Origin of the sequence: Methanobacterium spitsbergense (genome assembly GCF_019931065.1) — an archaeon.
Classification (GTDB): Archaea; Methanobacteriota; Methanobacteria; order Methanobacteriales; family Methanobacteriaceae; genus Methanobacterium_B; species Methanobacterium_B spitsbergense.
Window position 1 is genome coordinate 115,344 of sequence record NZ_JAIOUQ010000003.1, and the last position, 115,343, is coordinate 230,686.

Consider the following 115,343-nt stretch of genomic DNA (forward strand, 5'->3'; position numbering starts at 1 on the left):
TAGTTCTGAATTTCCTTCAATAATCCTTAATGTATTGGGTAATGAAAGTTCCATTTTACCTGCACCATAACCCACATTCTTATTGATTATCAGGGGATAGAAATTGGTGAATTCATCAACAAAATTCACCAACAGTGCTGCACCCGTTGGTGTTGTGAGCTCAAAATTTACAGGACCACCAAATACAGGGACATTTTTCAAGATTTCAAGTGTTGCCGGTGCAGGTACACTTAGAATTCCATGCATAGCTTTAATTCTACCTCCACCAAGTGCAACTGGCATCCCATAGACCTTTTCATTCTTCATCCCCAGCTTATGGTAGCAATAAACTGCACCTATAACGTCTGCTACTGCATCAGCAGCTCCCACTTCGTGGAAATGTACCTCATCTATTGTGGTACCATGAACTTTGGCCTCTGCTTCTGCAAGGGTTTTAAACACATTTTTTGAACTTTTGATTGTATCGGATGATACTTCAGGATGTTCTATCCCATCTAAAACTTCAATTAAATCTGTATATTTAAGGGGTTTTTTGTCCTTACATTTCACATTAACAAAGCTTGCTGAAATTCCTGATTTTGTAACCTTCTCAATATTAACATCAATATCACCAAAATGTGATGCATAATATTGCATAACTTCTATTACAACTTCAGAATCTAATCCCAAATCAACCAAAGCTCCAATAACCATATTGCCAGAAATTCCTGAGTTTTGAGGATCTATTATAACAGTCATTGTATCACGATAATATTATTAAAAATTTAATTTATTTACGTTATTATTTGTATTTAGAATGTAAACATTATTCCATTAATCATGAACTCTTTCAATCTCTTCATTCCACAGATCAGGGTTTTTTTGAATAAAATTTTCAAGAATAATCTTGCACTCATCAAGATTCATGTTAATTAATTCTACACCATTTTCAATCAAATATTCTTCTGGACCTTTCAATGTTTTATTTTCACCCATCACTACTCTAGGAATTTTATAAAGTATTATTGTACCAGAACACATTTCACACGGTGATAATGTAGTATATAATGTGCATTTTTTATAATCTACCCCTTTAAGTCTCCCAGCATTTTCAATACAATCCATTTCAGCATGTAAAATTGTTGAATCATCTTGTAAGAGCTTGTTATGCCCCCTACCCTTAATATTCTTGTTTTCAACAAGAACCGCCCCTATTGGAATTCCACTTTCCTTTAAAGATATTTTCGCCTCTTTTATTGCTTCTTTCATGTATTGGTGATTTTTTTCTTTCATTTAATCCCCTGCAAAATTTTACACAATTAGTTATAAAATAGTTTAAATTAGTAGATATAAAATGAGATCATAAAATTTATAGGAGTATAACAATATGGACTTTAGATCCTTTGCAGTTTTTATTATAGTGGCTATTGTATTTTTCTACATTGTTAGCTATTTGCTGCATTAATAAATATAAAATTTGCAAACCCCTAATAAAAATACTTAAAACATTATTTTTATTATTATAAATATTTTTTAGGAATTTCGACCATATTAAATGTGTAATACCTTTTAAATCCACATTCTCTACAGCAAATCTTCAAATCATATTCATCTACTTCTATTTCATGAATAGTTGCATCCCCACAATAATTGCACTTCGCTGACTTCTCAAGTTTCCATGGTTTTACAACCATGATCACTCCCCCGGATTCTCAGTTGTTTTTAATGTATAATAACGAGATGCACCACAATTAGTGCACCATATTTTAGCTTTATTTTTATCTATCCGTATTCTTTGTACTGCTTTTTCATCACAATAAAAACAGGGAACTTCCTTTTCAAGCAACCATGGCTCTGCTTTTTCATCAGTTTTCTTCTTATTGTCACCGTAGCTTACAATTATTCTTCTAATTGGAACTTCCAATATAGTATATTTTTCCCCTTCAAGGGATTCTTGTACAGATTCAACAATATTATCCACTCTATCCTCATCAACAACGCTACATACTAATACAGCGTCTTGCGCATAATCTCTTATTAAGCCTATTGTAGATTTTGGGTCTTCTTTTATTGAAAAACCTTTCCAATCTTGAGGAGACATTCCTTTATACTCTAAAATATAAAAACCAGTTATTCCTGCATCCGTAAGGGCGTTCATGGCCTTTCCCAGATTTTCAATCTCAACAAAGACACGAAGATGTACCTTCAAGCTAATCACCTATTATAATATTCTGTAAAACTTATCTTAATAATTTATCTGTTACCATTAAAATAATAAAATAATGACAAAATATTAAATTTGTTGATATGAATCTTTTCCATAACTTTATGCAATTTGAATCTAGATTATTAATATTATGCATATTGTCGAGAGGTGATTAAATGACTGATTTCGATGTAAATAGAAATTCAGGATCATTCTGGATGAAAACATGCCCTCAAACAAATTTTAATCCTCTTAAAAATGGATTAAAGGTTGATACTGTAATACTCGGAGGAGGAATTGCAGGAATCACTACAGCAACACTATTAAAAGATTTAGGGTACAGTATCGCAATAATAGAGTCAGATAGAATTGTAAAAGACGTTACTTTAGGTACGACTGCTAAAATTAGCGTTGCACCCAATATGATATATAATAACCTAATAAAAAATTTAGGTCAAGTTAAAGCCCAAATGTATGCTACAGCAAATGGAAAAGCCTTGGAAAAAATAGGAGATATAGTATTTAATAAAAAAATAGAATGTGAATTCCATCGCACCCCCCTCTACATTTACACAGAGTCTCAAGATAAAGTTGAAAAAATAAAAGAAGAATTTCTAGCAGCAAAAAAACTTGAACTACCTGTTTCCTACACCAATAACATCCCCTTACCTTTTAAAACTATTGCTGGGCTAAAGTATGAAAATCAAGCCCAATTTCATCCACGAAAATATCTTCTTGGGTTGGCTGAGGATTTAAATGGTGAAAATAATTACATCTTCGAAAAAACTCGTGCAATTACCATTAAAGAAGGTGCTGTTAACGAAGTTGTTACTGATAAAGGATCTATATTTGCAGATAACGTGGTAATTACAACCCATACCCCTGTTTATGATCCTGATAATTTGAAATCCCATTTGCATCCTGCTAGATCATATGTTCTTGGTTTATATATTAATGGGGAGTTTCCAGATGGAATGTTTATTGATTTTGACCCTGTTCATACCTACCGCACAACACCAACTGAAAAGGGTACACTAATAATAGTTGCCGGGGAACACAGTGATATGCAGATACAAAATCTGGATGAGTATTATATGCGTCTAGAAAACTATGCACGTGAACATTTGGATATTAAATCTATTGAGTATCGTTGGTCTAGCCATGATAATAGCAGTGATGATGGTTTACCACTGATTGGTAGGACTTCATCTGAAAATATATACGTTGCAACTGGTTTTGGTTTTTGGGGAATGAATAATGGAACTACATCTGCAATGATTATTTCTGACATGATTGATGGTAAAAATAACCCTTTAATAACTCTATTTGATCCATTGAGGTTCAAATCAGGATAAGATAGTTATATTTTTATAAATTCTTTAGTTAACAACGGTGTGATGGAATGAAAACAAATATTTGTATAGATGATATTAAGATTAAAAAAGATAAACATACCACGGTATTTTACAGAGATAATGGGTTTCAGACCATTGGAAATTCTACAATTGGAAATGGAATTGGATATGTGAAGTCAATTGTATATCATGGAATGGAAAATCGAGAACAACCTCTTCCCTATACTTTGGGTGAAGTTAATGATGAAGAAATTTTTAAAGAAAAAAATAAATATTTAAATGCAATTTTTGAGTTTAATGAAGTTGAAAAACCTCTTGCTGCAATATTAAGCCCCATAAATAAGATTAACTTTGAAGCTGTAAACACAACTAATATTACAGCACTTGTAAATGTGTATCCCGGAAGTAAATTGTTTTTAAGTATTCTATTATTTGTAAACTATGACCTTGATTCAAAAACTCTTGTAAGAATTTTAAAATCCACAATCGACTCTAAATCTGCAGCTTTATGGGATATGGGTGTTATAAATCATTTTTCATTTGATCCACTTGATCTTGAGGATAATGAATCAATTATTATAGCATCTACTGGTTCTGCAGAAGTTGTATCTCCTGAATTAGTTAATGAACTGGTTAAAGATGTGCAAATAAATGTTAGACAAGCAGTTAAAAACGCTTTGAGTCATAATGGTTATCCAAAAGATGTTGTAGAATATATGAAGGATGTAGGTGTAGAGGTTGATGACCTTGTAGATGCAGGTATGGAACTGGTTGTAGGTGTTGAAGAAACACCAGAAATCAGTGAAAAACTTAGAAAACAAATTTATCATTCTCTAGAGGATCTTAACGTGGTATCATTCATAATTGCAGGTATCAGGCTTGAAGAAGACTATGAAAAACATAGGGTTCTTGGAGTTGATGTTGATGATGATCCTGCATATCTATATTCAGATGAGGTTTTTGGAATGTCAGTTGCAAATCAAATAGCCGGTACTAAGGCAATTTTCAACTTTAAAAGATATGATGAGGCTAAACCCGGAATTATTAGTAAATTAGGTCCTGTTCTTGATGATGTATTCGCAGGTCTTGTTGCGGGATGTATGTCGAAAATATTTGAAGTTTAAATTGGAGGATAATCATGTCAATATTAAATGATCAGAATGATGAATCCAAAAAAGAAGGAAGTAAGATAAATGGTTTCTTTGGTTTGATATCCTTCTCAACAATAATCCCGCTTAATATTCATACAAGCATCAAGGAAATGGCAACTTACACGTGGGCTTGGCCAATAATTGGTGCAGCTATTGGAATAATTGTTGGTGCCTTTGGATTTTTACTTGTTGATCTGATGCATCTACCCCAATTGATAGCAGCAGCAATGATTTATAGTTTTTCAATTTGGTTCACTGGCTTCCATCATCTTGATGGCCTAATAGACTTTGGAGATGGGATGATGGTCCATGGAACCCCTGAAAAAAAAATAGATGTCATGAGGGACAAACGAATTGGTACAGGAGGTATGGCTTATCTTCTGATTGTAGGTCTTATCACATTTACAGCAATAGCATCAATTCCCATAGGATTTATTTTCTATATAATTCTTATTTCAGAAATTGCTGCAAAAATGGGAATTGTTAGCTGTGCAACATTTTCTAAACCATTCCCCAATGGTACTGGAAAATATTTCATTGAAGCAATGAACAAGAAACTTTTATTCTTATCATTTATTCTAACATCCACAATTGGATTTCTTGTGTTTAATACAGTAGGGATAATTGGAGTAGTGATGGGTATTTTATCAGGTGTTTTAATTGCATTAATTGCAAAGAAAAACTTTAAATGGGCTACAGGAGATGTTTTAGGTACATCAAATGAAGTTGCAAGGATGTTAGCACTTTTGATCATGGTGGCGATGTTTACAATCTGATTTTATTTAAGTTTTTAAATCAGAGTAGTATACTCCTAAAATATTTCAAGTTAATATTTGTCTATATTTATAAAAATGCATAATTTTATGATTTCAAGGGATGGTAAAAAATGAAGGTTAATGTTTTAAGACTAGATCACAGGAGGGTCAGGGATGCCAGAATAACAACTCATGTTTGTTTGACAGCAAGGGCATTTGGGGCTTCTAAAGTTATATTAAGCGGAGATCAAGATAAAAAAATAATGGAAAATGTTAGAGATGTTGTAAAACGTTGGGGTGGGAACTTCGAAATAGATTACTGCAAAAGATGGGATAAATTCATAGATGAATGGAAACGAAATGGCGGAGAAGTAATTCATCTCACAATGTATGGTGAAGCTGTTCAAAATATCACTGGCATAATACGAGAATCAACAAAGGACAAACTGGTTGTTGTGGGAGGTTCACGGGTTCCTTCAAAGGTTTACCAAGAATCAGATTGGAATGTTTCTGTAACCAATCAGCCACACTCAGAGGTTGCAGCTCTTTCTATATTCTTACATACACTATTTGATGGGAAAGAATATGAAATAGACTTTAAAAACAGTGAATTAAAGATTATTCCCACTGCACATGGTAAAAAGGTATTAACAAAATATAAAAATTCTGAGATTGATGATCAATAGTTTAAAACTCGGACTACCCGTCAGTTAACTTTGATCCTTATGATTTTATCGTCTCCAATTTGAGGAATACCTCTTCCATCCCTATTGGAAGTGCAGATATAGATGTATCCATCATGCACAACTGCATCCCGAATTCTTCCTAATTGGGTAAACAGTGCATTTTGTCCAATGATACTTGTGCCATTATTTGAAAGACTTATCTCCCTTAATTGAGAACCTCTGAGCCCTGCAACATATAGTTTGTTATTGTAAAAAGCAATTCCCGATGGTGCAAGCGTCATATCAGTATAAACATACAAAGGTGTTTGTATTCCCTGTGCAGTTTCATTTCCCTGATAATTTGGCCAACCATAATTACCTCCGCTAATCAAGATGTTAATTTCATCATTCTGTATGTCTCCATGTTCTGATTCATACAAAATTCCATTACTAGGATTCCATGCAAGCCCCTGTGGATCTCTGTTGCCATAGGTATACACAAAATTATTGAATGGATTATCTGAAGGAACTGTACCATCCTTATTTATTCTCAAAATCTTTCCAGAAAGGGAATTTAAATCCTGTGCAGAAGTTCTATTGTTAGCATCCCCTGTTGTAATGTATAGTTTTCCATCGGGCCCGAACTTTATTCTCCCACCGTTATGTATCGAACCTGATGGAATTCTATCGATTAATACTGTTTCATTTTGAAGTTGATCATTTAAAACAAATCTTGAAACCCTATTTCCATTATTAGAGGTATAAAAAAGATATACATATCTATTCTGAGAAAATTGAGGGTCAACAGCTATACCTAATAATCCAGATTCACCATTGGCAGTCACATTTATGTTACCAATATTTTCTACACCATTATCCATTAAAAGACTCACATTTCCGCCCCTCTGAGTGAATATCATTGTGTTATTTGGCAAAAAGTCCATTGCCCAAGGTATGTCCAGATTATCTGCAACTACCTCTGATTGAAATCCCGTTTGCGTGACTGGTTTAGGTAAGATGAGTATAATTAACACGGCGAAAATTATTATTAATGGTATTATAAGCAATTTTTTGTTCATATTATCCCAGAATAATCCTTAAAATTATTCAAATCAGATAATATTATATTGTAGTTTTTTATACTTCAAATTTTTGTAAGAATATAATTGAAATAGAAGATATAATTTGGATACTGAATAAATACAATATCATTACATTAAATCGATTGGAAACTTATAACCCCGAATTAATTAAAGGGTTACTATACTAATATTGAAGGAGAAATTTCTATGATACTAAAACATATTGAGCATCTACTTGTACAGGATCAACTTACAACAATAAGAAGATCAGGAATAAGTAGCACAGATTTTAGGGCAGGTATGATCGAAATTGGCAGATTAATGAGTTATGTTTTCGCAGACACTCTTGAAAAAGAAAAATTAACCGTTAAAACACCTTTAGGAATATCTGAAGGTATTAAAATTAAAGATAAAAAAGATATCGTTGTTATAAATGTTCTTAGAGCTGCAATTCCACTTGTAGATGGAATATTGAGAGTTTTTACCGAATCTAAGTGTGGAGTAGTAGGTGCATGGCGTGAAGATATTCCTCCATTTAAAGTAAACTTAAATTATGCAAGAATCCCACCTGTTGAGAATAAAATTGTTATAATTGCTGATCCAATGCTTGCCACAGGCAATACACTTAATGCAATTTTGAATGAAATAAAAAATCAGGGTATTCCAAAAAGAATTATACTATTTAATGTGATAGCATCTGGAGAAGGAATAGAAAAAGTTTCAAGACACCACAATGACCTAGAGATTTATACTTGTGCCATTGACAATGAAGTTAACAGTGATGGATATATAGTCCCTGGACTTGGAGATGCTGGAGATATCTCTTTTGGAAAACCCCATGAAAAATAAAAATTTCCGTTTATTAGTAATATAATCTAAAAAATTTAGTAGATAGCCTTAGCATGGGCAGCTGCAACTATACAGGGTATACCACGTACTTCTAATAAATGAATGGCTTCCATACCCTCATTTTCAAATGCAACAACCTTCCTTGAAATTACTCTGCTTGATAAAAGTGCTGCTGCGGGAGGAGTAACAGCAAAAATTGATTCATATTTATCTAATAACTTAACTGTGCTATCTCCAAGTGATCCCTTCCCTATATGTATTTTAACACCTGATTTAGCAAGACACGGTATGCTCTCTTCAATCTCTTCTTTATTACTTGTTGTGGGTGAAATACCTGCATCGCTGACAGCAGTGTGCATAATAACAGATCCTTCAAGATCATCAAAACACTGCCCTCTCTTTATAGAATCAACCAGTTTAGGAAGAACAGCATCCCTACCTGTTAAAATTGTACCATATACCTCTATCTTATCCCCAACATGTAAATCTTGAACTATTTGAGAGTTTATTGGAGTACAGATTCGTTTTATATGTCTGATCTCATTATTTTTCTCTGTCAACTACAAAAACTCCGTTAATTATAAATTCAAGCTCTTAAGATCTTCTATAAATGCTTTTACATGTTTTTCTTTGATGTGGGGCATTACTATAACCCTTATGGCACGTGGATATGACGATTTGGAAACAGCCCATCCTAAATTTTCAAGCCTTCTAGCCAGTTCATCAACAGATATGTCCTTTGATTTAAAAGCAACAATGTTTAACTGAGGTTCTGTCACCATTTCAAATCCGGATTCGATAATACCTTCATATAAAAGCTTGGTTATTTCCATACATTGGTTTGAAACCTTCTTGTAACCTTCTCTTCCAAGATATTTCATAAGAGCCCATGTAGCAGCTGTTGAAGCACCCGTTCTAGTTCCTACAATGGTGGACTGCCTATCTTCTGTAAGATATGGCGTTTCAATGCTCATTGCATCCAGATACTTTTTCTCACGAAAAAGAATTCCACCAGTTGGTATTGGTGCAAGCCCCATTTTATGAGGATCTATTGTTATTGAACATACCCCTTTGAGTTTAAAATCAAATTTAGGAAATTCATAACCAATTTCAGTTAAAAATGGAATAGAATATCCTCCAAATGCCGCATCAACATGAAGGTAAATATTATTTTCAAGACAAATATTTGATATATCTTCAACAGGATCAACTTTACCCAATTCAGTTGTTCCTGCAACAGCCACTACTGCAACAGTGTTCTTAGATAACATTTCCTCAATAGAATTAACATCCACCTTGTAGTTACTATCAAGTTTTGCTTCCATAATATTCAAACAAAGCATGTCTGCTGCTTTTTTAAAAGAAAAATGTGCAGATTTAGGAACTATTATTTCAGGATCCTTTATTCCGGGATTTTCTAGTTTAGCAGAATTTCTGGCAGCTCTCATTGCCATTATATTTGCTTCTGTTCCGCCAGTTATTATGTGACCATGAATATCTTGTTTACCCAAAAGATCGCCTAACAAAGTTATAACTTCATCTTCCATGGCTTTAGTTCCTTTAAAAAGACCAGGATCTCCTAAATTAGACTCCAAAAACATTTGATATGCCCTCAAGCCTACAGGATGGGGGCATGTACACATTGAGCCGAGTATTTTACCTGAACGATGTGTCATATCCTTCTTTTTAAACTCTTTAAGTTGCCTGAAAACTTCTGTTTTTGATATTCCCTTATCTTCCATGGTTACCCCTGAAAATATGTGAAAATAATAATATCTTTAAATTTCAAATCTAAAATAAAAAAAAATATTGGAGTAGTTACTCCTTAATTTAAAATTCTACTCTTGCAAGACTTTTCTTGCTGCTTTGAGTACTAGCTTCTTTTCAACTCTTGCAACAACTTCTCTAACAGTTGCAACAGCATCTGTATTGGCAGATACACTTGTAATTCCAAGTTCTACCAGTTGTTCAACAATGTCAGGCATGCTTCCTGCTTGCCCACATATGCTTGTTTTAACACCTGCTTTGTTACACTCCTTGATTACCATTGCAATTAACTTCATAACTGCAGGATGTCTCTCAGAATAAAGTCCCGCCACGTTTTCATTGTTACGATCTATTGCAAGTGTGTATTGTGTTAAATCGTTTGTTCCGAAACTAACAAAATCAATTCCCTCAGCAATGAAGTCTTCAATTGTTAGAGCAGCTCCGGGAGTTTCAACCATTATACCCCATTCTATATTCTTTTGAGGTTTCAATCCAACTTCTCTTGCTATTTTCTTGGCTTCCTTAAGCTCATCTGGATGTTGAACCAATGGAAGCATAACACCTATGTTGGTATATCCCTCTTCATGGAGTTTTTTTATTGCTTTAAACTCAGCTTTCAATATTTCAGGTTCATCTAGTTCCCTTCTAATACCCCTCCAACCCAACATAGGATTGTGTTCGTATGGTTCATTTTCTCCACCATCAAGCGACTTAAATTCATCAGTAGGAGCATCTAATGTTCTGTACCATACTGTTTTGGGATAAAATGCATCTGCAACCTTTAAAATATTTTCAACAAGAGCTTTGACAAGTTCTTCTTCCCTACCTTCAATAATGAACTTTTTAGGGTGCACACCCAAAGCCAACATCATGTGCTCTGTTCTAAGCAAACCTACACCATCAGCACCTGTCTCCGAAGCTTTTTTAGCTGCTTCGGGCATACTAACATTTACTTTAACTTCTGTTACTGTTAAAATTGATTGATTTTGGATAACTGTAGCTGTTGATCCATTTGCTGTGGAATCCTTTTTATCTGTTTTCAACTTTCCTTCATATACAAATCCCTTGCTTCCATCAAGGGTTACAACAGAATTTTCTTTCAGAATCTTACTTCCATCACCTGTACCAACTACACATGGTATTCCAAGTTCTCTTGATACTATTGCTGCGTGGCAAGTAACTCCACCTTCGTCAGTTATAATACCATCTGCCCTTTTCATTGCAGGAACCATATCTGGCGTTGTCATCACAGTAACTAATATGTCACCCTTTTCTATTTTATCGAGCTCATCAGTATTTCGTACGATTTTTACTGCCCCAGATGCCATACCTGGGCTTGCTCCAAGTCCTTTAGCGATTATTATCCTTTCTTCAGATTCTTGTTCAGATTTGGATTCACAGTTGTCCTTGCCAAGTGTTGTTACAGGCCTTGATTGTAGCATGTAAATTTTACCACCTTCAATTGCCCACTCTGTGTCTTGAGGGAAATTATAATGATTTTGAATTCTTTTTCCAAGTTGAGCAAGTTGTGTTATCTCATCATTACTTAAAACACGTTTCTCACGAAGATCTTCTGGTACATCAACCTTTACTGTGTATCCTGTATCAGGGTCACGATCAAACATTACCTTCTTATCGCTGATCTTGTAATCAAGAATCTCATTTTTTTCTTTGTCGTACCAGCAAGTATCAGGTGTCACTGTTCCTGAAACAACTCCTTCCCCTAAACCCCATGCTGCCTCTATGAGAATCTTTTCTTCTCCAGTTGATGGGTGTACAGTAAACATTACTCCTGCTTTTTCTGCATTAACCATTTCCTGAACAACCACTGCTATGTAAACTTTAGAATGGTCGAAATCATTTTCTTCACGATAAAATATTGCACGTGATTCAAAAAGAGATGCCCAACATTTTTGAACATATTCAACAACATCTTCGCTACCCCTTATGTTAAGATAGGTATCTTGTTGACCAGCAAAAGATGCTTCCGGCAAGTCTTCTGCAGTTGCAGAGGATCTGATTGCTACAAAAACATCATCTTTACCAATTCGATGGCATAATGCATTGTATGCTTCGATTATGATGGTTTTGATCTCATCTGGCATCGTTGTTTCGGTTATTATTTTTTTGATCTTAACAGCTGATGCCTGAAGTTCTTTGTTTTTGTTGACGTCAAGAGCATCAAGAATGTCCATTATTTCATCGAAGATCCCTGTTTCTTTTATAAATTGATCGTAGGTTTTGGATGTGACGACAAATCCGGGAGGTACCGGTATCCCTGCATGAGTTAATTCTCCGAGGTTTGCGCCTTTTCCGCCTGCTACTGCAACATCTTCCTTTCTCAGTTCTTCAAAAAATTCGACATGCTTCATGCTAACACTCTTTTTATTATTTTTATTTAACTAGTTCTGAGCCTTCTTCAACTTCAATTCTACATGTTACTGGAAACTTCATTGCTGCTCTTCTTAAAGATTCTTTAGCGTCTTTAAAGTTCCTTTTGTTAGTATAAATAGTTAAAACCTTTTGATTTGGTTTTACAATTGCAACAGAGCTTACAGCTTTACCGAATGCCTTCCTCATACCATCCTGTACCCTATCAGCACCTGCTCCAGTAGCCATTGGATTTTCCCTTACTATATGATGAGGGTAAACCCTTATCTTCAAATGATAACCCATCCTTCCGGCTTTTCTCTGCATGTACCTGTTTGAAGCTATCCTAGCTGCTTCAAGTGCATTGTGAGATAACTGTGCTGCTTCTTTGACAACCAACGTTACTTTTAAAGGGAACTCAGCTGAGAGGTTGCCCATATCATATTGAACTATTCTTGAACCTGGAATTTTCCTGATGTAATCTTTTCTAGTATATGCTCTAACCATAAATAATCCTCCTTTCTAGAAAGTTTAGTCTATAAGTATAATAAACGTTGCCCTATAATATACCCATGTTAAAATATAACTCCATTTTCCTATAAAAAACATCAAATATATCAATCAACAGGATCGTGAGATGATGAAAATTGCAATAACTGGAAAAGGAGGGGTTGGAAAAACAACCCTTTCGGGCACATTGGCATGTTTATTTTCACAGACTTATAAAGTATTCGCTATCGATGCAGACCCAGATATGAACCTGGCATCCAGCCTTGGAATACACACTAAAATAACCCCAATATCAAAGATGAGGGACCTTATAAAAGAAAGGACAGGTGCAGAACCTGGATCATCATTTGGAGAGGTTTTTAAGATAAATCCCAGGATATCTGACCTTCCGGAATCTCTTTCAATAAATTACGATGAAAATGGCAAGCTAAAGCTCCTTGTAATGGGTACAGTTGATAAAGGGGGAGAAGGGTGTGTATGTCCTGCTTCAGTACTTTTAAAGGCATTAATGCGGAATCTTATTCTTAAAAAAGATGAGATGATTATATTGGATATGGAAGCAGGAGTTGAACATCTCGGAAGAAAAACAGCGGAAGCTGTTGATATAATGATAATCGTTGTTGAACCTGGACTCAAATCACTTGAAACTGCTGAACGAATTAAAAGACTTGCAAGGGATATTGGTATAAAAGAGATAGTTTGTATAGTTAACAAGATTTCAAGTTTAGACGAAGACCAATTTGTAAGATCTAAGCTTGAAGATTTGGGAATTAAAATTATTGGAACCATACCCCGTGACCCATTAGTTGTTAAGGCAGATATGGATGGTAAAGCACTTGTTGATTATCCTGATTCTGAAGCACTGGCTGCTATAAAGAACATTAGTAAAAACATACTTGAATGGAATGGATAGAACAGCTTTCTATCGTTTTGGAATAAGATAAATTATAAGGATAAGCATATTATGAATATCAAAGTTATCATAAAATTCAAATATAAAAATGAAGAAATTGCAGAAATTGCCTATAAATCCCTGGAACCTGACAACATTGGATATATAAATTCTTCTATCCATGGTAATTATTTTATCTGTAGTTTAAATGGCGATTCAATAGGCACAATCCTTGCGACTGCTGATGATCTGGTTTTCTGCGAAACAATGGTTGAAAAGATTTCGGAATTAAGGGTATAATAAATCATCAATTATAAAATTTAATTTTAGGAGAAGTAACAATGATCAATCTCAAAAATTTGATGGTTGGTTTTGGATTTGTTCTAATAGTTCTAATATTTATGATACAAAAAATCAGAATTAGATCTGCCCATAAAAAAAAGATTATTGAAATTAAAAACAGAAGAAAAAAGAAAAGAAAGAAAAATATGAAGTAATATCTATTCCTTTTTCTCTTCTTCAGGTAAAACTTCTTCTGCTATTTCTTCAGCTTCAACCTTTTCAACAGCTTCTTCAAGTGCTTCTTCAGCAATAACCTCTTCGGCTATTTCTGCTGCTTCTGCTGCTTCTTCTACTTTTTTCTCGAAGACATCGACGAATTCAACTTTTTCAATGTTTTCCATGTTCTCCCAGATATCTCTGGCTATTCTAAACCTTGCAAATGTAATGTCCATGTAAGGTTTTTTATCGAACTTGGCCATTTCATCCATTGCTATTTTGACCACTCCATCGATTATTTGTATGTCGTGTTTTTCAGAGTCGATGTTAGGTGCTGTGTAATGAAGTTCTATCATGCTTTTGATCTTCTCAACATCATCATCAATAACCTTAATGACTTTTATGTCGTATTCTAGATTTTTTCCTGCAAGTTCATGATTGAAGTCTACTCTAACCCTTCCACCACTTACACTTCTAATTATTCCAGTTGTTCCGTCGGATGTAATTGCCATTCCAACTTCGGGTTTCATTCCCTGTTTCTTGAATTCTCCCATAGGTATTAGCTGTAAGAGTTTTGGATCTCTTAATCCAAATCCTTCTTCAGGAGTTATATCTACTTTTTTCTCTTCTCCTTCTTTCATACCTACAAGTGCTTCGTCTAATCCCTTTAAAACGTGTCCTCCACCAACTACTATTGGTATTGCACCATAAGTTTTAGCATCTAATTTTATACCTGCTTCTTCCGCCACATTTTCATCGGTTGTGTCAAAGACGTTGCCTGTCTCCTGAACCTTTCCTGTATACTCAAGTCTTATAAAATCTCCTTCTTTCACTGCCATATCTCTAGCCTCCTGTGTGGTATTCTTTTTCGAAATTCATTTAGAACTTCTTTATTTTTATATTTCAATATACGTATAACAGATGGGTATCTGTCTATATAGTTATGTACACCCTCCTTAAAAATACCCGCCTCGATTGATGACATAACCCTGTTTTTAAAGTGTCTGCTGAAACCCTGAGAAATAGATTTTTCAACATCTAAAAGGCAATTAAAGGGCCTGTTCTTTATTAAAGCTTTTACAGTAATATCATCAATCAATGGAAGGGATTTAAGTTCTTGAATGTTGCTATTATTCACCCTTTCGAGTATTCCATCAACATCCCTTAAGTTGTCCAAAGGTGCATGACCATTATCAATTTCTCTAATAAGAACTTCAATTGTTTCAGGAGGTAACATATCTGTAACAGATTCCAGATCACCCAAAACAACTGCCTCCCTTATTTTAGTGCCACTAACACCTTCAACGCGCTTCACAAATATAAATTTATCAGTGAAATCAAAATCAATCTTTTTAAGGGACTTTGATAATGAAACTATTACATAATTGTCTTCATCAAGTTTTCCCTGAAGAAGAACTTCCTTTGTTTCCATATCAACAATTTTATATGGTTTAGGTGCTACGCCATTTCCATTGCTTATTCTTTTGAGTATCTTTTCATATCCTGGAAATGGTCTGTAACCACGAGGAATGTAATCAGCATCAAGAGCCTTAAAAGTCTTTGCAAGACATAATGTATACTGACCCGAACCCATTATCCCCATCGGGGGTCCTTCAATTACAATATCTGCTCCTGCTGCTATTGCGGTTTCAGCACGAGCTTCACGTGTCATAATATAAGGAAGGCCCCTGCCACTTCTCTCCAATGGCCCTGGTACAACAGCAACAAATAAACCTTCTGGAATCTGGTTTTTTGCTTGGATCATGCAAAATTTATGGCCTAGATGTAGTGGAGAGTACTCTGTAAAATCTGCAATTATCTTCACATCACCTTCAACAGATCCATAAATTGGTTCCCTTTTAATATCGTTATTTAAAAGTTTTCTATCTCTATCCAAAATTTTTTGGACGAATTTTTTACATTCCAAATTGAATTACCCCAATTACTTTGTATATATTTAATATGTTTCTATCATAATAATGGTTCATAGGATCAAAAGATAAAAATATAATAGAGAAGATATGATTATTTGGTGTAAAAATGCTTGATCTCTGCCTTTCAAATTGTAAAATTGCTCCTGAAAACATTGAATATTCAATAGGAATTAATGATGGAAAAATTGTTTCCATCAAAAGGAGTACTATCAAAGCAAAAAAAACTATTGAACTAAATGGTAAAATAGTTTTACCTGGATTAATTGATGCCCATGTGCACTTGAGAGACCCAGGATTTACCTATAAAGAAGATTTCAGATCTGGAACAACTGCTGCTGCTGGAGGCGGTTTTACAACTGTCCTGGACATGCCCAATACAAAACCTCCAACAAACACTGCCAAAACATTCAAGAACAAAATTAGACTAGGAGAAAATAAAAGTCTTGTTGACTTTGGTTTACATGCAGGGGCAGATAATCCAGAACAGATAAAAAAACTTGCAGCCCTCAAACCAGCTTCATTTAAAATTTTCATGGATCTGTTTGATGATGATTTTTTAATGAATATATTCGGTGAACTATCGGATTTACCCGAAATTGACGGCATTAAAACCGTTGTTTCACTACATGCGGAAGATAAGGAAATTGTAAATCGATACACAAATATGGTAAAATCCAAGGAAAATTTGAATCCAATTGCATATGTGGATGCAAGACCACCATTAGCCGAAGAGATTGCAGTATCCAAAGCCATATTATTAGCCAAAGAATTCAATTTGAAGATGCATGTGTGCCATGCGAGTACTAAAAAATCTTTAAACCTAATAAAAAAAGCTAAATTTGATGGATGTAATATTACATCAGAAGTTACTCCACATCATTTGTTTTTAGATTCAAGCTACATTGAACAATTTGGAAACTTTGCAAAAACCAATCCCCCACTCAGAAACAAGGCAAATAAAATAAATCTAATTGATCTTTATAATGTGGACATTATTGGAACAGATCATGCCCCGCACACAATTTCAGAAAAAGAAGAAAATATTTGGAATGCACCACCTGGAATCCCTGGGTTAGAAACTGCCCTCCCACTTATTTTAACCCAAATAAATAGGGGTAAAACATCATTTGAAATGCTGAAAAAGCTCCTATGTGAAAATCCTGCCGAAATATTTAACCTTAAAAATAAGGGATTTATAAAGGAAGGAATGGACGCGGATTTTGTTGTAGTTGACATGAAAAAGGAAGATATAATAAATCCTGATAATTTCTACTCAAAGGCCCATTATTCTCCATTTAAAGGTCAAAAAGTACAGGGATTACCAATCATGACAATTTTAAGAGGTGAAATTGTAATGAAAGAAGGCGAAGTTTATGAAACCAACGGAAAATTTGTTTACAGTTAAAATTAACTTAATTTGTATTATATAAAAAAAATTGAATGGTGATAAAATGTGCGAATCCACTGTTTATTCAATAGATGGAACAAAAATAATGGAAGATGTTTTAAACATTAAAATAAATGGCAATAATATAGAATTAATGGATATTCTAAACACGAAAAAAGATATTAATGGAACCATAGTAGAGATAGACTTGGATAAACATGGAATATACATTGATTTAAAATAATCAAATCCAAATTTTTAATAAATTAATTTTTTTCCATTACCCAATCTAATATTTTCTTTAATTATATCCAAACTAGTATTTTGGTCTTATTTCAAAAAGAGTAATATTTCCAGATTTGCTATAATTTTATTATATTCATTATATTTTCTAAAAAAATAAAAAAAGGGTTTGGTGGATAAATTCCACCTTATAAAAAACTTACTTCATTGAGAGTGCGTCTTTAGGACACGGTTCTATGCACTGGTCACAGAGTATACAGTAACCTTTGAGTGGTACTTTTTCTCCAGTGAGCTTCAGCATACTATATGGGCATACTTCAATACAGTCACCGCATTCAGTACATTTATCTGGGCTGAAAGAGATCCTGTTTCGTTTAACGGCTTTGCCATCAACTACTTTATCGATCTCTGAAATTGTCAAGGCGCCCTCAGGACAAGCAGTTGTACATGCACCGCAACGTGTACACATTGCGTATGATGCTTCTGCATCTGTCTTAATGTCGCCTGGAACTTGCATTCCAGTGTTTGTTACTACTCGGATTGCGTCAGTAGGGCATATTCTTGCACATGCACCTATATGATCACATTTTTCCTCGTCCCAGACAAGTCCTTCTTCAGATGCTGGCTTTGCTGGTCCTAATTCTACTTCAAGATCTATTGCATCTACAGGACACAGCTGTTCACAGAGACCACATGCTGTACAGATCTCTGGAAGTTCAACTGATAGTGTTGATGATTTAGGATTAATGAAGTCTCCAGGACATGCTTCAACACAGACGTTACATCCAATACAGGTGTCTTCGTCCACTTCAAATTTGAGCATCTCTTTGGTACGTTTTTCTGGTTTTTTGCCTGATATGTACACTGCATTCCATGGGCATGTCTGTGAACAGACTCCACATTTTATACAAGTGTCTTCATCAATGACAATACTTCCTCCAACTTCTTCGAGGGTGATGGCATCTACTGGACATTCATCCACACACATACCACAACCTACACAGTCCACTATTGCTATAGGTCCGCTGATGTCAATATCAACCTTATTAGGTTCTTTAACACCTTCAACACCAATAACTTCTACAGGGCATATGTCCACACATTTCTGACACATTACACAGTATCCTTCTAGTGGTACCTTGCTCATTTTACCTTCATCAAGTTTCAGTACCTGTGGTGGGCAAATTTCTACACAGTCGCCGCATTCATCACATAGTGCTGGGTTGTAGGTTACTCGAGCTTGTGTTACACCGCTCTCATCAATTGAAAGTTCTTCTGTTTTCAATGCACCTTTTGGGCATATGTCCACACATTTGGGTGCGCCTCCACAGACGTCACAGTAGATCACATCTTCCGGTGACACTTCTATGGCTGCTGTAGGGCATGCACCCTGGCATGCGCCGCATCTGATGCAGTCTTCCTTGTTGACTACTATCATTTTTTCACCTTGCGGGTTAGACCTTGTTTATGAGGTGTCCCTCACTGTCGTATACTTCAACAGTTGCGAGTTTCATATTTGTGTCGATTGTGTGAGTTGCACAGGATAGACATGGGTCGTATGCCCTTATTACCATTTCCATTAAGTTGAATATTTTGTCGTCTACTTCAACACCAGGTTTGATGTAGTCTTTAGCGACTTTCTGAATACCCATTTCCATGGCAGGGTTGTTCTGGATTGTAGCAACTATTATGTTAGCTTTGGTTACTAGACCGTCTTCATCTGTTTGATAGTGGTGAGTCAATGTTCCTCTTGCTGCTTCAACTATTCCTACACCTTCACCAGCCTGTCTTTCTATTGGTTCGGGGAATTTTTCTCCAGATAGGTCACCTTCGAGTGCGTCAACAGCCATTTCTGAAGCCGCAACCAGTTCAATTAACCTTGCCCAGTGGAATAGTAGTGGTTCTTGTGCATATCCAAAGGTATCTTTGAATTCTTTGAAGTAGTCCTGGGCTATTGGTGATGGCATTTTATCGGCCACATTAAGCCTTGATAATGGAGCTACCCTGTAAATTCCTTCAGGATATCCTAAGTCTTTTATGTAAGGGAACTTTAGCCAGGAGTAAGGTTTGACCTTCTCTGCCATATGGTCCAGGTAGTTTTCGCTTCCAAATTCAGCGTGTATTTTACCTTCTTTGTCTTTGATCCTAACGTCTCCGTTGTAAACATCCCATACGCCTTTGTTAACAAGACCAGTATGGTAGGTTTCTACGTATCCAAGTTCTTTGACAAGATCTAGGTTTTCAACAAATATTGGTTTTGCAAGTTCGATTGTTGCCTGTGCTAATTCAACATTCCTCTTTGCTTTTGTAAGAAGATCTTTCTGAGTTTCAGCATCGATTTCTGTTGATATACCTCCAGGTGTTGATGATGTTGGGTGTATTGTCCTTCCACCTGTTGCTTTGACTATGTCTAAAGCGTTTTTCCTTAATTCTATAGCTTGGAGAGCAACATCAGGTGCGTCTTTAATGATTTGGAAGACGTTCCTTGTTTTACGATCTTTTCCTGCTATGAAATCAGGTGCTGCCAGGAAGTAGAAATGGAGTGCATGTGAGTGCATAAATGAACCCCAGTTCATTAACTCCCTCATTTTGTAGGCAGTTGGTAAAATTTCATCGTCTTTAAATCCAAAACATTGATCTGATGCTTTTGCAGCAGCTAAGTGGTGTTGTACATCACATATACCACAGATTCTTGGTACTATTCTGGGAACCTCTTCAACTGGTCTTCCCTGTAGGAATTTTTCAAATCCACGGAATTCCATAACATGAAGTCTGGTTTCCTCAACATTTCCTGCATCATCGAGATGCACTGTAATTTTTGCGTGACCTTCAATTCTTGTCACAGGTTCCATTGTTAATTTAACCATTTATTTTCCCTCCTTTTGCATTTTCATTGGTATTAATGCAGCCGGGAGTGTGTAAGTATAGAATGTACCTACAACATCATCTAACTGGTCAGCAACTTCTTCAGGGTCAACAGTTTTGTCGTGATCAATACCGAAGTCTGATCCTATTGCACTTATCATTTTTGCACCTTGGTCAGTTACTTTTGCTGTTGGTCCGTAGCATCCTCTACACTGTATGCCTATTGATGGGCATTCTGCTCCGCAGAGTGATATTGTTGATGGACCCATACATACAAGTCCCTGTGGTACCAGACACATTTCTTTTTCGGGTCTTCCAAGTTCGAACTGCCTGATGATCTTGTCCATTGCCATTCCTTCCGGTGGCTTTTCTCTTGGACATACTTCACATAGGTTTGTTGTTGGTAATGTTACCGGTTCACCTGTTAAAAGAGCTATAAGTGCTTCTGCAAGAACATCGGATCTTGTTGGGCAGCCCGGTATGGAAAGATCCACATCTATTGCTTCTGAAAGTGGTCTTACCCTACTTTCGAGGTGTGGTATATCTTCACTTGGTATTATACCTTCTTCGTTGTAAGTACTGGCGGAATTTACGTAAGCTTCTTGGGTGAGCTCGTCAACAGTGTGTAAGTTTCCGAGTCCAGGTATTCCTCCGTATACAGCGCAAACACCGTATGCTATGACGAATTTTGCTTTTTCTCTTAGCATTTCGGCAAGTTCACGGTTTTCATTGTTACGGATTCCGCCTTCTATTATTATAACATCCAGATCATCTGGAACTTCATCGTATTTAACGTCCATGAGTACGGGCATGAATTCTATGTCTGCCAATCCCATCACATCAATTATTGCTTCATGTATATCTGCAATGGACAGGTGACAACCGGAACATCCAGCCAACCACATGGTCGCTATTTTAGCTTTTTCTGCCATATTATTTCACTCCTCCGCTTATGCTTCAACTGATAGTTGTTCCTTGAGTGGGGATTTACCTAGTCCCTTTATACGGGTTACCATCATATCAACGGTTTTCGCGAATTTTTCTCCTTCTGATGCAGATATCCAGTCGTGGTAAATTCTTTCTCTTCCAATTCCTAGGTCATCTGCTAATTTGTAAATCAATCTCATTCTTCTGTCTAATTTGTAGTTTCCTGCGTCGTAGTGACAGTCACCGTGGTGACATCCTGCTACAATAACACCATCTGCTCCCTCACGGAATGCTTTAAAAACAAACTGTGGTTCTATACGTCCTGAGCACATAACTCTTATTACACGTACGTTTGGAGGATATTGCATCCTTGCAGTACCAGCGGTGTCAGCTCCACCGTAGGAGCACCAGTTACAACAAAACATAACGATCTTCACATCATCCTCAGCCATAGAGTTTCCTCCTGATTTATCAATGTACCATCAACTTCACCATATTGTGGTGACTTATTAATGTACATTATATGGATAGCAAAATAGTTATTATAAAGGTTACTCCAAGAACAATTCCGAAAGGCATATATATAAGAATATGAATATCCTGTTTAGTATTACTTTGACAATTTAATACCAATTATTTATATTATTAAAGCCCAAAAAAGCCTTATAACTAATTATTTACGCTTATTACTATTTTTAACTTTTAATATTAATTTTTAATTATTTTTAAGGGAATATTTACTGTTATATTCTAAAAATTTTTTTTGTATAGATTTAAATGTAAAACAATTTTTAAGAATAGCATTTGTTTGAATTTAATATTCTTAAAAGTTAACAATGTTAATTTAATGGTTCATTAGTCATTGTTAAATAAAACAAAATACAGAAAAAGTGTTTGAGATAAAAAATTATTTAAAATAAAAAAGTTGGTGGTTAGACTGCTGCTTGAAATTACAGATTTGGCTGTAGAAGTTAATGGAAAAGAAATACTAAAGGATATAGACTTATACATCGATAAAGGCGAAACACATGTACTGCTAGGTCCAAATGGAAGTGGAAAAAGTACTCTTTTTATGTCCATGCTAGGATTTCCAAAGTACAAAGTGACTAGAGGCGAAATAATCTTCAAAGATGAAGATATAACAAATATGACTACTACTGAACGGGTTGAACGAGGTTTAGGTGTAAGTTTCCAGAATCCCCCTGCAATAAGAGGAGTTAAACTTAAAGATTTGTTGCAGATCGAAAAGAGTAAAAAAGGTGTTAAACCTAATCAAGATGAGCTTGACCCTGAAACAATTGCACTAGCTGAAAAACTTAAATTCTCAGACCAATTCCTTGAAAGGGATGTTAATCTTGGATTTTCAGGTGGAGAAGTTAAAAGATCTGAGATTCTGCAACTTCTAGCACAACAACCAGATTTCATAATGTTCGATGAACCTGATTCTGGAGTTGATATTGAAAACGTGGAGCTCCTTGCAGAGGAAATAAATGTATTATTGGACAAAGACAAAAAACCAGGATTGCGTGAAAAATCGGGTTTACTAATAACCCATTTGGGTTACATATTAAACTTTGTTAGTGCAAACACAGCCCATGTGCTGATGGATGGAAAAATAGCTTGTTCTGGAGATCCAAACGAGATATTAGAAGATATTAGGAAGGAAGGATTTAAAGGGTGTGTGGAATGTTGCGGAATACACTAGAACGTGCTGAAAAGGCCAAAAAGAAGAAAGCTGCCCTTGGATCTGATGTCGAAATAGAAGAATTCGAAGGGGAAGAAGCAGGAGAACATGAAGAGGTTGAATCTTTAAGTGATCTTTCGAATAAAGATCAAAAATCTCTTCTAAAAGTTGGGGTTGATCCTTCTGGTGCAGGTAGGGCAGGTTCATTTTTACAAATTGACCAGTCTAAAGTATGCAGCAATTGTCAATCCGAAGCAATAGAACTTATGGGTTTACCACAGGCATTAGGAAAATATGATTGGGTTAAAGATTATTTATGGAACGCCGTACCTGTAGATACAGATAAATACACTGCACGAACTGCTTTAGGAGAGCCGGGAGGTTACTTTATAAGATCACTTCCAGGTACCAAGGAAGTGTTACCTGTACAGGCATGTATGTTTATTGGTGATGAAAAGGTTGCTCAAACAGCTCATAACATCATAATTGCCGAAGAAAATTCTGAACTTCATATTATTACAGGATGTTCAACTGGTAGTGATGTGCAGTCGGCAATGCATGTAGGTGTTTCTGAATTTTATCTGAAAAAAGGGTCTAAAATTACCTTTACAATGGTGCATAACTGGGCAGAGCAGGTTGAAGTTAGGCCTAGGACAGGAGTTATTCTAGGCGATGATACAACTTATATCAGTAACTACATACTCACCAGCCCAGTGAATACAATACAGACATATCCTACAGCATATTGTCAGGGAGAAAACTCCAAAGTAGTTTTCCAGTCAATATTGGGTGGTCAAAAAGATTCTATTCTTGATGCCGGTTCAAGGGCAATATTAACTGGTAAAAATTCTAGTGCGGAAATGATAACCCGTGCAGTTTCCAAGGATGAATCCCAGATATACACAAGGGGTCATCTTGCAGGTAAATCTCCAGATGTTAGAGGACATTTAGAATGTATGGGTTTGGTACTTTCAGATGAATCACTCATTTACTCTGTACCAGAACTTGAAGGAAGTTCAACCGATCTTGAGCTCTCTCATGAGGCAGCTGTTGGTAAAATTGCAGAAGAAGAAGTTCTTTATCTCATGTCCAGAGGACTAACAGAGGATGAAGCTGCTTCAATGATTGTGAAGGGATTCCTAAGTATGGACATTGCAGGACTACCACCAGAGCTAGCTGCTGAAACCAAGAAAATGATAGATCTAAGTATTCAAGGAATGTAAAAATTCAAAAAAAATTCTTTTTTTTTGGAGATTAATTACCAATCTCCAATTTATCTTTATTATATAATGATTAAGCTCTTTTAATGGAAAATGCGATTAATCCCGATATCATTGTTAAACTTGAGAAATTACCAATTAGTCCAGCAATAACAGGATTTTTGAAGTATAATATTGAAAATGTGAAAATAACAACAGCAATGATTTCAATCCCAATGACCAAACCAACTAATCCAATTATCTTATCTAGGTTATCTATGAACATAAATTATCACCAGAAATACTCTTCCGGTAGGAACTTATATAGTTTTTGATTTTAATGAATATAAAAAAATATGTGATATTATTTAGAGTAAAAAGACAAAAAAATTACTTTTCTATAATAAAAATTTGTTAATAAAATATTATGTGGGTTTACTCTGAGATTATAATGAATTCGCCCACTTTCTCTACTTTACCGAACGGAACAAGTAAATTATCTCCTTTTTTCTTGGCACCTTTAATATGTACATTTCTGCCTTTTTCAACTTTAATAACCACATCAGTTATCTTTCCAGTTTTACCGTTGATTACCAATTCTTCAAGTTCACCTAGAATTCTAGCATTATTTGTAGCTACTTGGTATCCCTTGATCTCGCTCCAGACTTTTTCTTCCCCTTTTATAAGTTTTCTCTCTTCAACAACCATTACAATCACCTAAATTTTTAACCCTATGTTACTCAAAACATCCTCTAAAACTACTATGTCCTCACAGCTATTAATATTTACGGCCAGTTCAATTTTCCCTAACTTGAGAACTTCCTCATCTTGTTGCTTGTTGTTACTTCTTAATATATTTAATCCCGACGGAACCACATCTCCAAGCACAATACTGGGTTTCAAACCATTTTTCACGAATAATTCTAATGGAACAGCAATGCACATTGCTGGTTTATGGGACTTTGCATATTCTATAAGAACGTGATTTATAATTTCGCTTGTTATTAATGGTAAATCAGCGGTAATAGTTAATATAATCTTATTTGGATTCTGTGGAAAACATTTAGAAATATAATACTGTAAATCTTCAATATAACCATTCCCGGGTGTTTGAAAGACCGAATATCCTTCTATGCAGGCAAATTTAAAGGTTTTAGGAGTGTTCGGGCTTGTTAATATAATTATATCTGAAATTCTTTTCGAAGCCAACAGTGCATTTATAACATGTTGGATCATTGGTATTCCGCCCACTTCAATGAGTGGTTTTTCTTTTTTAACTCCCATTCTTGTGCCTTTTCCACCGGCCATAACAATTGCTGTTACCATTTTTACTAATTCCATTTATCTGTTTTAGTAGATATATTCATTCCTTGTGTTGTAGCTTTCTTCTCGGTCCTAATATGCACTTACCGCCTTGACATCCGCCTACTGGATTCTTTGGAGTGCCTAATGAATTCATACATCTTGCCATCATTGCGGCACCCATTGCTAATGCATCTGAAACAAAAAGAGTGTCATTGAAGTACTTTTGAGAATATTCCAAGATTAATTCTGGTTTTTTACCTGTTATTCCTGCTCTACCTGTCACTCCTAGCATTGAACCCTCTTCAATTACGCATTCATTAAATGCTTCTTCTATTAATCTTTTAACTACAAGGGCACTAATATGGTCCAGTGTTGCAAATAGAGTATGTATTCCTGAGCTCTCAAATATTTCATGTCCCAGTTTTACTAGTTCTGGTATTTGATCCCCATTTTCACCAACATCACATCCAATTAAAGTTGTACCTGCATCATAAGCTGCTTTAGGATCTACTGGAACTGTTCCAAATCTTTCACGCCCTTCAGGCACTTTGCCTATGTCAACAAATTCATGAGCTTGTTCTGCAAATTTTTTGGCTTCTTTCCAGTCTGCTCCTTTAATTATTCCTTTTTTATATAGATCCAGTGCCGCTCCTCCTCTTTTATCGACTTTTTCGGTACCACGTATTATTGAATCTGATATAGCTCCTGCAAGTCCACAAAAATTACCTATTGTCCGAGCATATGGTTTTTCATTGTTGGTTATACGACCTGCAAGAGTTGTTCCAAAATCCATGGATACACAGGGATTTCTGTAGTCAACTTTAGTCCACATAGATGCTACTTTTATACCTGCAGTTACCAATTCACCTTCCATTTCATTTGCAACAACAACCCTACCTGTTGGTGGAAGTACACTTACTACAGCTCCATCAAACATGACTTGGTCCAGAAGTGTAAATTCTTGTAGTCGTTGTGGAAAGTTTTCTTTACTCATTGCTGGAGACATTTTTCTTGGAGGTATTCCTGCTTCTAAACATCCCTTTGCAAGTGCTATTATAAGGTCACCAACCTCTTCAGGAGCTGCAAACCCTGCTGTAACTCCAGTGGATCTAACAACAAAATCTAAATCATTCTCTATATCTACATGAGCCTTTTCAAGGGATTCAAGTATGGTATCCCTTACCATTTCAGACACAGATTCCTTTGTTAGTTCGACTTCCCAAACTGTTTCTCCAAAAACTTTTTCACCTTTTTTTGGAGGCCTTATGTCCCTTGTCATACGTACTGTCTTATCCAGAAGATACGTTCTGCATGTTGTGAGGTTAGTGGCTGTTAAAATACATTTTGTTGTTGTATTTCCAAGTTCTACAGATGCAACTACATAATATATATCTGGTTTCATTGAAAGGCCAGAACCTACAGTTTTCTTCATAAAAGGTGTTGATTTTATATCTTCGGTGTAAATATAGTGACTTTTTGCAAATATAGGCTTTGGACTTCTACTAAGTAAATTACCAAACCGTGACATGAGAATTGCCTCCCTAAAAATAATTAACACTTTTTTTTATCATTAACTTTATTATTTTAAGTTCAGTTAATTTGATATAAATTTATTGTGAAATGTTTTGGAATTTATTAAGAGCAATTAAAATAGTTAACAGTGTTATAAAAATTATTTTTAAACTTAAATATAGTTATGAAATGAATTTCTAGAGAATTCAAAAATAAATCTAAGATGTAAAATATAAAACTTCAAAAAAAATAAAAAAAATAAGGTATTTGGCGAAAATCGCCATTTCCTTTGTTTTATAACAATTTGAAGAATGGGTGTTCTTCTATTGGTTCTGTTCCAATGTCTTTTGCAGCTTCTGCCATGAATATATCTGCCATGGAGCATGCTGAAAATGCCATTTTTGCGTTTTCAATAGGTCCAATGAGTACGAAATCTCCTCCAACTGCAATCTGCAGAAGGTTGGATCCTACATCACAAACTGGCCATACTTCTCTGTTTTCTTTTTTGTAGCCTCTTAACCAGTCCCAAGCTGATGGAACGTTGTGGATACCACTACCTACTGGGTATCCCCATTTACTTTTAACAGCAAATGAAGTTCTTAGAGCAGCACCTGCACCCTGACCGAGTGGTGTGATAGCTACGTCCATGAAAGGTTTGTCTATTCCACAGTCATCTGCTGTTTCTAAGAGACCTTTGTCAAGTACGGTTCCACCTGTTTCCCACATGTTGAGTTTACCTTCAACACCAGGTTCCATAGGGTTGAATCCCAGTATGATGGATGCTGATAGATCTGATTCTTTCAATGCTTGAATCTCGTCTGCATCTGCAGCCATGTTTAGGGAATTGTATATTGCTCTGTCTGCTAATCCAGTTTCTGATGCGAATTGTGCTCCTGCAACCCTTGCTTCTCCAGATGTTGAATCTATGAAGAAAGGTGCGTCTGTAGCATCGCCTACAAATTCTAGGTATTTAACTAATGCTTCTGGTGTTGCACCGAAGGTGTGCACGATGTGTGGGTTACCAGTGACATCGGACATTTCTTCTTGCATTTTTATTAAACCTTCAGCTTTTTCTTTGTCGAAGACTCCTGCCTTCTCATCTTCAATTATTTTGTGTCCACCATAAAAGATGGTTCCTGCTAAAACAGTTGGATATTCACCAGGTTGTCCACCGACTTTAAGGCCAGCAACATCTAATACAATCTGTTCTTTGTCAAATCTAAACATAAATAATCCTCCTAAAAATTATTTAGACTCCACCAAATGTTGATAAGATAGCTCCTATTTTCACAACTTTGAAAGCTACAAATAGAATGATCAGTCCTATCACTATTCCGTATAAAATACCAATATCTCTTCCTATTTGTTGGCCCATTTTCTGAGAGATCTCACCGTAGTTAAATTCTACTTTATCTTCAATGTCATCTAATCTCTCATTTGCTTTGTTGTACTCATCTGCAGAGACAATGATACGAGGTATGGTATTTTTTTCTTCTTCTGCCATACTTATGCCCCCACCATCATTTTATAAATTACTGGAAGGCCTACGAGGAGAAGTGCAAATATGAATCCCAAACCCATACCATATATTCTGGTTGATATAAGTCCTGCAAATAACCTCTGATCCCTACCAATTAGCTGGGTACGATATTTTATATCTTTTACAGTATTTTTTATGCCTCTAACGTTAGGTTTGTTTGATAATATTATCATATAAAACCCCCTATTTTAGCAATAGTATGGTTCCAAGAGTTAGGATGAAAGCTAAACCTACAACTAGTCCCTGAACCTTTCCAGCGTACATTCCTGCGAATTGTCTCTGGATTCCACCAACAGCTTTAATCTGCGTCTGAATGTTACGCATTCTAGCTTCGATTAGTGCGGTTTCAGGAGCTACTGGGCGTACTTCTTCGCCTTCTTCTTCATCTCCTTCCTCTTCAATTACTATTACCATTGCTTCTTCTTCAATTGCTCCGGGATCTTTCTCTATGCACTCTTTTACCTTTGCCTGAATTGCTGCAGCGTCCTCAACATCGATCAAATCTACCATTTCAAACTGGGATCTGAATCTGTCCAATCCTTCGTCTGGAATGTTTTCGATGTAAGGTATTGCACCATCAGCACCTACGATGCTTCTTTTTTCAGGATCAACACCATTTTCATGGAGTGCCATAATACTTTGACCTGTGATGTGTCCCTGTACCTCTGATCCGCACAATATAAGGAACCTTAAGTTCGGATTGGATATTAAGTTTGAGATCATCTTTTCAATTCCGAGATTTTCGGTTTTGCACGGTCCTGCGATTGCAGCTCCTGCATCCACTGGTATTTGTTCGATGTGGGAAGCAAGTGTTGCAACTGCTACAGGACTTTCTGGATCACCAGTCACGTAGTCACCGTTTATTACAGGCCATCCTTCTGCGGGTGATTTTTTATCTGCCAATTTAACACCTCCTATAATAATAGGGCAACCAGCAGTACTAGCCCTAATATAAATCCGTAAACCATGTTGGTTAGTTTACCTGCTGTAATGTAAACTCCTTCCCTTCCAGGATAGGCGCCTTCAGATACAGTGTTTGGATCTAAGGCCGTCTCTATATCGTTTGCTGCAGCCTCTAATTCTGTTATTTGCTCGTTTATTGTGTCCATTGATAAGATTAAGACTTCTCTACCTAAAGATGCCCCAATAATACCTGATGAAGGGTCTAGGGTTAGGTTGAGTTCAGGAGCTATTTTTACTAAGGGTAACATTTCTACCATTTTGCTTTCCTCCTATTGTTCTTCCTCTTTAGGCCACATTCCAGACCATTTAACTGATGCTGCACTATCGAGTGATGCCTGTAAAAAGGCTCTCATAGATATAAACCATCCTATTGCACCAATTATGGATATTACCCACCAAGCTTTTGAAAAGCCTATTCCAAGAAGTCCTATTATCGCCATGGACATGAATGCTGTAGTTGCTGCGAGTTTTAGGGTTCTTCTTTGGTCTTCGTTTGGACCTAAACATGCGTTGAATGGGTGCTGAATTGCCATTGTGTTTAATATGAACAAGAGTCCTATGAATCCTGTTGATATAACAGTTGTTAGTATTGCAGGCATTGCATAACTACCAGCTATTGCTGCAGAGAATCCGAGAACAGATAGTGCTGCTGCTCCTGAAAGTTCAATTGTGCACTGCACAAGTATAGGAATTTTCATTCCAACTATTTTTTTACCGATAAGCGCAACAACTCCACCAAGTATCATTGCAATGGCAAATGCCACCAATGGTCCTAGTATTGTGTATGCTGAACCAAGCATTATACCGCCTGCAAGTCCTGCTAAAACACCAATTATACCAATAGCTAGTGACATGTATCCGATTGATGGTACACCTGTACCTAAACCGTAGCTTGCAACTCTTCTTATGGCATCTGCTCCCCATACTATGGCACAAACTGCTCCTAATGAAGCAAGTAATGGGCCTAGTATTGGGTTAAAGGGTGTGGCGTATATTCCTATAAGTCCTCCAACTACTCCAAGTGCTATTGTCCTGGATGGTGGTATGGCTACTGATGCTTCGCCTCCTCCTGCTGCTGACATTAGAATACACCTCCTTTAAGTAGTAAAACTGCAATTAAACCTGTTACCAAAGATGCAACTAGACATGCTAGAACGCCTTTTGGTAGTCTCTTGAATTTAGGGTCGTGAAATCCTTCAATTGTACCGCCTATGTTATAGGATGCTACAACTGCGTTAATGAAGAAAACACCAACTGCAAATATTGCTGCTACTGTGACAGCTGTGAGGGAAACTCCTCCACCTAATAATAGTGACAGTTTGTAACCTGGGAGTACTGCTAGTGCTTCGTATAAAGCCCAGTAAATAAGTGCTCCACCAATTCCACCCAGTGCTCCTCCTATTATTCCACTGACGTAACATACTGTTGGAATTCCGTGTCCTTCTGTTCCTTGTGTTACGTATTTACTCTGTTCGTACTTGGTTATTGGGTCAACTTCAACTTTTGCTGATGCTGGCACAACACCGACACCCCATACGTATACGAGGTTACCTACAAGCATGGTTATTCCGATCATGATCATAGAACCCACAGCGCCTCCAGCCAGTATAAGCCATAATGGCTGTCCTGTCAGTGCGGCTGCTGTGATGAGTCCGGTCATACCTGAACCTGCTGCAAGCATAGCTGTACCTGTTCCAACTCCTGTAGCTGTTGCTATTGCTGCTGGGGCTCCGCCCACTGGTATAAAGTGTACACCTCCACCAATGAGAACTCCTCCAACGGTTATAGCACCGATTAATAATAATGGATCCATCATAAAACCTCCTTAACGATCCTCATTCTTTATATGGTCCATAAGTGTTTCTTGCGAAAATCTCAATTCTGTTGTTGATGATTATGAGTGCTAAAATTATTACAAGACTAGCAATAACTCCTCCAGCTGCTCCGAATACAATGGTAGTCCAGAAGCTAAAGAATACTATAAGTCCGAAACAGAAACCTGTTACGGGTCCTCCAAACTTCGCACAGAAATGTACAACATCAATTGAGTTTCTTGCACCCAGTTCTGCTTTGGTTGTTATATCACCGTGAATAGCAACTGGAATACCTCCACCAAATGGGTATGTCTGGTACTCTCTTTCAGCACCATAGTGAACATCTCCGGTTGATGAACCGATTGCACCAATTGTTATACCCCATAGCACTGCTAATAGTGGTAATGGGAACGGGTGATTAAATCCTGATATTGGTAAGGTCATAAGATATGAAAATCCAACTATACAGAATGTAACAATAAATCCATGAGCTGCTATTGGTCCTAAATGACTGGTAATAACATCAATGAACACTGGTTGATTAAATTGAGATTGACTTACAATTCTTCCTAAGTAAGATGTTGTTGCAAATGCAGTGTGGAAAAGTGCTGCTATAAATCCACCAGCAGCTATTGACATTATAACTGGTAGATGTACTGAACTTATAAGGACAAATGCCACAGAACCTGCTATACCTGCAAGTGTACCCATCTGTACGGGTTCACCAGATATGGCCTTGTTAAACATCCTGTGAAGGTGTCCCATCTGCGGAGCCAGCTGAACTTGTGAGTTAGGGTTACTCATTGAACCGACATCAGATTCTAAATCTTCTGCGGCCCCAGCAATGGTTGCGGCAGCGCCCATTAATGCAACGACGCCTAATCCTGCTATCATAGGGTCCATATTACTTCCTCCTTCTTTTTAAAAAATATAAAAAAAATAGGTGTTTGCGCACCTATTTATTTAGCTGGAGAGATTAAAGCTCTTTCTCCGGCTGGTTCGAATTCTCTTAATGCACCTTTTGCAAACTCTCCACGTACGTTTGTGAAATCAAACATTAAGTTGTCGTCTGCAAATGCAATTTTAACCAGAGGGTTAAATACAAATGCGTCTTTACGTGCTGCGTGTGCTGATTGAGCAATACCTGCGTATTCTCCCTGGTGGCCCACATTCATTGCGTAGTTCGGATAGTTTGGTCCTCTCATTTCCACTGGTAATCCTTCGTCGTTCCTAATTGAGAACACATTGGATGCTCCACACTGATCCTGGAGATCGTATCCATAGAAACCGAGACGTGAGTGCTGTTCTTTGTGCAGGTACATTGATAGGTACCATGCGCTTAGTCCAGTCTGTGCGTTTCCTGTAGCGAATCCTGTTGCACATCCTGCTGCTGCTGCAACTATGGATGCCCTCTGTGATCCACCAAAGATGGTTTCTAAGAGTGCTGGGTATTCTTCGAACTGTTCTAGAGCATAGAATGTAACTTCTGATCCTACATCTAGGACTGTGTCCATGTTGTTAGGTGCTTCAGTCATTCCGAATTTGTCTTCGACGTATTCTTTACCGTAGTAAGTGAAGTCGTCTAAGATGTTGTCGGTGTATGCAGCTGTTGCATATTGAGTGAATCCTACTCCACCTGACATGTATGAACCTAGCCAGATCTGATCGTATAACATTGCTCCGGAAGCAACTACATCGAGGGTTACTCTGACAGGGTCGTCAGCGTTAACTCTTGAGGACTGACATATGTCAGCTAGGAAACCGAATGGTATTCCACCAGGTTCGTTTTCTCCTCTTGCTCTCCTCTGTGGTAGTGCTGTACCCATGTGCACAACTTCTGCGTGTTTTGCTGCGTAAGCGAAGTCACCAGTAGCGGCTTCTCCTGCTGCCTGTTTGTAAGCAGAAATCATGGACATACCGATCTGCATAGCAGACCATCTTGAGGTTGTTCCTCCATCACAGGTTCTTGAAACTATGGTTGGGATCCTGACAACCTGCCAGATACCGTCTCCAACTTCAGCTTTTAGAACTTCTGCCTGGTCATCTGGGAACATTTTGTTAATGTCCAGAACATATGCCGAGTCGATTTCATCAGCTATTTCATCGTTACCAGTGAAAGTTTTCACGTAACTGTCTTGCACAAGGTATGGGTTGGTTTCAACCATGTGTTCCTGTACAACTGCTGCACCAGGCATAGCGTGGTTTACAGTTTCCAAGTAGTTAGTAATAGTTTCCGGGGAAACCTCTTTACCTAACCTTTTTTCAATAACCATGTGAGCTGTGTTCATTCCGACAATAACAGTTCTTCTTATGTCATCCCAGAATTGCTGCATTGCAGCATTGTTCACGAAGTGTAAATCGTCTCCTTCAACAAATGTGTCTGTTGTAGAAACCTGATAAGGCATCAGAACTCTCTGTCCTAATGGTGTACCTACGTCTGGATCGTACATAGGGATTCCACGTTTTGCTGCGATATCTTTACCAGCTGCAACGAATTCCCGTTTCCTTTCAGATTGTTTCCATCCACCATGGTTGTAGAAAGTGGTTTTACCTTCGGTTGGGTCTTCTTTAAATGCTTTCTTTAAAGCGTCTATAAACAATTTTTCAGCCATATTTTCACCTCCTTCTTATTCAGGACCGTATCCACCCTGGGATCTTGTCACGTGTATTCTGTGGAGTACTTCTACTGCGTCTGCGTCGTCTCTGTAAGCTTCCCCATCTTTTCTGTAGATGGTTGTTTTCTCTTTGAGTACTTCTTCAGCTAATGGTGCCCCTAAAACGACTGGTTCGTCTAATTCGTCACCAATCTGGTTTTTAACTGATTCAACGTTTCCTGTAGCTTTGTTTAAGACCTGCCTTCTGAGCATGTCAAACATTAAACCATCTTCGTCGAGTCTTAAGGAGTGTCCGTGTACAGTTTTTCCTCTAATTCCTGTTCTTGCAGGGTCGAAGAATTCTGTTTCAAGGAGTTCTTTTGAGATCTTTTCAAGGTCTCTTTCCCTTGCTTCTATAATTTGCCTACCTGATAGTGTACCTGCGTCAGAACCTCTGAATCTGCATAGGTATGCTCTTGACCTTGCAAATGGTTGTGCTGGAGCAAAGTACATTGAGTCAGTAAACTGGATATATCTAACTCTGTCTCCGGCTTTTGCACCGTCGACTGCTTCGACTAATTCTCTTACTGCATCTTCTGGTTCGTCCATTTCTTCTAGTGGTGGGTGTACGCTGGGGTATTCCTCACCAGGAGCTCTGTGACCTAATATCTTTACAACATCTTCGTCTGAGATTTCCCTCAATTTTTCGAGGTCGTAATCAGGGTTGCATAAATTCCTTCTGTTCTGTGCAACCTTGGTTGTTCCGGGATAGTATTGTGCCATATTCATGCACCTCCTAATGCTAATTTAACTTTTCTTATTATTTCATCCAATTTATCTTGGGGACACGTTTCGCCTCTAATAACGCCGCTAATTATATCCACAATTTCACCTTTTGTATTTGGTTCAGTGGGCATAACAGATCTTGTTTTGACACCTATCTTTGCAAAATCTTCAAAGTCAACAGGATATTCACAAATTATGACACAAGGCCGGTTAACATGTCTTAAAATTAGTCTGGCTTTATATATGATGTGATGTCTCACACCACCCAGATGAACTACTACCAGACGGAATCTCTTAATTTGCTCTATCTCCTTTGGAGTGAGCCCAAAAAGACTTCCCGAACCTGCTGATGGTGCATCTTGGGGTACACCAGCACCTGCATTTAAAACAAGCGTGCTTGTCTGGATGTTGGCTTCGCGTAATGCGAAGGTTATTTCACAGACTGGCTTGGTTATGTGCCTCCTTCCTGGAGACATTGCAATTGCCAAAACTTCATTTCCACACTCTGCAAATGTTCCTCTCTGGGCTATTCCTCCTCCTTCGCCCATTCCCATGGTTTCTCTGCAGTCTACGACGTGTGTGGTTTTTCCAATCATTATTATTCTTTCCTTTTTAGTATCGTGGCCCTTTCACTGAGTTGCGCGTTTTGATCTGTTAAACCTACCATTTCATCAGGTATGTCATCCAGAGCTACACCATATTTGATTTTGTCTGAAACTGTTTTTTGTTTTCTTATAAAGGTTCCAACATGTATGTTGAATCCAAAAGAAATATTATCTTCACATTTAAGTTTTACTGCGTCAATAGTTTCTTCGTCTTCTATTTCCATAAATATTCTGCCAGTTTTTACTTGTAAATCAACTTCTTCTCCTTTTATGTTGATTACTCTGTGATCTGGGTCATTTGTGCCAGTAGGAAGTCTTTGTCCCTGTAGAACTATTTTCTTTACGCCATCGAGTTCATCAAGAGCATTTAAAAGGCTCTCTGTGGTATCAGCGCTTAATAATCTGTGTGGAAAGATCTCGATGTCCATTTGAATTTACCCCCAAGGGTGGATTTTATCTAGAGTTTGCCTTTTATGTCGACGGCTGCCTCGTTCACATATTTCAGTGGGTTTCGGAACTCGTCAACTTGGCTGAATACATCCTTAATTAATCCGGAGGTTGCTTCTGGGGAGAACAATTGTGTTCCTGCGTCTAAAGCCATAGCTGCGGCTACGCATGGTATAGCGAAACCTTTACTGTGTCTTGTTACAACGTGGTTACCATTGAATATACCTGGGCCTCCACCGCCGTAAATTGAGTGACTGAAGAAAGAGAATCCTACAGCTGTACCTTCAACTCTACCGAAGTCTACGCTTGGTAATCCTGTTTCAAACTCAAGAATATCGTTGTAGTATAATAATGTGGATGAAACACCCTGTGCAGCTCTTGCAGCACCTTGGTTTACCATAGTAGCTGCCATCATACCGGCTGCTGCGTATGCGTTCCATTTTGCCATGTCGTCAGTTCCGTAGACATTGAATCCGTTTAGATCTTTTTCTACACCGATTACTCCGTCTGCTTTTGCTCTGTCAACCATTCCGTTTATAACAGATCCGACTGTACCAGTTTTACCGTTATCTTTAACAAGGTCGTATACCATGTTGTCTGCGTTCATTCCCTGATATGCAAGTCCGAGTAAGTGCATTCTCTCAAATTTACCTACTGCATCTCCCATTTCAAACATTGCTGCTTGTTCAAGTAAACTTGATAAAGCTGCTGAGTTCATGGTATTTTTAAGTGTTGTTGCTACAACGTGGTTTACCATGATGTTCCTTAAGGAATAACCTGGTCCTTCTAGTTTCTGAGGTACGTCAAGCATGGTTGCTAAATTTCCACCCATATAATCAACTGATTGTGGGTATCTTCCTAAAATAGCAGCTTTTACCATGTTGGCATCGTACATGTTCACGTCACACACATCGACTATTGACTGGATAAATGCTTGAGCAGTTACCAGTGGAGCTGCTGAGTATTCAGCTGCTGCATCAAATCTTGCTTGTGGAATCTGGACAAGTACCCTTTTACCACCAACTAATAATTCAACGTTTGTGTTGTCGCCTTCTTCAACCTGTATCATTTCAGCTGCTTTAGCTGCAATAGCTTCTGCATTGCTTACAATGTCAAGGTCAAGTTCCCTACCTAAGATTTTCCCTCCACCGAGTTTACCGGTTTTAAGAGCGTTCTCTACACCCTCTAGGTTTACAGCTACAGTCCTTTTAACACCTTGTACGATTGCTTTAATCGCAGGGTTCCTCAATGGACTGAGGGCTTCTAGCGGGACCTGTTCTTCAACAAGATTTCCTCTGTCGTCGTACAAGTCGATCTTATCATCAAACTTTGCCATTTTTTCCCTCCTACGCATATTCTTTGTACATCAATTGTTGCACCAATTCAAATTCGTGACCAGATGTGAATCATTCCACATTCTAGTGACCCGATGTGAATCTGTTCACATAGGGGATATTCCCCATGGTACCTTTTGATATACGAAACTGCATTTATGCTCTTATATGTTATTAAAGTTTCTTCTTGATTCAATTAGAAAGATTTATAAGGTACCATAACCCAACAATTTTTTATATTTTAATATTGTTTCTACGTTAATTTTTTTATTCAAATTGCTAATTTTATAGGGTTAAAAAGAGGTTAACATGCAGATTATAGCAGATGTAGGTGGAATACCTGGTAAGGACTGCAGAGGATTTTGTAAATACTGTTATTTCAGGAAAGTTAAAGAACAGGATCCTCTAGGATGTAGACACTGCACCCCCGGAAGGGTTGGATGCGAAAATTGTACAACAGGAGTTAGGGAAGTAAAAAACGAATTTATTCATCCATTCATGGTAGTTGGCTCTGTACAAAATTCCCTTATGATGGGAGAAATAAAAGATAAAAATTTAAAGGTCAATATCAGCGGAGGAGGAGATGTTAGCTGTTATCCTCATCTCATGGAAGTGGCTGGTGCATTAAATCAATACAATCTCCCCATGCATCTTGGTTACACAAGTGGAAAGGGTATTGAAGAAATAAAAATGGCAGAAAATCTTATTTCCCTTGGAGTAGACGAGGTAACCTTTACAGCTTTTTCTACCAATCAGAAAATAAGGGAAGAATGGACAGGAGATAAAACCAAAGGAGAATCTTTAAAGGCTTTAAAGCTTTTCTGTGAAAACATTGAAGTTCATGCTGCCTCTGTAATAGTTCCGGGAGTAAATGATGGAGAAGAACTATTTGAAACCTGTAGCACACTTGAAGATTGGGGAGCTAAAGCATTTATACTTATGAGATTTGCCAATTTCCGAAATCAAGGGTTAATACTGGGAAATGAACCAATATTAGAAGATGTAAACCCTCACAGTCTTGAGGAATTTGAAGAATTGGTACGTAGAATAAACAAAGAGTTTAACTTCCGTGTTACAGGAACACCACTTTGCGATCCTGAAAACGACACACCCTTTGCAATTTCAAAGGAAAAAAATAGTAAATATTTGGATATACTTACCGATGTCACTTCTGAAGCAACAATATTAACAAGTAGTATTGCAGCACCGTTTATTGATAAAATAATTAAAAGAATAGAAGCAGACGACCTTGTAAATGTTGTTCCAGTTGATCAGGACATAGGTTGCCTAATAACTCAAAAGGATCTGGAAGAGGTCAATCTAAATGATTTAAAAGATACAGTTTTAATTCCTGGACGGGCCCTTGTCCATGATAAGATGGCACAGGAAATTTTGAGTAGAGATGGTGTTGATAGAATTGTTACACGAGGACCAGACAAACTTACTGTTGATGGGGAAATGAGTGGAACCCTCAGCAATGAAGATGTTCTTAAAAAAGAATTAATAGCATTTGAAGATCTTTTAGAAGCGATAAACTTCTTTGGAGTCCGTAAAAAATAATTGGAAATACTTATTTTTTTTTAAAATAAATTAGTTAATAATATTACATCTTGAAAATTATTTAATGAAAAATGATTTATTTACTTATATTAAATTAAATATCTAATTTTCACCCTTTAAATTAATAACAGTAATTTCACATCTGGATCCAAGCCTCATAGGAGGACCCCAAGTCCCAGTACCCGGTGAAACATATAGATAAGTTCCATTATATGTGTAAATGCCATGCATATATCTGAACATCAACCTTACCAGATAGTTGAATGGAAACATCTGCCCTGCATGAGTATGACCTGAAAGTTGCAATCCTATACCTGCATTTGCAACTGTTTTTAACTCACGAGGAAGATGGTATAACATTATTGAAGGAGTTTCAGAATCAATTTTAAGTTTTGAAATCACATTTTCCATATGGTCCCGTTCATAAGAATATTCAACACCAATTATTTGGATTCCATTACACTCATACATTTCATCCCTTAAAATCCTCATGTCAGTATTTCTCAAAACCCTGAAAACCTCGTCCAGTCCTTCGTAAGTTTCATGATTACCAGTTATAAAAAAAACAGGAGCTTTTAATTTATTTATTGCTCTAAAAGTATTTGTGTGCAATCTTGCACTCCCATCAACCATATCTCCGGTTATGAAAACTATTTCTGGTTGTAGTTCATTTGTTTTCTTGACAATCTTTTCCATGTAGCTTGAGTTCCGTATTGAGCCAATATGTATATCAGAAAGTTGTACAACTTTTAAATCGCTTTTTAAATGTTTTAAAGGTATTTCAATATGATTAACTACCAAAAATAAACTATTAACAAGTGAATATGAACTTAATATAAAAGTTAATAAAATAATTGTGACTCCTGCAATTTCCCCAGGGATATTAAAGAATAGTGATATTATCCAATAAATTGCAATGAAAGTCAGGAGATAAAAGGAAATTCCCATCCATGCTGAAGCTGCTGTATAAAAAACCCTTGTAAATGAATTGGAAACCACTCTTTCAATCATTGCGGATAAAGGATAGGAAATAACTGCCAGAATAAATAACGTGTAAAAAATTAATCCATGCTGAATATTGAATAAAGATGCAATTCCATAAAAAATACAGTAGTTAACTGCTAAAAATCCAAAAAAGAATACGGACATGAACCCTGCAAATCTAAGAATTGTTCTCATTGGAATATCTCCCATTTTAAGATCAAATTATTGATGTTTCAGAAAGAAGTTTTACAAGGGTGTAATCGTACATTTTAGACTTTAAAATCTCAGATATATCTCCAAGACGGTGATCACTAACAATTACATCTTCGATTTCTTTATGGTATTCATCATAATTGAGTTTAACCCTTACTCCCATTAGTTGACTCACAACAGGGAGCGGAGAGTACACTTCTTTAATGGCAGGTATCTGGTTTTCAATTTCCCTTTTAACAAGCACAGAAGGTACAATTGGTGGATCATCCATTATTTCTCTTCTTCGTCCGTCGAGAATTTCTTCGATAACTTCTACAAGTTTTTTAAGGGCCCTTATATTTTCACCCCTCTTTAGCCTGCGTGGAATTCTCCCAAGGCCCCCTACATATGCATCTGCTCCAGGAATATCTTCCAAATCAATTTCAGGAGCTCCAGTCACAACTACAGGTGTTTCAATATCTTCAAATAAATGAGTTTTATGTGTTATACATTCTTTGAAACTTCCAAGTGCAAATACTACCAAATCATGCTCCTCTATAAGTTTTTTTTCATCCTCTGATATTCTTGATATCCCCTTGCCAGCACCTCTTGAAAGTCCAATCATATTGTCCTTTGCACCATACCTTCTAAGATATTCAGATATATCACATGCAGAATGGGGGAGATGTTGACGTGCTAAAGTTGGAGAAACAATTGCTATTTCTGTACCTGCCATTGGTGCTATTTTTACTGTTCCAAGAAGTTCTTTAGCCTTTTCTTTGATCTTTTCAACATCTTCAATGGGTACAGCTAAAGTTAGGACTAAATCCATCTGACTAATATTTTCCTGTAAAACGAAACCTCCAAGATCTTCAATAAGCTCGATCATTTCATCATGCTTGTGAATTCCACCAGTATAAGTCAAGGTTTCATACATATTTTTTTCTCCAGAAGTTTATATCGCATTTCAGCTCTTTTAACAGGGTTTTTAGGTGCATTTTTGTGGGTAGGCACTTCAACCATATAATCACCCATAGTTACAATTTCATCTGATAATTTATCCCTAATATAATCGGGGTAAACAAGATAATCGTAATTTTGATCCTCTGATACAACAGAGAACCCCAGATCATCTACAATATCCCTAAGAAAATTTGAGTATACTCTAACTTTTATTTTTCGATTTTCTGATTTACTACTTTTAATATTGACTTTAAAAGGAAGATTTTCAACTTCAATGATTCCAAACATATCACGAAGCATTTCAACACTCTCTTTAATCTGTAAAAAGGTGTTTAATTTTAGTTTTACAGATTTCATAACCGTATTTGTCTCTGATAAAACTACAGCTATCTCTGCATCTGTGGAATCTGGGTCTGAGCTTACGTGAAATTTTTTGACACCTGCAAGTGTCAGAACATCCTTACACATGGGTGTTGCTACTATCTTCATCTTAACCTCATTATAGTTCATTAACAGTATATAATTATATTTAATACGATTTAATACCTCCTTGAATCTAATGATATAAAAATTTGAATATCAAATATAAACCCTTTAGATTCTTAAAATCATGATTCACCATATTCTAAAAAGATTTATATAATAAATTAAACAAATAAAATAACACTATAAATGTTTTTAGTTGGTTTGAGGAAGTGGATATATTGTTCAAAATGGATCAAAGCCCAAAAACAGCCCCCATTCAGGAAGGGGAAGAATACGACGTAAAAATTGAAGATGTAGGTAAAGAAGGAGATGGCATAACCCGTGTTGAGGGTTTTGTCGTGTTTGTACCTGATACTAAAGTTGGTGACGAAGTTAAGGTCAAAATAACATCGGTAAGAAGACGTTTTGCCTTTGCTGAGAAGGTTGAATAGATTCCTGGAGATTTAAATTTTAATTTTTTTTCTCTAATTCTATTTTTGAGGTAATAATGAAAGTATCACTGAGCTTGGATAAATCATATTCTAAAGATGTTGCAATTATGGTAGATGTTCTAAGGGCAAGCACCACAATAACGGTTGCAATGGAAAATTTTGGAACTATTATACCAGTAAAGACTATTGAAGAAGCTGAAAATTTTGCTAAAAAAAATAATGCTGTTTTGGCTGGTGAAAGAAGAGGAGCAGCAATTAAAGGGTTTGATACAGGAAACTCTCCCTTAGAAATTTCTAATTTTGCTGGAAATGTTCTAGTTATTACTACCAGCAATGGAACTCGAATAATGGATGGAATGCAATCAAAAACATTGATTGGTTCATTTGTAAATGCAAAATCGGTAGCACAAACTGCTTTGAATCTTGCAGAAAATCATATAGAAGTTGTAATGGCCGGTGTGGAAGGTAATTTTGCAATAGAAGATTTTCTGGGAGCTGGAGAAATAATATCCTATTTAACTGACCAAAAACTTGATGAAAAGGCACTTGCAGCTTATATGGCATCACGAGATGTTGATATGGTTCAAAATGCCATTAAAACCTCAAGATCAGCCCGTAGACTTGGTGAATTAGGGCTTACCAATGATGTTGAATTTTGTCTCAAACGAAATATATATGACACAGTTCCAGTATATGAAAACGGAAGAATAAACCTAATTAAATAATATTTCTGAATCATTATTTAATTTGACAGAATGTTATTTCTAAATATAATTTTAACATAATTTTATTGAAAATAGATATTCAAGAACTAAATTTAAGCTAATGTGATGATCATAATGGCACCAGAAAATATAAAAATAATTGGTACTGCTCATGTATCAAAAGAAAGTATAGACGAGGTTAAGGAAGCCATAATAATTAATCAACCCGACGTTGTTGCTGTTGAACTGGATATGAACCGTTACCAGAATATGATGGCAGAAAAAAATGGACAAGAAAAACCAGATGTAAATATTAGAGATATTATTAAAGGAGATAAATTAAGTATTTTTCTAGTAAGTATGTTCCTGTCTTACATGCAGAGAAAGATTGGGGACGATTTAGGTGTTAAACCAGGTTCTGAAATGATTGCTGCCATTGAAACAGCAGAAGAAATTGGAGCTAAAGTAGCCCTAATTGATCGAGATATCAGTGTGACGTTGAAAAGAGCACTTAACAAAATGAGCTTTATTGAGAAGGCGAAATTTGTATTTGGAATAATAACATCATTTTTCAGTAAAGATGAAATAGAAGATGTTGAAAGTATTAAAGACAGTGACACTCTCACAGAAGTAATGGAATATTTTAAGGAAATGTCTCCTAAAGCCTACAGTGTGCTTGTATCGGAAAGAGATGCTTACATGGCAAACATGCTTCAAAATGTAGAAGGGGAAAATGTTGTTGTGGTTGTTGGAGCAGGACATAAAAAGGGGATCACAGAGTACATGGAACATCCAGAAAATATTCCCCCAATTGAAGAACTTATAACCATCAAGAAATCCAGAGTACCCGTGGGAAAACTCATATTATTCTCAATACCAGTTATTTTTGTTTTAATATTTGCATTAGCCCTGTTTAAAGGCATAAATATTCAAACCAGCCTATTAAACTTTGTACTAATAACAGGCAGTTTTTCATTCTTAGGCTGTATATTATCTGGTTCAAAGGTGTATTCTGCCATAACCGCATTTATAGTCGCCCCATTAACAACCATACACCCCCTTCTTGCAGCAGGTTGGTTTTCAGGAATAGTAGAAGCGAAGGTGAGACATATATCCATGGATGATGCAGTAAACATAACCAAAACAGACAATTTTCGGGAATTATGGGGTAACAACCTATTCAGGGTACTTTTAGTGGTGGTTGGCACCAATATTGGGGCTTCAATTGGATTATTCCTAACAATACCCAACGTGATATTTCCACTATTCTACAAAATATTTGGATTTTAAATTTAAATTAATTAAAAATTAATTAATTATTCTCATTTTATAAATCAAATTTAATAGATATATAAAAAATTTTATTTTCTTTAATTTCAAATCAACTTCAATATTCTCAAAAATAATGAAGATAGAATAGTAAGAATATTATATACACGAACAGGAAATGAATTAATTAAGTTTTACAAATATAATATGATGGTGAGCAATGTACTTAATTTATAGATGTGATTGTGGACGAGCAGTATACTCCAAGGAGAAAGTTGCTACTAAAAAATGTGTTTGTGGTAAAAACCTTAAGGTTAAAGAAAGAAGGATCATTGCAAAGGTAGAAGACATTGGTCAAGCCTCAGATAAGGTCAGAAAATTGCAGGAAGAGAAATATGGTGAAGCTTTCTTCACAACTGCAGATAAAATTCCCAATAAGCGTTAAAAGTTTATTTAAAATTCAAGAACCGGATCATCATGACAGATAATATCTACGATATTACAAAAGATGGCGAAAGGGACAATATAGAATTTAAAGAAAACCTCACCATTGATTACCATCTAAAAAAGGATAGAAAACAACATCTCGCATCCCAAATGAAATATAGGATGGAAGTAGGATGTGGTGAAGCCATTTATTTTATTGGAGTTCATGATGAAGGCCATTTAATCGGACTTCCAGAACCAGAATATGAAGAATCTATTTTTGTATTGGAAAGTATAGCACACGAAATTGGTGCTGAAATTTTAGAACTCGAAAAACATCCCGCTAACAATGGAAGTGTTGCAAAGGTCAGAATAGCAAAATCTCAAAAAAATAAAAAAGATCATATTCTTGTTGGTGTTGCAGGCCATGTAGACCATGGTAAAAGTACTCTAGTAGGTACATTGACTACAGGATCCCTTGACAATGGATCGGGAAGAACAAGAATATTTCTAGATGTTCAGAAACATGAGATAGAACGAGGATTGTCTGCAGATCTTTCATTTGCCGTTTATGGATTCAGTAAATCTCAGCCAGTAAGGCTTAAAAATCCTTTGAAAAAAAATGAAAAATCCAAATTAGTTGAAGAATGCGACAAGGTTGTATCATTTGTTGATACTGTTGGGCACGAACCATGGTTACGAACAACAATAAGAGGTATAATGGGTCAAAAACTCAGTTACGGTCTTCTTACAATTGCTGCAGACCAAGGTCCTACTCACATTACTAAAGAACATTTGGGAATAATACTTGCAATGGAACTACCAGTTATAGTTGCTATGACCAAGGTAGATGTTGTAACCTCTGAAAAAGCAGTTGAAATTCAGCAGAAAATATTTGAACTCTTAAAATTGGTTGGAAGAATTCCTTTCATGGTAAAATCCATTCAAGATGCAGATTTTGTATCAAAAAACATGAACCAACATATAGTTCCCGTTGTCAGAGTCTCTCCTGTAACAGGGGAAGGATTGGATCTTTTTGATAGACTCTTTTTAAAACTTAAAATACCTTCAAATAGAAAGGAACTTCAAAAGCCATTTATGATGTATATTGATAAAATTTATTCTGTTATGGGCGTAGGAACTGTTGTCAGTGGCACAATTAGACAAGGTAAAGTTAAAAAGGGTGATAAACTTCTCATCGGACCAACTGGAACAGGAGAATATATTGAAACCGCATCCAAATCCATGGAAATGCATCACTATAAGAAAGATGTTGCAGAAACCGGAGAAGTTGTTGGAATATCAATTACAGGCCTAGATGTGAGTGATATTAAACGTGGAATGATCCTATGCAGTACAGAATATCCCACAATATCTGTAAGAGAATTTGAAGCAGATGTCGCAATATTAATCCATCCAACAACCATTAAAAGAGGTTATGAATGTATAGCTCATATAGAAACAATTGCCGAAACAATGACATTTGAACCCATTGATAATGAATATATGTCCGCTGGTGATACTGGAAAGATCAAAATGAAATTTAAATACCGCCCCTGCTGTATTAGGGAGGGTCAAAAACTGATATTTCGAGAGGGTAGAAGTAAAGGTGTAGGTACTGTAACTCGTATCATCCAATAACAAAAATATATATTATTTATATGTTTATCCTATGATTGATAGTTTTAAAATTATTTTAGGCGATTTTTAATATCTTCAACCATCTCACATGCCTTACATATATTTAGGGAGGACGCTTCACCACATTGTTTGCATTGTCCAACGATTATTTCCTTTTTTTGGAAGTTAAAGGTTTTAGAAAAGGACTTAAGTATGGATATTTTGGTTCCCTGTCTTTCACTTTCTAACTGGTTTAGATAATTCTTTACTTTTGCTCTGAGAGAAGTATTAGAATAGGGACACTCTGCAAAGTGAACATCTATTCCATTCATCACCGCCCATATCCCAACATCCTTCTCAGGAATTTTCCATAGCGGTTTTATTCTAGGTACGAGTTTTGGATGTATCCTATCCAGTTTAGGGCCAAATTTGGAGAATCTCCTGAAATCGGCCTTTGAAAAACTCATTAAGAAAGATTGAATCTCATCATCAAGATTGTGTCCTGTTGCAAGCTTATCCGCCCCTAATTCATTTGAAATTTTATTTAAAAGATACCGACGGAACACTCCACAAGGTATGCATGCACTTTGATACAGATCCGCTATTTCATCCAATGTATATCCAAATTCTTTCTTGAATGATCCTTCTACCAGTTCAACATCGAGTTTTGAAGCGATAATCCTAGCAACATTTATTCCTTCACCCCGATATCCTGAAATTCCTTCATCAACAGAAACTGCTACCAGTTCAAAGTCTAATTCATCAACTAAATCTGCAAGAAGATATAATGTTAAAACACTATCCTTCCCTCCAGAAAGTCCAACTGCAACCTTATCTTTTGGTTTGATTAAATTATAATCTATTATAACTTCCCTAGCTTGATTCACTATATACTGATTGAACTCCAATGGATCAAGTGATTTCATAAAAAATATATTGAAACAGGAACATAAATAAGAGTATGATAACTGCTGAACTTACAATTATTCCAATTGGAACCCATGGAACCAGTCTGAGTGAATATATTGCTGCTGCTGTTAAGGCTCTAGATAGTAATGACATAAAATATGAATTAACAGGTATGGGAACTTTAATTGAGTCAGACAATTTGGATAAAATATTCGTTGCCATAAATGCAGCTCATGAAGCAGTATTTGATGTCGGCGCAGAGAGGGTTGCAACAAGCATAAAAATAGATGAACGACGAGATGTAAATAAGACAATTAAAGATAAAATTACATCAGTAACTCAAAAACTCAGTTAAAACAATTGGTAAATAAAAATTTGAAAAAAAGATTGGAATAATAATTAAAATAAGTTAATTTGCTTTGATGCTTCATTGAGCACAGAAACAATTTTTTCCAAATCATTTTTTTCTAGTGATGGGTGAACTGGTAGGGAAAGAACTTCTGATGATGCTGCCTCCGCTTCTGGACATGATGCACTGAAACCAAGTTCTTTATATAATTTCTGTTTATAAATTGGCTTAGGATAATGTATTCCTGTTCCAATACCTCTACTATTTAAGAATTCCATTAATTCGTTTCTTCTGGATTTTCCAACTCTAATAGTATACTGATGGTAGACATGTTTCACATCAGCAGATACAAATGGGGCAGTAATACCATTTATTTTATCAATTCGTTCTGTTAGGTATTTTGCATTCGCTATTCTCTTCTCATTAAACTTATCGAGCTTTTTAAGTTGGACAATTCCTATTGCAGCAGCAATATCGGTCATTCTGAAGTTATATCCTAACACAACATGAGTGTAGCGTTCACTTTCACCATGAGACCTTAATACACGTGCTTTTTCAGCCATCTCTTCATTTTCTGTAGTTATGATTCCGCCTTCACTGGTTGTCATATTTTTAGTAGGATAAAAACTGAAACATCCCATATCTCCAAGAGAACCTGCTTTTTTCCCTTTGTAAACAGCACCATGGGCTTGTGCTGCGTCTTCAATAACAATTAGATCATGATCTTCTGCAATTTGTTTAATAGTATCCATTTCTGCAGGTTGTCCATAGAGATGAACAGGCATCACAGCTTTAGTTTTATCTGTTATTGCATTTTCTATGTTTTCTGGGTTTAAATTATAAGTTTTATTGTCAATATCAATAAAAACAGGTTTTGCACCCACATGTAACACAGAATTTCCTGTTGCAGCAAAGGTGAATGGGGTTGTTATCACTTCATCATTCGGACCAATACCTGCAGCAAGAAGTGCAAGATGTAATGCAGTTGTTCCAGAACTAACTGCAACAGCATGCTTAACTCCCAGATATTCTGCAAATTTTTCTTCAAATTCTGCTACTTTAGGACCCTGTGCAATGAATCCCGATCTTAATACTTTTACTACTTCATCTATTTCATCATCAGCTATAATTGGTTTAGCAATTGGTATCATTCTAGTATCACCTTAATTAAAACATCCAGAAATCCAAGCATAGTCCTTCAATTTCATTCAATATAGATCAATATCCATATTCCTTGATATTGAATTTTTATTTTTGTTGGATCATTAAAAGAAATTAATGTATTAAATCAATTATTGATTTATTATATTAGTTTCATATATAATACTGTTATCTCAGTATTTTCAGATTATTAATAAATTTATTTACTGAAATATTCTATACAAATTCTCTTTTTTATTCCAGAAAAGTATTATTATCATTATACCAACCATTAGAATTAGTAAAGGTATTGAAGATAATGGATCAGTTGATTGTGCTGTAATTAATGAAGGTAATCCATCAAGACCAGAATTTGAAGAGTTTAAAATTAATGCAACATATATATTATTTGCAATATGCACACCCATAGCAGTTTCCAGACCATTTTCACCAAGAACAATTATTCCTAGCATCAATCCTATTATCAGTGCAGATATTACAATTGAAATGCTCATTGTAAAGTCTGTTCCATTGTTAAAGTGGATTAAGCCGAATATTAAAGTAGTTATTATTAGAGGTATCACTGGTTTCTTTGTAATTAACCCAACAGCCTGCATTAGGTATCCTCTAAAAAATATCTCCTCAAACGATGCTTGTAGTGGAAATATCAAGATACTTAGAAATAAAAGAACAATAAAAGGCCAAAAATCAAATTTAAAAGATAAACTGCCACCCTGATAAATAAAAGATAGTATGGTGAAAAAACCCATTATCCCCACCCATAAACCTGCACCTTTAATAATTCTCCTCCATTTTATATTCTTTCCCGTATTAATAAGACTTATAAAATGTTTTTTATGTATGAAACGTACACAGAGATAGAAAAGTAGGGAGAATATTCCGTAACTAATACCAATTAAAATAAGCATCATGAATGGATCATTTAAGATATTCGTTTGAGCATCATATCTAGCTGAGCCTATACTTAAAAAATATAGTACCACAATCAAAATCAATAAGCTGATAGAAGCAAAAATTCCCCCAATAAAGGTTATACCCATGGTTAAAATATAACTGCCCATTGTATTTTTACCTTGGACTGCGTTATCAAGAAAACTTATTTTAGACATTTATTTACTCTCCTTCAATAAAGTTATAATAACTATTATTTGGTATTAATAAATTTTTATATAAACCAGTATTTCATACCAAACATTTTATTATTCGATAATTAATTAATTGATTAACATTAACAATATCTTTTAAAGGCGGGAAAAATGGACAACAAAACAATTCATGAAGGCAAAGTTACAATCAAAGTTCCAGAATTTGAAAAAATTACAGCAAAAGCACCAGTATTCTATAACCCTGCCATGGAACTTAATAGAGACCTTTCAGTAGTCGCCATATCTGTTTATAAAGAATCCGTTGATCATGATATTTCAGTTTGCGATGTTTTCGGAGGAACAGGTATAAGAGGTATAAGGTATGCCAAAGAAATTGATGGCGTAGAAAAAGCAGTTATAAATGATTTAAACCCTCTTGCAGTCGAATTGGCAAAAGAAAATACCAAACTTAATGAACTACATCAAGTATCGGTTTGCAAGGATGATGCCAATATGATCCTCAGGAAATGTAAGGGGAAATTTGATGTAATAGACATAGACCCCTTTGGAACACCATCTTACTATGTTGAATCTGCTGCTGCAAGTCTAAGATCAGGAGGAATGATCTGCATAACTGCAACAGATACTTCAGCCCTTTGCGGAACTTACACAGAACCCTGCATCCGTAAATATGGGGCAATACCATTAAAAACAGAATATTGTCATGAAAATGGATTAAGAATACTTGCAGGTTTTATTGCCAGAACCTTTTCCAAATATAAGAAATATATTGAAGTTAAATTCTCTCACAGCACAGAACACTACATGAGGATATACGCTGTAATTGGAAAAGGTGCTGCAAATACAGATGAATCACTGAAATCGTTAGGATACATTGCTCACTGTAAAAACTGTTTAAACAGGATTGTGTTCAAGGGATTGTCTCCAGTAATTCCTGGAAAGTGTCCTATATGTGGTGGTATTTTTAATGTTGGTGGACCTTTATGGTGTGGGGAAATGTATAATCAAGATTTTGTGTCTTCAATGAGAGATACTGTCAATGAATTAGTATTAAACAAAGAAAACAAAGTTATTAAACTTTTGGATACATGTTTTGAAGAATCAAACGCCCCTGTAACTCACTTTGAAATTCATAAGGTTTGTAAAAATTTAAAAACAAGTGCACCTCCCCTTATAGATATTATGAATCTGCTTAAAAAGGAAGGATTTTTTGTTTCAAGAACCCATTTCAGCCCTACATCCTTAAAAACAGATGCAAATATTACTGAGCTTAAGAATATTATAGTTAATTTAAAACAAGCACAGTCAACCGATCAAATTTAAATATAATCAATATTTTTTTTAAGATATTAAATTTTTCCTGATTTTTTGAGTTTTAAGTATTCAGTTATTTTAAGTTAGAATTTCCTTAGATAAAAAATTAAATAAATGGCGCATTGCATTTATATGTGTCAACCATTAATTCACGTTACTTTTTAATTCAAATGATTTATATGGAATAATTAACATAATAAATTAATGGCATTTGCCAAATTAATGGAGGTTAAAAAATGAATATCGGAGAAATAATATCAGACTCAATTAAGTATCCGACATCTGATTGGACAAAGGTACTTATTTTGGGAGTTATATTTTTAATATCTGTTTTAATTCTACCAATTTTCTTAGCATACGGGTATATGTTTAGAATAATAAAAGCTACAATAGCTGGAATTGACGAATTACCCGAATTCGATGCAATTGGTGATATGTTTATTGATGGACTTAAGATATTTGTTGTTGGTATTGTTTATGCTATTCCTGTGATAATAATAGGATTAATAGTAAGTTTAATTTTTGGACCGGCATCTGCTACAACATCAACCAGTATTTCTGCTGGAATGTTTTGGGCACTAATTATTGGGAACATAATATATGTTATCATTGGACTAATTGTTGGACTAATAGCTATCATTGGTATAGCAAATATGGCATATTATGACGGAGATTTAGGAGCAGCTTTCCATTTCAGTGAAATATTAGATTACATTTCCCGGATTGGTTGGGGTAAATATTTAGCTATTTACATAATAGTGGCTTTACTAAGCTTTGTAATCTACTTCATTGCTATAATTGTGGGAATATTATTAATTGTTGTTGGTCTTGTAATAACATTGCCATTGGCTTTTGCTTTCATTTCAATGTTCGGATCCCGGGCTGTAGCATTGTTATTCACAGAAGCTGTAATTGAAGTACCAGAAACTCCAACAGAACCAGAACCGCTAGAATAAAAAAATCAATCTTCTTTTTTATTTTTTTTTTGGGAATTCTCTTATTTTAAGAATGAAAATAATTTATTTGTTAATTAAACTTGCATATCTACATTTTAACCAAATTAGGAATTCTTATAAATTTTATGATTTAAAATCATTGATCAAAAAAAATATATTAGAAACATCTGCCAAGATATCGTAATAATGAGTTCTTAAAAATTATTTGGGGTGAATAATTATGGATATAGGGGATGTTATATCTGATTCATTGAGGTATCCCTCTTCGGACTGGATTAAAGTTGTTATTTTAGGTGTATTATTTATAATAAGTTTTTTTATTATTCCACTATTTCTTGCTATGGGTTACATGTTTAGAGTAATAAAGGCTTCTTTAGCTGGTGTTGAAGAGTTACCCTCCTTTGATGAGTGGGGAGAAATGTTTGTTGATGGAATTAAACTGTTTTTAGTTTATCTGATCTATTCGTTGCCTGCATTAATTATTGGATTATTCTCAATTATTTCTTTGTGGTCTTCAATATGGTCTTTAAACTATGTTACACAGATGAGTGGGAATACATTCACGCCGGAAATGGTTGTTAGTATTTTTGGGGGAACAGCACTTGTTGGTCTTGTTGTTGCTGGAATTTATGTGCTGATAATTTATCCGATAATGGCTGTGGCAATTGGGAATATGGCTTATTATAATGGTGAATTGAGTGCTGCCTTTAGATTTGGTGAAATTTTTTCTACAATATCTTTAATTGGATGGGTGGATCTGATAATTTGGTATATTGTTATGATCATCATAGGGATTGCCATAGGATTTATTGGAAGTATTCTCGGTATAATCCCCCTACTTGGATGGATAATAATTATATTCATTGTTTATCCGTATTCTTATCTGTTTTATGCACGGGCAATTGCTTGGTTGTATTCATCTGCATTTGGAGAAGAATATGAAGCTTAAATCCTTTATTCTTAATTTTTAGTGATCTCTACAAAAAATAAAAAGCAGAAGGATAATTAGGTTCCAACCAACTTTAAGCCCGTAATTTGGGCAGTACTCATATTTATAGTCCTTAAGTCATCTCTTGAGAATTTTTTAATGTCATTATGCCCAGTAAGCTGAGCTAACATCTTAGTCTCCTCTGTGAGTGATTTAATGTAGTTAGCAACCCTTATGGCCCCAAGATCAATATCCAATCTTTTCCTTAATAATGGATCTTGCGTAGCAACACCCACTGGGCATTTTCCAGTATAACACATTCGGCATGCACGGCATCCCATTGCAATCATTGCTCCAGTTCCAATGTAAGCAGCATCTGCACCCATTGCCATAGCCTTTGCTACATCTGCCCCACTTCTAATACCGCCGGTTATTATGATATCCACATTTCCCTTCATTCCTATCTCTTCAAGACCTCTTACAGCCTGTGAAAGTGCTGCAAGTGTTGGAATACCCGTGTGTTCAATAACAACTTCAGGAGCAGCTCCAGTTCCACCTTCCATTCCGTCAACAGATATTATATCTGCACCAGCTTCAGCAACTATTTTAACATCTTCATCAACCCTTCCTGGTCCTAATTTGACAATTATAGGAATTCTCCAATCTGTTACTTCCCTCAAAAGTTCGATATGCTTTGCAAGATCACCTTCACGGGTAGCATCAAGGAAGCGTGCTGGGCTGAGTGCATCTGTTCCCATAGGAATTCCCCGAATTTTAGCAACCTCTGGGCTGACTTTTTCAGCCAGCAAATGTCCCCCCATACCCGGTTTTGCACCTTGACCTATTTTAACTTCTATTGCATCGGCACAGTTCAGATAATCTGTTGAAACACCAAATCTTCCAGAGGAGTATTGAACTATCAGTTTATCGGCGTATTCCCTTTCATCTGGAAGCATTCCTCCCTCACCAGTGTTAGCACATGATCCAACCATTGACGAACCCTTGGCAAGTCCCAATTTACATTCTGCACTGAGGGCTCCAAATGACATGCCCGCTATCATTATTGGTGTTTCAAGTACAAGTGGTTCAGCAGCATTTTTGGCTCCTAGAACTACCTTAGTATTGCAAGATTCTCTGTATTTATCGACAGGCGAAATTGAAGCTTGTGCAGGAAGTATTATGATATCATCAAAATTAGGTAGCTTTCTTTCAGTACCAAACCCTCTTAAAACATATTTACCTGCTTTTGAAGTGTATCTTATATCAGCTATAGTTCTAGGATCCCATATACTTCCAGCACCACTTGGTAATAGAACAGGACATGCTGCAGTACATGAACCACACATCATACATTTACTTCTGTCAATTTCAGCATGATCTCCAACTATTTCTATTGCATCAGTTGGACATACTATTTCACAAGTCCCACAAAATACACACAAACCTTCAGTATTGGCTGCTAGCTCACCTGAAGGAGATCCTGGCCTAAAATAATTTCCATTAATGTTTTTATCGATTTCAAACCCTCTTTGAAGGCCATTTGCAAAATCCTTAACATCAACAAGATCTAAGCATCCGGATTTACATGACTCAACACATGCTATTTTTCCTCCTTTGTCCATGCACTGCTGTTCACATTTAAGAATCTCATCTTCGGTACAGCTGATACTTCCAATAGGACACATAAGCATACAAAGTCTACAACCAACACACCTGTCCTGATCAATTTTTACCACACCATTTTCCCGATATATCGCATCTCTGAAACATCCCTTCATACAAGAAGGGTTTATACATTGCTGGCAAACAATAGCATGATATCCCTTTGTCATCTTGTGTAAGAAAAGGCTACTTTCGCCGTTTACATTTGAACATGCATCTATACAGTCGTTACATCCGTCACAGGCTTCAGGATTAGTTAAAAGTATTTGTTTCATAAATCCTCACCGTCCACTTCCCCATCATTTTCACCATAAAATGGTCTAAGTTCCTGATGCTCTATCTTCTTGAAATTTCCTATATCTTCTTTTATACTATATTTTTTAAATAATTCTGCCAATTTTTGCTTGTCAGCGAAGCTTAATTCATTTATTAGGGCATTGGTTCCTGGTTTGAAGTTTCCACCGACATAAATATTTCCCCCTATCATCCAGTCCCCGGTGTCAAGTCCGGCATCGCCTGTTACTACAATATCTCCACTGAGCATGTAGAGTCCGGCTAAATTTCCCATATCCCCAACAATTATAATTGTGCCTCCTTTATTTAACTGGCCAACAGCATCCCCCGCATCCCCATAAATTATAATTGTACCTTCATATATTCCAAATCCGACTCCATCCTCAGCCGATCCCCTTACCAAAATCTCACCAGAAGTCATGTTGTTTCCCACGTAACGACCGGTGTTTCCTCTGATTTCAATCCTGGCACCATTGTTAAGTGCCCCAACAAAATCTCCAACATCTCCTTTCAAGGTTACTTCCGTTTCTTTACTCAGCCCTACAGCTATAGAATCCTTTTTTTCAGGATTTTCAAGTAATAACTTCTTTTTATCCTGAGAAACGGCTTTTTTTATTTCAAAATTCAACTGTCGAGTCGACAAGTTCTCACCAGATATGATATTCTCTGTTTTTGTAATATTTATCCCTCCATTAACCAAGAACTGATTACCCCAATTTCAATGGTTGATTAAAGGTTGAAAGCAACATAATTAAATGTTGTTAATCATACAACGTATAGACTATACTATTCAATGTTGTTGTGAGACAGCAAATTTTCTAAATAAATAAAAAAATTTGGAGACGATCTAATGAAGATGTTAATAACCAACCTTGAAGGACAATGTCTCTTTGATGTTTCAATTGAAACCCAAACAGAAGGACTTATAACATTACACGAAGGTAAACATAAAAAAACAGAACTTGAAGATTATCTCAAAGGCGGTGAAATTAAGATAGAATCTACTGATCCTTGTGAAACTTGTGAAAAAATTGCAGAAATAATTAAAGGTGCAAAAAAGCATGGAAAAGTATTCATTGCATTTGATGGAAAGGGATTAGGTCCACTGCTTAATTTCGTTGCCAACCGCGTCGGTGTAGACGGTATATTTACATGCTACAAAAACAAAGTTGTCAGAATACCAATGCTCACACTTGATCTTTCCGCTACCAAAATTGATATATTGAAAAATTTATTTCAAGAAGATTTAACAGCATTGCAGATTGTAGAAAAGGTTAAAATATCCCGTGCAATGGTCTATAAACATATTAAACAGCTTTTACAATTAGGACTGGTGGAAAGATCACAATTCTACGAAAAATATGCCATTACACAGTCAGGAAAACTAGCAATAACCTATTAAAAAAAGATGTATTCTGTATTTTTATGCTGATATCCACAACATAATAATAACAATTAAATAGTCGACGCATCCATTTCTAGTTAGGTAATTTAAATGAATGAGGACTGATTAGATGATGAATAACTATTGTTTTATTCAACAGGATATTCAATTCTCAACTTGTAACTAGCTCTTTCACTCAAAAGAACAGTTCCTGGTACGAAATATTCATCGAACTGACTAACCTTTTTGTGGATACATGGGTCTATTTCGATCTTCTTCGTGTAAGAATTGCATTCAACATCACTAATTAGTCCCTTTTTAACTAGTGCTATGTATCTCATCCTAACAGTTACATCGTTTAACAATCCCATATCTATCACCCCAATATTATAGTGTGTTAAACTTGTATTTAAATTATTTGCATGTAATTATGAAAAATGTATACTTATTTATAAGATAATTGATTAATGTATAAACATTGTTCAAGTCAATGGTGAATTATATGAAAAACAACGGCGAAAAATTACAATCAGTGAAGATAGACGAAACAGATAAAAAGATACTAAACCTCTTTAACGAAGATGGAAGAATGTCTTACAGAAAAATATCTCGCAAACTAGACATTTCAATTGGTACAGTTCACAACAGAATTGAAAAACTGATGAATTCAGGAGTTATCAAAAAGTTTGCACCAGTAATTGACCACAGTAAACTCGGATATAACTTCACTACCATCATAGGCGTCCGTGTTAAAGGTGGAGTTCTAAGAAATTGGGAAGATAAAACATCTTATCACAAAAACGTGTTATGTATGTACGATGTTACAGGAGAATTCGATGCAATTATTGTTGCAAGATTTAAGGATACTTCTGAGCTAGATGAATTTGTAAAAAATCTTTTAAAAGAACCCGATGTTCAAAGAACATACACACAAACCGTGCTAAATATTCTTAAGGAAGATCTTGGCTCCAGTAAGATGCTCTAATTGAACATGTGAACATAAGATTCTATTTTAAAAAGTTCAGATAACTCAAATAATTTATTTTCTTTTTTTTAACTTAATTCTTCTAGTTTCCCATTTTAGCAATCCTTGTAAAAAAATATTAACTAGAAATTTAAAACTAATTAATAATATATAATTTGAATCTAAATTTTTTTTCCAAAAAAAACCTTCATAGAATTTATGAATTAGGAGAGAGCTGGATGATGGCACTAGTTCATTCCAAAGATTATGAAAAACATGAAACAGGAATCCATCCTGAGAACAAGGAAAGACTTCGAGTTATAATAAATACCCTAGAAAAAGAAGGTATATTAAATCATATCCCCACTAACAAACACATTCTTAAATCTAGAAACAAAATTGATGTTTTTAGACCTGAAACTGCTTCACTTAAAGATATTTTGAAAGTACATTCAGAATCCTATGTTAAATATCTAAAATCTTTCTGTGATTCCGGTGGTGGTTACTTGGATCCAGATACTGTTGTATCAAAAGATAGCTATAAAATAGCTAAACTTGCAGCAGGTGGCGCCATTACCGCTTCAAAATTGGTTTTAAATGGTTATAATAGTGCATATTCACTTGCAAGACCTCCAGGACATCATGCAACCAGAGAAAATGGAATGGGTTTCTGTTTATTTAATAATATTGCAATTGCAATTGAACATCTTAAAAAGTATAATAAAATAAAAAAATTTATAATTTTTGATTTCGATGTCCACTATGGTAACGGAACAGCTGAAATGTATTTAAATGACCCTAATGTTTTATATATATCCATACATCAAGATCCAAGTACGTTATTTCCAGGATCAGGTTTTATCGAAGAAATTGGAGTTGATGAGGGGGAGGGATGTAACATGAACATTCCCATGCCTCCGGGATCTTCAAATCAAGATTATATGTACATATTAGAACGAATTTTGGAACCTGTTTTCAATGATTTTGATGCAGAATTTCAATTCCTTGAAGTTGGTTTTGATGCCCATAAAGATGATCCATTATCAAGGATAAATCTTGATGATGAATTTTATCCTTGGATAACATCAAAGATTATGAATATTACAAATCAACTTGTATTGATTTTAGAGGGCGGTTACAATCTTTCTGTACTTTCAAGATGTAATATGAAAATGATAAATGTATTGAGAAATGAATTAACTTATGAAGAAGAAATTCAGAAAATAGGAAATGAAGTAAAAGTTTCAAATGAAACTAAAAAAATATTTCACAATATTCAAGATATTTTTTCATCATTTTATGATTTTTGAGGTGATTTTATTGGAGAAATTCAGACTTGAACAAGCTCAAAACCTTCTTAAGGATGCAGCTAAATCAAAAACAAATGAAGAAAGGTTAAAAAATCCTAAAGAAGGTTTTATTAACGTAGATCAATTTGAAAATATTATTAACAAACTATTCGAAGCAGAGGAGTTCATATACACAAGCAGACCACATCATAAACTTGATCAAACAAATGCCGAGATATTTGTGGATAAGATCATCGAAGCACGAAATGGAATGGATAAAATACTGTCCAATTTTGGCGTTATAGAAAAACAGACTGTTGAAATAGATTTAAATAAATATTATAACGATTTATTGATTTTAACAACAAAAACTAGTTTAAAAAAAACTATTGCTAAATTTGGTGTTGATCCGCAGAGGATCATTGTTGCAGGTGTGCCGCTTGATCCCGATGATATGAAAATTTTAAACCCTAAAATACCTGAAACAGCATTAGATCCCATAAATAAAAAAATAAAACACGTAAAAAATGATATCAATCGAAAAATGGAACAATTCGGTTTGAAAGATATTATAGTCATCGTAGAAAATGATAAACCTGGTCAAATTTTAGGAAAACGTGCCAAGGAACTTTATAATGCACGTTTGGTAATCAAAGATAATTTAAAGGATATTAGTATCGAAGAATTCATTACAATAGTTTCATAAATATTTTCAATGATATTCAATTAAAACTGCAAATTAAAAAAGGTTAATATAGTTGAGATAAATCCTATTTATTAATGGTTTGATCATTTGATAAAATAAAAAAAATAAAAATTATTAAATTATTCATTAATTCGGAATATTACGAAAGATAGGGGTGAATAAAGTGGATAAATGTTTTCCAGATACCCAAGATAATATACCAACCATTCCAGTACACCTTACTAGGGTTGGAGTTAAAGGAGTAAAAAAACTATTAAAAATTGAAAGAGATGAAAAGCGACCAATTGTCCTCTTACCCACCTTCAATGCTTTTGTTGATCTACCAAGTACTCAAAGGGGGATCCACATGTCAAGAAATCCCGAAGCCATAAGCGAGGTTCTTGAACAGGCCCTTGAAGGATCAACAGTGGAAATAGAATCTTTGTGTGCCAGAATAGCTAGCTGTCTCTTGAAGAAGCATAAATATGCCAAAAGAGTTGAAGTTAGTATGAAAAGTGATTATATGATCATGAAAAAATCACCTGTAACACAAATCAAAACTCAAGAGATGACCAATATCATGGCAGATGCCATCGGAATCCGGAATGATGATGGAATTGTTATAAGGAAAATGATTGGTGCTGAGGTTGTTGGAATGACAGTGTGTCCATGTGCTCAAGAATCAACCAAAGAATCTGCAAAAGTGGACCTTTTAAAATTTTTAGATGAAGAAACAACACTGAAGGTCTTGAACACAGTTTCATTTGCATCACATAACCAGAGAGGACGCGGTATGATAATGATGGAAGTTCCGGAAAACCAGGTAATTCGAGCCGAGGACTTGATAAGAATAATAGAAGACTCAATGAGCTCACCTGTTTGCGAACTCCTTAAAAGAAGCGATGAAAATGCTGTTGTTGTACATGCACACAAAAATCCGATGTTTGTTGAGGACTGTGTAAGAAATATGATCCAAAAAATTGTTAAAGAATATTCAGATCTACCCGATGATGCATTAGTAACTGTTAGACAAATAAATGAAGAAAGTATACACAGACATAATGCCTTTGCTGAAAAAGTTGCAACAATGGGTGAATTAAAAAGAGAAATGAATGGTAATGGAGGAAATAACATTGATGCCCACACATGAAATTGCAGGAAAAATTATGAACGAACTTGAGGCATTCCATGGATCAAAACCTGCCATTGACACCCCACAGATTCTTATTGTTAGAGGTATGTCCAAGAAAAAATTAGATCCCTTGGAACTTTCAACCATAGTTTCAGATGTTTTGAAAGGTGTTGGAGCAACGAGAATGGATATGTTCTCTGAATCAGCAACTGACGTAATAGGAATAATGGACGAAAATATAAGGGCAACAGTAGAAATTCCTGGAGAAACGGATGTATATGGGATATACCGCCTCAAAGAATCCTTTGAAGCCATGAACTGTCACACAGAATATGGTCTTGGTACTATTGGGCAAATAGCTGTATTTTTAGTTATTTGGAAGGATAAAAGTGGTATTGGTCCTCTTTTTGTTGAATTAGTGGTATCAAATTCAGAAGCATAATGCTATGAATCTTACCATTTATTTTATTAGATAAAAATAAGTGAAAATATGGATTATATATCAAAAAATGATTTGGTTTCTATTTTAGATGCAAATACTCCTGAAATATTATCACTAATGTCTGAAACTAATTCTCTAAGGGCTAATAATATTATAACATATTCTAAGAATGTTTTTTTACCCCTTACAGACATATGTAGAAATGAATGTGGATACTGCACTTTTAGAAAGGACCCATATTCTGATGAAGCAAGAATACTCATGAAACCAGACGAAGTCCTGAATGTTATCAAAAAGGGAGATTCTTTCAACTGCAAAGAAGCTCTGTTCACGTTTGGAGAACATCCTGATGAAACAGACATTGTTATGTCAGCATTAAATGGTTTGGGCTTTGAAAATATTTTGGAATATCTATATTTTCTTTGCAACGAAACCCTTGATAATACCCGACTTTTACCGCACAGCAATCCAGGAATACTTAAAAAAAATGAACTTAAACTTCTAAGAGAAGTTAATGCATCCATGGGTTTGATGCTTGAAACAAGTAGCAGTAGAATAATGCAAACTATTGCACATGAAAAAAGTCCTGGCAAAAAGCCAAAATTGAGGATAGATACGATTAAAAATGCGGGAAAATTGAAAATTCCATTTACAACTGGCCTTTTGATTGGTATTGGGGAATCAAATTTGGAGAGAATTGAATCTTTACTTGAGTTAAGGAAAATTCAGGATAAATATGGCCATATTCAGGAGATAATAATTCAAAACTTCAAATCAAAACCAGGAATACCCATGGAAGGTTATAGAGAACCGTCCATAGTTGAAATGATAAAAATGGTTTCTATTACAAAGTTAATGTTTCCTGATGTAAGTGTACAAGTTCCACCAAATTTAAACATCAATCATTCACAAATATTTTTAATGGCTGGTTCAGATGACTGGGGAGGTATTTCACCTTTAACACCAGATTATGTAAACCCTGAAGCACCATGGCCCGAAATTGAAGAGCTTAAAATAATAACCAAAGAACTTGGCTTCAAACTTCAAGAAAGACTTCCTATATATCCTAAATTTATAACAGAGGAATTTTTAGACCAAAGAATACTTGAAAAAATACAATAAACATATTTTTTGATACATCAACATTATTTTTCTAAATTTGATCTTAAAGTTTGTTCAGATTATCAATTTCACACTCGAAGCAAATGTTTTTAAGGTTTTGACTAGTTAAAAGTATTGAAAAGAGTATAATTATTTAGAAATGTTCAATTATTTATTCTATTTTTGCATCGACAACAACATGATAAACACCTGGCGAATAGGGTTTAATGATCCTCTTGTTGATAATTTCAATAACTTCTCTATCTGCATTTATTGCTGCTTCTTGAATACGTTCTACTGGCCTTATGAATTTCAATTTGTCAGGAACCGATTCATGATAATGGATTATTCCACCCTTTTTTAGCACATCCATTGCAACATCAAGATACTCATTTGTATTACCAATGTAACCCATTAAAACACGATCAGCAACCCCTCGAGGAGCAGTTATTCTACAGTCTCCAAATATTGGTTCCACAATTTCATCAACCCTATTTATTTTCACATTTTCACATAGATAACCGTATGAAACTGGATTTATTTCAATGGAGTATATTTTTGCAGGTTTTGAATGAACAGCAATTGGTATTGAGAAGTAACCAATTCCTGCAAACATATCAACAACAGTTTCTCCGTTTTGGACAATAGTGGACATTCTCTTCCTTTCTGTTGTGTTACCCTTTGACCACATGATTTTTGAAACATCTAGTTTAAACTGACACTTATTTTCCCGATGTGTAGTGACTGTTCCCTCACCAAGAACTAATTCAACTTCAGGTTCTCTTTTTAAACCATTTATACGCCCTAATTTAACTATTCTCTTAACACCCGGAGTTTTAAGAAGACTTTCAGGATTTTCTATATCTTCTTTTATTACAAGGATGTCTCCAATAACCTTACCTTTCATAACACTACCTACTTCTACATGTTTAAATAGCCTTTCGGTAATTTTAATCTTGAAAAAACAGAAATTATTATAAAATTTTATTATTATTGAATCAAGACAAAAAAGATAATTACTCCAACCTACCAACCATATTCAACTAATACAGATAAAAAATTAATCACATGATCTAAGGAGAGATTCATATGGGAAAAGTAAACCGACAGGAAATTCTTGATATCTTAAAGGGTTATGATAAAGAGAACATAACAATTGCAACATTAGGCAGTCACACTTCCCTTCACATATTAAAAGGGGCCAAAGAAGAAGGTTTCAAGACCGCAGTGGTCTGTGAAAAGGGACGTGAAGTTCCATACAAAAGATTTAAAGTAGCAGACGAATATATCATCGTTGATAAATTCAGTGACATAGTGAACGATGATGTTCAGGAGAAACTAAGAGCAATGAACAGCATTGTAGTTCCTCATGGTTCTTTTGTTGCATACGCAGGTCTAGACAGAATAGAAAATGATTTTAAAGTACCTATGTTTGGGAACAGAGATATATTACGATGGGAATCTGAAAGAGATCTTGAACGTAAACTGATGTTAGAATCTGATATCAGGATCCCTATGAAGTATGATGATCCATCTCAAATTGACAGAACAGTTATGGTTAAGTTTCCAGGGGCACGTGGGGGAAGAGGATATTTTGTTGCTTCTTCAACAGAAGAATACAATCAGAAAATCGATTCTATGCTTAAAAGAAATTGGATTGAAGAAGAAGACATTAAAAATGCTCACATAGAGGAATATGTATCTGGATGCAACTACTGTATACATTACTTTTACTCTGCATTAAATGATGAAGTTGAAGTTATGGGTATGGACAGTCGTTACGAATCAAATATTGATGGTTTGTGCAGAATTCCAGCTAAAGATCAATTGGATGTTTCAATGGATCCATCCTATGTTATAACCGGTAATCATCCTGTTGTTATGAGAGAATCTTTGCTCCCTCAAGTATTTGATATTGGAGATAATTTGGTCGAGGGTGCTAAAAAGCTAGTTGCTCCAGGGATGAGCGGACCATTCTGTTTACAGACTCTGTGCACAGACGATTTGGAGATAATTGTATTTGAGATGAGTGCCAGGATAGATGGTGGAACCAACACATTCATGGACAGTTCACCATATAGTTACCTGCTATTTGGCGAGTTCATGAGTATGGGACGTAGAATTGCCCATGAAATCAAAAATGGGGCAGAAGAAGACAGGTTAGAAATCTTAATAACCTGATCTCAATATTTTTTTTATTTTCATTCGATTATCCATAATTAATTCTAAACTTGCTCCAACCTTATTATATAATATATAATATTATCCTGAAATTACAAGGCTTGTTGATATATTAATATATTTAATAAAATTTCTATAAATTTCGAACTTATTGAAAACATTTATAAGTAGCTTCAACTAAATCAAGCTTGATAAAGGCCTTAATATTTAAAAGTTATTTTATTAGAATTATTTTAATTTATATATTGTAAATGGACTTGAAGGGGGAAAAAACTGAAGTTCGAAGCAATATTTATATAGAATGAATTTTACATATAAGGCTAGAAATTAATATTTGAAAAATTTTAAAAACTATTTTTAATTTATCGTGTTTTTTTAGAGGTGTATTTCATGAACGATAAAGATCGATTAAAAGGCACTACAACTGTTGGTGTAACATGCAAAGACGGAATTGTGTTTGCTACCGAAAGAAGAGCTTCAATGGGTAATTTAATTGCTCATAAAGTTGCAGACAAGATATTTAAAATTGATGATCATATTGGAGCTACTATAGCAGGATCAGTATCAGATGCTCAAAAACTTATGGGTTATATTAGTGCAGAAGTGGCCCTTTACAGGCTAAGAAATGGTGCCCCCATGAGTGTAGAGGCAGCTGCAAACATGACCTCGAACATATTGCATGCCTCAAGATTTTATCCTTACTATGTCCAAACCCTTCTAGGAGGAGTGGATGAAAAAGGACCGGCACTGTTCTCCCTAGATCCTAGTGGTGGAGTTATTAAAGATCTGATGATTTCAACTGGATCTGGTTCACCAATTGCCTATGGTGTGCTTGAAGACCGTTACAACAAAGATATGGATATTGAAGATGGAATAGAAGTTGTAATAAGAGCAATTAAAGCAGCCATGGAAAGAGATACTTATTCAGGTAATGGTATAAAAATAGCAACCGTTACTAAAGAAGAAGGATTTAAAATACTGCCTGATGAAGAGGTAGAAAAGAAGATCAAAGAATTGAGCTAGTTTTTTAATCCTAAAATAAAGTGAAGTTTTATATACAACTAAAAGAACCATATACAAATCTTATATGGTTCGAATATTATTTTCTATTTTTTTAGACGTGATTTTATGGGTTCAGAGATTCAAGAAATTAAAAATACAATAGTACAAAGATTACCTAATAGAGTACAAGTGGCAAAGGTCGAATTTGAAGGTCCGGAAGTAGTTATATACACAAAAAATCCGGAGATAATAACAGAAAATGGGGACCTAATAAGAGATTTAGCAAAGGATATAAGGAAGAGAATAATTATCAGATCAGATAAATCCGTGCTAACAGAACCTGAAAAAACAATAGACAGGATCCATGAGATTGTACCCGAAGAAGCAAAAATAACCAACATATCCTTTGATGAGGTTACCTGCGAAGTAATTATAGAAGCAAGGAAACCTGGGCTTGTTATAGGAAAATATGGTTCAACATCAAGAGAAATAATAAAAAAAACCGGATGGTCCCCCAAGATATTACGAACTCCACCCATTACCTCAGAAGTTATCCAGAGGGTTAGAAGGACTTTGAGAAAAAACAGTAAAGAACGTAAAAAAATTCTTCAAACCTTAGGTAACAGAATTCACAGAGAATTAACTTCTGAAAATGAATGGACTCGTTTAACTGCTCTTGGAGGATTTAGGGAAGTGGGAAGATCCTCTCTGTTTTTACAGACAACAAACAGCAAAATTCTCCTTGATTGCGGAGTAAATGTAGCAGGATCGGATGATAAAAGTTCATATCCCTATCTTAATGTTCCTGAATTCGTATTAGATGACCTTGACGCAGTAATAATTTCACATGCCCACCTTGATCACTCCGGATTTTTACCCTACCTTTATCATTATGGTTACGAAGGTCCAGTATACTGTACAACACCAACAAGGGATCTTATGACCCTTTTACAGCTCGATCATATTGACATAGCACACAGGGAGGATAATCCTCTTCCATTCAATATTAAGCATGTTAAAAAAAGTATCAAACATACAATAACTTTAGATTATGGAGAAGTAACAGATATAGCTCCTGATATTAGACTTACTCTACACAATGCAGGCCATATACTTGGTTCTGCCATAACACACATGCATATAGGTGATGGCCAGCACAACTTCGTTTACACCGGCGACTTTAAGTATGAAAGGAGCAGGCTCCTTGAACCAGCAGTTTCCAAATTTCCACGAATAGAATCAATGGTAATGGAAAGTACATACGGCGGGCACGATGATGTTCAACCAACACGTAATGATGCTGAGAAGGAACTGGTGAAAACCATTTACAGAACACTTGAACGTGGCGGGAAAGTTCTTATGCCCGTATTTGCAGTTGGAAGAGCCCAAGAACTCATGATAGTTCTAGACGAATATATCCGACATGGAATAATTGAGGAAGTTCCAGTATATATCGATGGAATGATTTGGGAAGCAACAGCCATCCATACTGCAAGACCAGAATATCTAAGTAAAGATCTGCGTGATCAGATTTTCCATATGGGAAGAAACCCATTCATTTCTGAAGTTTTCCATAAGGTTAATGGTGGAAATGAAAGACAAGAAATTGTTGAGGGTGAACCTGCAATTATTTTGTCAACTTCGGGTATGTTAACAGGGGGTAATTCTGTAGAATACTTCAAACAGCTCTGTGGAGATGAAAGAAACTCCCTTGTGTTTGTTGGATACCAAGCAGAAGGATCTCTCGGAAGAAGGCTTCAGAAGGGTTGGAAGGAAATACCACTCAAAGAAGATGGGAAAACCAATGTTTACAATGTTAAAATGCATATTAAAACCATTGAAGGATTCAGTGGGCATTCTGACAGAAGACAACTTATGGAGTATGTTAGAAGATTATCCCCAAAACCAGAGAAGATAATGATCTGCCATGGAGATAACTATAAAACATTGGATCTTGCATCAAGCATTTACAGGAGTTATAAAATAGAAACTAAAACCCCTATGAATCTTGAAACCATAAGAATTCAATAAATTATGGTTTTAAATATTTTTTAAATCCAAATTTTTTTTTTTATTTATTCAAAATTCCAAATATCAGATAGTATAAATTAGTTAAATATTACTTTCCATTGGAATATTCCTATTAGATAAACTTGATCTCTTCTAAGAATATGGAACTTTTATTAACTGTCAAATCTAATATCCAATATTCAATTGTTGTTTTAAAAAATTTTTTGGTGATTTAATGGTAACCTATTCAGAATCAGGAGTTGACATCAGTCTCGAAGAGATCACAGTATCAGCACTAATCTCAAAACTGAAGGAAACCCTCAATTATAGAGACATTATTACAGACTCAGGACACTTTGCAGCCCTTGTTAAACTTGGAGACAGAGCCATAGCAATGAGCACAGACGGGGTTGGAAGCAAAATATTAGTGGCTGAGATGATGGAAAAATATGACACTGTTGGAATAGATTGCATTGCAATGGTTGTAAATGACATTCTCTGTGTTGGAGCAGAACCAATAGCAATGGTAGACTATCTTGCTGTTGAAAAACCAGACCCAGAAATAGCTGAACAGATAGGAGAAGGTCTTAGAGAAGGATGTAATCAAGCCAAAGTAGCAATGATAGGTGGTGAAACTGCCAGCCTTCCTGAAATAGTTAGCAACTTTGATCTTGCCGGAACAGGAATAGGTATCGTTGATGTGAATAACATAATTACAGGTGAAAATATTGCAGATGGTGATGTTTTAATTGGAATTGAGAGTAGTGGAATTCACAGTAACGGCCTCAGCCTTGCAAGAAAGGTTTTCTTCCAAGAAAACAGTTTTAATATCGATGATATACTCCCAACTGATCCTAAAATTTCGGTGGGGGAAGAACTGCTTAAACCAACTATTATCTATGTAAAACCTATAATGGAACTTTTAAAAACAGATGTGGAAGTTCATGGACTTGCACATATAACTGGTGGAGGTTTCACAAATCTTAAAAGACTTAAAAACGGGATGAGTTATGATATTGAAGCACTTCCAGAACCCAAACCCATATTTCAAGCAATACATTCGCTTGGAGTCCCAATAGAAGAAATGTATCGTGTTTTTAACATGGGGATAGGTTTTATTGTAGTTGTAAAGGCTGAAGATAAAGAAAAGACAATAAATACTTTAGAAAAATACAATCATGCTTATTTAATTGGTAGAGTTAAAGAGGACTCAAAGGAGAAAGTTACAATTAAAACGTTCCAAGAAAATATTATCACATTATAAATAATTAGAAGGTGTATTAATGAATATAACAGCAGAACAGGAAAGGGCAATCATAATAGGGATCTTAAAAAATTTAAATGTTGCAGATGATGATGCAACCATTGTAGCAGATGTAACAGTTGATGCTGATCTCAAAGGATTTTCTTCCCATGGAATTGGAAGGTTTCCACAATATTTAAAGGGCCTAAAAGCAGGGACTATCGATCCTGAAGCAGAAGTAAACATTGAAAATGAAACAGTATCAATGGCTCTTATAAACGGTAATCATAAATTTGGTCATGTAGTTACATATACTGCAATGGAACTTGCTATCGAAAAAGCAAAAGAAACAGGTATCGGAGTTGTAGGTGTGCATGATTCAAACCATTTCGGTGTTGCAGGATACTACTCAGACATGGCAATAATGGAAGACATGATAGGAATTGTTATTGCAAATACAGAACCAGCAGTTGCACCAATTGGTGGGAAGGAACCAATTATTGGAACAAATCCAATAGCAATAGGAATTCCTTCTAATAAACATTATGTATCAGTTGATATGGCAACATCTGCTTCTGCAAGGGGAAAACTTTTAGAAGCCAAGCGTAAAGGAGAAATGATACCTGAAAATGTTGCTCTTGATGTGGATGGAAACCCAACCATAGACCCTGAAGCCGCCCTTAAAGGGTCAATATTGCCGTTTGGAGCACACAAAGGTTATGCATTATCATTTATGATTGAAATACTTGCTGGACCACTTGTTAGAGCAGCATTTGGCAAACAAGTTACAGGAACAGCTAACCCTGAGAAAATGTGTACAAAAGGAGATCTTGTTATGGCTTTGGATCCTTCAAAGTTCTCGGACATTGATACATTTAAAGAAGAAGTTGATGAATTCATAAATGAAGTCAAAGGATCTGGAAATGTTTTCATTCCTGGAGATATGGAAGTCAGGAATATAAAAGATCGCAAAGAAAATGGAATTGCCATTGACAACGTCCTTATGGATCAGATCATAGCAATATCGAAGGAAGTATCCTTTGATCTGGAATCTATCTTAGTTAATTAAACCCAAGATAATTTCTAGAAAATTAGATAACTATAAACTATGTTACAATGTTATCACCAGTTTAAATTAAAAGCATGATTAAAAAGATAATCATGTTTCTTTTCTATTTCTTGGATACTTAGTACTTTTATTCTTAAATTTAGCTTTAACCTTCAACCCTAATCTAAATCCAAGGGTTTACCCTTTAATAAATTGTTAATCTATTAAAATTAGGAATAAAAGAATGATTTCCTAAAATTCATAACTAAATAAATATATACAGATTATTACAAATTAATCAAAATTTAAATAGGTGTTTTATTTGGACAGTAGTGAAGCAGTTTACAATGCACTAAAAAAATCTGGAATAGACTTTGTGGTATCATTACCATGTGTTAATTTGGGTAAGATAATGAAGATGGTAGATTCAGACCAGGACATAGTACATGTGCCTGTTACAAGGGAAGAAGAAGGGTTTGGAATCTGCGCTGGTGCATTTATAGGCGGTAAATCCCCAGCCATGCTCATGCAGAATTCAGGGCTGGGTAACTCTGTAAATGTGCTTGCATCATTGTTTGAACTTTATAAACTGCCTGTTATGATAATAATGAGCCACAGAGGCACTGAAGGGGAATTCATGAGTGCTCAAATTCCAATGGGAAAAGCAACACCAAAGGTTTTGGATGCCCTGGAAATTCCATATTTCAATCCTAAAACTCCTGATGATGCTTTAAATATTATCCCAAAAGCATGGCAAATTGCAAAAACAAAAGGCACCCCTGTAGGTATACTCTTGGATATTAAATTCTGGTAGTGTAAAAATGGAAAGAATAGAAGCCATCCAAAAAATATCATCCGAATTAACAAACGAACTGGTTATATGCAATATTGGATTCCCTTCAAGGGAACTCTTCCATGTGAAAGACTCATCTACTCATTTTTATATGTTGGGCTCAATGGGACTTGCATCGTCAATTGGTCTTGGATTAGCGATTTCAACTAGCAAGAAAGTGATAGTCTTTGATGGAGATGGATCAGTTCTAATGAATCTAGGAAGTTTAGTTACAATATTCAATCAAAACCCTAAAAATTTAATATTAATAGTTTTGGACAATGAATGCTACGGTTCAACAGGATCCCAGTGTACATATGCATCAACAGTTGATCTTGGAAAAGTTGCCAAAGCTATTGGATTTAAAACCATATTTTTCTTCAAAAACAATACAGAAATGAATTTAGAAGAAGTTTTAAAATCAGAAGGACCTATATTTGTCCATTTTAAGGTTAAAAAAGGGAATGCAAATGTGCCTGTTATTCCAATGGAACCTGTTGAAATCAGAGACAGATTTGTGGATGAAATAAAAAATCAGGAATGAAATTATTCAAAAGTTTTACGAACAGTTTCAAGAGTACTTTGAATTGGTATCATTTGGGGACATAATTTTTCACATTCTCCACATTTATTACATTTAGATGCTCTTTCATTGTCTTTTAATAACATATAATAATTCATTTTAGCGTTTTCAGTGTCCTGAAACATATATGAATGGTTCAACTGCAGGAAATTTCCAGGTATATCCACTCCTTGTGGACAGGGCATACAGTAACCACATTGAGTACAATCAACCTGTTTTCTAAATCTGTAAACTGTTCGAACTTCTTTGATAATCTCCTTCTCATCGGGTGTTAGTGAATTGGTGAATCCTTCTTCAGCAATTTTCAGGTTTTCATCAAGGTCATTATTATTACTCATACCACTTAGAACTACATTAATTTCTTTTTTATCCCAAAGATACTTCAAAGCCCATTCAACAGGACTTCTTTTAACTGGTGATTCGTCCCATATATCTTGAACTTCGGTAGGTATGGTTTTTACCAATGTTCCTCCCCTTAATGGTTCCATTATTACCACACCTACACCTTTACTCGACGCATAACGTATTCCTTCTATTCCCGCCTGATAATTCTCATCAACAATGTTATACTGTACTTGACATACATCCCAATTATAGGAGTCAATAACATCAAAAAATAATTCTAGTTCCCCATGAAATGAAAAACCAGTATATTTTATTCTTCCATCTGCTACAGCCTCATCTAAAAATTCTAAAACTCCTAGAGATTCTAATTTGGACCAATAATCTTCCTTAATAGAATGCAGCAAATAAAAATCGATTTGTTCCGTTTGAAGCCGTTCAAGCTGTTCTTGAAGATAATGGTCCATATCTTCCCTTTTTTGGATTAACCACGAAGGTAATTTATCAGAAATAAAAACTTTATCTCTATAGCCATTTTTAAGCGCATCTGCAATTACAGTTTCACTATGACCATTATGATACGGATAAGCAGTATCAATGTAATTAACACCATTATCTATGGCTTTACGAATCAAATGAATTGCATTGACACTATCCACATTATTGTACTGTCCATTTTTAACTGGAAGACGCATACAACCATAACCCAATATAGATATTTTTTCTCCAGTTGATCCAAGATTACGATAGAGCATTTAGAACCCCTCAAAAAAAGTTATTTATTCACATTGAATTAAAAAATTAATTTAATCCCTTCTTCTTTCAAATTCTGTGTATAATTCATTAATATCAACTCCTTTGTAAACTAAAAGGAGTAAAGTATGGAAAATCAGGTCAGTTGCTTCATAGACCAGGTTTTCATTGTTTTTGGATGCAATTATCAGTTCTGCAGATTCTTCGCCTATCTTTTCTAGTATCTTGTCCTCTGCACATTTATCGCTGTCCATCATGATCTTAGATGTGTAAGAATCAATTGGTTGATCACGCCTTTTCTCCAAAACACTATAAACCTCTCTTATTATTGCGTCTTTATTGTTATTCATTTTCTGGCCTCCTTTCGAAGACTGCTGGTGATTGCAATTAGAGGGTGCTGAGCATCGTCTATGACTTCAATGTCTTTGAATGAGAATATTCCATTCTTATCTGCTGTCTTTTCAAGTCCAAGGTGGATATCTTTATCCAGCTTAATTACATAAGAATCTATATCTTTACATCCAAGTTTACGTGCTGCTGCAGTTCTATGGTGTCCATCTACTAGTATATATCTGTCTCCAGATTGTGCAATTATTGTTGGTTCTGCAAGACCTCTTTTAATTTCATAAGTTCTTCCCTGAAGTTCATCGGCATATATTTTGTCCTGTGTAGGTCTCACCTTATCAATTGGAACTTTCTTTCTTACAACTTTGGTTTTTATTTCGTAGAGCTGTTCCAAGGTTTTTTTGAAATATTCGACTTTCATGGGGGTCGATCTTTCGATATGTGAACGTACAATATCGGTATTTGTAAGAATTCCCACCAGTTTTGCATCCTTATCAATTACTGGAAGTCTAGATATTCCCATTCTAAACATTACTCTTGCGGCATCATTTATGGGCATTTCATGGTCTGCAACAACGATGTCTGTTGACATTATGTCTTTAACATAGGGTAACCATTCTTTAAGGAGAAGGTCAAAGGCTGTTACCATTCCTATAACTTCACCATTGGTTCTGACTGGAAATCCATCGTGTCCAGTTCCCTTCATAAGCATTATTACTTCCTCGTTAGGAGTTTCTGGAGTTACTGTGATAACTTCTTTAGTCATGTAATCTTTCACAAGAGCTGAGCTCGTCATTAAAAATCTCCTATAAATTTAGAATTATTTTTTATATAAAATTTTATTCTTATTTTCAATTTTTACTATTCTATGGTATGGAATTTGAGTTCCTTCCCTCAATATTAAAAATCCCCTTTCTATTATTTCAATGGAATTTCCATTGATCTGTTTAAGATTTCCTGGAGCACCTCTATGTATGTAAGTTATTTTAATTTCGTTGATCTCCATTCCAGGATGCCATAGAACCATGTTAATTATGTTTCTTGCCATTCTATGGCCTGATCTTCCCAAATTAAAGAATGTTAAGGGTTTTTAATTATTTGAAAGTCTATATTCTATTTGTCATTATGTTGTTAAAGAATTTTATCTAATTTTCTGAAAACAATTTCTAAATGAAAAATATCAGAAAGTTATTCCTTAAGTTCTGCCTCTAAAAGCTTGTGAGTTTCACCAGGATCTGCTTTTCCGCGTGTAATTCTCATTACCTGACCTATAAGGAAGTTCATAGCATTTTTCTTTCCCTCATAATAATCTGAAACTGCTTCTGGATTTTCATTTACAACCTGTTTCACTGCCTTGAGAACAATATCTTCATCAACAACACCTGTTAACCCTAATTTTTCCGCGATCTGGGAGGGCATTTCATGATTTTTAGGAAGTTTCTCCATGACCCTCTTACCTGCTTTGGCCGTGATCTTCTTATCTTGAAGCATTTGAAGGAGATCAACTATTTGTGCCGGCGTTATTTCACTCTCCTTGAAGTTCATTTTGTTGTAGTAAATCACCCGCTTAAGTTCATCTCTCATCCAAAGAGCAGCAAATTCTGGATCTATAGACTTTACAACTTCTTCAAATGCATCTGCAAGATCCAATTCAGATGTAATGACCTTAGCATTATCTTTACTGATCCCATATTCACGAACAAATCTGTCTGTCTTAATATGAGAGGGTTCAGGCATTTCCTTGCGTATTGTTTCAATTCTATCCTTTTCAGCTAGCATTGGGGGAAGATCTGGATCAGGTATGTATCTGTAATCTTCTGCTTCTTCTTTTAGACGCATTGGAACAGTAATCATCTGCGATTCCAAAAATGCTCTTGTTTCCTGTTTTATCTCAATTCCTCTTTTAAGAAGGTTTTTCTGGCGTACCATTTCAAACTGTAATGCTTTGTAAGCACCTTTTATTGAATTTATATTCTTTATTTCTGCCCTTTTTCCACCTTCAATGGATATATTAACGTCAGCACGCATTGTTCCTTCACCACGCGCACTTCCACTGTATTCTAACACTCTGATCAATTCTCTCAGAAATTTCCTAGCTTCCTCAGGAGACTTCATATCTGGTTCTGTAACTATTTCAATGAGTGGTATCCCTGATCTGTTAAAATCAACAATTCCAAGATCGGGTTTGTATTGACCAGGATCCTCTTCAATATGAACATCATAAATTCTTACTCCATTCAGTTCTCCCTGGTCCCCTATAGGTATAGATGTTCTCTGGTAGCCAGATGAAAGATCAGGATAATCATAGTGTTTACGCTGGAAGTAGGTTACTTCAGGTGATATTTCACAACCCAACATTAAAGCGATCTTAATAGCACCATCAAGAGCTGCTTTATTTGGGGGGTATGGTTTTGCTCCAGGCTGGTTCAAACATACAGGACAAATATTTGAATTAGCAGGAGCATCCTTATAATTGGTATGACATGTACAGAATAATTTGGAATCAGTTTCAAGCTGAACATGAATTTCCAGTCCGCATTTCATCTTAATAGTTATTCCTCCAGTGTAGTGATGTATCTAAATTGTATTAAATTAAAATATTTTTATTTTAAATAGATTTATCCGAATCATAATAATACAATATTTAATTTACACAGTATCTATAAAATAATTTTATTGAATTTCTAACTATTTAAAAATGGTTTTGATACTGAAATAAGTATAACTATCAATTCCAAATATAAATTTTTAATATGGAGTTTAAGCTAGTATATTTTAAAATTATTTATTATTATCTGGTATCCACTTAAATCATAAATTTCTTAATGGGTTCAATTATTAGTTATTCAATTATTTTTTCACATTCTTAGTAATGCCATCTATATATCTTTTTATAAATGGTTCAAGATCTGCATGCTGAACATTGGATTCCTGTAATATTTCAAGGTCTGTAAAGGTTCCTTGTAGATATCTTCCTGCCCATTTAACTTCTTCTTCAACTCTTTTACCATATCTAGTTCCATACATCTTGAACAATGGAAATTTTGTTAGGCCATTTGCGCCTGCAAGAATCAGTGGCCCTATGTTGGCAAGATTATCTATCCATGTACCAGTAACTATCTCTAAAAGTGGAAATTTTATTCTTGTTGCAGCTACCACATTTGCATAGTATAATGATGCAGGTTGTGGTGAATTTTCATATATGGTGTCTTTATGAGGATTCAATGAATAGAATGTGACTCTGTCAATTCCCATTTCTTCAATAAGATTCCAAAGATATTTTGTATCCTCTGGTTTTTCTCCTAGGCCCAATATTATTGTGATTGCTTTTTTAAACCCAAATTCACCTGCCAACTCCAGCATTTCAATTATATCCTCTAAAGACTTACTAGGGCAAATACTTTGATGAAGATCTGGGTTTGCAATTTCAACAGCCCCTGTTATTCCTGCTATTTCATCACCATATATTTCAAGTTCCTTGGTTATTCCAAGGTTTAACCAAACTGGTTTTCCAGTTATTGAAAATATTTTTTTGGCAATATTTTTTATCTCAGGAGTTTTGAATGATCCATATCCCCCCGAAAGAAATTCTATATTCCACCCCATTCTGCGGGTGATTTCTGCCTCTGCAAGTATGGATTCAACTTTTCTACGGGCTTTTTCTGGCTCTTTAATTTTGGGCTTCTGCGATGACATATAACAAAATGCACAATCGCCTTTATCACACCACCATGAAAGAAAAATTGCCCTTTCTAATGTGATTTGTTTTCCATGTTCTGCAATAGTGATTTTATTTGCATCTTGAAGAAGTTCAATAGTCTGATGATTTTTGATCTTGTTGATAAGGTTCATTGTTATACCTTTAACATAAAAATAGTGTTTAAATCATTAAATATTATAGTTAATTATAAGTTTACAATCAATATAAATTCCTAGGATTTGAGATTTAATATTTTAAATATTAAATGGATATTAATATAATATTTTATATGGGTTATATAATCTTTAAAAATGAATATAATGTTTTAACAGTGTTTTGAATAATATTAGGTGTTATTAAACCTAATAAATTTATAAAAACAATTCGGAATTTATTGTTTGGGTAATATTAAAATATTTTTAATTGAAACTTTAAATAGAAGTGAAACATCCCTCCAAAAACAATTTCATCAGATAAATTGTTTCATCCGCAACCTTTATATAGGATAAATGTCAACCTTAAGAATACATCTTGGTGTGCTATGTTTTAAATTATTGCAAACCCTAGATAATAGTTTGTAGGTCTTACTCAGCATCAGCCGCCGTAGCTCAGTAGGTAGAGCGTTCGACTGTTAATCGATTGGTCACAGGTTCGAGCCCTGTCGGCGGCGCTATGGGCCCATAGCTTAGGCTGGTAGAGCGCCCGGCTCATAACCGGGCGGCCATGGGTTCGAATCCCATTGGGCCCATCCAGATATATATTAAATTAAAAATAAAAATAAATTTGTATGTAAAATTTGCTCCGTTGGTGTAGTCCGGCCAATCATTTCGGCCTTTCGAGCCGAAGACTCGGGTTCGAATCCCGGACGGAGCATTGTTAAATTTTAAAAATGCATATATTGCCCCATATATGATTGAATAATGCAAGGGGTATAGCAGGGGTGCCCGAGCTGGCCAAAGGGGACAGGCTTAGGACCTGTTGGCGTAGGCCTACCAGGGTTCGAATCCCTGCCCCTGCACTCTTAGCTGTTATAGTTACATAGATATTTATTTAATGTGCCGGGGTGGGGTAGGTGGTTATCCTACGGGACTGTGGATCCCGCGACTCGGGTTCGAATCTCGGCCCCGGCCTCTAAATTTTACATATAATAGCTTATATTTTTTTAAAATTCATTTTAAATTCAACTGTATTTTCTGCTTTAAACTGTTTTGATTTATTTTTTGGATGAAATAAGTTGGAAAAATACTTATAGAATGTTCGAAAGAATAAAAAATATCTTGTAATATATTCTATCTGTTGGAGTATCCATGATAATAATGGAAAAAACATGTGGTTCCTATAAATGTGATGTAATGCATGAAGGTAAAAGAATAGGGCACATGGATGGTGTAAATTTAATACAATGGTTCGTGAAGAACAGATACCGTTATACAGGGACCTTTTCAAGGTTTGTGACCAGCGATCCAGAAGAAAGCCGATCTGGTATTGACATTGATATAATATTTTCTAACAAGAGAATCATTATCAAAAATGCCAGAATCGAATGGATTAAAAGTCCAAATCAAAATGGTACCTTCCACGCGGCTAATATAGAGAGCTATGAAGTGGTTTAAATTTCGGTCTATTTGCTAATTTTTACTTATAAGATAATTTTATCTGTTACTATTTCAGGAATCATGATATAATGAGTAAAACAGGATCAAGGGAAGAAAGAGAACTTGTAAAGATGCTTTGGGATGCTAACTGTGCCGCCATGAGAGCACCAGCTTCGGGAGGAGCAACAAAAAAACCTCTTCCAGATGTTATAGCTGGCAATGGGGCCACATATCTAGCTATAGAGGTTAAATCGACTTCATTAGAAAGAATATATATAAATTCAGAGAAAATAGATGGACTCAAAGAATTTGCTGATATATTTGGTGCTAAACCCTATATTGGTGTAAAGTTTCTAAGAAAAAAATGGAGATTTATTTGTCTTGAAGATCTGTATATAACCAAAAATAACAACTACCGTGTGAATCTAGACCTTGCATTTGATAAAGGTCTTGAATTTGATGAAATAATTGGAAGGGATAAACAAGTTAAATTTAGTTAATATATATTAATTTAATTTATTATGGATTGTTTTATAAGATAAATAAATAATTACTAAAATAATTACAAAATATAATAAATCATTAGGAGGTGTTTTATGGATAAAAGGATATCTGCATTAATAGTGATTGTAATTGTTTTGTTAGTGGCAGGAGTTGTAGCCTTTAATTATATGGGTAATTCAACAACAACTAATAACACCACAACAGCAAATAACACTACAACCAACACATCCAATAAAACAACTAATATTAATGTGGTTGCAAATCAAACAGGGCCTATTACAGCCAAAAAAGGAGACAATGTAACAATTAGTTACAGTATTTCTAACAAAGGTAACAGTGAAGTTTTCAATGTAAAGGTCATTGATCAGAATTTTGAAAATACAATTGGAACTTTAAAACCAAATGAAACCAAGAATTTCCAGTACACAGTACACATACCAACTGATGAAGAGGTTCAACAAGATTTTGATCCCAATGCAACAGTTTCCAACCCATTCTTCATAGGCGGTTTTGGAGTTAGTTTTAAGGATATAAATGGAAATACACACACAATAAATGCTAATTCCCTGGAAATAAAGCTTGATTAACCAGGGCATTTACCTTTTTTTTTACTTTTTTGAAATTCAACGATCTTTTTCTTTAATTTTCCTACCCACATTAGTTTCTACAATTTTTTCTACAGGTTTGTCCTGATTTTCCTTTTTATAGGCAACTACTGCAGCGTAAGTTACACCCAATATTAGAGGACCAATAATAAATCCAACCAAACCCAACACAAGGGGCCCACATAAAAATCCTAGAAGGAATATTAAAGGATGGATATCCGCATATTTACCTGCGAGTTTTGGTCTAATGTACATATCCATCAAACTAAGCAAAACCCCCAATAACATAACTTCCACTGCCCTAAAGTAGTTTCCAATGATGGCATCATAGATTGCAAGACCCACAAGGGTAGGCCAGTGCCCAACAATTGGCATTAACTGAAAGAATCCAGTCAATGTTCCAAGGAATAATGCATATGGATAACCTAATAATGCAAATCCAATGCCTGCAACAACTCCTGTTATTGTAGCTGTAACAAAATGTCCAAAGAATATACTCTTTAAAACCCGGTCAGTTTCCTTTATTAACGTTTTAAAATAGTGTTTTCTATTTTCTGGTACCATGTAATCCAAATAATCCCATACTCTATCACCATCCCTTGCAAAGTAAAATGTAGATGCAAAAAATATGAAAAGCTGGAGTAAAACAGTTGGAATTGACTTCAAAAGTCCTAATAAATATTCTGTGAGACCTCTAAGAATGTCTTCTACACCTAAATAAATGGAATTAATTACCGATGTCACAACTGGAGATGTACTTTCTGCAGGAATATATTGTTGAATTGGAAGATAATTTTGTATGTTAGTACTGTTTATACTACCCAAATTAAGGGTTTTAACAAATGCAACAAATGCAGGTGTTGATGCGATGATGGTGTTGATAAACAGTATTATAATTGCGATTAGGGGAATTATTACTATTATCATGCCTACAAATATTGCAATAGACTTGTACTTTAGATATGGTTCCATTCTATTTGACAGTGGACGTATTGCATAGGCAAATATAGCTCCAAGTATAATCATACTGAGCATCGGTGTCAAAACTAACGCAGAGAATATAACAAGGATTATAATTACAAAAATTGCAGATGTTAAATTATTTTTAATATTATTAATCATTTTTTCCACTCTTTTATGAATATAAGTCTAGAGAGATTAGTATAATTTCCAATGAATATAAGTTTGATTAATAAAAAAAATATTCCAAATTTTGGTGCAAAAAAATCTGATCTCATGGAATTTTATGTTTCACACCGGATGAATCCCTTCTGTATTGACCAAATTCACTTATCATTCTAAGTTCATCTGTCCAAAATACCGGTCCTTCAACACATACTCTCCAACCAACATTATCAACACAACACTGACCACATAAACCCATTCCACATTTCATATATCTTTCCATTGAAAACTGTGCAGGAATTCTATAATTTTCAACAATTTCAAAGAGTTTTTTCATCATGACCTCGGGACCACAACTTACTACCATATCATAATCATTTTCTGATAATGTCTTTTCAGCAAGATCTGTTCCGAACCCACAGAAACCAGAGGTTCCATCGTCGGTACATGTTAATAGTTTAGCTCCCGATCTATCAATTCTACTACTGAAAAGCAATTCATTACTGGTGGTAGCCGCACTTATAATATGTACTTCAATCCCCATTCTGGTTGCTTTTTCGCAAAATGCTATTACCGGTGCCATACCAATACCTCCACCTACTGCAAGGATTTTTGAACCAGCAATATGGAATCCTCTACCATATGGCCCCCTCAATCCCAATTCATCTCCTTCATGAAGATTATGGACTTGGTTAGTAAATTCGCCTATATTTCTTATGGATATTCCTATCTCATTTTTCACAGGGTCTATAAGCGATATTGACATGGGTTTTTCATCATTAAAATTCCAAATCATCATAAACTGGCCCGGAATTTCATCTTTCACAGCCCAATCAAAGATAAATGTTTTAACTGTGGGAGATTCATTTATTATTTGTTTTATTTTAACTATCTTAGGAACATTCATATTATCAACCTGTTAACATCCACAATGTATTCAATCATGGGCAATTCCAACCATCTCATCTAAAGAACCATACCCTTTCTCATCCATGAATCTTCTAAGCCCGTTATTTATCTTTGTGAAAATATCCATACCTTCGTACATTATAGAAGTACCGATCTGAACACATCTTGCACCAGCATATACAAATTCAAGCACATCATTATGATCTCCTATACCACCCACTCCAATAATAGGAATGTCTACAGATTCAAAAACATCAAAAACACACCTAATTGCAATAGGTTTTATGGCAGGTCCAGATAATCCTCCAAAACGATTCTTTAATATGGGTATTCCTGTTTCCACATCAATTTTCATTCCAGGTCCAACTGAATTTATCATTGTCAAAGCATCTGCTCCTGCATCCTCAGCATATTGTGCAATTTCAACTATATCTGTTACATTTGGGGTTAATTTGACAAAAACAGGAATTTTTACGCTTTTCTTTACAGTTCTCACCATATCTGCAGTTAAATGTGGGTCTTGTCCAATTGCCGATCCGCATCCACCCATTGCATGTGGACATGATACATTGAGCTCAATGGCATCCACTAGATTTTCAACCTCTGATGCTATTTCAGAAAACTCGTATTGGTTGGCACCATACAGAGAGGCTATGGCCGGAACAGATTTATCCAGCTTTTCAAGCTCTAATTTAAAGTTAGCAACACCAGGATTTGATAGGCCAATAGCATTGATAATTCCTCCCGTAACCTCTACCGTTGTAGGATTTGCATATCCCTTGTTAGGATTCAAACCAAACGATTTAGTTACAACAGCCCCTGCACCACTTCTACCGGCCCAATTAAGTGATGATGCAGCGCTACCCAGTATTCCTGCAGCTAACATTGTAGGACTTCTCATTTTAATGCCGCATAGTTCGATTTCCAGTATAGTCACCCCATGACGAAAGTTTAAATCTTTATAATATACAATTAAATCTATGAAATGTTATCTCACATGTTCCTTTGCTGGATTCATATCCCTTGATGAAAATTGTACACTCTTAGATTATGAACTTTTCCCAAGGGACAAATTAAAGGAAAGGTTTGCAAAGATCACTGCTGGAATTGTAACCCGAGAAGAAGAATTAATTCTCAAAAGACTTGTTAAAAAATGCGATACAATAGTAATTGAAACCAATACTCCTCATTCAAGATATAAAAATCTTAAAGAAAGCATTAAATTTAAATATGAAACTCCAAACATGGCTGGAGAATTTTTAAGGTCAAATATGGAAGATTTATTAAAAAAAACAGATTTCTTAAAATCTGATGATGATCTAACTAAGATAATTCATGACCTATCAATAGAAATAACTAATGATCGCCTGCGAAAAGCTTCTGAATCTGAAGATATGTTCCTTATTCAGGCCATAAATTCCATAGACGAACTTGATGAAACAACTGGTAAAATGGTTGAAAGGTTAAGAGAATGGTATTCAATACACTTCCCCGAGTTGGATAAAATAAAAAATCATGAACGATTCGTTGAAATAGTAGCAGATCTTGGGGACAGGGATTCAATAATTGATTCTGGTGTTCTAGATCCGGATAAAGATTCTGTTAGAACCGATAAGAGTATTGGAGCACCCATATCTGAAATTGACCTTTTAATCCTTAAAGAATTTGCATCATCAATAAAATCTCTACAAGTAACCAAGCGATCAATCACAGAATATATAGATGAAAGAATGGGTGAGATTGCACCCAATCTCAAGGATCTTACAGGCGCATCTCTAGGAGCCAAGCTCATCGCCCATGTTGGTAGCCTAGAGAGATTATCAAAAATGGCTTCAGGCACTGTACAAGTTCTTGGAGCTGAAAAAGCCCTTTTCAGGCATTTAAAAACTGGTGAGAGACCACCTAAACATGGACTTATTTTCCAGCACCCAGAAGTCAGAGGTGCTAAATGGTGGATCAGGGGAAAAGTTGCACGAACATTAGCACTAAAAATATCTTTGGCCGTGCGTACAGATGTTTATTCAGGTGAATACGATCCGAGTATAAGAGAAAGTTTCGAAAAACGAATTGAAGAAATTAAAAAGTCCAATCCATTCCCTAAAAAAAGTACAAAATCAAAAAAAGTTAATGAAAAGGAAACAAAGAAGAAAAGGAAAAAAAGAGATAAATACAAGAAAAATATCAAGGATTATTATTAAGAATTATAATAATACCAAATGTGAGAGTATATTTTCAAGATTCCGAAAAAGACAAAACTTAAACATTAGTAATCAGTAGATGTGTATCATCACCACCACAATTACTAATTTCATATACAACTAGATTCTTCACAAAGATAGGTATAAGAAATTGAATGAATTAGTTACTAACTTTCATTGTATTGTGTGTGCATTCCATTATACTCAATCTAATTTGCAACCCAATTCCAAATCGAATTAATCCAAAAAATAAAGAACTATTCAAATATATCGATGAAAACATGGAAATAATCAAATTCTCAGAATATAACAAAAAGGTATTCAATTGAGATATTAATCAATGATTTAAATGACATCAAAATATCTTTCTAATAGCGGAAAATCGGGGAATATGAAAAAAATTATTTATTAGATCACAAATTATTAGCTCTCTATAAGGAGAAAAATATGGAAAAACTAGAGAAATTTACTGGCGTTTACAACATTGAAGACCATATTGCAACTGAAAACCTAAACACTGGCAAAAAGGTCTACGGTGAAAGACTAATTGAAGTTGATGATAAAGAATATAGAATATGGGAGCCTCGGCGATCTAAACTGGGAGCGGCAATAATGAATGGGATGGAAACCTTCCCATTTAAAACCGACTCTAAAATACTTTATTTGGGTGCTTCATCTGGTACTACTCCATCACATATCTCGGACATAGCAACAAATGGAACAATTTGGTGCGTGGAATTTTCACCTAGAATGATGAGGAGTCTGGTAGAACTTTCAAGAGATAGGGTAAATATGGTTCCTTTATTGGACGATGCAACTAAACCAAGGAATTACCTACATTTACTCGAAAAAGTGGATATCTTGTACTCTGATGTGGCACAATCAAAACAATCCGAACTTTTCATGGAAAATATGCGTCTTTATCTGAAACCGGAAGGTATTGGAATTATAATGATCAAATCAAGAAGCATAGATGTGACTCAAAGTCCCAAAAAGATATTCAGGGAAGAAGAAAAAAAGCTCAAGACAGGAGGTTTCAAAGTTCTTGAAAAAATCAATTTAGAGCCATATGAAAAGGATCATTTGGCAATGGTATGTAAATTTGCTTTTTAGAAGATAAAAACTCTTGAAAAAAATACTATTATCTAACCAAAAAAGATAAGAAAATTTTTTAATCATTTTCAAAATCTTTGTTAGATTAAAAAAAAATTAATCATATTTATAAATTAAGAATTGATTTTGATCTTAACCAGATTAATTATCCAACTTCATAATTATCTTTTGGATAATTTTCTTGGCAATTTCTGTTTTAGATGTTAATGGTACTGTGAATGTATCTCCATCAACAATAATTACCTGGTTCTTATCTGAACCAAATCCTGCACCTTTAATTGAAACATCATTTGCAATCATTAAATCTGCTCCAGATGATTCCATTTTTTTATGGGCTAAAGATATTAATTCCTCATCTGATACATTATATTCTGCCTTGAAACCAACTAAAAAAATATTTGGATTGATTTCCTTGATAATATTTATTATTTTTGGAGCCATTTTAAGATACAATGTTAAATCTTCTTTAGAAGAAATTTTATCTTGTTTTTCAGAAGTTTTTTCTACTGTAAAATCCGATACTGCTGCCGCAGATACAAATACATCACTTTCAGGAATTAATTTAATTATTTCTTTCTTCATTTCCGCGGTAGAATTAATTTTAATCCTGCCAAAAATTTTTGGAACATGAACTTTTATTGATCCAGTGATCAGCGTTACATCTGCACCTTGTATGAATGCTTCTTTAGCTATTTCAAGACCCATTTTTCCAGAACTTCTATTTGTGATACCTCTTACAGAATCTATCTCTTCATAAGTACCACCAGCAGTTATAACTACCTTTTTACCCCTTAACTTTCCTTCAGATGTTTCTCTTAAAGTTTGAAGAGTAATGTCTTGGATACTTGGAAATTTAGCCTTTCCTTCTTCTCTTTTAGGATCTATGAAAATAATACCATCATCTTTACACCTTTCGATGTTCTCTGAAACTGATTTATACATGGAATCATGCATTGATGGAACAAATATAATTGGTGTTGAATATCCATATGCAGTTATTAAAAGCGTGCTTATTGGATTATCTGCAATTTTATATGCAAACTTGCTTATTAAATTAGCTGTAGCAGGAGCAACTAATATTAGATCGGCTTGTGCATATTTAACATGCTCAATATCTCCAGTGAGTTCCAAGACTACATTCTTGCCAGTTGCAAACTCCATGGCATTTGGATGTATTATTTTGCATGCATCATCACTCATGAAACATGTAACATTCATTCCCTGCCTTTTAAGTTCCCTTACAAGTTTTACAGATTCAACTGCTGCAATACTACCGGTAACACATACCACAATTTCCATCGATTTCCCCTCGTTTCAGTTTCTGTCAACTACAACAACGGTTTCTTGTTCGGTAAGCATTTTTATTATATCATTGAGGATGTCAAGTCTTCCAGGAAGTTTTCTTGAATCTTCTCTCATTACCCTTACCTTGAACTTTTCTTCACCATCTGTTCCATAGACAACATTTATGCCCGATACCCTTGCTGGGGCCAGTATATCCCTAGCAACTGCACGGAGGTCTGAATCTTCACCAACTACTCTGATCTTTTTCCCCACAGTTCTTGAGAGTTCCCGCACTATTTTTCCACTCTTTCCTATGAGTTTTCCAACCTGGTCCTTCTCTGTGATTATTATAACAATATCTCCAATTTCAATGGTCTTTTTAAAACCTAATTTACCTTCACCGAGTTTGAAAAGTACCTTAGCAATGTCCAAGTCGAGTTGGGATATCTCACCACTTTTAAGCTTGTTCTCACAACCCTGACATAAAATTCCACTTTTTAAACAGACATCGCATACTGGCAATACCATTTACATTCCTCCTTTATTGTTATTTGATGATCATAATGGTTAATTGATACCCTTAAATTAGAATCATCAACTTATTTACCTGTAAACTTGAATTACATCCAATTAATAAATTGTTTATGGCCTTTTTATGAAGATTTTATCCATGAAAACTTTTTTATAAATTTGTGGATACAGAACCTATCTTAAACTCATTGAAGTTTTAGATAATCTTCATTTTGCACATCATCCTTTACATGTGATGCAACTAAAATAAAAGCAGATAATTTTGGCTCTTTTTAAGGCTCTTTATCAATATTATAAAGATAGTAATTTTAACAGATATAATTGTATTGAAGTTACTAATATATAATTTTGCATTGATATGAATATTGTTACCAATGAATATATGTTAGTTGAAAAATTATAATTTGAATTTATTTTGAATTAAAATAAAAAAAATAAAAATTCAATGAAATTTACTTGAAACTATTTATTACAAGGTTAAAATTATCTTGTTGGGCTTGAAAATCTGTTGATTTAGCACTACAGAGTACAACATATATATTACCATTTATATTGAACCATACAGCACGATATTCCTTTTGAACGCCAGTATTAGATTTATATATGTTTTCAAGGGCAATACCACCATTTATCGTTAAATTTCCCTCAGATACTTCCTGATAACCTGTTGTATTGAAAAATGATTTATAATTTGCTGCGTACACATCATTAAGGTTACTTCCCTTTGAAACATCCGGTTTTTGAACTACTACTAGTGTTGTCGGACTTCCATTTTGAATAGTATTTGGATCTGCAAGAGCTACAACAGCGTTTGGAGAAGTTGTGTTAGCAAGTTCCCATACTCCAGAATAAGTAAATGAAACATTGTTTTGATTGTAGGTCTTTGTTGCATTGGATTGTTTATTGTCAGATATACACCCAGATGCCAGAACAACAAAAAACAAAAGAACAATTACCAGAATTACTTGGTTTCTCAATTTTTCACCTTCATAAAGTAAAAAGAGTTATAGAACTCTAAATTAACCTGTATTATTGTTATTCGTATTTTTAGTCGGAGTAGAAGAATTTTTAGTTGAAGTCTTCTTTGTAACAGTTGTTGTTTTTGTTGTGTTCTTTGTTAGAGTTGTGTTTGTGGTTGTATTGTTCACAACGGGAAATGCACTGTCATTAACAGTCATACTAACTCCTGACGAATTATTTGCAGGCAAACTCATTACATACACCCCGTAACCAGTTCCAACAAAGAATGCTAAAACTAAAAATACCAATAAAGATACCTTTCCTCTCGACATTCCAGAACTTTTGGTTTGACTAACAGGGGCTGTTTTCGGAGTGGTAACATATTTTTTTATTAATGCTTCCTTCTCCTCAATTTCATCTTCTTCTTTCTTTTTGTCTGACCAATAATCAAGTGATTTTTCAGAGACATCTTTACCCTGAAGTCTTTTTATGCGGTCAGCTGCTAAAATCGTACTTAATTTGTCATCTAAAACTCTTTTTTCAAGATCATACTGCCTTTTAGAAACTTTACCTTCACTAAATTGTTTTTCTAGCTTTTTTAAGCTATTTAATAATTTTTCTTTATCTGAAACTATCTCAATCCTCTCCTTCCTTAGGATATGAACCTAATACTTTTATATATCCTACCTTAGATCTTATAATATTTAAAATATACCTGATCAATTCATCTGTCCTATGGCCCTCTAAATCAACAAAAAAGATATAATTACCAAGTTTTTCTTTTGAAGGTCTTGATTCAATTTTTGTTAGATTTATGTTATTGTCTGCAAACAATCCAAGAATTTCGTAGAGTCCTCCAGGTTTATCCTCTACAATTGAAAAAACAATGGAAGTTTTATCATTTCCTGTTTGTCTATGATCTTTTTTGCTTATAACAACAAATCTTGTAACATTATTTTTATAATCTTGAATATCTGTTTCTACAATTTTTAGTCCATATATTTCTGCAGCCCTCTTAGTTCCGATAGCTGCAGAATTATTATTTCCCTTCACCATCTCTGCAGCAGCAGAAGTACTCGGAGTAGCATTAACAACCACATTCAATGATTCAATAAAATTTCTGCATTGTGAAAGTGCTTGCATATGAGAATTCACTAATTTAATATTGTTTATATTAGTTTTAGGATTAATCAAAAGGTTGTGACTTATTGAAATAATAATCTCACGTTTTATCTTTAGATCATAATCATGAACCAATAGATCGAGGGTGATACCAACAGGACCTTCAATGGAGTTTTCAATTGGTACTACACCAACGTCAACTTCATTCTCTTCAACTGCATCGAGAACCTGAAGGATAGTATCAAATGCTACGAGATTATTTCCAACTAAAGCTGCGGCCTCTTCAGTAAATGTACCTACAGGACCTAAGAAGCCAATTTTACCCATGAACTTAGAATAATTTTCTGAAAAATTTTTAATAATTTTTTCATTTTGCTCACTGTCTTTAATGGATTTATTATTTTTTTCGATGATCTTGATGTTATCTTTGGTCAATACAACCCACCTCTGAGAAAATTTGATATCCTGTCAGTTGTAGATTGATGTACCCTCCTTATAATTGCTTTTCCATCTTCAAATGAATGAACAGTTGCAACAACCCCAAGATCTCGAAGGTAGCGAACAAAATCTTCTGCCTCATTCATATTGTCAACATGTATTATAATGTTCTCAGATGCAAGATTATCATTGGCAACATGTTTTATTGTATGTATCATTGGATAGAGTATTGATTCCCCTATCATATGAGCCCTATGCCTGATCTCATCTTCTGATTCATTTAGTTCGTATGCCTGAAATCCCTCTCTAATAACTCTGCTAAAGAAAAAAGATCTGCCAAAATCAAACGGGTAAGTAAACGCATATTGTAATTCACCATTATGAGCTTGGGATGATGTATACTTAAGTGGATCAATTTCCATTGAGGGATCTTTAATAACTACTCCTTCTCTATTATCCTTTCCAAGTTTAAAAACCAAATCAAAGATTTTTTTAGGAGCATCTTTAATATCCATGATCTCAAAAAGTTTCACACCAGGAAGACCATAAAATTCAAGAATTTTAATTTTATCTGGGATAGACATTGCATTATTAGAAGATTTTTCTCTTAGATCGAATATTCTGAATCCAAGATTTCCAATCTCCCTGTAATGATGTGTTACATATGGATTTTCTGTACCAACCATTTCACCGCAAATAACTAATTCAGGATGATCATTGAAAAATTCATCCATATCCATGATTTCAGGGGCTTTTTTAGTTGTATATGGACATACATAACCACCTCGAGTGAAAGCTATAATCCTGTTATTGATCAATGCTATTCTAACATTATAACCGTTCATTTTTTCTTCTACGGCTACTTCCTGATCAAAATGGATTTTAAGGGAAGGTTCAAGCATTAATGTTCTTCTTATTTTTGGAAATCCCCGTATTATCTCGATTTTATCCCCAAAACAGACCATGGTTCCTGATTCTATTTTTCCAACAGATTTCCGGAATAGGAGACCATTTATACCTTGACTTTCATAAAATTTGATGTTACCATTTTTAAATGACCTTTCTATATTGGCTTTTTCAACATCTAGTATCTCTGGAAGTACATTACTGATAAAAATGGGCATTGGCGTTTCATAACTATAGTTACAGTGGTTGCATTTAAAAAAAAAGTTTTTGTGGGAATTTGTTTTTCCCACTCTTATTTGCATTGGTGAACTGCATTTTGGACATTCTATAGTCTGAATTCAACTTACCTCCTCAAGTTCCACAACAAAATTGATTAAATCTGTTTTTGTAATAATGCCTTTCAGCTTTCCATCGAGTTCAACTGGAATTCCACTGATACGATTTTCAAGCATTACAGTAACAGCTTGTTCAAGTGTTGATCCACCATCAATGGTTTTTACGTTTTGAGTCATTACATCGCCTACAAGAAGATTTCTTATACGGGCATTTTTATACTTATCAGGTACAATCTTTCTAAATGACATCATTGCATTAGCTACATCCTTTGCAGTTATTATACCTTCTAAAATATCTTCTTCAACAACAGGAAGTCTTCCTACTTCTTTATCTATTAAACATCTCCTTGCATGCACAAGTCTGTCGCTGGGACTTACTGTAACAAGATCAGTTTCCATTCTATCAGCAATATTAGTTGAATTGAATGGTTTACCCTTGCATATCTCAAGAAAATCTGTTTTTGTAAGCATTCCCACGATTTCGCAGTCATTTATAACTGGCATTCCATCAATTTTATTTTTTATCATGGTTTCGGCGGCAATTCCAATGTTTTGAGTGCTTTCAATAACCACTGGATCTTGTTTCATAACAGTTGATACATGGAAATGTGATGGTGGGAGGTTTCCATACTTTGATGATCCTAATCTAAGGGCTATATCCTTTTCAGTGACAATTCCAACCAGTTCCCTATCATGATCTGCATTGATGTTCACAACAGGAAGTCTGGAGATTTTATGCTTTTTCATCAGTTTTAGGGCATCTTGGATGTTCTGATCCTTATCCACATGAACAACTTCTTCTTTCATTATGTCTTTAACGTGCATTTTCATCCCCCTAAACATTTGATCTCAATAATTGACTATCGAATTATCAGTGCTTATTGTATGCCTCTGATAAGATCTGTTTTAGTAATTACTCCGACTAGTGTATCTCCATCAACTACAGGTAGACCACTAATATCATTTTCAACCATCTTGTCTGCAGCAATAGTTGCATCTTCACCACCTGAAATGTTTACCAAGTGATTCTGCATTATATCTCCAGCAGTCATCATTGAAACCATCCTAACATTTCTTTTACCTTTTCCATCAGAGTTTCTTATGAAGTATATCTTTTCAACATTTACACCAGTTTCAGGATCTTCGACATAGGCAAATGAAATGTTTTCTGGAGTTATAATTCCCACAGGTGTGTTATCACGAATAACAACAATTTTTCCTATCTTATTATCTTCCATTGTACGTATAACATGTGCAATGCTATGATTTTCATTTACTGTGATTACATCACTTGTCATAAGATCTGAAACTCTCCATTTACCCTTTAATTTATCAGTATATACTTTCATAAGGTCCGTTTTAGTAAGTATGCCCGCGATACCATCATCATCCACAATAGGTATTGATCCAATGTTGTTCTTAATCAGAAGTTCGATGGCTATATGTATTTCATCATTGGGATTGGCTGTTATGGGATCTGTACTCATGATCCTTCTGATGGATATTTTATCAATAGGCCTACTTTTCCATTTAGGGCCATTTCCCTTGAGTTTACGGGTTAAATCCTTTTCAGTAACCATTCCAACTGGTTTTCCTTGTCCATCAACCACTACTAATTTGCTGATTCCATGTGAGAGCATCAGGTTCCTTGCATGTCCCACTTGTTCATTTTCCTGAACAACAAATACTTCAGGGTTCATTACTTCTTTAATTTCCATCATTCAACCACCTCGATCTTATGGCAGATATTAAGAACCTAAAATATACAAATAAAGGGATTATTAGTCCCAAATTTTTATAATTTGTTCACAGCCTTCAGTATATCACTTTCAGTTATGATGCCTTCTAGATTTCCGTTATTGACAACTGGTAATCCTCCAATTCCTTCCTTTATCATTGCATCACACAAATCTCCAAGTCTTGTATTCGCTGTGGTGGCTACAACAGTTTTTTCCATTATCTCACTTATGGTTGTATTCAAAACATCTTCTGCATCATTTGAAACCATTTTATCAAATGCACTATTTTTTCCAAGGAATTCTAAAATGTCAGTAGCTGTTACAATACCCATTATCTTATCTTTCTCCGGATGGGAGGTTCTACGTTCCTCTCCCACGACAGGAATCCTTCTAAGTTTATTTCTAACCATTATTTTAGATGCTCCCTCTATTCGGGTTCCCGGGGTTGTTGATATTACATTTTCAGTCATGTATTCCCCAACCAATTCATCTGTTAAAACTCCAGAAAGCAAAACAACAAAGTCTCTCTCTGAAACTATTCCAACCATCTTCTTTTCAGCATCTACTACTGGTAAAGCACCAACATTCTTTTTTTTCATTTTGGTTATTGCATCTTTTATTGAATCTTTATGGCTTAAAATTTCTACATTTCTAGTCATTATTTCCTTTACAGATTCATTTATTGCTCCAAGAAAATTTCCAGGGTATTTTTCTTCCAGTATTTTGTACTTGTCCCCTCCTCCTAGGAAGTCAAGAATATCCATGGATGTAACAATTCCAAGTATTTGACCTGTTCCAGGGTTAGTTATTGGAAGCCTTCTGAACTTGTTTTTAACCATTATTTCAGCTGCTTCTTTAATGGTGGCGCTCTGTGGTGCTGTTACCACCGTTTTTTTTGCGATGCTCATAACATCACCTTCATGTTCTGAGGCATGGGACTCAAATTCTAGTGGACCTCTATCTCTTGATTTTACTAAATTTATGGTTTCTTTTCTTCTCATCAATACACCTCTTGTGAAAGATGATTTCTAACACCTTGAATGTTTTTCCCTGGAATCGAGCTACATTTGTAGTTTTCCTGGACGAATATACTTGTTAAATATCCAGATGATTCAGGAAACGATCTGTTAACTAATCTTTTTTCATATAAGTTAATAAATAAAGTACAAACTAATCTAAAAATTTTGAAAATAAGTTTAAATTTCATGACCACTTCTAAGATCAACTTAAATACGATCCTAATATATCTTCTCTTGCAACTATACCAATAATATTGGCTTCTCTTGCTCTGTGGGGCTCTTTTTTAATGTATACCGGATTTTCAACAACTGGAAGACGTCCGATATCGTATTGGACCATCAGTTCCGCAGCATCCTTTATACTGGTTTCGGGTGTGACAACAACGGGTGGTGTCACCATTACCTTTTCTACCTTGATTGATCTGTCAACTGCATCAAGACCAGTTCGAACATGTCCAGACTTAATTATGTCCTTACGGGTAATCATTCCAATAAGTTTAGATTTTTTCAATACAGGAAGTCCTGAAAAACCTGTTTCATCCATTTTGGACCATACTTTAGAGATATGATCGTCATAATTAGCTTTTACAACATTTTTTGTTAAAATAGAATTAATATTTGGATTATGAGGCTTTACACCATTGTTCAGTAATTTTTTAATAATGTCGCCAATACTCAAAATACCTATTAAACACATATTCTCTGTTGATTTAACAACAGGTGCTTGTACAGCGTCTGATTTAATAAGTTTCTTGGCAATTTCTTCCATTGCCATTTCAGGGGTTGCTATAACTTTTGGGCGTTCCATTATCACTCTTGCTTCTATATTAGACTTGGTTGATGATAGGAACATTATGTCCCCCCTTGTAATCATTCCTTCAAGATGGTTTTTGGATAAAACAGGAATTGAACGTAACCATCCCTCCCGGAATATTGATCTAACCTTTGTTAATTGGGTGTCCACATTTACTGTAACAGGATCAGATGTCATGATATCTTCCACGATGCTCAAGTTTACTCATCCTCCAGATCTTCTTTACACTCCTCACATAAAAATTTCCCATCGAATGTATCAAGGTATTCAACGTAATTTCCACAAATCTCACATATGCCGGGTACGGATTTTTCAGATTCTAAATATTCCCTCTGATTTTCCATTCTAGCATTTTCAACTAGTAATTCTGTAAGTTCGGGTGAAACCATTAAAACATCAGTCGATGTTAATATTCCCACTAAATTTCCATTATTTACTACAGGAAGTCTTCTAATATTATTTTTTGCCATCAGTCTTGCTGCCTGATTCAATTCACTTCCAGGGTCTATCAAAATAAGATTTTTGGTCATTATTTGACCTATGGTTATTTCACTTGCCAGTATATTCTTTGAAACTACTTTTTCAATGATGTCACTTTCAGTAATTAGTCCTTCTGGCTCTGTTTCGCTTTTAATTACCAGACTACCAATCTTGAACCTTGACATTAAACCAGCTGCATCCGCAATTGTAGTTTTGGGATCTGCCGTGATTACACTAGATGTCATTGCGTCGTGTACTGTTACCTTTGTATCCATCTCCATATTAAAACCTCCTACCTGACATTTAGAAGTTTATGAATTTGTGGTATGGTTAATACATCGATATATTTCCCTGCTTCTTCAGATATTTCAAATAGTTTCTGGCTACCATCTGCCCAAAGATCAAGAGGACTTACCGGTTGAATCACCATTGACAACTTTGAAGTGTTTTGAACTTCTTCGGCTATCTTTGAGGCAATTAAACCAATCATATCCACTTTTGTCTCGGGCATCACAACCACTTTACAGTATGTATTTATCTCTTCATCTCTTAATAGTTTTATGGATTTTAACTCCAAACCAAATAGATCATCCCAATTTTTAGAAGCTTCATGTTCTGGTAATTTTATATCTAAAGATACATAATCCAATAAACCAGCAATTTTCTGTAATTCCCCTGGTAAAGAACCATTAGTCTCCAATAATGATTTGAATTCATTTTGTTCTAAGATTTCTTTTATGAAATCTGAATGTAATAGTGGTTCACCACCAGTTAAAGAGATAGAATGAAAATCTGGAGTTATTAATTTATTAATTTTAAATAAAAGCTCTTCTGTAGATATTAAATCACCTAAAAGCGGGTCACGGCTTTTAGAGGTGTCACAGTAATTACAGTCAAGGTTGCAACCTGAAAACCTTATAAATACTTGTCTCCGTCCTATAAGGATTCCTTCGCCCTGAATACTTGAGAAAACTTCGTTAACATGAGTTTTCATATTAAAACTCCTAAAATGGTTTTTAGTAAGAATTTTTTGTGAAATAAGCTCCCTGTCCTATTCCCTCATTTACACATATCTGAACACTGGAAATTTCACTATTTATTTCCTTTAAATCATGATAAAGTTCTTCTGCAAAATATTCGGATAGATCTTCAGCAGAGGTTGATTTAAGATCCAGAAGCAAACAATCTTCAAGAGGTAACATATAATCTTTTTTCCCTATTGAAAATTCCACAGGACCTTTAAGATTTTTAAAATTAATATTAGGATTTCTTATAGGTATAAGAACCCTGTGATCCATTCTTTTACACATTTTTCTTATAATATCCTTGACTTTTTTGAAATCAACAACAAATCCAAATTCTCCTGATCTCTCTCCATCAACAACAACATCAACTATGTACGAGTGTCCATGTATAACACCACATGATTCGTGTTTTGGAATCATATGTGCTGAAGAAAATCTCAAATTTGCGTGAATACCGTTTATAACTATTTTCATTATGAAATACCTTCTTTCTTCTAATATAAACTTTAATTAAATAAAATATAGTTTAAAATACCTTTGTTTTACTTATATCTTCAGTAATTGATTCAATTTCAATTATATAATTTTTACAGATTTTTTCAGTGATAATACATATATCTTCATTAATCAAACCACATTCGAACAAACCTGCAGTCTCTACATCCTTCGGTGTTCCCTTTTCAGTTAGGTTCAGTGCAAAATGAATCTTCATGCTGCTAATGGAGCAAGTTGCAATTGAAACTGATAATTTTCCTATCTTATCATTCTTTGAACTTGACTTTTTGATGTAAAGATCATCACCCTTTCTTGATGTTCTTATTCCAAAATCATTAAGTATATCTTTAATAATCATAACAAGGATTCGTTGTCTATGGTAACACATGTTAATATTTGCAGGCTGAACATCAAAATGTTCAACAATAAAATGTAACATATTGTTTCCCTTTATTTCTAGACCCACATCCTCAAAGTCTACCAAATGATTTGGTTCAATTTTCATTGGCCCCATCCAACTTATAATAGATGAATCCTTTATACCAAATGTTTTAAAAGCCCACATAGGTTGAATCTGGCTTCCATCATAACAAGTTCTATCTTCAAGTTTCAAGTGTTTCATTGGTTCAAATCCATAAATTTGATTAAATTGGATATTTAATTTTGAGTGATTAATGATAATTGATTTACAATTTTATAAATGTTCTCGAAATATTTTTAGATACTATACAACTATAAATTCCTCATAATTAGTTTCAAGATTATTAATTCTTTTAAAAATAATTTTAGGTTCACTAATACATATTTTCTATATTTGTAGATAAATATATCAGTTTAATGGATTTTAACATAAATTAAGCCCTCATCATCCAATATTGAGAGTTTTTAAATGATTTCGTTTAGGGATATGGGTCTTTCTGCAGGCTACTTTACCAAATAGTCTATTAAAACTTATTTTTATCCTAATTTAGTATTCTTAAATTGGATGACATGTATTGCCCACAAAATATGGAATTATTCTAGATTTAAGTCCTTTAAAATCACTAATATTCCCTAAAAACCATTAAGATCCTTATTATGTTTTACTCTCAAAACTAACATATTTAATAATGTTGCATATAGTTAAATTAATCCATGAGAGCCAGACCCCGAGATTTTATACATACAACCGATGATCTGTTCTTTGCAACCACAACATATTTACATCCCGATGATCGGATCATTTCATTTTTAAGATACATACCAGATCAAAATGGGGACCGTTCATTAAATGGTATAAAATATTCCAAAGTGGACTCAAAACAGGCCTATGAGTTTTTAGGGAAGAATTTTCCAGAATATCTTTTTGACTGTGATATAACAAATGTTTTAATGATGGGTGTGCCCACTGACAAAGTAGAGCAAATATTACGACCTAATTATCGTCTTAAAGAGATAATAAAATCTTCAAACAGAGATAAACTACTCAATAATGTTGTAAAACTTGCAAATATATTCCATGAAAGTACAGGAATCGGTTATGATAAAATGGGTATTTCCGGTTCAATACTTCCAGGATTGTACAATCCAAATGTATCTGATATGGACTTCGTTATTTATGGGCTCAAAAATCATAGAAAAGTTATGGAAACCTTTGCAGAGATTAAAAAAGAAAATGGTCCCCTCAAAGGTATTGAAGGTGAATATTGGAAACGGCTTTACGAAAAAAGAATAAAAGATAATTCTTTAACCTATGAAGAGTTCAGATGGTACGAAAACCGCAAACACAACAGGGGTATTTTGGATGGCACATTGTTTGACATCCTTCAAACTCGAGATTGGGACGAGATAAAAGGAAGTTATCGTGCAATTAGATATGAACCAATGGGATGTATCGAAATAGATTGCACTGTTAAAAATGCCCTTGCAGCATATGATAATCCTGCAGTATATCAAGTTGAGGATGTAAAAGTAATTAAAGGAGCAAATGTTCCTATAACTGAAGTTGCTTCGTATACACATACCTATGCCGGGCAAGCAATGGAAAATGAACTTATAACTGCTCGTGGCAAACTTGAAAAGGTTATTGGAGAAGATGTTAATTACAGACTTGTAGTTGGAACAACAAGGGAATCTATTGGAGAATATATCAAATTAAAAAATTTAAAACTAAATATTAAATAATTAATATATCAGATAACTATTGTTATATTACTTACTTAATCTACTTAATAAAACTGGAAGTTATTATTTGGGGGGGGGGGGTAATTTTGATGGATAATGTCGTGAATATTGGACTTATTGGTTTCGGAACAATTGGAAGTGGAGTTGTTGAAACCATTAATAAAAACATTGATCTTATTGAGAATAAAGTTGGAAAGAAAGTAAAACTAAAAAAAGTTGTTGATCTTGATATTAGCACTGACAGAGGTGTAGAAATTTCCAGTGAAATACTTTCAACCGATATTAATGATATCTTAGAAGATCCAGAAATTGAAATAGTCATAGAACTCATTGGAGGATACCAGCCAGCACTTAAATTTATATTAATGGCCATGGAAAAAGGTAAGCACATAGTGACTGCAAATAAAGCTTTACTTGCAAAACACTGGACTGAAATTATTTCTTCGGCACAAAAAAACCATGTGAGAATTTGTTTTGAGGCCAGTGTCGGTGGTGGAATACCACTGCTTCAGCCACTAAATGAAAGTCTTTCAGCTAATCATATAATTTCCAGTTATAGCATAATTAATGGAACTGCAAATTATATACTCACCAAAATGTCTGAAGAAGGCAGAGATTTTGATGATGTTCTCAAAGAAGCACAGAAAAAAGGTTATGCAGAATCAGATCCTACTTTTGATATTGAAGGAGATGATACGGCTCAAAAACTTATAATACTGACCATTATAGGTTTTGGTGTTTATATCAAGCAGGAAAACTTCCATGTTGAGGGCATAACAAATATAACACAAGAAGATATTAATTTTGCAAAGAATGAACTTAATTGTTGCATTAAACTACTTGCAATTTCAAAATTAGTTGATGGCAAGTTAGAAGTTAGGGTGCATCCAACACTCGTGCCAAATGATCATCTTCTTTCAAGTGTGAATGGTGTATTCAATGGAGTGTATCTTGTTGGAGACATTGTTGGGCCTGTTATGATGTACGGTCCAGGAGCAGGTATGATGCCTACAGCAAGTGCTGTGGTAGGGGATTGCATAGACATAATCGAGAATATGGAAAAACCAGTTCTTTATGGCCCATCAACTACAACGGTAAAAGCAATTGGTAACATAACAGATTTAAAATCTAAATATTATATCCGCCTATTAACCGATGATAGGCCGGGTGTGCTCCATGAAATATCTGGAATCCTCAGCCAGCATAATATAAGTATTGGTTCAATGACTCAAAAACAGCAAGATGAGACTAACGGAATTCCTATCTTTATGGTGACACATACTGCACTTGAATTGGATATGATAGAAGCTATCCATAAAATTGATCAATTAGATTGTGTCAAAGATCAAACTCATTTTATTAGAGTACTTTAATTATTTTCTTTTTTTTGTAATTTTTTAATCGATAAATTTAATTATAGTTAATACAATAATATTAAAATGTATTAATTCGGGGTGATAATTATGATTACTGTATCGCTGATAAACGAATATTTGTACTGCCCCTTGAGGGTTTACATAGAATTCGATAATCCAGAAATCTATAACACTTCAATTGTAGCGTATAAATTATCTCGTGAAGCATTCAGAGGTTTTGAAGAAATCCTAAAAAGAAATTTATGGACATTAAAAGGTAAAATGCAATTTAAAGAAATATTAGAAGAGATTTTCAATGATGTTCCAGAGTATTTGGAAACTGTTTATTTGAAATTTGAAGATGAAATAATTGATGATGAAGTTGGTATTAGATTCGAAAGCTTAAAGGAAGATCTGAAATACAATTCATGGTTAATAGCTATAAAAAGTCAAAAAATATTAAATAGCGGAATAAATGGTTCTGATGCTGTAGATATGCTTTTTCCACCTTGTTTACATGAATTTACAATTGAAGATAAGGAAGATGGGCTTTTTGGAAAGGTAGATAAAATAGAAATTATTGATGGAGTGTATTATCCAATTAAATTTAAAACAAGTTTACCTCCTTTAAAAGGTGTGTGGGATTCAGATGCCTTACAAGTAACAGCTTATGCTATTTTGATGGAATATGAATTTAATAAAGAAGTACCGGTGGGTTTTGTCAACTACATAAAATTAGGATCTAAAAAACCAGTTCTGATTAATTCATATATAAGGGAAAAATTCTTGAATGTTTACAATGAACTTTCAGACATATTATACAATGATTATGTTCCTGAAGTTGTTAAAAATCATAAAAAATGCCTTGCTTGTAATTACTCTGAAATATGTGATTATAATGTAGGATAATTCTTAAATAATTAATAAAAAAAATGGTTTCAGTTTGATCTGATCATAGTTAGAACCATCTTAAATCTTTCAATTGCTTTAAGTGCATGAGGATCATTTGCAGGCATAATAATCATTTCTCCTTTTTCTACTATGTTGATATTATTAGAAATGATAATTTCTGCTTTACCATCCACTACTTGTACCATTGCATCAAATGGGGCGGTATGTTCGCTTAATCCTTCACCTTTATCAAATGCGAATATTGTAACTGTTCCTGTTTCTTTTCTAATGATCTCACGACTAACTACAGCATTTTCTTGGTAATCTATTAAATTTTCAACCTTAAATGTCTTGCCTAATAGTTCATTGGACATTATATACACCTCAACTAATATTTATGGATTAAAATTCTGATTTGTTTTCTCTATATGATTGTACAATTCATGTGAGAATCGAATAAATTCAAGCATGGCGGTTATATAATCTCTTGCAGCATCAACATCATTGAGATCATATTCCTTCTTGGACATCATATCTTCAAACCGATTTTCAAACGATTCTTCAATTAAATTCATTAAAAATTCTTCTAATACAGTTTTATCCCCTATTTCAATTGTTTCTTCTGCCTTGTTGATCACAGGCCCCCAGTTTAGACTAGAATGTTTTATTCCATTGTAAGATTTTCCATTCCCCAACATATGCAATCTAATCGCAGTTTCAAAAAACCAGTAGTCAGCAACTTCAGCTGCTTCGCCACTGAGCTCTCTTACAATAACCACTCTATCAAAAGCATCTCTTAACTCTCTTTCATATTCCTTTTTTATATAGGGAATTACATAATTTATGTTTTCCATTTCTAATGCGAGTTCAGCGGCTGTTACAACCGGCCCATCCATTGTATCACAAAGCGGTGCCATGATTAATATCCCTCATACTTGTTTAGTACAATATACCCTTATCATTCCATGAAAAAAATAATTTTTTTCTAACCAATATCTAATTTATATTTAAGTTTCTTTCAAAATATAGAATTTTTGGTTCATACAGCAAAAATGATGATATTCCTAATTTGAAGGATAATAATGACATTCATATTTTTAGTTAAAGCATAAAAATATAAATCCATAGTAATATATTATAAATGGTGATTTTATGGAAAAGAAGACAGAAGAGCTAATGAAAAAGTGTGAAAATCTAGATGATACAACAGTTATGGGTTCATGTCAAGTACTTTTGGATATGATGAAGGAAAAAAATGTGAAACTAGAGGATGACCCAGAGCAAACATATCTTGGAATGGCTGAAAACCTATCTCCTAAAGATCTTTCTAAAGTACTTGAAATGGCACTAAAAGTCAGAGAAAGCGGAGCAATAAAAGATGTTGAGCTTAAAAATGCTGCAAGTAGGATAATACGAGCAATAGAAATGAGTTAAAATTATTTTCTATAATTTTTAGTTTTAAATCTTACTTTAATTATTTTTTTAAATACCTTTAAAAGTCTGTTAATTCATGTGAATTGCATATCAACGTTAGAATAATTTCTGTTTTTATTTCACTAAAATATAAATTCTCTGAAAAACAATTATATATTAGGTGTTCATAATGGATGATAAAAAAACCAAAGAACTTATGGCTAAATGTGAAACTATGAAGGATGATCCAGCTTTAATGAAAGAATGTAAAATGATGTTGGATACAATGGCTGAAAAAAAGGTTGAATTAGAAGACAACCCTAACCAGGACTACACCAACATGGCAGAAAATATTTCTGCAGATGATGTTCCTAAAGTACTGGAAATGGCGCTTAAAATAGCTAAAAGTGGAAAAATTAAGGATCCAGAAATAAAAATAGCAGCAGAGAGACTTATTAGAACCTTAGAACCCCTTTAAAAAACTACTGGTTTAAAATTTCTTTCTCCCAATTTTTTTTATATCAAAAATTGCTGTTTCAGCTACAGCCATAACTGCCATTACACCTGCCTGAACAGGATCTGTAACAACAAGATCCGCCTTTTCAGTTACACTTCCAGGCATATTGAGACTTATAACAATCACATCGTGTTCAGTTTTTATTTTTTCAATACAAGTGGTTATTCTCCCCCCCATAAGAGACCCAGCTAAAACTAGAGCGCCAATTCTTGGAAGTCTCCCTACTGCTGAAACTGCTTCTGCAAGTTCGTGTTCTCCAACTAACGGTATGGTATCTACGCTTATCCTTTCGCCCCTGATGTTATGACGGTCTGCCTCAGTTATGGCACCTTGTGCAACTTGTGCTACCTGAGCTCCACCACCTATAATTATTATTCTCTTTCCATATATCTCACTCAGAGAACGGTGGGTTTCAACTTTATCAACATTTCCATGGGTACGAATGTTTTTTGCAAGGGTTTCTATATCATCCACATCTTCCAATTCCATATAAACAGATGCAGATTCATCTTTTTCTATGAAAAGGTGAGTATATGAAATATTTATCCCACATTTAGCCATCATATCCGTTATATCTCGCAACACTCCAGGTTTATTGTGGGCTTTGATGGTTATTGCATCCTCTTTCATAGTATCTCCTTTACAATTAATTGTTATTTATATTTAAGTTAGCTTCTATTTAATTAAATTATTCTTTATTCGCTACATTTGAGCCATATCCTGATATTTTACCTGTTAATTCTTTTACTTCAACTCTAATTAATGTTAGATTGTTGAGAGTAGTTTCTGAATATTCAAAATTTGCATTTTTGGAATATTTGGCCATTATAATGTCTAGGGCTTCTTTTTTCTTTTTTGAATCTTCTATAAAATATGCATATCCACATCCAACAACACTTTTGTATTTCATTCCCCATTTACAGGGATTTTGGTCTTTCACAAGCTCAATATCTATCTCAACACCAAATGAAACCCTATTGTTAACTTTTAAGATTTCTATCTTTTTTCCTTCATTTGAAGAGTGGAGATATAAAGTCTGATTTTTGTATCCAAAGTTCATGGGTACTATGTAAGGATTGTTATTACTTGATAACGCCACTATGCAATGATCTGCTTCTTGTAATATTGCTTCAATCATATTTTTATTCTTTATTTCCTTTTCCTTTCTTCTCATCTTCCAATCCTCGATCTATTATACTCTATAATCAGTTTTCTATAAAATAAATTATTGCAAGATTTATTTTTACTAAATCATCATAACATATATTAATTATGCAGAATTAAGATGTAATAGAATGGAATTGAGAAATTATAATAATTATTAATAATTTATTGTTTTAAATAATATGAATCGAAAAACACTTCAAATTCAGCAGGAACTGAATTGAGTTATTATTAAGTTAAAAGAGTGAAAATAAAGGAGATATATGAATGATCAAAAAGATAGTTCTTGCAGGAATATGGGTTACTGATCAGGATATTGCACGTGAATTCTACATTGAAAAACTTGGTTTTGAAGTTCAAATGGATACCGTAATGAAAAATGGTTACAGATGGCTTGAAGTTGTACCTCCCGGTGCAGATACGGCTTTAACAATAGCTAAACCATATTTAGGTCAAAAAGATGTATCTGTAGGTGTTTTTTCATATAGTACTTGGCTGTGATGACATAATAACTACATGCAAAGAATTAAAATCAAAAGGAGTAAAATTTATTGAAGAGCCCAGTATTCAAGAATGGGGAATGATGCAAGCGCTATTTGAAGACCCTGATGGAAATGTTTTCGTACTTGTGGAGAGGGATGATTAAATTTTATAACCTTAGGAGGTTGAAAAATGGTTGAATTTGTTGAGGTTGCATTGGTGGATGAATTAGATGATGGCAACATGCTGATGTCAAATATTAATGGACAAGAAATACTTGTTGCAAGGGTTGGAGATAATTATTATGGTGCGGATAACCGTTGCCCACATATGGGAGGTAATCTTTCAGGAGGGAAACTTGAAGGAACAATTGTAACTTGTCCAAGACATCACAGCCAGTTTGACTTGACTGATGGCCATGTAATACGCTGGACAGATTGGACTGGACTTAAATTAACTGCTGCTAAAATATTCAAGTCCCCACGCCCTCTTAAAACTCATCAAGTCAAGATAAAAGAAGATAAAATATGGGTAATGATAGATTAAATCAATTAATAATTTGTATATTATGATTTCTTACAAAAATCAGCCATTTCATTCATATCATAAAAAATCCGGCAGAAATATTTACATGCAGTTATTAATTCCAATTCACCTTCAGTAGTTAATGAATAAATTTTATTGTTATCTGTCTTAATTAAACCTGTATTTTTCAATTCTTTTAATGCAGGATAAATGGTACCTGGACTGGGTTTAGATCCCCTTCTTATTTCCAATTCTCTACCAATTTGAGCCCCATTCATGCTTTCTCTGTTGAGAATCCATAGTATGAGATAAGATAAATATCCCTTCATTTCGCAGCAAGCCATATGGACTGTATTGGATGTCCAACTAATTAACTTTATGTTTTTTATTGCATAACCGATATTATACTAAATAAATATTAGAATTAAGAATTCGAAAAAAGTAAATCCATGATTAGATAATTTCAGATGAAATATTAAATTGATAAATTCATTTATTAATTTTAGCGGATTTTTAATATTTTTTTTAGAGGGTATTATTATTTCTTAGGGTTACAGAAGAATTATTTAATAAAGTACCTTGATATCCTAAATTAGATGTTAGGGAATAGGATTCATCGGGGCCAGAAGTGCTGAGTACATCCAATACTCCTTCTTAGTTGTTTGTAAATGCAGATATTGCATTGTTCACAGATGTTACTTCAGTTACATTATGGCCCATTGGATTTTGAAATGAAACAGCCAATGCATCGAAATTATCAGGATTTAATGAACTAAAAGACGATATTAAAGCAACTACTATTAAAATGAATATGATCCCCAAAATCTCAATATCATATCTCATAAACAACTCCCATAATACTATGGTAATAATCACATATGAGATTTATTATTGTTATGAAACAGAGCAAAATTACTTCTCTTTTTTTGAAAGTGGGAAATATTTAAAAGGAAAATACTTTTATTATTTTCAAGATTTAAATTTTATTGAAAGCCAAAATAATTTTAATTTACAATTCTATTCATTTTTTTTAAGGTTATAATTGTAATTCTTTCATTAATATGTAAACAAAGTAAGAATTTATCAGGAATAAATCAACGAAAAAGGATTCAATATTATGAATAAGTTAAAAATAAGATTAAATACTGTAATTAGGGATATTATAGAGTTTTTTCATCGAATATCCAATATTTTCATTGTTTCTTACTATATTCCATGTTTTAAGAAACATTATTTTATATAAATGAAAAATTTATACTAACGAACGTTAGTTTTATATACTATGTCACCAAACTGTAACTAACGAACGTTAGTAAGGAGATGAAAATTTTGAATAATAAAAAAAATACCTCCAAACCTTATGAAAAATCAACTAAAGACAAAATATTCGATGTATCAGTAGATTTATTTTCAAAAAAAGGTTTCGATGCAGTATCCATGAGGGAAATAGGAAGAGAAGTAGGCATAAGAGAAAGTTCAATTTATAACCATTATAAAAATAAGGAAGCTATATTAGATGCCATAGTAAACTTTTTCTTATCTGAACTTGAAGCCAGCAGTCTGCCTGAAGAACAAATGGACGAATTAATAGCCACAAGTCCAGATATGTTCTTTGAAATTGGAGCAAAGACATTCATTGAACGAATGTCAACTCCAAAGACAGAAAAAATATGGAGGATTATATCTATCGAAGTATTCCACAATAAGAAAATAAGAAAATTTTTCGTAGAAGAGCTTCTTGAAACTCCCTTAAAGAGCTGGGAAGCAATATTCACTAAAATGATGGAAGAAAATCTCATAAAACAGTATGATCCAAAAATACTAGCACGTGAATATTTTTCTTATGCAATATTTCTCTACTTCGAGTACTTCATACTCAAATACGATACAGATTACACATCATTCATGGATTTAGCATGGGATAAAATGGCAGATCATGCAAAATTCATTTTAGATTCAATAAAAATAGATAGTATTTAACATCCTCTTTAATAAATAAAAATGGAAAAATATAATAAAATCAACCAAATGAACTACTTTTATAATACATTATATATTTAACCCAAATAATTTGTAAATAATTTTTAATTAAAAACTAATTAACGAAAGAAAGGTTCAAAAATGTATGTCTCTAAAATGGAAATTACTCCAAAAAAAAAGGGAATTGAAAATAATGGAGTAGATTCAAAATTAAAATTTAAGATAAATACAAAGGGAGAAAATCCAGATAAAATTATTCGTAAAGTTATGTTAATGGGTTATAATGGTGCAAACAACACAGGCTCTGAAACCAGACTTATATCCATAATTGAAGATGTTAGGAAAGTTTTAGGTCCAGATGTACAGATTACCATTCCTACATTAAATGAAGAGAATCTTCGCAGATATATTAAAGAAGATTCCAATTTAAATATAGCCCCTATACCCTCAATCTTTTTTTTTGCCATTAGAACGCTTGTTAAAGAGCAAGATCTTGTTCTGCTAGTTGAAGGAAGTTGTTATATGGACACTTGGACATCTGCACTTCTTTGGGCTTTTTTATGGACAACAAAATGTGCAAATTCTTTCAATATACCATGTATAGCTTATGCTGTAGATGCAGGAGATTTGTCAGTTTTTAATAAGTTTTTAGTGAAAAGAGAAGCAATTAAAACCGATCTTATAATTACCAGAACATCATATGCAGCAGACAAATTACTAAAAATGGGTGTAACCGCACCAATTAAACATACTGCAGACAGTGCATTTACATTCCAAACAGAACCTGAAGATTACAATACAATTAAAAAAAATTGGAACATTGAAACATCCTCAGAAACTACAGATGATATTGTTGGAATAGCAGTTATTGACTTCAATCTTTGGCCAGTTGTAATAAGACCATGGGGCCGCAAGGAAAATCTTTATAAATGGCCATACTACTTTTCTAGATCCCCAAAAAGAATATTGGCAAGTAAAGATTTAGCTTACAAATGGGCAGCAGAAGCAGATAGAATAATTGAAACACATCGAAAGAACATTGCATTTATTTGTATGGAAGAACTTGACGAACCTCTAGCCAAGAATATTGTTAATAATATGAGACATCCTAAAAATGCAAGAATATTTTCATCAAGCGAATTCAATGCATCCCAAATGACAGAAATACTGAGGAATGTTGATTTTCTTGTTACATCCCGTTATCATGCCGCTGTTTTGTCCCTTGAAGCACGCATTCCTCAGATTGCAGTTGGGCATGATCCACGTCTTAAGGGATTATACAAAGACCTTGAATTGGACGAAGATTATCTCATAGATTATATCTCGGAAAGAAATTCCATAAATATCTGGAATCATTTAAGTAATTCTATTGATGAGCTCATTAAAAATCCAAGAAAAAACTATGATAAAATAAATAAAGGTTTCGTAGAACATTTAGCTAAATCAAAGAAAAATCGCGTAATACTCAAGGAATTTCTGGAGAAAAAAGGTTGGGATGTGGAAAGTTGAAGAATGTTGTTTTTCTAACTGGAGCAACTGGTTTTCTGGGCACACAAATTGCTATAAGACTAATAAAAAACCAAAATGTCAACATAGCAGTTTTAATTAGAGGAAAAGACTATGATACTGCCTACAGACATCTTTCCCGTGCATGGTGGGAATGGCCAGAATTAATGGAAGAAATTCAGGGGCTAAAAAAATTTAATGAAAACGATTCACATGAAAGTAAAATATATTTAGTCAAAGGGGATATCTCAGAGGAAAAGCTTGGATTAGGCCCAGACGAATATAATTTTTTATTACATAATGTTACCCATATAATCCATACTGCAGCAGATCTACGATTAAACATTCCATTAGATGATCTTAGGAAGGTTAATGTACAAGGAACTTTGAATCTCCTTGATCTTGCTTCGGATATTAATAAAGACCATAAAATTGAGCGGTTCTCTCATTTATCTACAGCTTACGTTGCTGGAGGTCAAAAAAATCTAATAGCCGAAGATACCATTACAGATGAATACGGATTCTTAAGTAACTATGAAAGAAGTAAGTATGAAGGGGAATTAGAAGTAAAAAATTCTGGTCTTCCCATATCAATATTCCGACCTGGAATGGTTATTGGTGATTCTAAATCTGGATATATTAAGACTTTCAATACTATTTATGTTCTTATACGCCTCTATCTTAATAAGCAATTGCAATTAATACCTGTTTCAAAGGAGTCTAAACTTAATATTGTTCCTGTAGATTATGTTGCTGAATCTGTTGTGGAATTAACATTTAATCAAAATACAGAAGGTAAGATATTCCATCTTACAGCTCCTTACATTTCCCTACCTACTGTAGAAGATTTTCTAGATTTTGTTCATGATTGGGCCTTAAATAATATGAATTTAAGAATTCCTAAACCAATTTTTCTTCCTATTTCCAATTTGATCCCAAAAATTTCTGTTTTGCTAAAATACTTTGGTAAAAATTCTAATAGTCTCAGTAGAACACTGAAAGAACTTGCACCCTATATGAACGAAGATAGAGAATTTTCAAGGGACAATACAAGAAAATTTATTGGACAATATACTTTACAATGGGAAAAATTTTTACCAACAATACTCAATTATGCGGTTTATAATGGTTTTTTTCATAGATCTGAACGAACAGTACACGAACAAGTTTTATTTAGATTAAGAAGTAAAAGTAGACCTGTTCAATACTATGATATTGTTAATGGAAAATTTCTCGAAAGAAAAAACTCAGATGTAAGAAAGGATATTTTAAGAAGTGTAAAATCACTTAAAAATCTCGGTATTAGTCGAGGCGATAAAGTAGCTATCGTAGGATGTAATTCAGCCAGATATCTTGTATTAGATGTTTCTATTGGATTATTAGGTGCTGTAAGTGTTCCCCTCTACTACACTAGCCCAGTAAATGAAATCAATGAAATAATAAAGGATTGTGGAGCAAAAATAATTTTTGTTGGTACTCCAGATTTATTAAACCATTTAAATGAGTTAGAATTAGAAAATCACGTAATATCATTCTGCAGCGATAATATTAAAGTCCCAACTAATATTTTATCCTGGAAAGAATTTATTGGAAATGATGATGAAAAAAAATTCAGTGAAATAGTTGCACCCGTAGATTTTGATGATATTGCAACTATAAGATATACATCGGGAACAACCGGAGATCCATCGGGAGTTTCATTCACCCATGGAAATTTGAGATGGATGGCTGAGTACATAGCTTCAATGCCTCCGTGGGCCGATAGAAATCATGATGTTTCCTATCTTTCATTCTTACCAATGAATCATGTAGTTGAAGGTATTTTAGGAACGTATGCCCCATATTATGCTCCTGCTCCTCTGAAACTCTATTTTTTAGAAGATTTTAAAGATCTTGAAATCAGTTTACCGCGAGTTAGGCCAACCATATTTTTTTCGGTGCCTAGATTCTATGAAAAGATTTGGTCAAAAATCCTGCAAAGTAGGGTTGGGAATATGTATCTTAATGCTAACGAAGGAATGATAAAGGAGATATTACGCCGAATATTGAAAAGATCCATGCTTAAACATGCTGGTCTTGATGCATGTGCCCAGTTAATAGTAGGTTCTGCCCCTGTAAGTACAGAGCTACTAGATAGTTTCAACGAGTTAGGTATTCAAATCTATAATGCTTACGGTTTAACAGAAGCACCTCTTGTAACCATCAATAAACTTGGATCAAACAGAATAGGCACTGTTGGAGAACCTCTACCAAACACGAATGTTAAAATAAATAATGATGGTGAAGTAATTGTGCAAGGCCCCCAAGTAACCTCAGGTTACTTCAATAATAAAAATCGTAACAACTTATTACTCCAAAATAACTGGCTTCTTACCGGTGATTATGGTTATTTAACATCTGATGGGAGTTTAGTGATTACTGGAAGAAAGAAAGAATTAATAGTCAATTCATACGGGAAAAGTATTAGCCCACTAAAAATTGAAGGGATGTTAAAGCATATACATGGTGTATCAGAAGTTATGGTAGTTGGTGATGAAAAACCGTACTGCATTGCTATGATATGGATTGATGAAAATATTGATCAAGAAAAAATGGCCATTGCAATGAAGGATGTAAATTCGAAACTATCAAATCCCGAGAAAATAAAACGCGGGGTAATACTTAAAAATGATCTATCAATAGAAAATGGTGATCTCACCGCTAACTTGAAGTTAAAAAGGGAAAACATTTTAAAACGTCACAAATATCTTGTAAGTATAATTTATGATGATAAATGTGCTGAAAAACTATCAAAAGAATTAACCCATATAAAAGTCCTCTACTTTGGATGGGAAGGTAAAAACAATGAGTATTAAATTACGATTAATTTCCAAGTGGATACCTGAATTCATTTTAATAAAGGAGTTGGATAGATTATCTGATTTAACCAATAACCATCTTGAAATGCTTTTGAATAGATATTCAGTTTCACCACAGTTTATAGAAAAACCTTCTAACGGAAAACTTGAAGAACGTAGAGCAATAATGGCAGCAAGTCATAATCTCCATGTGAATGCATTAATAGAGGTTTTGGGTTTTGAGAAAGCTTTGGAGATAGGCCGGAAAGAAATGTTCAAAGCAGGCTATGAATTGGGATGTGAAGCCAAAAAACGTCTTGGTGTAGGTAGTGATATAAAAGACGCACTTGTTGCAGCACGTATATTATACAAAGTACTGGGAATAAAATTCTCTATAGAAGAAAATGAACAAACTGTATTATTATTGGTTAAATATTGTGCACTTGCAAACCATTACACCCCTGAAACATGTAAAATAATGAGTGCTGCAGATGAAGGTGTTTTAAAGGGTTTAAATGAAAAAATGGATATGAAATTCTTTAAAAGGATAACTGAAGGTTCAAAAAATTGTAAAGCATGTATAAATATTGAAAATTGATTAAAGATTGGTGTAAAAAATGAAAGTAATAGTTGTGGGTTCTGGTGCAGGTGGAGGAACAGCCGCCCTTGAGTTAGCTTCAAGAGGTTATGATGTTACTATATTAGAAGCAGGTAAACCTTTTAAACCTTTCTCAAGGCGTTTAACACTAACAGAACCTCTTAGAAGGATTGGTCTTCTTGGTGATGAAAGGAATATAAATAGAATATTTCCCCATATGGATGCAACCAGATCAGATAAAAATCTGGTGCTTGTGAAAGGTATAACCACCGGAGGTTCAACTGCAATATCATGCGGTAACATGGTAAGAGCTGATCAAGGTTTTAAAGAGTTGGGACTCGATCTTACCCCTGAATTTGAAGAACTTGAAAAGAAAATAAGTATAAGACCCATTCCAATGAAAAGATGGCGGCCATTAACCCGTAAAATGTATGAATCAGCAGAAAATCTTGGTTTTAACCCTAAGCCCACACCAAAAGGAGTGAAATTGCATGAATGTAATTCATGCGGACTTTGTGAAATGGGCTGTTCTACTGGAGCCCGTTGGGATTCTAATCAATTTTTGAATGAAGCACTTAAAATGGGTGCTGTTATGCATACATCATCACCTGTAGAAAAATTGCTAATTGAAAAAGGACATGTCAATGGGGTTTTAATCAGATCCGGAAGTGTAACTAAAATAGTTAAAGGAGATGCTGTTGTTCTTGCTGCAGGAGGTGTGGGTACAGCCCAAATATTAAAAGCATCAGGACTTGAAGCTCAGGACAAACTATGGGTTGATATAGTACTTACACTTGGAGGTATTTCTAAAGGTGCAAAACAGCTTAATGAACCTCCAATGGCATGGTTTACCGAGCATAAAGATTATATATTATCTCCTTATCTTGATATATTATCTCATTTCTTCCATAAACCATGGAGAAATGTTTCATTAACTGACAGAGTTGGGATTATGGTTAAACTTGCAGATATGGAAAAAGGAACAGTATTTTCCGATGGATCTGTTCAAAAAGCTGTAACAGAGAAGGATGAGTTAAAAATAGATAATGCAGTTTCTAATGTTAAAGCAATCATGGAAGCATCTGAAGTTTCTGGCCCATTTGTTAAAGGAATGTATAATGGAGGACATCTTGGAGGAACCGTTCCTCTGAAAAAAGAGGATATCTCATCAATGCAACCAACTGGTTTACCTGAAGGACTATGGGTTGCTGATCTTTCCCTTGTACCACGTTCACAGGGACTTCCAACAATAATGCTCACTTCTGCACTGGCCATGAGAGTTTGTAAAACTTTGGCACAATAATTGATTATTATATCTATTTTATGAGATATACAATGAATATTGAAAACAAAAATATATTCAAAAAAAAGGATTATTAAAAAAATTGATGTTATTTCTAATTCTTTTCAGTTAATTTTTCTTTTTTAAGCTTTTCTAGCTTGATCTTAGCCTTTCTGAAATTACTGAGGAAACTTTCTTTTTCTGTTAGTGGTGTTATTTCAAGACCCAACTGACGGTGTTCTTCAATCCAATCCTCGGTAAAGATAGGAATATCTATTTTTATTGGTTCTTCTGTTGGATTAACTACAATTAAATTCCTAAATGGAAATTGTGTTTCAATTATGTATCCTCCAACGCTTATTATATGCATGGGCCTTACAACGAACTTCATTACCATCACCTGTGGTTTTAGTTAGTTTTATTTTGTAAATTATTTTAATTATTTATTGATAATTCAAATTCATAATTTCAATCCATTTTAAAGGAATGTAAAAATTATTGCCAGTATCCCAATAATTGAAACTCCTGCTACTGTTGGATAAAATTGTTTATATGTGAATATAGGGGAAAATGCACTCATAACTGCCATTAATATTGGGAATATTAGTGCTACCGCTATTGTAACAAGTATATTCCAGCTGAATAAATTCGGTGGAATTCCAAGGAAAAGCGTTGTGAAAAGGCTAGCTAGGACAAACATCAGAAATCCTCTTGTAACATATACATATGCCCTGTATTTAGCAGCATATTCCATTAGAGGTCCTTCAATAACATCTGCCTTTGTTTTTAGAATTGCAAATGGGTACTCATTTAAAAGTATCATATATCCTATGAAAAAGACAATTGCTCCCAATATTCCTGCTAATGTGAAAAGTACGGGTCCATGAATGTGTTGATATGATACAATACCACTCAAATAGATGCTCTTAGACATTGCCACGGGCACAAAAAGTGCTATATACAATGGGAAGGATCCAAAAGCTATTAATCTGAATGCCCTCAGGGAACTGAGTTCCTCCAGGAAAGACCTTTGAGTATCAGGATGTTTCGCACCCTTAACAACATCTGGAAATGGCATTTTAAGTGACATAACAGATTTTGAAAGTGATCCCATGAACATGTAGATAACCTCTTCAATCTTCAATAGCCCCACAACAGCTATTATACTTGTAAGTGCCGCAAATACATAGAGTTGTGGCATTATTATTAGCAATATAGATACTACAGATAAAAAACTTATTATTGGAAGGGCATTGTATAATTTAGGCATTGGAGAATGTGGTTTTATTGTTTCTTTGAAGAAAAATTTGATCGGTGCCATTATACCTGCACTGGATATTGGAGGACCAACCCTTTGCTGTATTCTTGCCTGTACAAACTTCCTCTCAATCCCTGGAAGCCATACACTCACTAATAATGCAACTATTAACGTTCCAATTACGGCTATTAGGGAATTTATTGCTGTCATCATGATCTCCTTTTATATTTTGATTATTTGGATTGCACGATCCGTGCAAGTGAAGCAAGGGTCGCATTGAACTATTGCAAGTTGTGCATCTGTTATATGATGTCCAACTGCTGCATACTGCATTGCACCAATGTTTGCTATTGAGGGTGTTCTAATAACACAGTTTCTTACTCTGCCATCTTCAAGGGCATAAGAATGATACAGTGTTCCCCTTGGAACCTCGATATAACTTTTGTTTATTGGTGCATCCTGCATTTCCCAACTTCTGTTGGTTATTTTACCTTCTGGAAGATTGTCAAGCGCTTGCCTAATAATTTTTATAGCTTCAGGAATTTCTAGAACCCTGACTAAAAGATTTGATTTAACATCCCCATCATCCTGTGTGATAATATCAAAATCAAATGGATCATAGGACTCCATTTCACTTCGAAGATCTATTGCTACACCAGTGGATCTTAAAGTAGGGCCGGTTGCGCCCAGTTTTATTGCTTGTTTCTGTGATAAAGTACCTACTCCAGTTATACGTGACATTACCATAGGATCAGAGACAAATCTATCTGCAAAATCGGTTATTTTTTCCTCTATTAAGTCTAATCCTTCTCTAATTTTTTGTATCCTCATTTCATCTAGTTCACAACGGGGCCTAATACCCCCGATTATGGATACTCCATACTGTACCCTGTTACCCCCAATCATCCTTAAAAGTTCCATTACTGTTTCTCGGATATAAAATAATCTCATTGCAAATGTTTCATGACCTAGTACTTCATTTCCATGAGCTAAATAAAGCATATGACTATGGAGACGTTCCAGTTCTTCCATTATAACCCTTATATACTGAGCTCTTTCGGGTACCTCTATTCCAATGGCCTTCTCAGCAACCAAACAAGAGTTCCATATGTGGCTGTTGGAACATATTCCACATATTTTTTCTGTAAGACTATTTGCCTTTTCAACAGGCAATCCTTCCATGATCCTCTCAATGCCCCTGTGATTGATTCCAACTGTAATTTCAGCATCCCTTACAATTTCGTCTTCAACAAATAATCTAACCCTGTAAGGTTCTATTGCGGCAGAGTGTACCGTTCCCATAGTAACTTCTGTTTCGATGACCTTTTTATCGGTTATCTTGTTATCTTCATTCATTAAATCCACCTTTTAACTCTAATTATAGTACATTATTACAGATTGATTGATTATTTCGCATTCAACAACAATGGTAATGCTGCTACCACACCAGATAATATATCCTCTGGCCTTACTGCACAGCCTGGAACCTTGGCATCAACAGGAATTATGTTCTCTACCGGTCCCATTATTTCTTCTGAGGGTATGTCTCCATGTATGTTCTTGTAAACTCCCCCCATCAGAGCACATGCTCCTGCAGCAATAACAGCTTTAGGTTCAGGTATTGCATTGTATATTTCTATTAATGGTTTCTCATTGTGTTTTGTAACCGGGCCTGTAACTACAAGTACGTCAGCTTCCCTAGGATTCCATGTAAGGAAAACTTTGTATTGTTCTGCATCGTACTTGGGAGAGAATATACAATTTACAATCTCTATATCACAGCCATTACATCCTCCTGTATAAACAAGCATTACATGAACGGCTCTTGCCCTTGAATATGATTTTAAGCTCATATCATTCCTCTTTAAAGGTTATGGTAATTTATATTTCTTATAATTCGTTTTTATTTAATTAATTTATAATTTTAATGATTCTAATCTTTCCTCTTTTTAAGTATGGTTGAATCTGCAAGATACTGAGATATGAAAGCAATTTTATCCTCTGAAATTTTAACTGGTTCATCTAATAGTTTTGATATTTCTAAATCCACAATTCCAACGTCATTTGGATGGATGGTGCCAGCTTCTCCGAAAAGAGCATATAATGGACAGAAATCATGACAGTAATAACAGTTAACGCATTTTAAACTGTCCAATACAGGTATCTTATCTTTTACTAAGCCTTCCATTAGTTTTACTGGTTCTGGAAGTTCAACCATTTCTATTGCCTTGGTCGGGCATGCATTGGCACATCCACCACAACCTATACATGAAACCTCTGCAACCTTATCTGTAGGAACTATCCTCCCTTCAAGGATTTTGCTCCTAAGTTCCATATCAGTCACCCTGTCTGATGCAAAGAGGATTCTTCTGGTGTTAGTGATTATACCCTCCAGGAATATTCTGATTAAATTTTTCATTCTGATACCTCGAACTCTCTTTCAAGTATTATTGCCCTGGCAGGACATGCATTTGAGCAGGCTCCACAGTATGTGCATTTTGAATCATCTACTACCATTTTACCTTCTGAATCTTCTTTAATTGCTTCCTCAGGACATATTTTTGTACAAAGTTTGCAGTTCATACATAGTTTGTCCTGTACAAAGCTGA

The 115,343-nt window shown here is 34.6% G+C and carries 131 protein-coding genes and 5 tRNA genes (2 of these 136 cut by a window edge); 59 read left to right on the forward strand and 77 right to left on the reverse strand.

Annotated elements, in window-relative coordinates:
- The 4 genes from larC to K8N75_RS01695 all read right to left on the reverse strand — a co-directional run.
- Positions 1-738: the 5' portion of a nickel pincer cofactor biosynthesis protein LarC gene (gene larC / locus K8N75_RS01680; RefSeq protein ID WP_223790434.1), read on the reverse strand. 462 nt of this gene lie to the left of the window's left edge; 738 of the gene's 1,200 nt are visible here — the first part of the coding sequence; the start codon lies at positions 736-738; its stop codon lies beyond the left edge, outside the window.
- Between the two features lie 75 nt (positions 739-813).
- Positions 814-1,272, reverse strand: a complete 459-nt coding sequence (locus K8N75_RS01685) for a nucleoside deaminase (protein ID WP_223790435.1) — start codon at positions 1,270-1,272, stop codon at positions 814-816.
- 227 nt (positions 1,273-1,499) lie between these two features.
- On the reverse strand, positions 1,500-1,673 hold the full coding sequence (locus K8N75_RS01690; RefSeq protein WP_223790436.1) for a hypothetical protein: 174 nt from the start codon (positions 1,671-1,673) through the stop codon (positions 1,500-1,502).
- Between the two features lie 2 nt (positions 1,674-1,675).
- The gene (locus K8N75_RS01695; RefSeq protein ID WP_223790437.1) at positions 1,676-2,188 is read right to left on the reverse strand and encodes an MJ1244 family protein; all 513 of its coding nucleotides are present in this window, start codon (positions 2,186-2,188) and stop codon (positions 1,676-1,678) included.
- A gap of 173 nt (positions 2,189-2,361) precedes the next feature.
- Between K8N75_RS01695 and K8N75_RS01700 the strand changes: the two genes are divergently transcribed.
- From K8N75_RS01700 to K8N75_RS01715, 4 genes are all read left to right on the forward strand, one after another.
- The gene (locus tag K8N75_RS01700; RefSeq protein WP_223790438.1) at positions 2,362-3,540 is read left to right on the forward strand and encodes an NAD(P)/FAD-dependent oxidoreductase; all 1,179 of its coding nucleotides are present in this window, start codon (positions 2,362-2,364) and stop codon (positions 3,538-3,540) included.
- A gap of 47 nt (positions 3,541-3,587) precedes the next feature.
- Positions 3,588-4,664 carry a phosphatidylglycerophosphatase A gene (locus K8N75_RS01705; RefSeq protein WP_223790439.1) on the forward strand — a complete coding sequence of 359 codons (1,077 nt, stop codon included), beginning with the start codon at positions 3,588-3,590 and terminating at the stop codon, positions 4,662-4,664.
- A 14-nt stretch (positions 4,665-4,678) separates the two neighbouring features.
- Positions 4,679-5,467, forward strand: coding sequence for an adenosylcobinamide-GDP ribazoletransferase (cobS, locus tag K8N75_RS01710; protein ID WP_223790440.1), 789 nt, complete (start codon positions 4,679-4,681; stop codon positions 5,465-5,467).
- Between the two features lie 110 nt (positions 5,468-5,577).
- Positions 5,578-6,132 carry a tRNA (cytidine(56)-2'-O)-methyltransferase gene (locus K8N75_RS01715; protein ID WP_223790441.1) on the forward strand — a complete coding sequence of 185 codons (555 nt, stop codon included), beginning with the start codon at positions 5,578-5,580 and terminating at the stop codon, positions 6,130-6,132.
- A 20-nt stretch (positions 6,133-6,152) separates the two neighbouring features.
- Here K8N75_RS01715 and K8N75_RS01720 read toward each other — a convergent pair whose 3' ends face one another.
- Positions 6,153-7,190, reverse strand: coding sequence for a PQQ-dependent sugar dehydrogenase (locus K8N75_RS01720; RefSeq protein WP_223790442.1), 1,038 nt, complete (start codon positions 7,188-7,190; stop codon positions 6,153-6,155).
- Between the two features lie 210 nt (positions 7,191-7,400).
- Between K8N75_RS01720 and upp the strand changes: the two genes are divergently transcribed.
- Complete coding sequence (gene upp, locus K8N75_RS01725) at positions 7,401-8,042, forward strand: uracil phosphoribosyltransferase (RefSeq protein ID WP_223790443.1); 642 nt, start codon at positions 7,401-7,403, stop codon at positions 8,040-8,042.
- 35 nt (positions 8,043-8,077) lie between these two features.
- Here the strand turns inward: upp and K8N75_RS01730 are convergent, their stop codons facing one another.
- From K8N75_RS01730 to rplJ, 4 genes are all read right to left on the reverse strand, one after another.
- Positions 8,078-8,572 (reverse strand): fumarate hydratase C-terminal domain-containing protein, encoded by a 495-nt coding sequence (locus K8N75_RS01730; RefSeq protein WP_223790956.1) that lies wholly within the window; start codon positions 8,570-8,572, stop codon positions 8,078-8,080.
- A gap of 48 nt (positions 8,573-8,620) precedes the next feature.
- The gene (mfnA, locus tag K8N75_RS01735) at positions 8,621-9,784 is read right to left on the reverse strand and encodes a tyrosine decarboxylase MfnA (RefSeq protein WP_223790444.1); all 1,164 of its coding nucleotides are present in this window, start codon (positions 9,782-9,784) and stop codon (positions 8,621-8,623) included.
- A 96-nt stretch (positions 9,785-9,880) separates the two neighbouring features.
- A complete protein-coding gene (ppsA, locus tag K8N75_RS01740) occupies positions 9,881-12,181 on the reverse strand; it encodes a phosphoenolpyruvate synthase (RefSeq protein ID WP_223790445.1) in 2,301 nt (766 codons plus the stop codon).
- Positions 12,182-12,203: 22 nt separating this feature from the next.
- Positions 12,204-12,686, reverse strand: coding sequence for a 50S ribosomal protein L16 (gene rplJ, locus K8N75_RS01745; RefSeq protein WP_048191586.1), 483 nt, complete (start codon positions 12,684-12,686; stop codon positions 12,204-12,206).
- A 133-nt stretch (positions 12,687-12,819) separates the two neighbouring features.
- Between rplJ and K8N75_RS01750 the strand changes: the two genes are divergently transcribed.
- The 3 genes from K8N75_RS01750 to K8N75_RS01760 are packed head-to-tail and all read left to right on the forward strand — an operon-like array spanning position 12,820 to position 14,078.
- Positions 12,820-13,602, forward strand: a complete 783-nt coding sequence (locus K8N75_RS01750; RefSeq protein ID WP_223790446.1) for an ATP-binding protein — start codon at positions 12,820-12,822, stop codon at positions 13,600-13,602.
- 51 nt (positions 13,603-13,653) lie between these two features.
- On the forward strand, positions 13,654-13,881 hold the full coding sequence (locus K8N75_RS01755) for a KEOPS complex subunit Pcc1 (protein ID WP_223790447.1): 228 nt from the start codon (positions 13,654-13,656) through the stop codon (positions 13,879-13,881).
- Between the two features lie 41 nt (positions 13,882-13,922).
- Positions 13,923-14,078, forward strand: coding sequence for a hypothetical protein (locus K8N75_RS01760; RefSeq protein WP_223790448.1), 156 nt, complete (start codon positions 13,923-13,925; stop codon positions 14,076-14,078).
- Between the two features lie 3 nt (positions 14,079-14,081).
- Here K8N75_RS01760 and K8N75_RS01765 read toward each other — a convergent pair whose 3' ends face one another.
- The gene (locus tag K8N75_RS01765; RefSeq protein WP_223790449.1) at positions 14,082-14,918 is read right to left on the reverse strand and encodes a peptidylprolyl isomerase; all 837 of its coding nucleotides are present in this window, start codon (positions 14,916-14,918) and stop codon (positions 14,082-14,084) included.
- Positions 14,909-16,006, reverse strand: coding sequence for a nucleotidyltransferase family protein (locus K8N75_RS01770; protein WP_223790450.1), 1,098 nt, complete (start codon positions 16,004-16,006; stop codon positions 14,909-14,911). The genes K8N75_RS01765 and K8N75_RS01770 overlap by 10 nt, the downstream gene beginning before the upstream one ends.
- Positions 16,007-16,119: 113 nt before the next feature.
- Between K8N75_RS01770 and K8N75_RS01775 the strand changes: the two genes are divergently transcribed.
- Both K8N75_RS01775 and K8N75_RS01780 read left to right on the forward strand, forming a co-directional pair.
- Positions 16,120-17,418, forward strand: coding sequence for a dihydroorotase (locus K8N75_RS01775; RefSeq protein WP_223790451.1), 1,299 nt, complete (start codon positions 16,120-16,122; stop codon positions 17,416-17,418).
- Positions 17,419-17,464: 46 nt separating this feature from the next.
- Complete coding sequence (locus tag K8N75_RS01780; protein ID WP_048191599.1) at positions 17,465-17,644, forward strand: CooT family nickel-binding protein; 180 nt, start codon at positions 17,465-17,467, stop codon at positions 17,642-17,644.
- Between the two features lie 198 nt (positions 17,645-17,842).
- Here K8N75_RS01780 and K8N75_RS01785 read toward each other — a convergent pair whose 3' ends face one another.
- From K8N75_RS01785 to K8N75_RS01800, 4 genes are read right to left on the reverse strand one after another with little or no spacing between them, the layout of a single operon-like run.
- A complete protein-coding gene (locus K8N75_RS01785) occupies positions 17,843-19,081 on the reverse strand; it encodes a 4Fe-4S binding protein (RefSeq protein ID WP_048191602.1) in 1,239 nt (412 codons plus the stop codon).
- A gap of 16 nt (positions 19,082-19,097) precedes the next feature.
- On the reverse strand, positions 19,098-20,510 hold the full coding sequence (gene mvhA, locus K8N75_RS01790) for a F420-non-reducing hydrogenase subunit MvhA (RefSeq protein ID WP_223790452.1): 1,413 nt from the start codon (positions 20,508-20,510) through the stop codon (positions 19,098-19,100).
- Positions 20,511-21,440 carry an NADH-quinone oxidoreductase subunit B family protein gene (locus tag K8N75_RS01795; RefSeq protein WP_223790453.1) on the reverse strand — a complete coding sequence of 310 codons (930 nt, stop codon included), beginning with the start codon at positions 21,438-21,440 and terminating at the stop codon, positions 20,511-20,513.
- Positions 21,441-21,458: 18 nt separating this feature from the next.
- Complete coding sequence (locus K8N75_RS01800; protein WP_048191608.1) at positions 21,459-21,887, reverse strand: hydrogenase iron-sulfur subunit; 429 nt, start codon at positions 21,885-21,887, stop codon at positions 21,459-21,461.
- Positions 21,888-22,372: 485 nt separating this feature from the next.
- On the opposite strand from K8N75_RS01800, the gene sufC reads away from it, so the two are divergent.
- Together sufC and K8N75_RS01810 are read left to right on the forward strand one after the other, a co-directional pair.
- Positions 22,373-23,140, forward strand: coding sequence for a Fe-S cluster assembly ATPase SufC (gene sufC, locus K8N75_RS01805; protein ID WP_223790957.1), 768 nt, complete (start codon positions 22,373-22,375; stop codon positions 23,138-23,140).
- Positions 23,122-24,342: a SufB/SufD family protein gene (locus K8N75_RS01810; protein WP_223790454.1), complete on the forward strand. Its 1,221-nt coding sequence runs from the start codon at positions 23,122-23,124 to the stop codon at positions 24,340-24,342. Before sufC ends, K8N75_RS01810 begins: the two co-directional genes overlap by 19 nt.
- Before the next feature lie 70 nt (positions 24,343-24,412).
- Here the strand turns inward: K8N75_RS01810 and K8N75_RS01815 are convergent, their stop codons facing one another.
- The 17 genes from K8N75_RS01815 to mcrB all read right to left on the reverse strand — a co-directional run bounded on the left by K8N75_RS01815 (position 24,413) and on the right by mcrB (position 37,220).
- On the reverse strand, positions 24,413-24,604 hold the full coding sequence (locus K8N75_RS01815; RefSeq protein WP_223790455.1) for a hypothetical protein: 192 nt from the start codon (positions 24,602-24,604) through the stop codon (positions 24,413-24,415).
- A 149-nt stretch (positions 24,605-24,753) separates the two neighbouring features.
- Positions 24,754-25,026, reverse strand: coding sequence for a PRC-barrel domain-containing protein (locus K8N75_RS01820; RefSeq protein WP_013643968.1), 273 nt, complete (start codon positions 25,024-25,026; stop codon positions 24,754-24,756).
- A gap of 9 nt (positions 25,027-25,035) precedes the next feature.
- Complete coding sequence (locus tag K8N75_RS01825) at positions 25,036-25,644, reverse strand: NTP transferase domain-containing protein (RefSeq protein WP_223790456.1); 609 nt, start codon at positions 25,642-25,644, stop codon at positions 25,036-25,038.
- A gap of 37 nt (positions 25,645-25,681) precedes the next feature.
- The gene (locus tag K8N75_RS01830; protein WP_223790457.1) at positions 25,682-27,151 is read right to left on the reverse strand and encodes a methanogenesis marker 14 protein; all 1,470 of its coding nucleotides are present in this window, start codon (positions 27,149-27,151) and stop codon (positions 25,682-25,684) included.
- 278 nt (positions 27,152-27,429) lie between these two features.
- Positions 27,430-28,362, reverse strand: a complete 933-nt coding sequence (gene mtrH / locus K8N75_RS01835; protein WP_223790458.1) for a tetrahydromethanopterin S-methyltransferase subunit H — start codon at positions 28,360-28,362, stop codon at positions 27,430-27,432.
- A 22-nt stretch (positions 28,363-28,384) separates the two neighbouring features.
- Complete coding sequence (gene mtrG / locus K8N75_RS01840) at positions 28,385-28,639, reverse strand: tetrahydromethanopterin S-methyltransferase subunit MtrG (RefSeq protein ID WP_048191618.1); 255 nt, start codon at positions 28,637-28,639, stop codon at positions 28,385-28,387.
- A gap of 2 nt (positions 28,640-28,641) precedes the next feature.
- Complete coding sequence (gene mtrF / locus K8N75_RS01845) at positions 28,642-28,848, reverse strand: tetrahydromethanopterin S-methyltransferase subunit F (protein ID WP_048191619.1); 207 nt, start codon at positions 28,846-28,848, stop codon at positions 28,642-28,644.
- Between the two features lie 10 nt (positions 28,849-28,858).
- Positions 28,859-29,578 (reverse strand): tetrahydromethanopterin S-methyltransferase subunit A, encoded by a 720-nt coding sequence (gene mtrA / locus K8N75_RS01850; RefSeq protein WP_223790459.1) that lies wholly within the window; start codon positions 29,576-29,578, stop codon positions 28,859-28,861.
- A gap of 11 nt (positions 29,579-29,589) precedes the next feature.
- Positions 29,590-29,895: a tetrahydromethanopterin S-methyltransferase subunit MtrB gene (gene mtrB, locus K8N75_RS01855; RefSeq protein WP_223790460.1), complete on the reverse strand. Its 306-nt coding sequence runs from the start codon at positions 29,893-29,895 to the stop codon at positions 29,590-29,592.
- Positions 29,896-29,907: 12 nt separating this feature from the next.
- A complete protein-coding gene (gene mtrC, locus K8N75_RS01860) occupies positions 29,908-30,720 on the reverse strand; it encodes a tetrahydromethanopterin S-methyltransferase subunit MtrC (RefSeq protein ID WP_223790461.1) in 813 nt (270 codons plus the stop codon).
- Complete coding sequence (gene mtrD, locus K8N75_RS01865; protein ID WP_223790958.1) at positions 30,720-31,451, reverse strand: tetrahydromethanopterin S-methyltransferase subunit D; 732 nt, start codon at positions 31,449-31,451, stop codon at positions 30,720-30,722. The genes mtrC and mtrD overlap by 1 nt, the downstream gene beginning before the upstream one ends.
- Positions 31,452-31,473: 22 nt before the next feature.
- Positions 31,474-32,355, reverse strand: a complete 882-nt coding sequence (gene mtrE, locus K8N75_RS01870; protein WP_223790462.1) for a tetrahydromethanopterin S-methyltransferase subunit E — start codon at positions 32,353-32,355, stop codon at positions 31,474-31,476.
- A gap of 56 nt (positions 32,356-32,411) precedes the next feature.
- A complete protein-coding gene (mcrA, locus tag K8N75_RS01875) occupies positions 32,412-34,064 on the reverse strand; it encodes a coenzyme-B sulfoethylthiotransferase subunit alpha (protein WP_223790463.1) in 1,653 nt (550 codons plus the stop codon).
- Positions 34,065-34,079: 15 nt separating this feature from the next.
- Positions 34,080-34,829, reverse strand: coding sequence for a coenzyme-B sulfoethylthiotransferase subunit gamma (mcrG, locus tag K8N75_RS01880; RefSeq protein WP_223790464.1), 750 nt, complete (start codon positions 34,827-34,829; stop codon positions 34,080-34,082).
- Positions 34,830-34,831: 2 nt separating this feature from the next.
- A complete protein-coding gene (gene mcrC / locus K8N75_RS01885; protein WP_223790465.1) occupies positions 34,832-35,428 on the reverse strand; it encodes a methyl-coenzyme M reductase I operon protein C in 597 nt (198 codons plus the stop codon).
- A 2-nt stretch (positions 35,429-35,430) separates the two neighbouring features.
- Positions 35,431-35,865: a methyl-coenzyme M reductase operon protein D gene (mcrD, locus tag K8N75_RS01890; protein ID WP_223790466.1), complete on the reverse strand. Its 435-nt coding sequence runs from the start codon at positions 35,863-35,865 to the stop codon at positions 35,431-35,433.
- Positions 35,866-35,894: 29 nt separating this feature from the next.
- Entirely contained in the window at positions 35,895-37,220 is a 1,326-nt protein-coding gene (mcrB, locus tag K8N75_RS01895; RefSeq protein WP_223790467.1) for a coenzyme-B sulfoethylthiotransferase subunit beta, read from the reverse strand.
- Between the two features lie 307 nt (positions 37,221-37,527).
- On the opposite strand from mcrB, the gene mmp10 reads away from it, so the two are divergent.
- The gene (gene mmp10, locus K8N75_RS01900; RefSeq protein WP_223790468.1) at positions 37,528-38,778 is read left to right on the forward strand and encodes a methyl coenzyme M reductase-arginine methyltransferase Mmp10; all 1,251 of its coding nucleotides are present in this window, start codon (positions 37,528-37,530) and stop codon (positions 38,776-38,778) included.
- Positions 38,779-38,880: 102 nt separating this feature from the next.
- On the opposite strand, the gene K8N75_RS01905 is transcribed toward mmp10, so the two are convergent.
- Genes K8N75_RS01905 through K8N75_RS01915 form a run of 3 tightly spaced genes read right to left on the reverse strand, consistent with a single transcriptional unit; the run spans position 38,881 to position 41,406 of the window.
- Complete coding sequence (locus K8N75_RS01905) at positions 38,881-39,957, reverse strand: metallophosphoesterase (protein WP_223790469.1); 1,077 nt, start codon at positions 39,955-39,957, stop codon at positions 38,881-38,883.
- A gap of 22 nt (positions 39,958-39,979) precedes the next feature.
- Positions 39,980-40,891, reverse strand: coding sequence for a methanogenesis marker 7 protein (locus K8N75_RS01910; protein WP_223790470.1), 912 nt, complete (start codon positions 40,889-40,891; stop codon positions 39,980-39,982).
- Positions 40,876-41,406, reverse strand: coding sequence for a hypothetical protein (locus tag K8N75_RS01915; RefSeq protein WP_223790471.1), 531 nt, complete (start codon positions 41,404-41,406; stop codon positions 40,876-40,878). Before K8N75_RS01915 ends, K8N75_RS01910 begins: the two co-directional genes overlap by 16 nt.
- 224 nt (positions 41,407-41,630) lie before the next feature.
- Here K8N75_RS01915 and K8N75_RS01920 point away from each other — a divergent pair, with 224 nt between their 5' ends.
- The 5 genes from K8N75_RS01920 (at position 41,631) to K8N75_RS01940 (ending at position 45,874) form a co-directional block, all read left to right on the forward strand.
- Positions 41,631-41,834 carry a TRAM domain-containing RNA chaperone gene (locus K8N75_RS01920; RefSeq protein WP_223790959.1) on the forward strand — a complete coding sequence of 68 codons (204 nt, stop codon included), beginning with the start codon at positions 41,631-41,633 and terminating at the stop codon, positions 41,832-41,834.
- 56 nt (positions 41,835-41,890) lie between these two features.
- A complete protein-coding gene (comB, locus tag K8N75_RS01925; RefSeq protein WP_223790472.1) occupies positions 41,891-42,559 on the forward strand; it encodes a 2-phosphosulfolactate phosphatase in 669 nt (222 codons plus the stop codon).
- Between the two features lie 105 nt (positions 42,560-42,664).
- Complete coding sequence (locus tag K8N75_RS01930) at positions 42,665-43,828, forward strand: TraB/GumN family protein (protein WP_223790473.1); 1,164 nt, start codon at positions 42,665-42,667, stop codon at positions 43,826-43,828.
- Positions 43,829-44,027: 199 nt separating this feature from the next.
- Entirely contained in the window at positions 44,028-44,252 is a 225-nt protein-coding gene (locus K8N75_RS01935) for a DUF1922 domain-containing protein (RefSeq protein WP_223790474.1), read from the forward strand.
- Positions 44,253-44,284: 32 nt separating this feature from the next.
- Entirely contained in the window at positions 44,285-45,874 is a 1,590-nt protein-coding gene (locus K8N75_RS01940) for a GTPBP1 family GTP-binding protein (protein WP_223790475.1), read from the forward strand.
- A gap of 50 nt (positions 45,875-45,924) precedes the next feature.
- Here K8N75_RS01940 and K8N75_RS01945 read toward each other — a convergent pair whose 3' ends face one another.
- Positions 45,925-46,779: a TIGR00269 family protein gene (locus tag K8N75_RS01945; protein WP_223790476.1), complete on the reverse strand. Its 855-nt coding sequence runs from the start codon at positions 46,777-46,779 to the stop codon at positions 45,925-45,927.
- A 35-nt stretch (positions 46,780-46,814) separates the two neighbouring features.
- Here K8N75_RS01945 and K8N75_RS01950 point away from each other — a divergent pair, with 35 nt between their 5' ends.
- A complete protein-coding gene (locus K8N75_RS01950; RefSeq protein ID WP_223790477.1) occupies positions 46,815-47,117 on the forward strand; it encodes an MTH1187 family thiamine-binding protein in 303 nt (100 codons plus the stop codon).
- A gap of 44 nt (positions 47,118-47,161) precedes the next feature.
- Here the strand turns inward: K8N75_RS01950 and K8N75_RS01955 are convergent, their stop codons facing one another.
- Entirely contained in the window at positions 47,162-48,262 is a 1,101-nt protein-coding gene (locus K8N75_RS01955) for a DegT/DnrJ/EryC1/StrS family aminotransferase (protein ID WP_223790478.1), read from the reverse strand.
- 213 nt (positions 48,263-48,475) lie between these two features.
- A complete protein-coding gene (locus K8N75_RS01960) occupies positions 48,476-49,381 on the reverse strand; it encodes a CPBP family intramembrane glutamic endopeptidase (protein WP_223790479.1) in 906 nt (301 codons plus the stop codon).
- A gap of 147 nt (positions 49,382-49,528) precedes the next feature.
- Here K8N75_RS01960 and K8N75_RS01965 point away from each other — a divergent pair, with 147 nt between their 5' ends.
- The 3 genes from K8N75_RS01965 to K8N75_RS01975 all read left to right on the forward strand — a co-directional run bounded on the left by K8N75_RS01965 (position 49,529) and on the right by K8N75_RS01975 (position 52,597).
- Positions 49,529-50,701: a tRNA (guanine(10)-N(2))-dimethyltransferase gene (locus K8N75_RS01965; RefSeq protein ID WP_223790480.1), complete on the forward strand. Its 1,173-nt coding sequence runs from the start codon at positions 49,529-49,531 to the stop codon at positions 50,699-50,701.
- Between the two features lie 227 nt (positions 50,702-50,928).
- Positions 50,929-51,648 (forward strand): DUF4013 domain-containing protein, encoded by a 720-nt coding sequence (locus K8N75_RS01970; RefSeq protein ID WP_223790481.1) that lies wholly within the window; start codon positions 50,929-50,931, stop codon positions 51,646-51,648.
- A 220-nt stretch (positions 51,649-51,868) separates the two neighbouring features.
- Positions 51,869-52,597: a DUF4013 domain-containing protein gene (locus tag K8N75_RS01975; protein ID WP_223790482.1), complete on the forward strand. Its 729-nt coding sequence runs from the start codon at positions 51,869-51,871 to the stop codon at positions 52,595-52,597.
- A gap of 56 nt (positions 52,598-52,653) precedes the next feature.
- Here K8N75_RS01975 and K8N75_RS01980 read toward each other — a convergent pair whose 3' ends face one another.
- Together K8N75_RS01980 and K8N75_RS01985 are read right to left on the reverse strand one after the other, a co-directional pair.
- Positions 52,654-54,513, reverse strand: a complete 1,860-nt coding sequence (locus K8N75_RS01980; RefSeq protein WP_223790483.1) for a glutamate synthase-related protein — start codon at positions 54,511-54,513, stop codon at positions 52,654-52,656.
- A complete protein-coding gene (locus K8N75_RS01985) occupies positions 54,510-55,232 on the reverse strand; it encodes a GltB/FmdC/FwdC-like GXGXG domain-containing protein (RefSeq protein ID WP_223790484.1) in 723 nt (240 codons plus the stop codon). The genes K8N75_RS01980 and K8N75_RS01985 overlap by 4 nt, the downstream gene beginning before the upstream one ends.
- A gap of 150 nt (positions 55,233-55,382) precedes the next feature.
- Here K8N75_RS01985 and K8N75_RS01990 point away from each other — a divergent pair, with 150 nt between their 5' ends.
- Positions 55,383-55,934, forward strand: coding sequence for an ArsR family transcriptional regulator (locus K8N75_RS01990; protein ID WP_223790485.1), 552 nt, complete (start codon positions 55,383-55,385; stop codon positions 55,932-55,934).
- A gap of 131 nt (positions 55,935-56,065) precedes the next feature.
- Here K8N75_RS01990 and K8N75_RS01995 read toward each other — a convergent pair whose 3' ends face one another.
- Entirely contained in the window at positions 56,066-56,287 is a 222-nt protein-coding gene (locus tag K8N75_RS01995; RefSeq protein ID WP_223790486.1) for a hypothetical protein, read from the reverse strand.
- Positions 56,288-56,418: 131 nt separating this feature from the next.
- Here K8N75_RS01995 and K8N75_RS02000 point away from each other — a divergent pair, with 131 nt between their 5' ends.
- From K8N75_RS02000 to cofG, 6 genes are all read left to right on the forward strand, one after another.
- Positions 56,419-56,901 carry an Lrp/AsnC family transcriptional regulator gene (locus K8N75_RS02000; RefSeq protein ID WP_223790487.1) on the forward strand — a complete coding sequence of 161 codons (483 nt, stop codon included), beginning with the start codon at positions 56,419-56,421 and terminating at the stop codon, positions 56,899-56,901.
- A gap of 218 nt (positions 56,902-57,119) precedes the next feature.
- Positions 57,120-58,190 (forward strand): histone deacetylase family protein, encoded by a 1,071-nt coding sequence (locus K8N75_RS02005; protein ID WP_223790488.1) that lies wholly within the window; start codon positions 57,120-57,122, stop codon positions 58,188-58,190.
- A gap of 1 nt (position 58,191) precedes the next feature.
- Complete coding sequence (locus tag K8N75_RS02010) at positions 58,192-58,875, forward strand: SepCysE family protein (protein WP_223790960.1); 684 nt, start codon at positions 58,192-58,194, stop codon at positions 58,873-58,875.
- 163 nt (positions 58,876-59,038) lie between these two features.
- Entirely contained in the window at positions 59,039-60,004 is a 966-nt protein-coding gene (mptA, locus tag K8N75_RS02015) for a GTP cyclohydrolase MptA (protein WP_223790489.1), read from the forward strand.
- Entirely contained in the window at positions 59,991-60,428 is a 438-nt protein-coding gene (locus K8N75_RS02020) for a DUF2120 domain-containing protein (RefSeq protein WP_223790490.1), read from the forward strand. The genes mptA and K8N75_RS02020 overlap by 14 nt, the downstream gene beginning before the upstream one ends.
- A 48-nt stretch (positions 60,429-60,476) precedes the next feature.
- Entirely contained in the window at positions 60,477-61,550 is a 1,074-nt protein-coding gene (cofG, locus tag K8N75_RS02025; RefSeq protein WP_223790491.1) for a 7,8-didemethyl-8-hydroxy-5-deazariboflavin synthase CofG, read from the forward strand.
- 151 nt (positions 61,551-61,701) lie between these two features.
- Here the strand turns inward: cofG and K8N75_RS02030 are convergent, their stop codons facing one another.
- On the reverse strand, positions 61,702-62,436 hold the full coding sequence (locus K8N75_RS02030; protein WP_223790492.1) for a class I SAM-dependent methyltransferase: 735 nt from the start codon (positions 62,434-62,436) through the stop codon (positions 61,702-61,704).
- 182 nt (positions 62,437-62,618) lie between these two features.
- Between K8N75_RS02030 and K8N75_RS02035 the strand changes: the two genes are divergently transcribed.
- The 7 genes from K8N75_RS02035 (at position 62,619) to comE (ending at position 70,389) form a co-directional block, all read left to right on the forward strand.
- The gene (locus tag K8N75_RS02035; protein WP_223790493.1) at positions 62,619-63,710 is read left to right on the forward strand and encodes a formate--phosphoribosylaminoimidazolecarboxamide ligase; all 1,092 of its coding nucleotides are present in this window, start codon (positions 62,619-62,621) and stop codon (positions 63,708-63,710) included.
- 390 nt (positions 63,711-64,100) lie between these two features.
- The gene (gene psmB, locus K8N75_RS02040) at positions 64,101-64,733 is read left to right on the forward strand and encodes an archaeal proteasome endopeptidase complex subunit beta (RefSeq protein WP_048191667.1); all 633 of its coding nucleotides are present in this window, start codon (positions 64,101-64,103) and stop codon (positions 64,731-64,733) included.
- A gap of 105 nt (positions 64,734-64,838) precedes the next feature.
- Complete coding sequence (locus K8N75_RS02045; protein WP_048191669.1) at positions 64,839-66,743, forward strand: beta-CASP ribonuclease aCPSF1; 1,905 nt, start codon at positions 64,839-64,841, stop codon at positions 66,741-66,743.
- A gap of 214 nt (positions 66,744-66,957) precedes the next feature.
- A complete protein-coding gene (purM, locus tag K8N75_RS02050; RefSeq protein ID WP_223790494.1) occupies positions 66,958-67,986 on the forward strand; it encodes a phosphoribosylformylglycinamidine cyclo-ligase in 1,029 nt (342 codons plus the stop codon).
- 19 nt (positions 67,987-68,005) lie between these two features.
- The gene (gene comC, locus K8N75_RS02055; RefSeq protein WP_223790495.1) at positions 68,006-69,034 is read left to right on the forward strand and encodes an L-sulfolactate dehydrogenase; all 1,029 of its coding nucleotides are present in this window, start codon (positions 68,006-68,008) and stop codon (positions 69,032-69,034) included.
- 301 nt (positions 69,035-69,335) lie between these two features.
- The gene (gene comD, locus K8N75_RS02060; protein ID WP_223790496.1) at positions 69,336-69,827 is read left to right on the forward strand and encodes a sulfopyruvate decarboxylase subunit alpha; all 492 of its coding nucleotides are present in this window, start codon (positions 69,336-69,338) and stop codon (positions 69,825-69,827) included.
- A gap of 7 nt (positions 69,828-69,834) precedes the next feature.
- Positions 69,835-70,389, forward strand: a complete 555-nt coding sequence (comE, locus tag K8N75_RS02065; RefSeq protein ID WP_223790497.1) for a sulfopyruvate decarboxylase subunit beta — start codon at positions 69,835-69,837, stop codon at positions 70,387-70,389.
- A 2-nt stretch (positions 70,390-70,391) separates the two neighbouring features.
- Here the strand turns inward: comE and K8N75_RS02070 are convergent, their stop codons facing one another.
- The 6 genes from K8N75_RS02070 to K8N75_RS02095 all read right to left on the reverse strand — a co-directional run bounded on the left by K8N75_RS02070 (position 70,392) and on the right by K8N75_RS02095 (position 75,720).
- Positions 70,392-71,525, reverse strand: a complete 1,134-nt coding sequence (locus K8N75_RS02070; RefSeq protein WP_223790498.1) for an aldo/keto reductase — start codon at positions 71,523-71,525, stop codon at positions 70,392-70,394.
- A gap of 51 nt (positions 71,526-71,576) precedes the next feature.
- Positions 71,577-71,873 carry a phosphoribosyl-ATP diphosphatase gene (gene hisE / locus K8N75_RS02075; protein ID WP_223790499.1) on the reverse strand — a complete coding sequence of 99 codons (297 nt, stop codon included), beginning with the start codon at positions 71,871-71,873 and terminating at the stop codon, positions 71,577-71,579.
- The gene (locus tag K8N75_RS02080; protein ID WP_048191682.1) at positions 71,870-72,664 is read right to left on the reverse strand and encodes a CBS domain-containing ParB/RepB/Spo0J family partition protein; all 795 of its coding nucleotides are present in this window, start codon (positions 72,662-72,664) and stop codon (positions 71,870-71,872) included. Before K8N75_RS02080 ends, hisE begins: the two co-directional genes overlap by 4 nt.
- Before the next feature lie 24 nt (positions 72,665-72,688).
- Positions 72,689-72,916 (reverse strand): DUF504 domain-containing protein, encoded by a 228-nt coding sequence (locus K8N75_RS02085; protein ID WP_223790500.1) that lies wholly within the window; start codon positions 72,914-72,916, stop codon positions 72,689-72,691.
- A 140-nt stretch (positions 72,917-73,056) separates the two neighbouring features.
- The gene (gene gatB, locus K8N75_RS02090; RefSeq protein WP_223790501.1) at positions 73,057-74,412 is read right to left on the reverse strand and encodes an Asp-tRNA(Asn)/Glu-tRNA(Gln) amidotransferase subunit GatB; all 1,356 of its coding nucleotides are present in this window, start codon (positions 74,410-74,412) and stop codon (positions 73,057-73,059) included.
- A gap of 306 nt (positions 74,413-74,718) precedes the next feature.
- The gene (locus K8N75_RS02095; RefSeq protein ID WP_223790502.1) at positions 74,719-75,720 is read right to left on the reverse strand and encodes a radical SAM protein; all 1,002 of its coding nucleotides are present in this window, start codon (positions 75,718-75,720) and stop codon (positions 74,719-74,721) included.
- 445 nt (positions 75,721-76,165) lie between these two features.
- Between K8N75_RS02095 and K8N75_RS02100 the strand changes: the two genes are divergently transcribed.
- The 8 genes from K8N75_RS02100 (at position 76,166) to K8N75_RS02135 (ending at position 78,254) form a co-directional block, all read left to right on the forward strand.
- A tRNA-Asn gene (locus K8N75_RS02100) sits at positions 76,166-76,238 on the forward strand.
- Between the two features lie 4 nt (positions 76,239-76,242).
- A tRNA-Ile gene (locus K8N75_RS02105) sits at positions 76,243-76,316 on the forward strand.
- Positions 76,317-76,366: 50 nt separating this feature from the next.
- Positions 76,367-76,441 (forward strand) — tRNA-Glu (locus tag K8N75_RS02110).
- Between the two features lie 61 nt (positions 76,442-76,502).
- Positions 76,503-76,586, forward strand: a tRNA-Leu gene (locus K8N75_RS02115).
- Positions 76,587-76,625: 39 nt separating this feature from the next.
- Positions 76,626-76,698: transfer RNA gene (locus K8N75_RS02120), tRNA-His, on the forward strand.
- Positions 76,699-76,875: 177 nt separating this feature from the next.
- A complete protein-coding gene (locus tag K8N75_RS02125; protein WP_223790503.1) occupies positions 76,876-77,181 on the forward strand; it encodes a hypothetical protein in 306 nt (101 codons plus the stop codon).
- Positions 77,182-77,252: 71 nt separating this feature from the next.
- Positions 77,253-77,663 carry a Holliday junction resolvase Hjc gene (gene hjc / locus K8N75_RS02130; protein ID WP_223790504.1) on the forward strand — a complete coding sequence of 137 codons (411 nt, stop codon included), beginning with the start codon at positions 77,253-77,255 and terminating at the stop codon, positions 77,661-77,663.
- Between the two features lie 96 nt (positions 77,664-77,759).
- Positions 77,760-78,254, forward strand: coding sequence for a hypothetical protein (locus K8N75_RS02135; protein ID WP_223790505.1), 495 nt, complete (start codon positions 77,760-77,762; stop codon positions 78,252-78,254).
- Positions 78,255-78,290: 36 nt separating this feature from the next.
- Here the strand turns inward: K8N75_RS02135 and K8N75_RS02140 are convergent, their stop codons facing one another.
- The 3 genes from K8N75_RS02140 to K8N75_RS02150 all read right to left on the reverse strand — a co-directional run bounded on the left by K8N75_RS02140 (position 78,291) and on the right by K8N75_RS02150 (position 81,237).
- Positions 78,291-79,394: an AI-2E family transporter gene (locus K8N75_RS02140; protein WP_223790506.1), complete on the reverse strand. Its 1,104-nt coding sequence runs from the start codon at positions 79,392-79,394 to the stop codon at positions 78,291-78,293.
- A 112-nt stretch (positions 79,395-79,506) separates the two neighbouring features.
- Complete coding sequence (locus K8N75_RS02145; RefSeq protein WP_223790507.1) at positions 79,507-80,304, reverse strand: dihydroorotate dehydrogenase electron transfer subunit; 798 nt, start codon at positions 80,302-80,304, stop codon at positions 79,507-79,509.
- Positions 80,305-80,334: 30 nt separating this feature from the next.
- Positions 80,335-81,237: a dihydroorotate dehydrogenase gene (locus K8N75_RS02150; RefSeq protein ID WP_223790961.1), complete on the reverse strand. Its 903-nt coding sequence runs from the start codon at positions 81,235-81,237 to the stop codon at positions 80,335-80,337.
- A gap of 49 nt (positions 81,238-81,286) precedes the next feature.
- On the opposite strand from K8N75_RS02150, the gene K8N75_RS02155 reads away from it, so the two are divergent.
- On the forward strand, positions 81,287-82,504 hold the full coding sequence (locus K8N75_RS02155; RefSeq protein WP_223790508.1) for an NOP5/NOP56 family protein: 1,218 nt from the start codon (positions 81,287-81,289) through the stop codon (positions 82,502-82,504).
- Positions 82,505-82,951: 447 nt separating this feature from the next.
- Entirely contained in the window at positions 82,952-83,617 is a 666-nt protein-coding gene (locus K8N75_RS02160) for a fibrillarin-like rRNA/tRNA 2'-O-methyltransferase (RefSeq protein WP_223790509.1), read from the forward strand.
- A 141-nt stretch (positions 83,618-83,758) separates the two neighbouring features.
- On the opposite strand, the gene coaBC is transcribed toward K8N75_RS02160, so the two are convergent.
- The 14 genes from coaBC to K8N75_RS02230 all read right to left on the reverse strand — a co-directional run bounded on the left by coaBC (position 83,759) and on the right by K8N75_RS02230 (position 95,387).
- The gene (gene coaBC, locus K8N75_RS02165; RefSeq protein WP_223790510.1) at positions 83,759-84,916 is read right to left on the reverse strand and encodes a bifunctional phosphopantothenoylcysteine decarboxylase/phosphopantothenate--cysteine ligase CoaBC; all 1,158 of its coding nucleotides are present in this window, start codon (positions 84,914-84,916) and stop codon (positions 83,759-83,761) included.
- Between the two features lie 15 nt (positions 84,917-84,931).
- Entirely contained in the window at positions 84,932-85,429 is a 498-nt protein-coding gene (locus K8N75_RS02170; protein WP_048191707.1) for a KH domain-containing protein, read from the reverse strand.
- Positions 85,430-85,884: 455 nt separating this feature from the next.
- Positions 85,885-86,409 carry a PsbP-related protein gene (locus tag K8N75_RS02175; protein WP_223790511.1) on the reverse strand — a complete coding sequence of 175 codons (525 nt, stop codon included), beginning with the start codon at positions 86,407-86,409 and terminating at the stop codon, positions 85,885-85,887.
- Between the two features lie 42 nt (positions 86,410-86,451).
- On the reverse strand, positions 86,452-86,646 hold the full coding sequence (locus K8N75_RS02180; protein ID WP_223790512.1) for a hypothetical protein: 195 nt from the start codon (positions 86,644-86,646) through the stop codon (positions 86,452-86,454).
- A gap of 382 nt (positions 86,647-87,028) precedes the next feature.
- Positions 87,029-87,841, reverse strand: coding sequence for a prephenate dehydratase (pheA, locus tag K8N75_RS02185; protein WP_223790962.1), 813 nt, complete (start codon positions 87,839-87,841; stop codon positions 87,029-87,031).
- 104 nt (positions 87,842-87,945) lie between these two features.
- A complete protein-coding gene (locus K8N75_RS02190; protein WP_223790513.1) occupies positions 87,946-89,076 on the reverse strand; it encodes an RNA ligase in 1,131 nt (376 codons plus the stop codon).
- A 120-nt stretch (positions 89,077-89,196) separates the two neighbouring features.
- The gene (locus tag K8N75_RS02195; RefSeq protein ID WP_223790514.1) at positions 89,197-90,018 is read right to left on the reverse strand and encodes a CBS domain-containing protein; all 822 of its coding nucleotides are present in this window, start codon (positions 90,016-90,018) and stop codon (positions 89,197-89,199) included.
- Positions 90,019-90,071: 53 nt separating this feature from the next.
- Positions 90,072-90,911 carry a CBS domain-containing protein gene (locus K8N75_RS02200; RefSeq protein WP_223790515.1) on the reverse strand — a complete coding sequence of 280 codons (840 nt, stop codon included), beginning with the start codon at positions 90,909-90,911 and terminating at the stop codon, positions 90,072-90,074.
- Positions 90,912-90,988: 77 nt separating this feature from the next.
- Positions 90,989-91,933: a CBS domain-containing protein gene (locus K8N75_RS02205; protein ID WP_223790516.1), complete on the reverse strand. Its 945-nt coding sequence runs from the start codon at positions 91,931-91,933 to the stop codon at positions 90,989-90,991.
- Between the two features lie 220 nt (positions 91,934-92,153).
- Positions 92,154-92,954, reverse strand: a complete 801-nt coding sequence (locus tag K8N75_RS02210; RefSeq protein WP_223790963.1) for a CBS domain-containing protein — start codon at positions 92,952-92,954, stop codon at positions 92,154-92,156.
- An 11-nt stretch (positions 92,955-92,965) separates the two neighbouring features.
- Positions 92,966-93,526 (reverse strand): CBS domain-containing protein, encoded by a 561-nt coding sequence (locus K8N75_RS02215; protein ID WP_223790517.1) that lies wholly within the window; start codon positions 93,524-93,526, stop codon positions 92,966-92,968.
- Positions 93,527-93,537: 11 nt separating this feature from the next.
- Positions 93,538-94,239, reverse strand: coding sequence for a 7-carboxy-7-deazaguanine synthase QueE (locus tag K8N75_RS02220; protein ID WP_223790518.1), 702 nt, complete (start codon positions 94,237-94,239; stop codon positions 93,538-93,540).
- A gap of 22 nt (positions 94,240-94,261) precedes the next feature.
- Positions 94,262-94,744 (reverse strand): 6-carboxytetrahydropterin synthase, encoded by a 483-nt coding sequence (locus tag K8N75_RS02225; protein WP_048191718.1) that lies wholly within the window; start codon positions 94,742-94,744, stop codon positions 94,262-94,264.
- A gap of 52 nt (positions 94,745-94,796) precedes the next feature.
- On the reverse strand, positions 94,797-95,387 hold the full coding sequence (locus K8N75_RS02230) for a DUF366 family protein (RefSeq protein ID WP_223790519.1): 591 nt from the start codon (positions 95,385-95,387) through the stop codon (positions 94,797-94,799).
- 512 nt (positions 95,388-95,899) lie between these two features.
- Here K8N75_RS02230 and K8N75_RS02235 point away from each other — a divergent pair.
- From K8N75_RS02235 to cas4, 3 genes are all read left to right on the forward strand, one after another.
- A complete protein-coding gene (locus K8N75_RS02235; RefSeq protein WP_223790520.1) occupies positions 95,900-96,928 on the forward strand; it encodes a nucleotidyltransferase domain-containing protein in 1,029 nt (342 codons plus the stop codon).
- Between the two features lie 89 nt (positions 96,929-97,017).
- Positions 97,018-98,301 carry a homoserine dehydrogenase gene (locus tag K8N75_RS02240; RefSeq protein WP_223790521.1) on the forward strand — a complete coding sequence of 428 codons (1,284 nt, stop codon included), beginning with the start codon at positions 97,018-97,020 and terminating at the stop codon, positions 98,299-98,301.
- Positions 98,302-98,391: 90 nt separating this feature from the next.
- Positions 98,392-99,192 (forward strand): CRISPR-associated protein Cas4, encoded by an 801-nt coding sequence (gene cas4, locus K8N75_RS02245; RefSeq protein WP_223790522.1) that lies wholly within the window; start codon positions 98,392-98,394, stop codon positions 99,190-99,192.
- Between the two features lie 29 nt (positions 99,193-99,221).
- Here the strand turns inward: cas4 and K8N75_RS02250 are convergent, their stop codons facing one another.
- Both K8N75_RS02250 and K8N75_RS02255 read right to left on the reverse strand, forming a co-directional pair.
- Entirely contained in the window at positions 99,222-99,548 is a 327-nt protein-coding gene (locus K8N75_RS02250; RefSeq protein WP_223790523.1) for a cupin domain-containing protein, read from the reverse strand.
- A 21-nt stretch (positions 99,549-99,569) separates the two neighbouring features.
- A complete protein-coding gene (locus tag K8N75_RS02255) occupies positions 99,570-100,091 on the reverse strand; it encodes a DUF6448 family protein (RefSeq protein WP_223790524.1) in 522 nt (173 codons plus the stop codon).
- Between the two features lie 235 nt (positions 100,092-100,326).
- On the opposite strand from K8N75_RS02255, the gene K8N75_RS02260 reads away from it, so the two are divergent.
- Positions 100,327-100,608: a hypothetical protein gene (locus K8N75_RS02260; protein ID WP_223790525.1), complete on the forward strand. Its 282-nt coding sequence runs from the start codon at positions 100,327-100,329 to the stop codon at positions 100,606-100,608.
- Between the two features lie 169 nt (positions 100,609-100,777).
- The gene (locus tag K8N75_RS02265) at positions 100,778-101,065 is read left to right on the forward strand and encodes a hypothetical protein (RefSeq protein WP_223790526.1); all 288 of its coding nucleotides are present in this window, start codon (positions 100,778-100,780) and stop codon (positions 101,063-101,065) included.
- A gap of 12 nt (positions 101,066-101,077) precedes the next feature.
- Here the strand turns inward: K8N75_RS02265 and K8N75_RS02270 are convergent, their stop codons facing one another.
- Both K8N75_RS02270 and K8N75_RS02275 read right to left on the reverse strand, forming a co-directional pair.
- Entirely contained in the window at positions 101,078-101,734 is a 657-nt protein-coding gene (locus K8N75_RS02270) for a DUF5612 domain-containing protein (RefSeq protein ID WP_223790527.1), read from the reverse strand.
- Positions 101,735-101,792: 58 nt separating this feature from the next.
- Positions 101,793-102,278: a pyridoxamine 5'-phosphate oxidase family protein gene (locus K8N75_RS02275; protein WP_223790528.1), complete on the reverse strand. Its 486-nt coding sequence runs from the start codon at positions 102,276-102,278 to the stop codon at positions 101,793-101,795.
- 257 nt (positions 102,279-102,535) lie between these two features.
- On the opposite strand from K8N75_RS02275, the gene K8N75_RS02280 reads away from it, so the two are divergent.
- The 3 genes from K8N75_RS02280 to K8N75_RS02290 are packed head-to-tail and all read left to right on the forward strand — an operon-like array spanning position 102,536 to position 103,294.
- Complete coding sequence (locus K8N75_RS02280; RefSeq protein WP_223790529.1) at positions 102,536-102,769, forward strand: VOC family protein; 234 nt, start codon at positions 102,536-102,538, stop codon at positions 102,767-102,769.
- Positions 102,741-102,914 carry a VOC family protein gene (locus K8N75_RS14280; RefSeq protein WP_223790530.1) on the forward strand — a complete coding sequence of 58 codons (174 nt, stop codon included), beginning with the start codon at positions 102,741-102,743 and terminating at the stop codon, positions 102,912-102,914. Before K8N75_RS02280 ends, K8N75_RS14280 begins: the two co-directional genes overlap by 29 nt.
- Before the next feature lie 26 nt (positions 102,915-102,940).
- On the forward strand, positions 102,941-103,294 hold the full coding sequence (locus tag K8N75_RS02290; RefSeq protein WP_223790531.1) for a Rieske (2Fe-2S) protein: 354 nt from the start codon (positions 102,941-102,943) through the stop codon (positions 103,292-103,294).
- 20 nt (positions 103,295-103,314) lie between these two features.
- Here the strand turns inward: K8N75_RS02290 and K8N75_RS02295 are convergent, their stop codons facing one another.
- Positions 103,315-103,617, reverse strand: coding sequence for a PadR family transcriptional regulator (locus K8N75_RS02295; protein ID WP_223790532.1), 303 nt, complete (start codon positions 103,615-103,617; stop codon positions 103,315-103,317).
- A 310-nt stretch (positions 103,618-103,927) separates the two neighbouring features.
- Entirely contained in the window at positions 103,928-104,116 is a 189-nt protein-coding gene (locus K8N75_RS02300; RefSeq protein ID WP_223790533.1) for a hypothetical protein, read from the reverse strand.
- Between the two features lie 477 nt (positions 104,117-104,593).
- Here K8N75_RS02300 and K8N75_RS02305 point away from each other — a divergent pair, with 477 nt between their 5' ends.
- From K8N75_RS02305 to K8N75_RS02325, 5 genes are all read left to right on the forward strand, one after another.
- Positions 104,594-105,253, forward strand: coding sequence for a TetR/AcrR family transcriptional regulator (locus K8N75_RS02305; RefSeq protein ID WP_223790534.1), 660 nt, complete (start codon positions 104,594-104,596; stop codon positions 105,251-105,253).
- Between the two features lie 141 nt (positions 105,254-105,394).
- Positions 105,395-106,762, forward strand: coding sequence for a polysaccharide pyruvyl transferase family protein (locus tag K8N75_RS02310; protein WP_223790535.1), 1,368 nt, complete (start codon positions 105,395-105,397; stop codon positions 106,760-106,762).
- A complete protein-coding gene (locus K8N75_RS02315) occupies positions 106,744-109,614 on the forward strand; it encodes an AMP-binding protein (RefSeq protein WP_223790536.1) in 2,871 nt (956 codons plus the stop codon). Before K8N75_RS02310 ends, K8N75_RS02315 begins: the two co-directional genes overlap by 19 nt.
- Positions 109,604-110,194, forward strand: a complete 591-nt coding sequence (locus K8N75_RS02320; RefSeq protein WP_223790537.1) for an L-2-amino-thiazoline-4-carboxylic acid hydrolase — start codon at positions 109,604-109,606, stop codon at positions 110,192-110,194. The genes K8N75_RS02315 and K8N75_RS02320 overlap by 11 nt, the downstream gene beginning before the upstream one ends.
- Before the next feature lie 19 nt (positions 110,195-110,213).
- Positions 110,214-111,497 carry a GMC family oxidoreductase N-terminal domain-containing protein gene (locus tag K8N75_RS02325; RefSeq protein ID WP_223790538.1) on the forward strand — a complete coding sequence of 428 codons (1,284 nt, stop codon included), beginning with the start codon at positions 110,214-110,216 and terminating at the stop codon, positions 111,495-111,497.
- 94 nt (positions 111,498-111,591) lie between these two features.
- On the opposite strand, the gene ehbP is transcribed toward K8N75_RS02325, so the two are convergent.
- The 6 genes from ehbP to K8N75_RS02355 form a co-directional block, all read right to left on the reverse strand.
- Positions 111,592-111,867, reverse strand: coding sequence for an energy-converting hydrogenase B subunit EhbP (ehbP, locus tag K8N75_RS02330; RefSeq protein WP_223790539.1), 276 nt, complete (start codon positions 111,865-111,867; stop codon positions 111,592-111,594).
- Between the two features lie 87 nt (positions 111,868-111,954).
- A complete protein-coding gene (locus tag K8N75_RS02335) occupies positions 111,955-112,944 on the reverse strand; it encodes a respiratory chain complex I subunit 1 family protein (protein WP_223790540.1) in 990 nt (329 codons plus the stop codon).
- Between the two features lie 12 nt (positions 112,945-112,956).
- A complete protein-coding gene (locus tag K8N75_RS02340; protein ID WP_223790541.1) occupies positions 112,957-114,090 on the reverse strand; it encodes a hydrogenase large subunit in 1,134 nt (377 codons plus the stop codon).
- A gap of 50 nt (positions 114,091-114,140) precedes the next feature.
- A complete protein-coding gene (locus K8N75_RS02345; protein ID WP_048191752.1) occupies positions 114,141-114,587 on the reverse strand; it encodes an NADH-quinone oxidoreductase subunit B family protein in 447 nt (148 codons plus the stop codon).
- 80 nt (positions 114,588-114,667) lie between these two features.
- On the reverse strand, positions 114,668-115,153 hold the full coding sequence (locus tag K8N75_RS02350) for a 4Fe-4S binding protein (protein ID WP_223790542.1): 486 nt from the start codon (positions 115,151-115,153) through the stop codon (positions 114,668-114,670).
- A protein-coding gene (locus K8N75_RS02355; RefSeq protein WP_223790543.1) for a 4Fe-4S binding protein crosses the window boundary here: on the reverse strand, positions 115,150-115,343 show its final stretch. 1,168 nt of this gene lie beyond the right edge of the window; only the last 194 of its 1,362 coding nucleotides appear in the window; its start codon lies beyond the right edge, outside the window — the gene reads right to left on this strand; its stop codon occupies positions 115,150-115,152. The genes K8N75_RS02350 and K8N75_RS02355 overlap by 4 nt, the downstream gene beginning before the upstream one ends.

Bases quoted from the DNA above. Each gene is read 5' to 3' on its own strand.
- K8N75_RS01685 (WP_223790435.1), bottom strand. From the start codon at position 1,272: ATGAAAGAAAAAAATCACCAATACATGAAAGAAGCAATAAAAGAGGCG.
- K8N75_RS01690 (WP_223790436.1), bottom strand. From the start codon at position 1,673: ATGGTTGTAAAACCATGGAAACTTGAGAAGTCAGCGAAGTGCAATTAT.
- K8N75_RS01700 (WP_223790438.1), top strand. From the start codon at position 2,362: ATGACTGATTTCGATGTAAATAGAAATTCAGGATCATTCTGGATGAAA.
- K8N75_RS01705 (WP_223790439.1), top strand. From the start codon at position 3,588: ATGAAAACAAATATTTGTATAGATGATATTAAGATTAAAAAAGATAAA.
- cobS (WP_223790440.1), top strand. From the start codon at position 4,679: ATGTCAATATTAAATGATCAGAATGATGAATCCAAAAAAGAAGGAAGT.
- K8N75_RS01715 (WP_223790441.1), top strand. From the start codon at position 5,578: ATGAAGGTTAATGTTTTAAGACTAGATCACAGGAGGGTCAGGGATGCC.
- K8N75_RS01720 (WP_223790442.1), bottom strand. From the start codon at position 7,190: ATGAACAAAAAATTGCTTATAATACCATTAATAATAATTTTCGCCGTG.
- upp (WP_223790443.1), top strand. From the start codon at position 7,401: ATGATACTAAAACATATTGAGCATCTACTTGTACAGGATCAACTTACA.
- mfnA (WP_223790444.1), bottom strand. From the start codon at position 9,784: ATGGAAGATAAGGGAATATCAAAAACAGAAGTTTTCAGGCAACTTAAA.
- ppsA (WP_223790445.1), bottom strand. From the start codon at position 12,181: ATGAAGCATGTCGAATTTTTTGAAGAACTGAGAAAGGAAGATGTTGCA.
- rplJ (WP_048191586.1), bottom strand. From the start codon at position 12,686: ATGGTTAGAGCATATACTAGAAAAGATTACATCAGGAAAATTCCAGGT.
- K8N75_RS01750 (WP_223790446.1), top strand. From the start codon at position 12,820: ATGAAAATTGCAATAACTGGAAAAGGAGGGGTTGGAAAAACAACCCTT.
- K8N75_RS01755 (WP_223790447.1), top strand. From the start codon at position 13,654: ATGAATATCAAAGTTATCATAAAATTCAAATATAAAAATGAAGAAATT.
- K8N75_RS01760 (WP_223790448.1), top strand. From the start codon at position 13,923: ATGATCAATCTCAAAAATTTGATGGTTGGTTTTGGATTTGTTCTAATA.
- K8N75_RS01765 (WP_223790449.1), bottom strand. From the start codon at position 14,918: ATGGCAGTGAAAGAAGGAGATTTTATAAGACTTGAGTATACAGGAAAG.
- K8N75_RS01775 (WP_223790451.1), top strand. From the start codon at position 16,120: ATGCTTGATCTCTGCCTTTCAAATTGTAAAATTGCTCCTGAAAACATT.
- K8N75_RS01780 (WP_048191599.1), top strand. From the start codon at position 17,465: ATGTGCGAATCCACTGTTTATTCAATAGATGGAACAAAAATAATGGAA.
- K8N75_RS01785 (WP_048191602.1), bottom strand. From the start codon at position 19,081: ATGATAGTAGTCAACAAGGAAGACTGCATCAGATGCGGCGCATGCCAG.
- mvhA (WP_223790452.1), bottom strand. From the start codon at position 20,510: ATGGTTAAATTAACAATGGAACCTGTGACAAGAATTGAAGGTCACGCA.
- K8N75_RS01795 (WP_223790453.1), bottom strand. From the start codon at position 21,440: ATGGCAGAAAAAGCTAAAATAGCGACCATGTGGTTGGCTGGATGTTCC.
- K8N75_RS01800 (WP_048191608.1), bottom strand. From the start codon at position 21,887: ATGGCTGAGGATGATGTGAAGATCGTTATGTTTTGTTGTAACTGGTGC.
- K8N75_RS01810 (WP_223790454.1), top strand. From the start codon at position 23,122: ATGTTGCGGAATACACTAGAACGTGCTGAAAAGGCCAAAAAGAAGAAA.
- K8N75_RS01815 (WP_223790455.1), bottom strand. From the start codon at position 24,604: ATGTTCATAGATAACCTAGATAAGATAATTGGATTAGTTGGTTTGGTC.
- K8N75_RS01820 (WP_013643968.1), bottom strand. From the start codon at position 25,026: ATGGTTGTTGAAGAGAGAAAACTTATAAAAGGGGAAGAAAAAGTCTGG.
- K8N75_RS01825 (WP_223790456.1), bottom strand. From the start codon at position 25,644: ATGGTAACAGCAATTGTTATGGCCGGTGGAAAAGGCACAAGAATGGGA.
- K8N75_RS01830 (WP_223790457.1), bottom strand. From the start codon at position 27,151: ATGTCACGGTTTGGTAATTTACTTAGTAGAAGTCCAAAGCCTATATTT.
- mtrH (WP_223790458.1), bottom strand. From the start codon at position 28,362: ATGTTTAGATTTGACAAAGAACAGATTGTATTAGATGTTGCTGGCCTT.
- mtrG (WP_048191618.1), bottom strand. From the start codon at position 28,639: ATGGCAGAAGAAGAAAAAAATACCATACCTCGTATCATTGTCTCTGCA.
- mtrF (WP_048191619.1), bottom strand. From the start codon at position 28,848: ATGATAATATTATCAAACAAACCTAACGTTAGAGGCATAAAAAATACT.
- mtrB (WP_223790460.1), bottom strand. From the start codon at position 29,895: ATGGTAGAAATGTTACCCTTAGTAAAAATAGCTCCTGAACTCAACCTA.
- mtrC (WP_223790461.1), bottom strand. From the start codon at position 30,720: ATGTCAGCAGCAGGAGGAGGCGAAGCATCAGTAGCCATACCACCATCC.
- mtrD (WP_223790958.1), bottom strand. From the start codon at position 31,451: ATGGATCCATTATTATTAATCGGTGCTATAACCGTTGGAGGAGTTCTC.
- mtrE (WP_223790462.1), bottom strand. From the start codon at position 32,355: ATGGACCCTATGATAGCAGGATTAGGCGTCGTTGCATTAATGGGCGCT.
- mcrA (WP_223790463.1), bottom strand. From the start codon at position 34,064: ATGGCTGAAAAATTGTTTATAGACGCTTTAAAGAAAGCATTTAAAGAA.
- mcrG (WP_223790464.1), bottom strand. From the start codon at position 34,829: ATGGCACAATACTATCCCGGAACAACCAAGGTTGCACAGAACAGAAGG.
- mcrC (WP_223790465.1), bottom strand. From the start codon at position 35,428: ATGATTGGAAAAACCACACACGTCGTAGACTGCAGAGAAACCATGGGA.
- mcrD (WP_223790466.1), bottom strand. From the start codon at position 35,865: ATGGACATCGAGATCTTTCCACACAGATTATTAAGCGCTGATACCACA.
- mcrB (WP_223790467.1), bottom strand. From the start codon at position 37,220: ATGGCAAAGTTTGATGATAAGATCGACTTGTACGACGACAGAGGAAAT.
- mmp10 (WP_223790468.1), top strand. From the start codon at position 37,528: ATGCAGATTATAGCAGATGTAGGTGGAATACCTGGTAAGGACTGCAGA.
- K8N75_RS01905 (WP_223790469.1), bottom strand. From the start codon at position 39,957: ATGAGAACAATTCTTAGATTTGCAGGGTTCATGTCCGTATTCTTTTTT.
- K8N75_RS01910 (WP_223790470.1), bottom strand. From the start codon at position 40,891: ATGTATGAAACCTTGACTTATACTGGTGGAATTCACAAGCATGATGAA.
- K8N75_RS01915 (WP_223790471.1), bottom strand. From the start codon at position 41,406: ATGAAGATAGTAGCAACACCCATGTGTAAGGATGTTCTGACACTTGCA.
- K8N75_RS01920 (WP_223790959.1), top strand. From the start codon at position 41,631: ATGGATCAAAGCCCAAAAACAGCCCCCATTCAGGAAGGGGAAGAATAC.
- comB (WP_223790472.1), top strand. From the start codon at position 41,891: ATGAAAGTATCACTGAGCTTGGATAAATCATATTCTAAAGATGTTGCA.
- K8N75_RS01930 (WP_223790473.1), top strand. From the start codon at position 42,665: ATGATCATAATGGCACCAGAAAATATAAAAATAATTGGTACTGCTCAT.
- K8N75_RS01935 (WP_223790474.1), top strand. From the start codon at position 44,028: ATGTACTTAATTTATAGATGTGATTGTGGACGAGCAGTATACTCCAAG.
- K8N75_RS01940 (WP_223790475.1), top strand. From the start codon at position 44,285: ATGACAGATAATATCTACGATATTACAAAAGATGGCGAAAGGGACAAT.
- K8N75_RS01945 (WP_223790476.1), bottom strand. From the start codon at position 46,779: ATGAAATCACTTGATCCATTGGAGTTCAATCAGTATATAGTGAATCAA.
- K8N75_RS01950 (WP_223790477.1), top strand. From the start codon at position 46,815: ATGATAACTGCTGAACTTACAATTATTCCAATTGGAACCCATGGAACC.
- K8N75_RS01955 (WP_223790478.1), bottom strand. From the start codon at position 48,262: ATGATACCAATTGCTAAACCAATTATAGCTGATGATGAAATAGATGAA.
- K8N75_RS01960 (WP_223790479.1), bottom strand. From the start codon at position 49,381: ATGTCTAAAATAAGTTTTCTTGATAACGCAGTCCAAGGTAAAAATACA.
- K8N75_RS01965 (WP_223790480.1), top strand. From the start codon at position 49,529: ATGGACAACAAAACAATTCATGAAGGCAAAGTTACAATCAAAGTTCCA.
- K8N75_RS01970 (WP_223790481.1), top strand. From the start codon at position 50,929: ATGAATATCGGAGAAATAATATCAGACTCAATTAAGTATCCGACATCT.
- K8N75_RS01975 (WP_223790482.1), top strand. From the start codon at position 51,869: ATGGATATAGGGGATGTTATATCTGATTCATTGAGGTATCCCTCTTCG.
- K8N75_RS01980 (WP_223790483.1), bottom strand. From the start codon at position 54,513: ATGAAACAAATACTTTTAACTAATCCTGAAGCCTGTGACGGATGTAAC.
- K8N75_RS01990 (WP_223790485.1), top strand. From the start codon at position 55,383: ATGAAGATGTTAATAACCAACCTTGAAGGACAATGTCTCTTTGATGTT.
- K8N75_RS01995 (WP_223790486.1), bottom strand. From the start codon at position 56,287: ATGGGATTGTTAAACGATGTAACTGTTAGGATGAGATACATAGCACTA.
- K8N75_RS02000 (WP_223790487.1), top strand. From the start codon at position 56,419: ATGAAAAACAACGGCGAAAAATTACAATCAGTGAAGATAGACGAAACA.
- K8N75_RS02005 (WP_223790488.1), top strand. From the start codon at position 57,120: ATGATGGCACTAGTTCATTCCAAAGATTATGAAAAACATGAAACAGGA.
- K8N75_RS02020 (WP_223790490.1), top strand. From the start codon at position 59,991: ATGCCCACACATGAAATTGCAGGAAAAATTATGAACGAACTTGAGGCA.
- cofG (WP_223790491.1), top strand. From the start codon at position 60,477: ATGGATTATATATCAAAAAATGATTTGGTTTCTATTTTAGATGCAAAT.
- K8N75_RS02030 (WP_223790492.1), bottom strand. From the start codon at position 62,436: ATGAAAGGTAAGGTTATTGGAGACATCCTTGTAATAAAAGAAGATATA.
- K8N75_RS02035 (WP_223790493.1), top strand. From the start codon at position 62,619: ATGGGAAAAGTAAACCGACAGGAAATTCTTGATATCTTAAAGGGTTAT.
- psmB (WP_048191667.1), top strand. From the start codon at position 64,101: ATGAACGATAAAGATCGATTAAAAGGCACTACAACTGTTGGTGTAACA.
- K8N75_RS02045 (WP_048191669.1), top strand. From the start codon at position 64,839: ATGGGTTCAGAGATTCAAGAAATTAAAAATACAATAGTACAAAGATTA.
- purM (WP_223790494.1), top strand. From the start codon at position 66,958: ATGGTAACCTATTCAGAATCAGGAGTTGACATCAGTCTCGAAGAGATC.
- comC (WP_223790495.1), top strand. From the start codon at position 68,006: ATGAATATAACAGCAGAACAGGAAAGGGCAATCATAATAGGGATCTTA.
- comE (WP_223790497.1), top strand. From the start codon at position 69,835: ATGGAAAGAATAGAAGCCATCCAAAAAATATCATCCGAATTAACAAAC.
- K8N75_RS02070 (WP_223790498.1), bottom strand. From the start codon at position 71,525: ATGCTCTATCGTAATCTTGGATCAACTGGAGAAAAAATATCTATATTG.
- hisE (WP_223790499.1), bottom strand. From the start codon at position 71,873: ATGAATAACAATAAAGACGCAATAATAAGAGAGGTTTATAGTGTTTTG.
- K8N75_RS02080 (WP_048191682.1), bottom strand. From the start codon at position 72,664: ATGACGAGCTCAGCTCTTGTGAAAGATTACATGACTAAAGAAGTTATC.
- K8N75_RS02085 (WP_223790500.1), bottom strand. From the start codon at position 72,916: ATGGCAAGAAACATAATTAACATGGTTCTATGGCATCCTGGAATGGAG.
- gatB (WP_223790501.1), bottom strand. From the start codon at position 74,412: ATGAAATGCGGACTGGAAATTCATGTTCAGCTTGAAACTGATTCCAAA.
- K8N75_RS02095 (WP_223790502.1), bottom strand. From the start codon at position 75,720: ATGAACCTTATCAACAAGATCAAAAATCATCAGACTATTGAACTTCTT.
- K8N75_RS02125 (WP_223790503.1), top strand. From the start codon at position 76,876: ATGATAATAATGGAAAAAACATGTGGTTCCTATAAATGTGATGTAATG.
- hjc (WP_223790504.1), top strand. From the start codon at position 77,253: ATGAGTAAAACAGGATCAAGGGAAGAAAGAGAACTTGTAAAGATGCTT.
- K8N75_RS02135 (WP_223790505.1), top strand. From the start codon at position 77,760: ATGGATAAAAGGATATCTGCATTAATAGTGATTGTAATTGTTTTGTTA.
- K8N75_RS02140 (WP_223790506.1), bottom strand. From the start codon at position 79,394: ATGATTAATAATATTAAAAATAATTTAACATCTGCAATTTTTGTAATT.
- K8N75_RS02145 (WP_223790507.1), bottom strand. From the start codon at position 80,304: ATGAATGTTCCTAAGATAGTTAAAATAAAACAAATAATAAATGAATCT.
- K8N75_RS02155 (WP_223790508.1), top strand. From the start codon at position 81,287: ATGAAATGTTATCTCACATGTTCCTTTGCTGGATTCATATCCCTTGAT.
- K8N75_RS02160 (WP_223790509.1), top strand. From the start codon at position 82,952: ATGGAAAAACTAGAGAAATTTACTGGCGTTTACAACATTGAAGACCAT.
- coaBC (WP_223790510.1), bottom strand. From the start codon at position 84,916: ATGGAAATTGTGGTATGTGTTACCGGTAGTATTGCAGCAGTTGAATCT.
- K8N75_RS02170 (WP_048191707.1), bottom strand. From the start codon at position 85,429: ATGGTATTGCCAGTATGCGATGTCTGTTTAAAAAGTGGAATTTTATGT.
- K8N75_RS02180 (WP_223790512.1), bottom strand. From the start codon at position 86,646: ATGAGTTTGCCTGCAAATAATTCGTCAGGAGTTAGTATGACTGTTAAT.
- pheA (WP_223790962.1), bottom strand. From the start codon at position 87,841: ATGGGTAAAATTGGCTTCTTAGGTCCTGTAGGTACATTTACTGAAGAG.
- K8N75_RS02190 (WP_223790513.1), bottom strand. From the start codon at position 89,076: ATGCCCATTTTTATCAGTAATGTACTTCCAGAGATACTAGATGTTGAA.
- K8N75_RS02195 (WP_223790514.1), bottom strand. From the start codon at position 90,018: ATGCACGTTAAAGACATAATGAAAGAAGAAGTTGTTCATGTGGATAAG.
- K8N75_RS02200 (WP_223790515.1), bottom strand. From the start codon at position 90,911: ATGGAAATTAAAGAAGTAATGAACCCTGAAGTATTTGTTGTTCAGGAA.
- K8N75_RS02205 (WP_223790516.1), bottom strand. From the start codon at position 91,933: ATGAGAAGAAAAGAAACCATAAATTTAGTAAAATCAAGAGATAGAGGT.
- K8N75_RS02215 (WP_223790517.1), bottom strand. From the start codon at position 93,526: ATGGAGATGGATACAAAGGTAACAGTACACGACGCAATGACATCTAGT.
- K8N75_RS02220 (WP_223790518.1), bottom strand. From the start codon at position 94,239: ATGAAAACTCATGTTAACGAAGTTTTCTCAAGTATTCAGGGCGAAGGA.
- K8N75_RS02225 (WP_048191718.1), bottom strand. From the start codon at position 94,744: ATGAAAATAGTTATAAACGGTATTCACGCAAATTTGAGATTTTCTTCA.
- K8N75_RS02230 (WP_223790519.1), bottom strand. From the start codon at position 95,387: ATGAAACACTTGAAACTTGAAGATAGAACTTGTTATGATGGAAGCCAG.
- K8N75_RS02235 (WP_223790520.1), top strand. From the start codon at position 95,900: ATGAGAGCCAGACCCCGAGATTTTATACATACAACCGATGATCTGTTC.
- K8N75_RS02240 (WP_223790521.1), top strand. From the start codon at position 97,018: ATGGATAATGTCGTGAATATTGGACTTATTGGTTTCGGAACAATTGGA.
- cas4 (WP_223790522.1), top strand. From the start codon at position 98,392: ATGATTACTGTATCGCTGATAAACGAATATTTGTACTGCCCCTTGAGG.
- K8N75_RS02250 (WP_223790523.1), bottom strand. From the start codon at position 99,548: ATGTCCAATGAACTATTAGGCAAGACATTTAAGGTTGAAAATTTAATA.
- K8N75_RS02255 (WP_223790524.1), bottom strand. From the start codon at position 100,091: ATGGCACCGCTTTGTGATACAATGGATGGGCCGGTTGTAACAGCCGCT.
- K8N75_RS02260 (WP_223790525.1), top strand. From the start codon at position 100,327: ATGGAAAAGAAGACAGAAGAGCTAATGAAAAAGTGTGAAAATCTAGAT.
- K8N75_RS02265 (WP_223790526.1), top strand. From the start codon at position 100,778: ATGGATGATAAAAAAACCAAAGAACTTATGGCTAAATGTGAAACTATG.
- K8N75_RS02270 (WP_223790527.1), bottom strand. From the start codon at position 101,734: ATGAAAGAGGATGCAATAACCATCAAAGCCCACAATAAACCTGGAGTG.
- K8N75_RS02275 (WP_223790528.1), bottom strand. From the start codon at position 102,278: ATGAGAAGAAAGGAAAAGGAAATAAAGAATAAAAATATGATTGAAGCA.
- K8N75_RS02280 (WP_223790529.1), top strand. From the start codon at position 102,536: ATGATCAAAAAGATAGTTCTTGCAGGAATATGGGTTACTGATCAGGAT.
- K8N75_RS02290 (WP_223790531.1), top strand. From the start codon at position 102,941: ATGGTTGAATTTGTTGAGGTTGCATTGGTGGATGAATTAGATGATGGC.
- K8N75_RS02295 (WP_223790532.1), bottom strand. From the start codon at position 103,617: ATGGCTTGCTGCGAAATGAAGGGATATTTATCTTATCTCATACTATGG.
- K8N75_RS02300 (WP_223790533.1), bottom strand. From the start codon at position 104,116: ATGAGATATGATATTGAGATTTTGGGGATCATATTCATTTTAATAGTA.
- K8N75_RS02305 (WP_223790534.1), top strand. From the start codon at position 104,594: ATGAAAATTTTGAATAATAAAAAAAATACCTCCAAACCTTATGAAAAA.
- K8N75_RS02310 (WP_223790535.1), top strand. From the start codon at position 105,395: ATGTATGTCTCTAAAATGGAAATTACTCCAAAAAAAAAGGGAATTGAA.
- K8N75_RS02320 (WP_223790537.1), top strand. From the start codon at position 109,604: ATGAGTATTAAATTACGATTAATTTCCAAGTGGATACCTGAATTCATT.
- K8N75_RS02325 (WP_223790538.1), top strand. From the start codon at position 110,214: ATGAAAGTAATAGTTGTGGGTTCTGGTGCAGGTGGAGGAACAGCCGCC.
- ehbP (WP_223790539.1), bottom strand. From the start codon at position 111,867: ATGAAGTTCGTTGTAAGGCCCATGCATATAATAAGCGTTGGAGGATAC.
- K8N75_RS02335 (WP_223790540.1), bottom strand. From the start codon at position 112,944: ATGACAGCAATAAATTCCCTAATAGCCGTAATTGGAACGTTAATAGTT.
- K8N75_RS02340 (WP_223790541.1), bottom strand. From the start codon at position 114,090: ATGAATGAAGATAACAAGATAACCGATAAAAAGGTCATCGAAACAGAA.
- K8N75_RS02345 (WP_048191752.1), bottom strand. From the start codon at position 114,587: ATGAGCTTAAAATCATATTCAAGGGCAAGAGCCGTTCATGTAATGCTT.
- K8N75_RS02350 (WP_223790542.1), bottom strand. From the start codon at position 115,153: ATGAAAAATTTAATCAGAATATTCCTGGAGGGTATAATCACTAACACC.